At 60.1% G+C, this 109,384-nt stretch carries 116 protein-coding genes, 7 tRNA genes and 2 pseudogenes (2 of these 125 only partly in view); 54 read left to right on the top strand and 71 right to left on the bottom strand.

Going from position 1 to position 109,384, the window contains the following annotated elements; translation table 11 throughout:
- Positions 1 to 267: the end of a heparan-alpha-glucosaminide N-acetyltransferase gene (locus AC1DDS_RS16935; protein WP_477479963.1), read on the top strand. Its footprint begins 747 nt before the window's first position; the window shows 267 of its 1,014 coding nt (coding positions 748–1,014); the start codon falls outside the window, past its left edge; its stop codon occupies positions 265 to 267.
- A 4-nt stretch (positions 268 to 271) separates the two neighbouring features.
- A complete protein-coding gene (locus AC1DDS_RS16940; RefSeq protein ID WP_477479964.1) occupies positions 272 to 745 on the top strand; it encodes a methyltransferase family protein in 474 nt (157 codons plus the stop codon).
- Between the two features lie 53 nt (positions 746 to 798).
- Here AC1DDS_RS16940 and AC1DDS_RS16945 read toward each other — a convergent pair whose 3' ends face one another.
- The 3 genes from AC1DDS_RS16945 to AC1DDS_RS16955 all read right to left on the bottom strand — a co-directional run bounded on the left by AC1DDS_RS16945 (position 799) and on the right by AC1DDS_RS16955 (position 3,137).
- Positions 799 to 1,185 carry a MerR family transcriptional regulator gene (locus AC1DDS_RS16945; protein WP_477479965.1) on the bottom strand — a complete coding sequence of 129 codons (387 nt, stop codon included), beginning with the start codon at positions 1,183 to 1,185 and terminating at the stop codon, positions 799 to 801.
- A 150-nt stretch (positions 1,186 to 1,335) separates the two neighbouring features.
- Entirely contained in the window at positions 1,336 to 2,766 is a 1,431-nt protein-coding gene (gene mgtE / locus AC1DDS_RS16950) for a magnesium transporter (RefSeq protein WP_477479966.1), read from the bottom strand.
- 128 nt (positions 2,767 to 2,894) lie between these two features.
- Positions 2,895 to 3,137, bottom strand: a complete 243-nt coding sequence (locus tag AC1DDS_RS16955) for a hypothetical protein (RefSeq protein WP_477479967.1) — start codon at positions 3,135 to 3,137, stop codon at positions 2,895 to 2,897.
- On the opposite strand from AC1DDS_RS16955, the gene AC1DDS_RS16960 reads away from it, so the two are divergent.
- Positions 3,121 to 3,624: a peptide deformylase gene (locus AC1DDS_RS16960; RefSeq protein ID WP_477479968.1), complete on the top strand. Its 504-nt coding sequence runs from the start codon at positions 3,121 to 3,123 to the stop codon at positions 3,622 to 3,624. The two genes, AC1DDS_RS16955 and AC1DDS_RS16960, sit on opposite strands and share 17 nt — an antisense overlap.
- Positions 3,625 to 3,679: 55 nt before the next feature.
- Here AC1DDS_RS16960 and AC1DDS_RS16965 read toward each other — a convergent pair whose 3' ends face one another.
- The 3 genes from AC1DDS_RS16965 to AC1DDS_RS16975 form a co-directional block, all read right to left on the bottom strand.
- Positions 3,680 to 5,995 (bottom strand): capsular polysaccharide export protein, LipB/KpsS family, encoded by a 2,316-nt coding sequence (locus tag AC1DDS_RS16965; protein WP_477479969.1) that lies wholly within the window; start codon positions 5,993 to 5,995, stop codon positions 3,680 to 3,682.
- A 322-nt stretch (positions 5,996 to 6,317) separates the two neighbouring features.
- On the bottom strand, positions 6,318 to 7,043 hold the full coding sequence (locus AC1DDS_RS16970; RefSeq protein ID WP_477480164.1) for a hypothetical protein: 726 nt from the start codon (positions 7,041 to 7,043) through the stop codon (positions 6,318 to 6,320).
- A gap of 369 nt (positions 7,044 to 7,412) precedes the next feature.
- Positions 7,413 to 7,497 (bottom strand) — tRNA-Leu (locus AC1DDS_RS16975).
- A 192-nt stretch (positions 7,498 to 7,689) separates the two neighbouring features.
- Here AC1DDS_RS16975 and lipB point away from each other — a divergent pair.
- A complete protein-coding gene (gene lipB, locus AC1DDS_RS16980; protein WP_477479970.1) occupies positions 7,690 to 8,406 on the top strand; it encodes a lipoyl(octanoyl) transferase LipB in 717 nt (238 codons plus the stop codon).
- 51 nt (positions 8,407 to 8,457) lie between these two features.
- Here lipB and AC1DDS_RS16985 read toward each other — a convergent pair whose 3' ends face one another.
- Positions 8,458 to 9,330 carry a DMT family transporter gene (locus tag AC1DDS_RS16985; protein ID WP_477480165.1) on the bottom strand — a complete coding sequence of 291 codons (873 nt, stop codon included), beginning with the start codon at positions 9,328 to 9,330 and terminating at the stop codon, positions 8,458 to 8,460.
- A 294-nt stretch (positions 9,331 to 9,624) separates the two neighbouring features.
- Between AC1DDS_RS16985 and AC1DDS_RS16990 the strand changes: the two genes are divergently transcribed.
- The 7 genes from AC1DDS_RS16990 (at position 9,625) to AC1DDS_RS17020 (ending at position 14,226) form a co-directional block, all read left to right on the top strand.
- Entirely contained in the window at positions 9,625 to 10,038 is a 414-nt protein-coding gene (locus AC1DDS_RS16990; protein WP_477479971.1) for a helix-turn-helix domain-containing protein, read from the top strand.
- An 82-nt stretch (positions 10,039 to 10,120) separates the two neighbouring features.
- Positions 10,121 to 11,248 (top strand): S-(hydroxymethyl)glutathione dehydrogenase/class III alcohol dehydrogenase, encoded by a 1,128-nt coding sequence (locus tag AC1DDS_RS16995; protein ID WP_477479972.1) that lies wholly within the window; start codon positions 10,121 to 10,123, stop codon positions 11,246 to 11,248.
- A complete protein-coding gene (locus AC1DDS_RS17000; RefSeq protein ID WP_477479973.1) occupies positions 11,248 to 11,721 on the top strand; it encodes a GNAT family N-acetyltransferase in 474 nt (157 codons plus the stop codon). Before AC1DDS_RS16995 ends, AC1DDS_RS17000 begins: the two co-directional genes overlap by 1 nt.
- A 28-nt stretch (positions 11,722 to 11,749) precedes the next feature.
- On the top strand, positions 11,750 to 12,211 hold the full coding sequence (locus tag AC1DDS_RS17005; RefSeq protein WP_477479974.1) for a YaiI/YqxD family protein: 462 nt from the start codon (positions 11,750 to 11,752) through the stop codon (positions 12,209 to 12,211).
- Positions 12,208 to 12,870, top strand: coding sequence for a DUF1345 domain-containing protein (locus AC1DDS_RS17010; RefSeq protein WP_477479975.1), 663 nt, complete (start codon positions 12,208 to 12,210; stop codon positions 12,868 to 12,870). Before AC1DDS_RS17005 ends, AC1DDS_RS17010 begins: the two co-directional genes overlap by 4 nt.
- Before the next feature lie 24 nt (positions 12,871 to 12,894).
- Positions 12,895 to 13,728, top strand: a complete 834-nt coding sequence (fghA, locus tag AC1DDS_RS17015; protein WP_477479976.1) for an S-formylglutathione hydrolase — start codon at positions 12,895 to 12,897, stop codon at positions 13,726 to 13,728.
- Positions 13,729 to 13,911: 183 nt separating this feature from the next.
- Entirely contained in the window at positions 13,912 to 14,226 is a 315-nt protein-coding gene (locus tag AC1DDS_RS17020; protein WP_310420929.1) for a DMT family transporter, read from the top strand.
- Positions 14,227 to 14,233: 7 nt separating this feature from the next.
- On the opposite strand, the gene AC1DDS_RS17025 is transcribed toward AC1DDS_RS17020, so the two are convergent.
- The 6 genes from AC1DDS_RS17025 to AC1DDS_RS17050 form a co-directional block, all read right to left on the bottom strand.
- On the bottom strand, positions 14,234 to 14,626 hold the full coding sequence (locus AC1DDS_RS17025; RefSeq protein ID WP_477479977.1) for a DoxX family protein: 393 nt from the start codon (positions 14,624 to 14,626) through the stop codon (positions 14,234 to 14,236).
- 146 nt (positions 14,627 to 14,772) lie between these two features.
- Positions 14,773 to 15,438 (bottom strand): hypothetical protein, encoded by a 666-nt coding sequence (locus AC1DDS_RS17030; protein ID WP_477479978.1) that lies wholly within the window; start codon positions 15,436 to 15,438, stop codon positions 14,773 to 14,775.
- A gap of 129 nt (positions 15,439 to 15,567) precedes the next feature.
- A complete protein-coding gene (locus AC1DDS_RS17035) occupies positions 15,568 to 16,356 on the bottom strand; it encodes an ATP12 family chaperone protein (protein WP_477479979.1) in 789 nt (262 codons plus the stop codon).
- Positions 16,349 to 17,014 carry an HAD-IA family hydrolase gene (locus AC1DDS_RS17040; RefSeq protein ID WP_477479980.1) on the bottom strand — a complete coding sequence of 222 codons (666 nt, stop codon included), beginning with the start codon at positions 17,012 to 17,014 and terminating at the stop codon, positions 16,349 to 16,351. Before AC1DDS_RS17040 ends, AC1DDS_RS17035 begins: the two co-directional genes overlap by 8 nt.
- Entirely contained in the window at positions 17,014 to 18,006 is a 993-nt protein-coding gene (locus AC1DDS_RS17045; RefSeq protein ID WP_477479981.1) for an RluA family pseudouridine synthase, read from the bottom strand. Before AC1DDS_RS17045 ends, AC1DDS_RS17040 begins: the two co-directional genes overlap by 1 nt.
- Before the next feature lie 73 nt (positions 18,007 to 18,079).
- Positions 18,080 to 18,316, bottom strand: a complete 237-nt coding sequence (locus AC1DDS_RS17050; protein ID WP_192245016.1) for an Lrp/AsnC ligand binding domain-containing protein — start codon at positions 18,314 to 18,316, stop codon at positions 18,080 to 18,082.
- A 237-nt stretch (positions 18,317 to 18,553) separates the two neighbouring features.
- Between AC1DDS_RS17050 and AC1DDS_RS17055 the strand changes: the two genes are divergently transcribed.
- Entirely contained in the window at positions 18,554 to 18,865 is a 312-nt protein-coding gene (locus tag AC1DDS_RS17055) for a hypothetical protein (RefSeq protein WP_310420941.1), read from the top strand.
- Between the two features lie 35 nt (positions 18,866 to 18,900).
- Here the strand turns inward: AC1DDS_RS17055 and lpxB are convergent, their stop codons facing one another.
- From lpxB to AC1DDS_RS17125, 14 genes are all read right to left on the bottom strand, one after another.
- Positions 18,901 to 20,085 (bottom strand): lipid-A-disaccharide synthase, encoded by a 1,185-nt coding sequence (lpxB, locus tag AC1DDS_RS17060; protein ID WP_477479982.1) that lies wholly within the window; start codon positions 20,083 to 20,085, stop codon positions 18,901 to 18,903.
- 4 nt (positions 20,086 to 20,089) lie between these two features.
- Complete coding sequence (locus tag AC1DDS_RS17065; RefSeq protein ID WP_477479983.1) at positions 20,090 to 20,956, bottom strand: LpxI family protein; 867 nt, start codon at positions 20,954 to 20,956, stop codon at positions 20,090 to 20,092.
- 5 nt (positions 20,957 to 20,961) lie between these two features.
- On the bottom strand, positions 20,962 to 21,777 hold the full coding sequence (gene lpxA / locus AC1DDS_RS17070; RefSeq protein ID WP_477480166.1) for an acyl-ACP--UDP-N-acetylglucosamine O-acyltransferase: 816 nt from the start codon (positions 21,775 to 21,777) through the stop codon (positions 20,962 to 20,964).
- Positions 21,774 to 22,241: a 3-hydroxyacyl-ACP dehydratase FabZ gene (gene fabZ / locus AC1DDS_RS17075; RefSeq protein WP_477479984.1), complete on the bottom strand. Its 468-nt coding sequence runs from the start codon at positions 22,239 to 22,241 to the stop codon at positions 21,774 to 21,776. Before fabZ ends, lpxA begins: the two co-directional genes overlap by 4 nt.
- A complete protein-coding gene (lpxD, locus tag AC1DDS_RS17080; RefSeq protein ID WP_477479985.1) occupies positions 22,238 to 23,302 on the bottom strand; it encodes a UDP-3-O-(3-hydroxymyristoyl)glucosamine N-acyltransferase in 1,065 nt (354 codons plus the stop codon). The genes fabZ and lpxD overlap by 4 nt, the downstream gene beginning before the upstream one ends.
- 50 nt (positions 23,303 to 23,352) lie before the next feature.
- The gene (gene bamA / locus AC1DDS_RS17085; RefSeq protein ID WP_477479986.1) at positions 23,353 to 25,716 is read right to left on the bottom strand and encodes an outer membrane protein assembly factor BamA; all 2,364 of its coding nucleotides are present in this window, start codon (positions 25,714 to 25,716) and stop codon (positions 23,353 to 23,355) included.
- A 224-nt stretch (positions 25,717 to 25,940) separates the two neighbouring features.
- Positions 25,941 to 27,074, bottom strand: a complete 1,134-nt coding sequence (gene rseP, locus AC1DDS_RS17090) for an RIP metalloprotease RseP (protein WP_477479987.1) — start codon at positions 27,072 to 27,074, stop codon at positions 25,941 to 25,943.
- 30 nt (positions 27,075 to 27,104) lie between these two features.
- A complete protein-coding gene (locus AC1DDS_RS17095; protein WP_477479988.1) occupies positions 27,105 to 27,935 on the bottom strand; it encodes a phosphatidate cytidylyltransferase in 831 nt (276 codons plus the stop codon).
- On the bottom strand, positions 27,935 to 28,678 hold the full coding sequence (locus tag AC1DDS_RS17100) for an isoprenyl transferase (RefSeq protein WP_477479989.1): 744 nt from the start codon (positions 28,676 to 28,678) through the stop codon (positions 27,935 to 27,937). Before AC1DDS_RS17100 ends, AC1DDS_RS17095 begins: the two co-directional genes overlap by 1 nt.
- Positions 28,679 to 28,726: 48 nt before the next feature.
- A complete protein-coding gene (gene frr, locus AC1DDS_RS17105) occupies positions 28,727 to 29,287 on the bottom strand; it encodes a ribosome recycling factor (RefSeq protein ID WP_477479990.1) in 561 nt (186 codons plus the stop codon).
- Between the two features lie 54 nt (positions 29,288 to 29,341).
- The gene (gene pyrH / locus AC1DDS_RS17110) at positions 29,342 to 30,064 is read right to left on the bottom strand and encodes a UMP kinase (RefSeq protein WP_477479991.1); all 723 of its coding nucleotides are present in this window, start codon (positions 30,062 to 30,064) and stop codon (positions 29,342 to 29,344) included.
- Positions 30,065 to 30,235: 171 nt separating this feature from the next.
- Complete coding sequence (gene tsf / locus AC1DDS_RS17115) at positions 30,236 to 31,159, bottom strand: translation elongation factor Ts (protein ID WP_477479992.1); 924 nt, start codon at positions 31,157 to 31,159, stop codon at positions 30,236 to 30,238.
- Between the two features lie 300 nt (positions 31,160 to 31,459).
- A complete protein-coding gene (gene rpsB / locus AC1DDS_RS17120; RefSeq protein WP_477479993.1) occupies positions 31,460 to 32,224 on the bottom strand; it encodes a 30S ribosomal protein S2 in 765 nt (254 codons plus the stop codon).
- A gap of 193 nt (positions 32,225 to 32,417) precedes the next feature.
- Complete coding sequence (locus AC1DDS_RS17125) at positions 32,418 to 33,248, bottom strand: cell envelope integrity EipB family protein (RefSeq protein ID WP_477479994.1); 831 nt, start codon at positions 33,246 to 33,248, stop codon at positions 32,418 to 32,420.
- A 212-nt stretch (positions 33,249 to 33,460) separates the two neighbouring features.
- Between AC1DDS_RS17125 and AC1DDS_RS17130 the strand changes: the two genes are divergently transcribed.
- Genes AC1DDS_RS17130 through AC1DDS_RS17145 form a run of 4 tightly spaced genes read left to right on the top strand, consistent with a single transcriptional unit; the run spans position 33,461 to position 36,318 of the window.
- A complete protein-coding gene (locus AC1DDS_RS17130) occupies positions 33,461 to 33,925 on the top strand; it encodes a RidA family protein (protein ID WP_310420968.1) in 465 nt (154 codons plus the stop codon).
- Positions 33,925 to 34,656 carry a glycerophosphodiester phosphodiesterase gene (locus AC1DDS_RS17135; RefSeq protein WP_477479995.1) on the top strand — a complete coding sequence of 244 codons (732 nt, stop codon included), beginning with the start codon at positions 33,925 to 33,927 and terminating at the stop codon, positions 34,654 to 34,656. Before AC1DDS_RS17130 ends, AC1DDS_RS17135 begins: the two co-directional genes overlap by 1 nt.
- A gap of 2 nt (positions 34,657 to 34,658) precedes the next feature.
- Positions 34,659 to 35,855, top strand: a complete 1,197-nt coding sequence (locus AC1DDS_RS17140; protein WP_477479996.1) for a GNAT family N-acetyltransferase — start codon at positions 34,659 to 34,661, stop codon at positions 35,853 to 35,855.
- A 37-nt stretch (positions 35,856 to 35,892) separates the two neighbouring features.
- Complete coding sequence (locus tag AC1DDS_RS17145; RefSeq protein WP_477479997.1) at positions 35,893 to 36,318, top strand: HIT family protein; 426 nt, start codon at positions 35,893 to 35,895, stop codon at positions 36,316 to 36,318.
- Positions 36,319 to 36,364: 46 nt separating this feature from the next.
- Here AC1DDS_RS17145 and AC1DDS_RS17150 read toward each other — a convergent pair whose 3' ends face one another.
- The 8 genes from AC1DDS_RS17150 to AC1DDS_RS17185 form a co-directional block, all read right to left on the bottom strand.
- Positions 36,365 to 36,736, bottom strand: a complete 372-nt coding sequence (locus AC1DDS_RS17150) for an AzlD domain-containing protein (protein ID WP_477479998.1) — start codon at positions 36,734 to 36,736, stop codon at positions 36,365 to 36,367.
- Positions 36,703 to 37,449 carry an AzlC family ABC transporter permease gene (locus AC1DDS_RS17155; protein ID WP_477479999.1) on the bottom strand — a complete coding sequence of 249 codons (747 nt, stop codon included), beginning with the start codon at positions 37,447 to 37,449 and terminating at the stop codon, positions 36,703 to 36,705. Before AC1DDS_RS17155 ends, AC1DDS_RS17150 begins: the two co-directional genes overlap by 34 nt.
- 75 nt (positions 37,450 to 37,524) lie before the next feature.
- Positions 37,525 to 40,008, bottom strand: a complete 2,484-nt coding sequence (gene clpA, locus AC1DDS_RS17160; RefSeq protein ID WP_477480000.1) for an ATP-dependent Clp protease ATP-binding subunit ClpA — start codon at positions 40,006 to 40,008, stop codon at positions 37,525 to 37,527.
- Positions 40,009 to 40,017: 9 nt separating this feature from the next.
- Complete coding sequence (clpS, locus tag AC1DDS_RS17165; RefSeq protein ID WP_310420982.1) at positions 40,018 to 40,368, bottom strand: ATP-dependent Clp protease adapter ClpS; 351 nt, start codon at positions 40,366 to 40,368, stop codon at positions 40,018 to 40,020.
- 250 nt (positions 40,369 to 40,618) lie between these two features.
- Positions 40,619 to 40,972, bottom strand: a complete 354-nt coding sequence (locus AC1DDS_RS17170) for a phasin family protein (RefSeq protein WP_477480001.1) — start codon at positions 40,970 to 40,972, stop codon at positions 40,619 to 40,621.
- Between the two features lie 170 nt (positions 40,973 to 41,142).
- Complete coding sequence (locus AC1DDS_RS17175) at positions 41,143 to 41,346, bottom strand: DUF3126 family protein (protein WP_310420986.1); 204 nt, start codon at positions 41,344 to 41,346, stop codon at positions 41,143 to 41,145.
- A gap of 92 nt (positions 41,347 to 41,438) precedes the next feature.
- Positions 41,439 to 42,272: a serine O-acetyltransferase gene (cysE, locus tag AC1DDS_RS17180; protein ID WP_477480002.1), complete on the bottom strand. Its 834-nt coding sequence runs from the start codon at positions 42,270 to 42,272 to the stop codon at positions 41,439 to 41,441.
- A 94-nt stretch (positions 42,273 to 42,366) separates the two neighbouring features.
- A complete protein-coding gene (locus AC1DDS_RS17185) occupies positions 42,367 to 43,152 on the bottom strand; it encodes an alpha/beta fold hydrolase (RefSeq protein WP_477480003.1) in 786 nt (261 codons plus the stop codon).
- A gap of 172 nt (positions 43,153 to 43,324) precedes the next feature.
- On the opposite strand from AC1DDS_RS17185, the gene AC1DDS_RS17190 reads away from it, so the two are divergent.
- Together AC1DDS_RS17190 and AC1DDS_RS17195 are read left to right on the top strand one after the other, a co-directional pair.
- A complete protein-coding gene (locus AC1DDS_RS17190) occupies positions 43,325 to 43,570 on the top strand; it encodes a zinc-finger domain-containing protein (RefSeq protein WP_310420992.1) in 246 nt (81 codons plus the stop codon).
- A 26-nt stretch (positions 43,571 to 43,596) separates the two neighbouring features.
- Positions 43,597 to 44,763, top strand: coding sequence for an FAD-dependent monooxygenase (locus AC1DDS_RS17195; RefSeq protein ID WP_477480004.1), 1,167 nt, complete (start codon positions 43,597 to 43,599; stop codon positions 44,761 to 44,763).
- 70 nt (positions 44,764 to 44,833) lie between these two features.
- Here AC1DDS_RS17195 and AC1DDS_RS17200 read toward each other — a convergent pair whose 3' ends face one another.
- Positions 44,834 to 46,024, bottom strand: a complete 1,191-nt coding sequence (locus AC1DDS_RS17200) for a cystathionine beta-lyase (protein WP_477480005.1) — start codon at positions 46,022 to 46,024, stop codon at positions 44,834 to 44,836.
- A gap of 24 nt (positions 46,025 to 46,048) precedes the next feature.
- Between AC1DDS_RS17200 and AC1DDS_RS17205 the strand changes: the two genes are divergently transcribed.
- From AC1DDS_RS17205 to AC1DDS_RS17225, 5 genes are all read left to right on the top strand, one after another.
- Entirely contained in the window at positions 46,049 to 46,279 is a 231-nt protein-coding gene (locus tag AC1DDS_RS17205) for a hypothetical protein (protein ID WP_477480006.1), read from the top strand.
- A 109-nt stretch (positions 46,280 to 46,388) separates the two neighbouring features.
- Entirely contained in the window at positions 46,389 to 47,417 is a 1,029-nt protein-coding gene (locus tag AC1DDS_RS17210; protein WP_310420998.1) for an amino acid ABC transporter substrate-binding protein, read from the top strand.
- A gap of 97 nt (positions 47,418 to 47,514) precedes the next feature.
- Positions 47,515 to 48,723 (top strand): amino acid ABC transporter permease, encoded by a 1,209-nt coding sequence (locus tag AC1DDS_RS17215; protein WP_477480007.1) that lies wholly within the window; start codon positions 47,515 to 47,517, stop codon positions 48,721 to 48,723.
- A 1-nt stretch (position 48,724) separates the two neighbouring features.
- Entirely contained in the window at positions 48,725 to 49,879 is a 1,155-nt protein-coding gene (locus tag AC1DDS_RS17220; RefSeq protein WP_477480008.1) for an amino acid ABC transporter permease, read from the top strand.
- 16 nt (positions 49,880 to 49,895) lie between these two features.
- Positions 49,896 to 50,672 carry an amino acid ABC transporter ATP-binding protein gene (locus AC1DDS_RS17225; RefSeq protein ID WP_310421004.1) on the top strand — a complete coding sequence of 259 codons (777 nt, stop codon included), beginning with the start codon at positions 49,896 to 49,898 and terminating at the stop codon, positions 50,670 to 50,672.
- Between the two features lie 391 nt (positions 50,673 to 51,063).
- Here AC1DDS_RS17225 and AC1DDS_RS17230 read toward each other — a convergent pair whose 3' ends face one another.
- Positions 51,064 to 51,282, bottom strand: coding sequence for a hypothetical protein (locus AC1DDS_RS17230; RefSeq protein WP_477480009.1), 219 nt, complete (start codon positions 51,280 to 51,282; stop codon positions 51,064 to 51,066).
- A gap of 90 nt (positions 51,283 to 51,372) precedes the next feature.
- Here AC1DDS_RS17230 and AC1DDS_RS17235 point away from each other — a divergent pair, with 90 nt between their 5' ends.
- Both AC1DDS_RS17235 and AC1DDS_RS17240 read left to right on the top strand, forming a co-directional pair.
- A complete protein-coding gene (locus AC1DDS_RS17235) occupies positions 51,373 to 51,660 on the top strand; it encodes a hypothetical protein (protein WP_477480010.1) in 288 nt (95 codons plus the stop codon).
- Entirely contained in the window at positions 51,657 to 51,893 is a 237-nt protein-coding gene (locus AC1DDS_RS17240; RefSeq protein WP_477480011.1) for a hypothetical protein, read from the top strand. The genes AC1DDS_RS17235 and AC1DDS_RS17240 overlap by 4 nt, the downstream gene beginning before the upstream one ends.
- Positions 51,894 to 51,923: 30 nt before the next feature.
- On the opposite strand, the gene AC1DDS_RS17245 is transcribed toward AC1DDS_RS17240, so the two are convergent.
- From AC1DDS_RS17245 to AC1DDS_RS17285, 9 genes are all read right to left on the bottom strand, one after another.
- Positions 51,924 to 52,559 (bottom strand): recombinase family protein, encoded by a 636-nt coding sequence (locus AC1DDS_RS17245; RefSeq protein WP_477480012.1) that lies wholly within the window; start codon positions 52,557 to 52,559, stop codon positions 51,924 to 51,926.
- Positions 52,560 to 52,703: 144 nt separating this feature from the next.
- On the bottom strand, positions 52,704 to 52,988 hold the full coding sequence (locus AC1DDS_RS17250; protein WP_477480013.1) for a hypothetical protein: 285 nt from the start codon (positions 52,986 to 52,988) through the stop codon (positions 52,704 to 52,706).
- Positions 52,989 to 53,050: 62 nt separating this feature from the next.
- Positions 53,051 to 53,245 carry a BRO-N domain-containing protein gene (locus AC1DDS_RS17255; RefSeq protein ID WP_477480167.1) on the bottom strand — a complete coding sequence of 65 codons (195 nt, stop codon included), beginning with the start codon at positions 53,243 to 53,245 and terminating at the stop codon, positions 53,051 to 53,053.
- Positions 53,246 to 53,771: 526 nt separating this feature from the next.
- Positions 53,772 to 54,104, bottom strand: a complete 333-nt coding sequence (locus AC1DDS_RS17260; RefSeq protein WP_477480014.1) for a hypothetical protein — start codon at positions 54,102 to 54,104, stop codon at positions 53,772 to 53,774.
- 483 nt (positions 54,105 to 54,587) lie between these two features.
- A complete protein-coding gene (locus AC1DDS_RS17265; protein ID WP_477480015.1) occupies positions 54,588 to 55,049 on the bottom strand; it encodes a hypothetical protein in 462 nt (153 codons plus the stop codon).
- 279 nt (positions 55,050 to 55,328) lie between these two features.
- The gene (locus AC1DDS_RS17270; protein ID WP_477480016.1) at positions 55,329 to 55,493 is read right to left on the bottom strand and encodes a hypothetical protein; all 165 of its coding nucleotides are present in this window, start codon (positions 55,491 to 55,493) and stop codon (positions 55,329 to 55,331) included.
- Between the two features lie 268 nt (positions 55,494 to 55,761).
- Entirely contained in the window at positions 55,762 to 56,268 is a 507-nt protein-coding gene (locus AC1DDS_RS17275; RefSeq protein WP_477480017.1) for a BRO family protein, read from the bottom strand.
- A gap of 636 nt (positions 56,269 to 56,904) precedes the next feature.
- Positions 56,905 to 57,204, bottom strand: a complete 300-nt coding sequence (locus AC1DDS_RS17280) for a site-specific integrase (RefSeq protein WP_477480018.1) — start codon at positions 57,202 to 57,204, stop codon at positions 56,905 to 56,907.
- 127 nt (positions 57,205 to 57,331) lie between these two features.
- Positions 57,332 to 57,757 carry a hypothetical protein gene (locus AC1DDS_RS17285; protein ID WP_477480019.1) on the bottom strand — a complete coding sequence of 142 codons (426 nt, stop codon included), beginning with the start codon at positions 57,755 to 57,757 and terminating at the stop codon, positions 57,332 to 57,334.
- A 399-nt stretch (positions 57,758 to 58,156) separates the two neighbouring features.
- Here AC1DDS_RS17285 and AC1DDS_RS17290 point away from each other — a divergent pair, with 399 nt between their 5' ends.
- Positions 58,157 to 59,029, top strand: coding sequence for a hypothetical protein (locus AC1DDS_RS17290; protein WP_477480020.1), 873 nt, complete (start codon positions 58,157 to 58,159; stop codon positions 59,027 to 59,029).
- A gap of 11 nt (positions 59,030 to 59,040) precedes the next feature.
- Positions 59,041 to 59,640, top strand: coding sequence for a hypothetical protein (locus AC1DDS_RS17295; RefSeq protein ID WP_477480021.1), 600 nt, complete (start codon positions 59,041 to 59,043; stop codon positions 59,638 to 59,640).
- A 6-nt stretch (positions 59,641 to 59,646) separates the two neighbouring features.
- Here the strand turns inward: AC1DDS_RS17295 and AC1DDS_RS17300 are convergent, their stop codons facing one another.
- Positions 59,647 to 60,135 carry an NUDIX hydrolase gene (locus tag AC1DDS_RS17300; RefSeq protein WP_477480168.1) on the bottom strand — a complete coding sequence of 163 codons (489 nt, stop codon included), beginning with the start codon at positions 60,133 to 60,135 and terminating at the stop codon, positions 59,647 to 59,649.
- A gap of 582 nt (positions 60,136 to 60,717) precedes the next feature.
- On the opposite strand from AC1DDS_RS17300, the gene AC1DDS_RS17305 reads away from it, so the two are divergent.
- Together AC1DDS_RS17305 and AC1DDS_RS17310 are read left to right on the top strand one after the other, a co-directional pair.
- Positions 60,718 to 62,490 (top strand): adenylate/guanylate cyclase domain-containing protein, encoded by a 1,773-nt coding sequence (locus AC1DDS_RS17305; RefSeq protein ID WP_477480022.1) that lies wholly within the window; start codon positions 60,718 to 60,720, stop codon positions 62,488 to 62,490.
- Between the two features lie 409 nt (positions 62,491 to 62,899).
- Positions 62,900 to 63,370 (top strand): nucleoside deaminase, encoded by a 471-nt coding sequence (locus AC1DDS_RS17310; protein WP_477480023.1) that lies wholly within the window; start codon positions 62,900 to 62,902, stop codon positions 63,368 to 63,370.
- Between the two features lie 119 nt (positions 63,371 to 63,489).
- Here the strand turns inward: AC1DDS_RS17310 and AC1DDS_RS17315 are convergent, their stop codons facing one another.
- The 3 genes from AC1DDS_RS17315 to AC1DDS_RS17325 all read right to left on the bottom strand — a co-directional run bounded on the left by AC1DDS_RS17315 (position 63,490) and on the right by AC1DDS_RS17325 (position 66,700).
- Positions 63,490 to 63,729, bottom strand: a complete 240-nt coding sequence (locus tag AC1DDS_RS17315; RefSeq protein ID WP_477480024.1) for a tautomerase family protein — start codon at positions 63,727 to 63,729, stop codon at positions 63,490 to 63,492.
- Between the two features lie 291 nt (positions 63,730 to 64,020).
- Positions 64,021 to 64,962 (bottom strand): choline ABC transporter substrate-binding protein, encoded by a 942-nt coding sequence (locus tag AC1DDS_RS17320; protein WP_477480025.1) that lies wholly within the window; start codon positions 64,960 to 64,962, stop codon positions 64,021 to 64,023.
- Positions 64,963 to 65,029: 67 nt separating this feature from the next.
- Positions 65,030 to 66,700 carry a choline dehydrogenase gene (locus AC1DDS_RS17325; protein ID WP_477480026.1) on the bottom strand — a complete coding sequence of 557 codons (1,671 nt, stop codon included), beginning with the start codon at positions 66,698 to 66,700 and terminating at the stop codon, positions 65,030 to 65,032.
- 193 nt (positions 66,701 to 66,893) lie between these two features.
- On the opposite strand from AC1DDS_RS17325, the gene AC1DDS_RS17330 reads away from it, so the two are divergent.
- The 10 genes and pseudogenes from AC1DDS_RS17330 (at position 66,894) to AC1DDS_RS17375 (ending at position 76,565) form a co-directional block, all read left to right on the top strand.
- The gene (locus AC1DDS_RS17330) at positions 66,894 to 67,493 is read left to right on the top strand and encodes a TetR/AcrR family transcriptional regulator (RefSeq protein ID WP_477480027.1); all 600 of its coding nucleotides are present in this window, start codon (positions 66,894 to 66,896) and stop codon (positions 67,491 to 67,493) included.
- Between the two features lie 615 nt (positions 67,494 to 68,108).
- On the top strand, positions 68,109 to 69,380 hold the full coding sequence (locus AC1DDS_RS17335) for a KAP family P-loop NTPase fold protein (RefSeq protein WP_477480028.1): 1,272 nt from the start codon (positions 68,109 to 68,111) through the stop codon (positions 69,378 to 69,380).
- Position 69,381: 1 nt separating this feature from the next.
- Positions 69,382 to 70,425, top strand: coding sequence for a hypothetical protein (locus tag AC1DDS_RS17340; protein WP_477480029.1), 1,044 nt, complete (start codon positions 69,382 to 69,384; stop codon positions 70,423 to 70,425).
- Positions 70,426 to 70,610: 185 nt separating this feature from the next.
- Positions 70,611 to 71,480, top strand: a complete 870-nt coding sequence (locus tag AC1DDS_RS17345; protein WP_477480030.1) for a hypothetical protein — start codon at positions 70,611 to 70,613, stop codon at positions 71,478 to 71,480.
- Between the two features lie 70 nt (positions 71,481 to 71,550).
- Positions 71,551 to 72,186, top strand: coding sequence for an AAA family ATPase (locus AC1DDS_RS17350; protein ID WP_477480031.1), 636 nt, complete (start codon positions 71,551 to 71,553; stop codon positions 72,184 to 72,186).
- 6 nt (positions 72,187 to 72,192) lie between these two features.
- Positions 72,193 to 73,035, top strand: coding sequence for a hypothetical protein (locus AC1DDS_RS17355; protein WP_477480032.1), 843 nt, complete (start codon positions 72,193 to 72,195; stop codon positions 73,033 to 73,035).
- Positions 73,036 to 73,903: 868 nt separating this feature from the next.
- A pseudogene (locus AC1DDS_RS17360) lies at positions 73,904 to 74,089 on the top strand (VOC family protein); the annotation flags it as partial.
- 136 nt (positions 74,090 to 74,225) lie between these two features.
- A complete protein-coding gene (locus tag AC1DDS_RS17365) occupies positions 74,226 to 74,441 on the top strand; it encodes a hypothetical protein (protein WP_477480033.1) in 216 nt (71 codons plus the stop codon).
- A gap of 110 nt (positions 74,442 to 74,551) precedes the next feature.
- Complete coding sequence (locus AC1DDS_RS17370) at positions 74,552 to 76,060, top strand: malonate--CoA ligase (protein ID WP_477480034.1); 1,509 nt, start codon at positions 74,552 to 74,554, stop codon at positions 76,058 to 76,060.
- A gap of 106 nt (positions 76,061 to 76,166) precedes the next feature.
- Positions 76,167 to 76,565 (top strand): VOC family protein, encoded by a 399-nt coding sequence (locus AC1DDS_RS17375; protein ID WP_477480035.1) that lies wholly within the window; start codon positions 76,167 to 76,169, stop codon positions 76,563 to 76,565.
- On the opposite strand, the gene AC1DDS_RS17380 is transcribed toward AC1DDS_RS17375, so the two are convergent.
- Entirely contained in the window at positions 76,562 to 77,350 is a 789-nt protein-coding gene (locus AC1DDS_RS17380) for a pyrroline-5-carboxylate reductase (protein WP_477480036.1), read from the bottom strand. The genes AC1DDS_RS17375 and AC1DDS_RS17380 overlap by 4 nt on opposite strands.
- 201 nt (positions 77,351 to 77,551) lie before the next feature.
- Between AC1DDS_RS17380 and AC1DDS_RS17385 the strand changes: the two genes are divergently transcribed.
- Positions 77,552 to 77,818: a DUF2277 domain-containing protein gene (locus AC1DDS_RS17385; RefSeq protein WP_477480169.1), complete on the top strand. Its 267-nt coding sequence runs from the start codon at positions 77,552 to 77,554 to the stop codon at positions 77,816 to 77,818.
- Positions 77,819 to 78,105: 287 nt separating this feature from the next.
- Here AC1DDS_RS17385 and AC1DDS_RS17390 read toward each other — a convergent pair whose 3' ends face one another.
- From AC1DDS_RS17390 to AC1DDS_RS17405, 4 genes are all read right to left on the bottom strand, one after another.
- Positions 78,106 to 78,309: a cold-shock protein gene (locus AC1DDS_RS17390; protein ID WP_477480037.1), complete on the bottom strand. Its 204-nt coding sequence runs from the start codon at positions 78,307 to 78,309 to the stop codon at positions 78,106 to 78,108.
- Positions 78,310 to 78,441: 132 nt separating this feature from the next.
- The gene (locus AC1DDS_RS17395; protein WP_477480038.1) at positions 78,442 to 79,770 is read right to left on the bottom strand and encodes a mechanosensitive ion channel family protein; all 1,329 of its coding nucleotides are present in this window, start codon (positions 79,768 to 79,770) and stop codon (positions 78,442 to 78,444) included.
- A gap of 483 nt (positions 79,771 to 80,253) precedes the next feature.
- A complete protein-coding gene (locus AC1DDS_RS17400; RefSeq protein WP_477480039.1) occupies positions 80,254 to 81,582 on the bottom strand; it encodes an Nramp family divalent metal transporter in 1,329 nt (442 codons plus the stop codon).
- A gap of 467 nt (positions 81,583 to 82,049) precedes the next feature.
- Positions 82,050 to 82,937 (bottom strand): LysR family transcriptional regulator, encoded by an 888-nt coding sequence (locus AC1DDS_RS17405; protein ID WP_477480040.1) that lies wholly within the window; start codon positions 82,935 to 82,937, stop codon positions 82,050 to 82,052.
- Between the two features lie 83 nt (positions 82,938 to 83,020).
- Here AC1DDS_RS17405 and AC1DDS_RS17410 point away from each other — a divergent pair, with 83 nt between their 5' ends.
- Positions 83,021 to 83,818 carry a phytanoyl-CoA dioxygenase family protein gene (locus tag AC1DDS_RS17410; protein ID WP_477480041.1) on the top strand — a complete coding sequence of 266 codons (798 nt, stop codon included), beginning with the start codon at positions 83,021 to 83,023 and terminating at the stop codon, positions 83,816 to 83,818.
- 504 nt (positions 83,819 to 84,322) lie between these two features.
- Here AC1DDS_RS17410 and AC1DDS_RS17415 read toward each other — a convergent pair.
- Genes AC1DDS_RS17415 through AC1DDS_RS17435 form a run of 5 tightly spaced genes read right to left on the bottom strand, consistent with a single transcriptional unit; the run spans position 84,323 to position 89,772 of the window.
- The gene (locus tag AC1DDS_RS17415) at positions 84,323 to 85,363 is read right to left on the bottom strand and encodes an ABC transporter ATP-binding protein (protein ID WP_477480042.1); all 1,041 of its coding nucleotides are present in this window, start codon (positions 85,361 to 85,363) and stop codon (positions 84,323 to 84,325) included.
- Positions 85,360 to 86,355, bottom strand: coding sequence for an ABC transporter ATP-binding protein (locus AC1DDS_RS17420; protein ID WP_477480043.1), 996 nt, complete (start codon positions 86,353 to 86,355; stop codon positions 85,360 to 85,362). Before AC1DDS_RS17420 ends, AC1DDS_RS17415 begins: the two co-directional genes overlap by 4 nt.
- Positions 86,348 to 87,256, bottom strand: coding sequence for an ABC transporter permease (locus tag AC1DDS_RS17425; RefSeq protein ID WP_477480044.1), 909 nt, complete (start codon positions 87,254 to 87,256; stop codon positions 86,348 to 86,350). The genes AC1DDS_RS17420 and AC1DDS_RS17425 overlap by 8 nt, the downstream gene beginning before the upstream one ends.
- Complete coding sequence (locus AC1DDS_RS17430; protein WP_477480045.1) at positions 87,247 to 88,182, bottom strand: ABC transporter permease; 936 nt, start codon at positions 88,180 to 88,182, stop codon at positions 87,247 to 87,249. Before AC1DDS_RS17430 ends, AC1DDS_RS17425 begins: the two co-directional genes overlap by 10 nt.
- A 12-nt stretch (positions 88,183 to 88,194) precedes the next feature.
- Positions 88,195 to 89,772: a nickel ABC transporter substrate-binding protein gene (locus tag AC1DDS_RS17435; protein ID WP_477480046.1), complete on the bottom strand. Its 1,578-nt coding sequence runs from the start codon at positions 89,770 to 89,772 to the stop codon at positions 88,195 to 88,197.
- Between the two features lie 304 nt (positions 89,773 to 90,076).
- On the opposite strand from AC1DDS_RS17435, the gene AC1DDS_RS17440 reads away from it, so the two are divergent.
- From AC1DDS_RS17440 to AC1DDS_RS17450, 3 genes and pseudogenes are all read left to right on the top strand, one after another.
- A complete protein-coding gene (locus AC1DDS_RS17440) occupies positions 90,077 to 90,862 on the top strand; it encodes an aspartate/glutamate racemase family protein (protein WP_477480047.1) in 786 nt (261 codons plus the stop codon).
- 305 nt (positions 90,863 to 91,167) lie between these two features.
- Positions 91,168 to 91,447 (top strand): annotated as a pseudogene (locus AC1DDS_RS17445) (MFS transporter); the annotation flags it as partial.
- A gap of 274 nt (positions 91,448 to 91,721) precedes the next feature.
- Positions 91,722 to 92,081: a hypothetical protein gene (locus AC1DDS_RS17450; protein WP_477480048.1), complete on the top strand. Its 360-nt coding sequence runs from the start codon at positions 91,722 to 91,724 to the stop codon at positions 92,079 to 92,081.
- A 7-nt stretch (positions 92,082 to 92,088) separates the two neighbouring features.
- Here AC1DDS_RS17450 and AC1DDS_RS17455 read toward each other — a convergent pair whose 3' ends face one another.
- A complete protein-coding gene (locus AC1DDS_RS17455) occupies positions 92,089 to 93,561 on the bottom strand; it encodes a DEAD/DEAH box helicase (protein WP_477480049.1) in 1,473 nt (490 codons plus the stop codon).
- On the opposite strand from AC1DDS_RS17455, the gene AC1DDS_RS17460 reads away from it, so the two are divergent.
- Positions 93,484 to 96,264, top strand: coding sequence for a hypothetical protein (locus AC1DDS_RS17460; RefSeq protein ID WP_477480050.1), 2,781 nt, complete (start codon positions 93,484 to 93,486; stop codon positions 96,262 to 96,264). The two genes, AC1DDS_RS17455 and AC1DDS_RS17460, sit on opposite strands and share 78 nt — an antisense overlap.
- Before the next feature lie 951 nt (positions 96,265 to 97,215).
- Here the strand turns inward: AC1DDS_RS17460 and AC1DDS_RS17465 are convergent.
- Both AC1DDS_RS17465 and AC1DDS_RS17470 read right to left on the bottom strand, forming a co-directional pair.
- A tRNA-Pro gene (locus AC1DDS_RS17465) sits at positions 97,216 to 97,292 on the bottom strand.
- 104 nt (positions 97,293 to 97,396) lie between these two features.
- Positions 97,397 to 97,660, bottom strand: a complete 264-nt coding sequence (locus tag AC1DDS_RS17470) for a hypothetical protein (RefSeq protein ID WP_310421265.1) — start codon at positions 97,658 to 97,660, stop codon at positions 97,397 to 97,399.
- 322 nt (positions 97,661 to 97,982) lie between these two features.
- Here AC1DDS_RS17470 and AC1DDS_RS17475 point away from each other — a divergent pair, with 322 nt between their 5' ends.
- The gene (locus tag AC1DDS_RS17475; RefSeq protein WP_310421006.1) at positions 97,983 to 98,288 is read left to right on the top strand and encodes an ETC complex I subunit; all 306 of its coding nucleotides are present in this window, start codon (positions 97,983 to 97,985) and stop codon (positions 98,286 to 98,288) included.
- Between the two features lie 22 nt (positions 98,289 to 98,310).
- A tRNA-Arg gene (locus tag AC1DDS_RS17480) sits at positions 98,311 to 98,387 on the top strand.
- A gap of 816 nt (positions 98,388 to 99,203) precedes the next feature.
- On the opposite strand, the gene AC1DDS_RS17485 is transcribed toward AC1DDS_RS17480, so the two are convergent.
- From AC1DDS_RS17485 to AC1DDS_RS17495, 3 genes are all read right to left on the bottom strand, one after another.
- Positions 99,204 to 99,455, bottom strand: coding sequence for a hypothetical protein (locus tag AC1DDS_RS17485; protein WP_477480051.1), 252 nt, complete (start codon positions 99,453 to 99,455; stop codon positions 99,204 to 99,206).
- A gap of 124 nt (positions 99,456 to 99,579) precedes the next feature.
- The gene (locus tag AC1DDS_RS17490; RefSeq protein ID WP_477480052.1) at positions 99,580 to 100,074 is read right to left on the bottom strand and encodes a DUF192 domain-containing protein; all 495 of its coding nucleotides are present in this window, start codon (positions 100,072 to 100,074) and stop codon (positions 99,580 to 99,582) included.
- The gene (locus AC1DDS_RS17495; RefSeq protein ID WP_310421014.1) at positions 100,074 to 100,652 is read right to left on the bottom strand and encodes a cold-shock protein; all 579 of its coding nucleotides are present in this window, start codon (positions 100,650 to 100,652) and stop codon (positions 100,074 to 100,076) included. Before AC1DDS_RS17495 ends, AC1DDS_RS17490 begins: the two co-directional genes overlap by 1 nt.
- Before the next feature lie 203 nt (positions 100,653 to 100,855).
- Here AC1DDS_RS17495 and AC1DDS_RS17500 point away from each other — a divergent pair, with 203 nt between their 5' ends.
- The 3 genes from AC1DDS_RS17500 (at position 100,856) to AC1DDS_RS17510 (ending at position 103,270) form a co-directional block, all read left to right on the top strand.
- Positions 100,856 to 101,296 (top strand): VOC family protein, encoded by a 441-nt coding sequence (locus AC1DDS_RS17500; protein ID WP_477480053.1) that lies wholly within the window; start codon positions 100,856 to 100,858, stop codon positions 101,294 to 101,296.
- A 391-nt stretch (positions 101,297 to 101,687) separates the two neighbouring features.
- Positions 101,688 to 102,974: a YcbK family protein gene (locus AC1DDS_RS17505; RefSeq protein ID WP_477480054.1), complete on the top strand. Its 1,287-nt coding sequence runs from the start codon at positions 101,688 to 101,690 to the stop codon at positions 102,972 to 102,974.
- 221 nt (positions 102,975 to 103,195) lie between these two features.
- Positions 103,196 to 103,270, top strand: a tRNA-Glu gene (locus AC1DDS_RS17510).
- A gap of 60 nt (positions 103,271 to 103,330) precedes the next feature.
- Here the strand turns inward: AC1DDS_RS17510 and AC1DDS_RS17515 are convergent.
- Together AC1DDS_RS17515 and AC1DDS_RS17520 are read right to left on the bottom strand one after the other, a co-directional pair.
- The gene (locus AC1DDS_RS17515; RefSeq protein ID WP_477480055.1) at positions 103,331 to 103,996 is read right to left on the bottom strand and encodes a trimeric intracellular cation channel family protein; all 666 of its coding nucleotides are present in this window, start codon (positions 103,994 to 103,996) and stop codon (positions 103,331 to 103,333) included.
- Positions 103,997 to 104,093: 97 nt separating this feature from the next.
- The gene (locus AC1DDS_RS17520) at positions 104,094 to 105,368 is read right to left on the bottom strand and encodes a M20 family metallopeptidase (RefSeq protein WP_477480056.1); all 1,275 of its coding nucleotides are present in this window, start codon (positions 105,366 to 105,368) and stop codon (positions 104,094 to 104,096) included.
- A gap of 313 nt (positions 105,369 to 105,681) precedes the next feature.
- Here AC1DDS_RS17520 and AC1DDS_RS17525 point away from each other — a divergent pair.
- The 3 genes from AC1DDS_RS17525 (at position 105,682) to AC1DDS_RS17535 (ending at position 107,312) form a co-directional block, all read left to right on the top strand.
- Positions 105,682 to 105,756: transfer RNA gene (locus tag AC1DDS_RS17525), tRNA-Glu, on the top strand.
- 151 nt (positions 105,757 to 105,907) lie between these two features.
- A tRNA-Glu gene (locus tag AC1DDS_RS17530) sits at positions 105,908 to 105,982 on the top strand.
- A 373-nt stretch (positions 105,983 to 106,355) separates the two neighbouring features.
- Positions 106,356 to 107,312, top strand: coding sequence for a sensor histidine kinase (locus tag AC1DDS_RS17535; protein ID WP_477480057.1), 957 nt, complete (start codon positions 106,356 to 106,358; stop codon positions 107,310 to 107,312).
- Positions 107,313 to 107,409: 97 nt separating this feature from the next.
- Here AC1DDS_RS17535 and AC1DDS_RS17540 read toward each other — a convergent pair whose 3' ends face one another.
- Complete coding sequence (locus AC1DDS_RS17540; RefSeq protein ID WP_477480058.1) at positions 107,410 to 107,895, bottom strand: L-2-amino-thiazoline-4-carboxylic acid hydrolase; 486 nt, start codon at positions 107,893 to 107,895, stop codon at positions 107,410 to 107,412.
- Positions 107,896 to 108,093: 198 nt separating this feature from the next.
- On the opposite strand from AC1DDS_RS17540, the gene AC1DDS_RS17545 reads away from it, so the two are divergent.
- Positions 108,094 to 108,168 (top strand) — tRNA-Glu (locus AC1DDS_RS17545).
- 167 nt (positions 108,169 to 108,335) lie between these two features.
- Here the strand turns inward: AC1DDS_RS17545 and AC1DDS_RS17550 are convergent.
- The gene (locus AC1DDS_RS17550) at positions 108,336 to 108,707 is read right to left on the bottom strand and encodes a c-type cytochrome (RefSeq protein ID WP_477480170.1); all 372 of its coding nucleotides are present in this window, start codon (positions 108,705 to 108,707) and stop codon (positions 108,336 to 108,338) included.
- A gap of 66 nt (positions 108,708 to 108,773) precedes the next feature.
- Positions 108,774 to 109,384: the end of a copper-containing nitrite reductase gene (nirK, locus tag AC1DDS_RS17555; RefSeq protein WP_477480059.1), read on the bottom strand. It continues 913 nt past the right edge of the window; only the last 611 of its 1,524 coding nucleotides appear in the window; the start codon falls outside the window, past its right edge; it ends in the stop codon at positions 108,774 to 108,776.

Genomic DNA, 109,384 nt, shown 5'->3' on the forward strand with positions numbered 1-109,384 from the left:
GTCTATCTCCTCACCCTTGTCGTGCCGCCCGAAAGGCTCGACCCGGTGGAGAGCTACAGGCAGAGTTGCGTCGCAGCCTGCGGTGCCGACACGGACGCCGCATTCTGCAGCGCTTTCTGCGACTGCACGCTCGGTCGACTGCTGCAAGACGAACTGTTCAACGGCCTGAACGATGGCACGATCAATGCCAGGACGGACGCACGGATCGCCGCGATCTCGCAGCAGTGCACCACGGAAGCGCTGGCGGGCAGTAGTTTGAAGGAGTAGCCGCATGAATGCCTATCGGAGCAAGCCATTCACGTTTCCCTGGCCTCCGATCATTTATGCGCTCGCCGGCTTGGCCGCCCTCGCCCTTCAATTGTGCTGCCCAGCGGAATTTCCGGTCACGCACCTCTGGCTGTCGAAGGCAGCCGGCGCGCTTCTCCTCTTGCTCGCCGCCGGACTCGGCATCTGGGCGCTGCGCACCCTGAAGGACGGCCAGACCACCGCCCTGCCGCATCGCTGCGCCAGCCATCTGGTGACGAATGGTCCCTATCGGTACACCCGAAATCCTATCTACCTCGCCCACACGCTGGCGATCGCAGGCCTTGGAATTTTGCTGCAGAACCCGTGGTTTCTGGCGGCAGCGGTCGCCGCAGTCATCTTGACAACACTCGTGGCCGTCCGCCGGGAGGAGCTGCACCTATTGTCGCGTTTCGGTTGTGATTTCGAGCGCTACTGTCGTTCAACGGCGCGCTGGATCTAAGAGGCCCTGACCCATTGCTTCGGCCACAATAGTAAGAATGACGGCGCCCGTGGTCAGGTGCCGACCCCGATCTCCGCTAGGCGTGTCAGGCATGCCTCTTCGACGTTGTCGAGTTCGGCCAGCGTCTCGTCGATATCGCGACGCTTCTGCCGCAGCTCCTCACGCTTCTCATTGACCTTCAGCATGAGAAGCTGCAACTGCCCCGTCTCGCCGGGCGGATCCTTGTAGACCTGGATGATTTCGCGGATCTCCGAGATCGTGAAGCCGATCCGGCGTCCGCGCAGAATTTCCTTGATCAAATGCCGGTCGGCCGGACGGAACAGACGCGTGCGGCCGCGACGTTCGGGATGGATCAGGCCTTCGTCCTCGTAGAAGCGCAAGGTGCGTGTAGAAACACCGAACTCGCGCGTCAGTTCCGTTATGGTGTAGTATTTGTTCACGCTGGCTCCGAACACCGAGGATCGCGCGATATTATTGACATTTACGTGAAAGTCAATTTTTACGCCGTTGGCTGCCCGCGAACAGGCGGCGCCGGTCGCGGGAACGATTCGTGACAACACGGGCGAACGGACAAACGACCGTTATCCGCTTCAGTGGATGGCAAACCACCAGGTGGCGAGACCCAGGAAAGAAAAGAAGCCGGTCGTATCGGTGATCGCCGTGACGAAGACGGTCGAGGATACCGCAGGGTCGGCCCCTACCCTGTCCAACACCAGCGGGATCATGATGCCCGCCAGCGCTGCCGCCATCATGTTGATCAACATCGCCGTGGCGATGATGCCGCCGATATTGGCATCGTGAAACCAAAGTCCCGCGACGCAGCCGATCAGCGTTCCGCAGAGGACGCCGTTAAGAAGACCGACCCCGGCCTCGCGGCGGACGACGCGCCAGGCGTTGTGGATATCGAGATTGCGGGTGGCAAGCGCACGCACGGTCACCGTCATCGTCTGCGAACCGGCGTTGCCGCCCATCCCAGCCACGATCGGCATGAGAATGGCGAGCGCGACGATCTCCTCGATCGTCGCTTCGAAGATCGAGATGACCGAAGCGGCGATCGCGGCGGTGAACAGGTTGACGAGCAGCCAGGGGACGCGTGAGCGCGATGTTTCGAGGACGGTGTCGGACAGTTCCTCGTCGCCGACACCGCCGAGGCGCATCAGGTCCTCCTCGGCCTCTTCCTGGATCACGTCGACGACGTCGTCGATCGTCAGCACGCCGACCAGCCGGCCGTTCTCGTCGACGACGGCGGCCGAGAGAAGGTCGTACTGCTCGAACAGCTGAGCCGCCTCTTCCTGATCCATCAGGGCCGGTATCGGATGGCTCGTCTGGCGCATCACCGTTTCGACCTTGATGTCGCGCTTCGAACGCAAGACCCGGTCGAGATCGACAACGCCGACGAGCCGAAAGGTCGGGTCGATGACGAAGATCTCGGTGAAGCTGTCGGGAAGATCCTCGTCCTCGCGCATGTAGTCGATCGTCTGGCCGATCGTCCAGAATGGTGGCACCGCGACGAATTCCGAACGCATGCGCCGGCCGGCCGTGCTCTCCGGATAGTCCAGCGAACGGCGAAGACGGATCCGCTCGGTGAACGGCAGCTTCGAAAGGATCTCGTCCTGGTCTTCCTGGTCGAGGTCTTCGAGAATGTAGACGGCGTCATCCGATTCCATCCCGCCGATCGCCGCGGCGATCTGCTCGTTGGGCAGATGCTCGACGATGTCGAGGCGGATTGCCTCGTCCACTTCCGTAAGCGCGGCAAGGTCGAACTCGTCGCCGAGGAGCGAGACGAGCGCACGCCGCTGCTCGGGCTGGATGGCCTCGAGCAGGTCGCCCATTTCCGATTCGTGCAGGTTGGCGACATGACGGCGCAGGAACAGCATGTCGCGATCGGCGATCGCCGCCCCCACATGCATGAGGAAGTCGGAACGCACCGAACCATCCGGCGCGTAGATGTCACCACCTTCGAACGCGGTCGCCTCGACGGACGGAGCACGTTCGCGATCGTCTTCGCCGCTGTCCGTCATCCCAGCCGCTCCTCGAAAAGCACTCCTCGGCGCCGTATCCAAGTGACGCGGCTGCGAGGGCGATAGATTGTGATTGCCATGCCGTTGCCGGGCAGCACAAGCTCTCCGCCTTGCGGCCCGGCCTCGTGCTAACCCAAAGGATTGTCGTGGTCCACAGCCATGCGCGGCAAAACGATGTGCCAGCGCGGCAAAATTCCTGCACTGTTGCGAAATTCGATCCCCGTCTTTTCAGGCAAGGAAAAGCTGCGCGCCATCGAAACCCAGCCACCAATTGGCGGCTCCCATATGGCACGGCTTTTCAACCCGGGGGCAAATCTGTAGTTCGGCACGCAACGGCTTTTAAGGACGCGGTAGATGACGATACGCCCCATAGTGCGGTTTCCCGACGAACGGTTGCGGATGCCATGCCATCCGGTAACGATGTTCGATGACGCGCTTGCGGCGCTCGCCACCAACCTTGTGCAAACGATGCGCACCGCCCCCGGCATCGGCATCACTGCCGCCCACGTCGGTGAACTGGTTCGCCTCGTCGTGATCGAGCTCGACGGTCCTCAATCAACGCGCATCTACGTCAATCCTGTCGTCGAGTGGGCATCGGAAGACATGAGCACGCACACCGAGGGCAGCGTTTCGATGCCCGGCGTGGTCGAGGAGGTCGCGCGCGCTTCGAAAGTGCGCGTCCGCTACTCGGACCTCACGGGCGCGGCGAAGATCGAAGAGGCGGACGGCCTGCTCGCCGTCTGCCTCCAGCACGAGATCGACCAGCTCGACGGGATCTTCTGGATCGAGCGGCTGTCACGGCTGAAGCGCGACCGGATCGTCAAGAAGTTCCGCAAGCTGCAGAAGGATCAGGGCTGAACCATCCGCATCGCGCCAACCGCGGTTACGGCGGTCTCCCTGTTACTCCGTGTCGTTAGGCGCGGAATTCAACCAATGCCGGGGTTCTCGAACCAGCGGCATCCCGTGCCGGAAGCTCATTGGCGTGATGGCGAGCTGCGCCGATATCTAAACCCTGTTCGGCGGCGGCGTAGATCAGACTGTCCGCCCACTCCCTGGCGTTGCAAGCCTGCGCGACCCGCACCGCTTCGCGATAGACCGCCGCTTTCGGGTAACGGGCAAGCACGCTTGCGATCAGGCGCCGTGCCTCCTTGAGCTTTCCACGAACGCGGAAGATTTCCGACAGTTGAACGGCGTAGTTAGCGAATTCGCCGTCGCCCGGTTCAGACGTCAACAGCAACGCCTCCGCCTCATCGATCCGGCCTTCTTCAATAAGTCGGCGCGTCTCGGCGTTCACCGAATCTGCGGCAAAGAACTGGACGGCAGTGCGTAGCGCGTCATCGTACGGCAATGGCCCGGGGATCGACTGTTCATAGGACGGCCAGCTTTCGGCATGATCTGGATCGACGAAGCACGCCGAGGCCATCGCGGCGATCACATCGGACGGACGGCCATCGAGCGCCAGCACCTTGGCCTCTAGCAAATAACCATGTCCATTCCGCCAGCGAGGCTCATAGACGTTGAGGGCCTTGAGAATGGTTCCTGCAGCCGAAAAGTCTTTCCGAAGCACAGCGATTTCCGCGATGCCTGCGAACATTTCGGCCTGCAGGTCCCCCGACAACAGGAGCTTGAGATACATATCCAGCGCGACATCAGGTCGGCGATTGCGCAATTCGAACTGGGCCATTCGTAGTCGGTCTGGCTGGCTTCCGGACATCGGCACGGCGCGGGGCATGCTTGCCTGTGCCGTCAGGCTTCCGTCCGCGAGATAGGCAAGCGCACGCCGGGCGGTTTCCACATCGCCGGACTGCTCGCACAAGGACGCCCAAAGCCGCAGCAGATGCCGGTCTGGATAGCAGGACCATAAGTCGCTGACGAGTCGCTCGAACACCAACCGAGGCAAGACGATACGAAGCTCGTCAAGGAGTCGCACATAGGCTGGCGTATTTCTGAGTTTGCCGCAGATCAGATAGCTGGCGAAGAGCTGGAAGTGATGGCTTTGATCGACTGCAAGGATGCGGCCGACGCCCCGGGCGAGAATGGCATCGTTCCGTTCGTCCCTGAGTGCAACCGCAAGCGCGTCCGAGCGCAGGGTGGCGGGCCAGAGGTGCGAATCGAAGCACTCGGCGCGCTCGGCGACATCGGCTACAAGCGAATCGGTGGCGTCGCGGCGTTCGGCGACGATTCGCATGATCGTCGCCAGGCACCCGCGAACCGGATCATCCAGGCTGACGAGGTATTTCGGGTAAAGCAGATAGGCAGCACAGAAGACTTCTTCGACAGTAAGCCGCCGTTTGCGACGCTCCACCTGCACCCTGTCGTCCGTGAGCCCCCAGCCGGAGTAGAACGGTGCACCAATGGTCGTAACCGCCACGCCGTGGATGAGCGCTTCAAATCCGGACAGGGACGTCAACGTATAAACGTGATCCACGTGCTCGAAGAGTGCGCCGAGGATGAGATCTCCCTCCAGGACGCGGCAGTAAGCCGTATACTCGTCCATTGCATGGAGATTGTTTCGTAACCCGTTGAGAACATCGGGATGCGGCTTGTAGAGGATTTCCGCATCTGGGTTCTCTTCCAGCGCCAGCTTGATAAGCCGGAGGTCCGTCCAGCCGGCCGCGAGTCCGCAACGGATGGACGCATCCGCCTCCACCTGCCCAAGAACCAGTATCCGTCGGCGAGTCTGCATGCCGAGAACTTCGTCGGCCGCCTGAGCGCAGGCGAGGTTGTATTTGCTGACATTGAGGTCGCGAATGATCTTGAGCAGCGCCCGGGACGCTTCGATCAATTCGGGAATTGCACCGAAATCCGTCTCATTCAGGAGTATTTCCAGGCGGGACGGACTGCGGGCATCGAAATAGATCCCCTGGTCGTCGATCGCGAGCGAGAGTGCTGTCGTGTGGCGCCCGCCGAGATCCGACGAACGGACGAAGCCGTCCTCCACGCGCAACACGGGAATCTCTCTAGCTGAAGCATAGGCAGTGACATCAGGCCGTTCGACCGCCCCCCACAACACGAAGCGCGTGCCGGTGAGGTCGCAGTTGTCCAGCATTGCGCTGACACTGCGCCAAGGACGATTCTTTGACACGAAAACCGTGCGAAACTGCGGGAAATAACGTGACACGAAGTCCCGTTTCCATGGATTGAAATCCCAAAAGAAAGCCAATGGTTTTTCTGGACAGTCCCGCCAATTGTCGCCGACCAGGTCGAAAATATCGGGTGTGAGGGCCAAGGCTGGATGTGAGCGTCCGGGAGGAAGCCGCGAAAAATCGTCAGGGACGGAACCAAACCTGCTCTGCATCGGCCTGAGCGCTCTGCGGCAAGCCTTTCTTATCGCCTTGAGAGAAACCATCGTGAATATGTCACCGCAATGTTTGCTGGACTTTGTCGTAGTGTTCATCGCGGCGATTCAATCAGACTTCCATGAGAGCTATGTGACAACCCGACACAATGCCGAGCGCAACGACGCAGGCCGAAACCGGTGCATTCGTCTGACTGCAATCCCGACGTCAGGTTTTTCGCTGACCCCTGGACGCCCGATGGAGGGGATTTTCTCAGGGAAGATGGCTTCGGACAGGACCAGTCACAATTGAAGCCGGTCTGGCGCCGCCGCCCTCATCGCGAACGAGAGGCAAACCGATACCCTCGGACAGATCCAATTCGGTTGTGAAGACGTCTCCTCGGTCCTTCAAGCGCGTCAGAACGAAAGTGTCTTCGGCGATCTGCCGGCGAATTCTTCCCTTGTCGTCGTAAGAATGGCCCATCGTGGTGATCGAGAACCCCGCGAGGGTTACAGACGGCACGCCCATGAAAAGTGCGTAGCAGAGGGCGGCAACTCCGTTCGTCACCTTCCCGACCTCTCCGATGTCTGCGGGAAGTCCGCCACTCACGGCATCGACAATCGCCTCGCGCTCAGGCTTGGTGGCGCGCATCAGGCTCTCGTAGCGCACATCCGGCTTGGCCAAGAGCTCCAGGTGCATCCACCAAAGAGGCTTGTTATGGAGCCACAGAAGTCCCCTCGTCCTGACATGGGGATGTTCTTCCCAGGACTTCCTTCGCTTGCGGAACGTCAGGTCGGCGGGTGGGAGGCCCAGTGCGTTGGCCGTCCTGCCCGAGTTGTTGATGTCGACGCGTGCACAGTGTCCGATCACATCAGGCGGGATCGTAGGTGATGGCGCAGAGCCGAGAATCAACCACGGCCTATCCAGAATACCAAGTCGCGCGAGCCAGCGACGGTGTCTATCGCGCAATGCTTCAAGCGCGGCAGGTTCCATCTTCATCGCGAGCCCCACTTGAGTGGCGAGGGAAAGAGTCACCTAAATTAGATATGCGACACATCTCTGACACAAGCTCGTCTTCGTGTCCATTCGCCGCCCGGTGTGCCGAAAAACGTCGAAGCACGCAGTACCGGAAGGGCAGTCAGGGGCAGCACTGCGTAGCGGCTCTGGTAGCGTGGGCAGCTTGCCCCCCACCCCATACGCTCGGCTGTGTGGGACCTCGAAAACATCGGAACTCCATACGCGAAGAGCCGAGCGCTGGAGCCTGGTGAAAACAGCCATGGTCATAATGTCCGCTTGGACTTGCCATGGGACACCTGAAGATCCAACCACTTGAACATTAAACAAAAAACCCGGCCGAAGCCGGGTTTTTGGTGCGGTCGAGAAGACTCGAACTTCCACGGGTTGCCCCACAGCGACCTCAACGCTGCGCGTCTACCAATTCCGCCACGACCGCATCGTGGTAGGCGTCGACTTGCGCCGACGGGGGTGCATGTAGCAAAAGCGTTTTGGGTGCACAAGGCCACTGCGACAGAAATCTGACGGGAAAAACAACAATTTCAACAGGCCCTGTGAACAGCGGCTTTTCCCCCCTCAAATCCCCGTGCTCTCCGGCCTATATTCGCAGGAATTGCCAAAAGGACGCATCATGCAACGTGCTGAACTTGATAGATCGATGTTTGCCACTCCCGGTTCGCGGCCGGCACGCTGGCGGATAGAATCGGGTCTGACCCCTTACGACGTCGCAGTGGAAACGATGGAACGCGAAGCTGCGGCGATCGCCGCAGGTGAGGCAGACGAACTTGTCTGGTTGGTCGAGCATCCGCCGCTCTACACCGCCGGCACCAGTGCGGACAGCGCGGACCTCGTGGATGCGGACCGCTTTCCCGTTTTCCAGACCGGGCGCGGCGGCGAATACACCTATCATGGGCCCGGCCAGCGCGTCGTCTATGTCATGCTCGATTTGAAGCGGCGCCGCCAGGACGTGCGTGCCTTCGTGGCGGCACTCGAGGACGTGGTCATTGAAACGCTTGCGCAAATGAATGTCAGGGGCGAACGCCGTGAAGACCGGGTCGGCGTCTGGGTGCAGCGCCCGGAACGGCCGCCGCTACCCGATGGCTCGCCGGCGGAGGACAAGGTCGCCGCGATCGGCATCCGTCTGCGACGCTGGGTAAGCTTTCACGGTCTTTCCCTGAACGTCGATCCGGACCTGGAGCATTTCAACGGAATCGTCCCGTGCGGGATCCGCGGCTACGGCGTCACTAGCCTCGTCGATCTCGGCCTGCCCGTGATGATGAGCGATGTCGACGTGCGCCTTAAGGAAGCTTTCGAGAGAGTCTTCGGACCGGTGACGATCGACCGATAGGGGTTGCTTCGCAAATGAGAGCGAATTGCCCGCGAATCATGCGGCAGGCGATTATGCCCGCTTGGCCGAATTCACCCGCTCTCGCCACAGGATGAACAGCCCGGACCCGACGATGATGGAGATCCCCACCCATTTCCAGACGCCCGGGAATTCGCCGAAGATCGCGTAGCCGAGAATCGTGGCGGAGATGATCTCGAAATACTGGAAAGGTGCCAGCAGCGACAGCGGCGCCATCCGGAAAGCACGCACGACAAGTATGTGCGCGTAGCCGGACAAGCCTCCGAGAATCAGAAGGAGGACCAGCGCAAATCCTGATTGCGGCAGCGACGGCTCGAAATCTGCAATACCGGCGCCATTGCCCACTATTAACGCGCCCCCCAGAAACAGCATCCCGCCAAATCCGGAGATCGTCTGCATTGTCAGTGGCGAATCGCCCTCCCCGATCGCCCGGTTGAGAAACAGATAGAGCGAGAACAGGAAAGCGCAGCCAACCGGCAGCAGCGATGTCATGCCGAAAACGGCGAAGCTCGGCTGGATGACGATCAACGCACCGCCAAAACCCACCGCGATCGCCAGCCACCGCCGCCAGCCGACCCGCTCTCCGAGAAAGACCGCCGACATCGCCGTCAATATGAAGGGTTCGACGAAATAGATGGCGAAAACGTCCGCCAGCGGCATGTATTTGACCGCCGCGAAGAACAGCAGGCTGGCGCCCCCGTGCAATATTCCGCGCAGCAGGTTCATCCATGGCCGTTTAGCGCGAAACGCCTCCTTGCCGCCGACCGTCAGCAGCAGCGGCAGCGTGCAGACGAGCTGGAAGAAGAACCGATAGAAGGTCACCTGCCCCGGCGACATGCCGCCATAGGTCGCCATGTACTTGGCGATGGCATCCATTCCGGGCAGTAGCATCATGGCAAATGTCATGAGCGCCATGCCCTGCATCGTCTGTTGTCTGAAGTGTTCCGTCGCCGACGTTTGCATGGGGTACCTTTGGCTCGCCTGTCGCCAGTCTCGATGTACCGCGATGGCTGGAATCGGCGGCATCGAAGGCTGGCCCCGCTTCAACAGCATTGCTGGCTGCCAGGTCAAGACGTCCGCCCGGTTGTTAGCGTCCCCTTTGCGCAATGCCGGCAAACCATGCGTCCGAAGGCGGCGCAATTGGAGTAGCCTGGCCTTCTGCCGGTCTTTAAGCTTGAAGCCACGACAACGGAGACCGCAATGGCCGAAACCGGCGACAACAACACCATTCCCTTTCGATCCAGCCACGCCGACGGCGACACGCTCGGCGGTCGCATATGGCGGGCGCGGGACGCGCTTGATATGTCGCTCGAGGAAGTCGCGACCCGGATGGGGCTGCCGGAAGAAACCGTGGCAGATTGGGAGCGTGATCATGCCGAACCGCGCACACAGGCCCTTTTCATGCTCGCCGGTGTGCTCGGCGTGTCACCCTCCTGGCTGATCGCCGGTGTCGGTGATGCCCCGCCCGAGGTCGAATCGGAGCCAGGGCTGCACCCGCTGATGGAACAATTGCATCAGCTCCGCCGCTTGCACGAGCAGACCGGACTTGCGATTGCTGCCCTCGAAGCGGAGATCGGCAAGCTTGCTGGCCGCGACCGGAACAACAAAGATTGAGGCATTGCGGGCTTGAGCGGCGGGGGTTGCTCTGCAATGGTCCGCGCCGGACAGAATCTGTTGACGTTTTAGGAGAAAGATCATGGACGTACGCGCCGCCGTCGCCGTTCAGGCGGGCAAGCCGCTGGAAGTGATGACCGTACAGCTCGAAGGCCCGCGCGCCGGCGAAGTGCTGATCGAGGTCAAGGCCACCGGCATCTGCCACACCGACGACTTCACGCTGTCGGGCGCCGATCCGGAGGGGCTGTTCCCGGCGATCCTCGGCCATGAGGGCGCCGGCATCGTCGTCGACGTCGGCCCCGGCGTCACCTCGGTGAAGAAGGGTGACCACGTCATCCCGCTCTACACGCCGGAATGCCGCGAGTGCTACTCCTGCCTCAGCCGCAAGACCAACCTCTGCACGGCGATCCGCTCGACGCAGGGCCAGGGCCTGATGCCGGACGGCACCTCGCGGTTCTCGATCGGCAAGGACAAGATCCACCACTACATGGGCTGCTCGACGTTTGCCAACTACACGGTGCTGCCGGAGATCGCCGTCGCCAAGGTCAATCCGGACGCGCCGTTCGACAAGATCTGCTACATCGGCTGCGGCGTCACCACCGGCATCGGCGCGGTGATCAACACCGCGCAGGTCGAGATCGGTTCGACGGCGATCGTCTTCGGCCTCGGCGGCATCGGCCTCAACGTGCTGCAGGGGCTGCGGCTCGCCGGCGCCGACATGATCATCGGCGTCGACATCAATCCCGACCGCCAGGCCTGGGGCGAAAAGTTCGGCATGACCCACTTCGTCAATGCCAAGGAGGTCGGCGACGACATCGTCCCCCACCTCGTCAACCTGACCAAGCGCAACGGCGACCTGATCGGCGGCGCCGACTACACCTTCGACTGCACCGGCAACACCAAGGTGATGCGCCAGGCGCTCGAATCGGCGCATCGCGGCTGGGGCAAGTCGGTGATCATCGGCGTCGCCGGCGCCGGCCAGGAGATTTCGACGCGGCCGTTCCAGCTCGTCACCGGCCGGCAGTGGATGGGCACGGCCTTCGGTGGCGCGCGCGGCCGCACCGACGTGCCGAAGATCGTCGACTGGTACATGGAAGGCAAGATCCAGATCGATCCGATGATCACCCACACCATGCCGCTCGAAGACATCAACAAGGGCTTCGAGCTGATGCATTCGGGCGAGAGCATCCGCGGTGTCGTGGTCTATTGATGACTGTTGAGGCCTATAAGGCCGACGTGCGGAGAATGGACGCGTTCTCCGCCGTCGAACTTTATGCGCTGCTGAAGCTGCGCGTCGACGTCTTCGTCGTCGAACAGGAATGCCCCTACCCCGACCTGGACGGCCGCGATATCGACGTGCTGCATCTGCGGCTGCTGTCGGGTGCGGACCTGATCGCTGCGGCACGTATTCTGCCACCGGACGGGACCAATACCCTAGCCCGGATCGGAAGGGTCGTGGTTTCCCCCGCACACCGCGGCAAGCGGCTCGGCGAAGCGGTGATGCGGGAGGCGATTGCCGCTTGCGAACTGCGGTTTCCACAAGCGCAAATCGCCCTGTCAGCCCAAAGCCACCTGAAACGCTTCTATGAATCCTTTGGCTTTTCCCCGGTTTCGGAGGAATATCTGGAGGACGGCATACCCCATATCGATATGGTGCGGCCGGCCACGAACCGTGGCGCCTGAGGCACGAGACAGGACCGAACACAACGCCATGATCTACGTCGATGCCGATGCCTGTCCGGTGAAACCGGAGATCCTCAAGGTTGCCGAGCGGCACGGTTTGGAAGTGACGTTCGTCGCCAATTCCGGCCTGCGTCCGTCGCGCGACCCGATGGTCAGGAATGTTATCGTTTCAGGCAGCTTCGATGCGGCCGATGATTGGATCGTTGAACACGTAAGTCCCGGCGATATTGTCGTCACGGCGGATGTTCCGCTTGCCGGGCGCTGCGTCGCGAAGGACGCGCTGGTGACCGGTCCAACGGGCCGCCCTTTCGACAAGAGCAATATCGGCATGGCCTCGGCTATGCGCGATCTTGGACAGCACCTGCGCGAGACCGGTGAAAGCAAGGGCTACAACGCCGCCTTCTCCGCGCGCGATCGCTCGGCATTTCTCGAGACACTGGACCGCCTGTGCCGCCGGGCCAAGTCCAGCAGGCAAGGCGATTCGTCATGAGCGCCTCGCTTGACCGAAGTGGATCGCACGGACGCCATCGCCCGTTCTATATCGCCGCAGGCGTCGCGCTCGTCGTGCTGCCAGCCGCTCTATGGCTGAACGCCAGTGTCGCGCTACAGTTGTCCGGCATCGTATTCTTCCTGCTGTATCTGTTTATGATTGCTCGGAGCCTGCCCCGGCTGAGTGCCGGCTATCTTCGAAAGCATGCGGTTGACACGGATGCACCGGCACCGATCATTCTGGTGGTGACCGTCGGTGTCTTCGCGATCTCCTTGGCTTCGCTTTTCATCGTCCTCCATCAGGCCGGGAACGTCCGACCGTTGGACCTAACTCTGTCCTTCGCCTCCGTCGTCCTCGGCTGGTTCACCATCCACACCATGGCGGCCGTCCACTACGCGCACATCTATTGGCGCCCGCATGGTGGCAAGAGAGTGCAGCCGGACCAGCGCGGGTTGGATTTTCCGCAGACCGACGAGCCGGGCATCTACGATTTCCTCTACTTCGCCTTCATCGTCGGCATGACAGCCCAGACGTCGGATACCGCCATCACCACGACCGAAATGCGCAAGCTGAATCTCCTGCATGCGATCGTGTCGTTCTTCTTCAATACCGTGCTAGTCGCGGCCGTCGTCAACGCGGCGGTGGCACTTGCCTCGTGACTGCACTTGCAAAATGGAGTTCCCATGAAAGTCATATCCCAGAACCAGGCCTTCGGCGGCATGCAGGGCGTGTACGCCCACGATTCGTCTGCCACCAAATGCGAAATGACCTTCGCCGTCTTCGTTCCGCCGAAGGCGACCACTGAGCCCTGTCCCGTCCTTTGGTATCTCTCGGGGCTGACCTGCACCCATGCGAACGTCATGGAAAAGGGTGAATATCGGCGGATGGCCGCGGAACTGGGCCTTATCATCGTCTGCCCCGACACCAGCCCGCGCGGCAACGACGTGCCGGACGAACTGACCAATTGGCAGATGGGCAAGGGCGCGGGCTTCTATCTGGACGCTACCGAGAAGCCCTGGGCCGATAATTACCAGATGTACACTTACATCACCGAGGAATTGCCAGCCTTGGTTGGCGAGCATTTTCGCGTCGACATGTCCCGCCAGGGCATCTTCGGGCACTCGATGGGCGGGCATGGCGCCATGACGATTGCCCTGAAGAACCCTGGCCGCTTCAAAAGCTGCTCCGCGTTCGCCCCCATCGTCGCGCCCTCTTCCGCCGACTGGTCGGCTCCGGCGTTCGAGAAGTATCTTGGATCGGACAAGGCCGCGTGGCGCCAGTACGACACCTGCGCGCTGGTCGAGGACGGCGCCCGGTTCCCGGAATTCCTGATCGACCAGGGCAAGGCCGACGGATTCCTCGAAGCCGGCCTTCGCCCCTGGCTTTTCGAGGAGATCGCCAAGGGCACGGGAATCGGCCTAACGCTGCGCATGCACGAGCGTTATGATCACTCCTACTACTTCATCTCGACCTTTATGGATGACCACCTCAGGTGGCATGCTGAGCGGTTGGGCTGACCGCACGTCGTCGAAAAACCGTGAACCATGGCGCCCGCGCATGACTGATTTGCGCGGGCGCCTCTTGTCATTCGTCTCTCCTGCCGCGATATAGTCGAAAAGCAGACGACTGCAGCCGCGAATCGATCACGACGCGGGAATCGAACGCGGGGACGGCCCCGCTCCTTTGAAACGGAGCAGGATATGTCCTGGATTTTGCTTGCACTCGCCGGTATCTTCGAAATTGGTTGGGCGATTGGCCTGAAATACACGGCCGGCTTCACTAAACCTCTCCCCACTGCCCTTACGGCCGCTGCCATGGTCATCAGCGTGGTGCTTCTCGGCATGGCGGTGAAAAACCTGCCGATGGGTACCGCCTATGCGGTCTGGACCGGCATCGGCACGGTCGGAACCGTCATCCTCGGCATCATCCTCTTTGCCGAGCCGGTGACGGCCATGCGCCTTGGCTGCATCGTCCTCATCGTCACGGGCATCATGGGCCTCAAATTCGCCGCCTGACTCTCCTTCAGCTTCGCCGGTTGTCGAGCGCAAACGCGCCCGGCCCGGCGAAGACGAGATAGAGAAAGATGAAGCAGAACGAGATCGCGGCATCGCCGCGATTGTTCACCGGCCAGAAATCGACCGGCATATGCGCGATGAAATAGGCCGTGGCCATGAAGCCGCTGAGGATGAAGGCCGTCGGCCGTGTGAAGAGGCCGATCAGGATGAGGCCACCGCCGATCGCCTCGAGCACGCCGGCGACGCCGATGAGGTTGACCAGGTCGCCGAACGGCTGAGCCGCCGGGGGAAAGTCGAAGAATTTCTGCGTCCCATGTTCGATGAACTGCGGCGCTGTGATGATCCTGAGCGCGGCCAACGCGTAGGGCTGATAGAGGGACAGGCGGTTGGCGAGCGTCATAGCGACCTCCGTCCGGCAACCAAAGCCGATGAGGGGCGTCACCCATTCAATATCCGGCTTTATCGGCGCCGGATCAAGTCGCAGGCGAAAATCGCCTCATCCGCCGGGGCGTGCCGGCTGGTTTACCCTCCGCTTGCCGCCGGAGATCAGTTGCAGCTTGTCGCCGAAGTTGCCGCGCAAGGAGCCGGCTTGGCATCGGCGCTTGCGCTGACGTCGGCTTTCGGCTTGCGGACGCGCGGGCGCACGGTCAGTGCCGCCTCGCTCGGGATAATGATGGGATCTTCCGCGCGCGGCGCGGCCGCTGCGACCGCGGAAGGCGTGGTGGATCGTGACCCCGAGCGCGGTTTGTGCTTGCCGGAGCGTTTTTCGCGCGTTGCCGCCTTGACCGGAGCGAGCCGGTAGGCGACCGCAACGCGCTGGGAAATCGCGTTGGCCAGCGCCTTGTCACCAGCTTTTGCCCCTGGCATGAAGCTGTTCACGGTGAAGTTCTCGCTCGAAACGGACGCTCCTGACCCGTCCCGCAGCGCCACGCTCACCTGTGCGGAGTTGCGCCCGGCCTGGGCGCCCGTTCCCCGAACCACATTCGAGAGCCGCACATCCATCGTCACCTTTGGCAACGGTACCGGCCGGCGCGTGGAGCGAATCGCCTGATTCAGCTGTTGCCCGGTCATCTTGACCAGCGCCGCCGGAACGGAGCCGTCCCCACTCACCGCTACCTTGCGGATATCCTTTAGCGTTTCTGCTCCCGCGGTGACGGACATCGCAAGAACCGCGAGCGCGGCGAGCGGCACACGAAGGAAAGACATCAGCATCAAGTTTGAATCCGTATTCTATGCACTCGCCGCCAAGGCGAATCAGCCCCTGATCCAACCCCCATCGCACGCCGACACGGACCGGCGCAATGCAATCCTGCATCGATGGTAAACATCACGACGGATGGCTCAGCCAGATGTGACTGCCGAAAACACCCCGGCTGCGACCTCGAGTTCGTGCCAGCGAAGCTCCCGGCGACGAAACGCTTCTTCGTCGGTACCCCAGTGCTCGATCTGCCAGTCCTCATCAATGTGCGCAAGTTTCCATACCGCTTCTGCATCAAGGCGGCCGTGCGCGAAGGCGAGCGCAAGGATCGCAGAGCCCGTCAACGTGGTGACCGTATGGATGCAGGCAAGCGCAAGTGGCGAATCGAATTTCGCCAGTGCGGCGGCAAACGCGGCAATCGCCGGCTGCGGCTGCTCCTGGTGCAGGACGCCTTCAGCCAGGATGAAACGGGCACCAAGGGTGGCAGCGGCCCAGTCCAGCACGGGGTCCCAGCCCTCGCGCTGCTGCTCGACCAGCCGCTCCGGGCTATCGGCGCGGTAGCATATCATGTCGGTTCCGGCGAAGCGGACGATCTCGTCGAAGACCGCCTGCCGATTGTCGGCGACACCGTCCAGGGCTGTGTTGACGAGCCGCGTCACCGGCATTTTCGCCGGATCGATTTCCTCGCCCTGTGCTTCCCATTCCTCTTTCAACCGATCGGCCAGAGCGGCCGAATCGACGGCGAGCAGTCGCTTTGCCGGCGTCCGCACCGCCCGTCCATCGAGCAGGATGCTATAACCGTCGCTGGTCTGGCCGATCGAGACGTCCTTGTAGAACCGCTTCGGCAGCGGCCGCTTCATCTGGATCTGGGCGCGGCGAACCGGATCAGGATCACTCATGGCGTCGGAAAGGTCGGAGAGAATTTCACGCATTGGATAACTCCAGCCACCGCAACAGTTCGGCCGGCTCCCTTAGTATGTGGTCCGCGCCCGCCTCGACGAGTTCGGGAACACTGGCATAACCCCAGGCGACACCGACCGCTTGCGCGCCGGCCGCCTTTGCCATCTGCATATCGTAGATCGCATCGCCGATAACAACCGTCTGCGTCGCATCGATCCCGGTTTCGGCGCAACATTCTGAGACCATCGCCGGGTGCGGCTTGGAGGGACAGTCGTCCGCCGTCCGCGAGACGAAGAAGGTCTTCTCGAAGCCGTGCGCGAGGCGGATCGCATCCAGTCCGCGCCGCGACTTGCCGGTGACCGCGCCGAGCAGCATGTCGTCCTGGCGCTCCAGCCGGCGGATCAGTCCACCGATGCCCGGAAACAGCGGCTCCTGAAAGCCCGGCTCGGCGCGCACGCTGGTGAAAATCGCCTTGTAGTGCGCTGTCATCGCCAGCGCCTCGTCGTCCACATGCGCCTTGCCCTGCAGGCGCGCAATGGCGATGTCGAGCGTCAACCCGATGATGCTCTTGGTTGCCTCAAGCTCAAGACGACCGTGCCCGAACTCCTCGAACGTCCGCGCCATGACTTCATGAATAAGGCCCGCGCTGTCGACCAGCGTGCCGTCGCAGTCAAAAAGCACCAGGCGCATCAATCGTCCTCGTCCTGCGCGTTGCGGTCGAAGCCGAAGAGATTCCAGGTCTGCACCATGTGCGGCGGCAACGGGGCGGACACCCGCAGCCGCCCGCCGGACGGATGCGGAATATCGATGTGGCGGGCATGCAGGTGGAGACGGTTCTGAACCCCGCCCGGGAAGGGCCAGTTGATATCCGCGTCGAAATATTTCGGATCGCCCAGAATCGGGTGGCCGATGTGGGCGGCATGGACGCGAAGCTGGTGGGTGCGGCCCGTATAGGGCTCCATTTCCAGCCACGCGAAATTCTGGCCTGCCTGTTCGATCACGCGGTAATACGACACCGCGTGATCGGCCCCCTCCTCGCCGTGCTTGGCGATCCGCATGCGGTCGCCATCCGGGGTCTGCTCCTTCACCAGCCAGGTCGAGATCCGGTCCTCTCGCTTGCGCGGCACGCCCTTCACAATCGCCCAGTAGGTCTTCTTCGTGTCACGTTCGCGGAAGGCGGCCGTCAGCTTCTGCGCGGCGCCGCGCGTGCGCGCGACGACCAGCACGCCGGACGTGTCGCGGTCGAGACGGTGGACCAGGCGCGGCTTTTCGCCCTTCTGGCTCGTCCAGGCCTCCAGCATCTTGTCGATGTGACGGGTAACGCCGGAGCCGCCCTGGACGGCGATGCCCGGCGGTTTGTTCAGCACGAACACTTTGTCGTCCTCGTGCAGCAGCATCCGCGAGAGCAGTTCGGCATCGGGTGAATGCTTCAGGTCACGGCTGGCGATCGGACCGGATTTCACATCCTTGGCGTCGACGCCCATCGGTGGAATACGCACCGTCTGGCCCGGCTGGACACGGGTATCGGTCTTGGCGCGGCCGCCGTCGATCCGGACCTGCCCCGAGCGCAGCAACTTCTGCAGTTGGCCGAAGCCGAGTCCCGGATAGTGGACCTTGAACCATCGGTCGAGCCGCATCCCCGCCTCGTCCTGGTCCACCTGCCTGTGTTCGATACCTGCCATCTTCGCCTTCTCTCGGTTCAGCGCGTGCTTTAGCGCATGTTCCCGAAAAGGGAAAGTTGCAGGGAGCCTGTTCTCAGAACGCCCGGAACGTCAGGGTGGTCAGCGAACGGACGATCCCGGGAATCACGGCAATGTTGTCATTGATGAACTTGCCGATATCCTCCTCGCTCTCGACATAGACCTTCAACAGAAGGTCGTAGTCGCCGCTCGTCGAGTAGAGCTCGGAGATCAGCTCGGTCGCATAGAGCGCGTCGGCAACCTCATAGGTCTTGCCCGGAGCGCACTGCAGTTGCACAAAAATCGGTTTCATCGCGATCACTCCACCGCCGCACGCGGCCATTTCCCATTGCGCCCATGCGGGCGGTCGTAGTCGGCTTTATGAAGGAGTTCGGCCCCGGGAAGCAAGAGTGCCGACGCCAATTGCTGCGGGCCTGCATTCGTCGTGTCCGTTGACCTGTTAAAATTTGCTTAAAATTCAATCAGCGCGATTAATTGATGAAAAAGCCGCAACTGCTAATGAGGGTTGTTTACAGCCCGGAAGCTATCCATGTCGCAGATCGTAACCGTATCTCCCAGCACCGCCGCCTATGCCGCTCAGGGCTATAAGACGACCACGCGCGCCGACACCCTGTTCGAGCAGCGGATCGAGGCCTGGAGCGATGCGACCAAGATTGATGGCGATGCGCGCCAAAAGGCTTATCTGACGCTGGTGAAACCGCCCGCGTTGGCGCTGGCGCTGCTGACCATGAAGCGTCAACCGGATGTTAGCGTCGAGACGGCCGAACGCCGCTACACCGAGAATGCCGGCGATACGGCAGGCGCTGGAGTGCCCGATGCCGTCAGCCGGGTCGATCGCTGATCACCTGTCGACCGTTTGCCGTGGTATGAGCCCGATCAGACCAGATCGGGCTTTTTCTGTCTCAGCAACGCAACGATGACGTCGGCTGCCTTGTCCCCCGGCGAGCGCTCATCCTGCATGCGCGCATGAACCAGATCGAACCCCTCCAGCATGGCGCGTCGCTGGGCCGTATCATGCGTCAGCCGCACCGCCCAACGCGCTAGGCTGCCCGGGCGCACCACCTCGTTGAGATATTCCGGTATGACGGCATAGTCAGCGATCAGGTTTGGAAGAGCCGCAGTCCAGGTCTTGATCCTGCGCGTCATCAGCTTCGCAATCCAGTCGAGCTTGTAGCAGGAAACGACCGGCACCCGGGCGAGCGCAAGCTCCAGCAACACGGTACCCGACGCCGCTATCGCCACGTCCGCCGCCTGAAATGCCCGCCACTTGTCTTCACCCGCAACCGTAATTTCCGGCTTCACCGGCCATTCCGCAACCATCTGTCGGACCAGTGCCTCCTGGCGCGGCACGGTGGGCAATCGAAACGAGAACGGAACCTCGCCTGCGGCAATCTCTTCGACCGTTTCCCGAAAGACAGGAAGCAGCCGGGTAATTTCACCCGCCCGCGAGCCCGGCAACAGCAGGCAGGTTCTGGGCAAGCCGCTTCCAAGCGCCGGCACCGGCTTCTGCATCTGCGCAAGGCGAACCGCATTGACCTGAGGGTCGCTTGCCAGCCGGTGGCCGACATAGGTCGTCGCCGGTCCCTGCAGCCGCCGCATCACCTCCGGCTCAAAGGGGAGGACGGCGAGCACATGGTCCACATAGCCGCGCATCTGCGGTGCGCGCTCTTCCTTCCAAGCCCATACGCTTGGACACACGTAGTTCACGATCGGAAGGCCGGGCATCTGCCGGCGAACGATACGCGCGACGCGGTGGGTGAAATCGGGGCTGTCTATGATGACGAGGAGATCGGGCTTCGCCTCGATGATAGCGGTGGCCGTCTGGCGGATGCGTCGAAGCAGTTTCGGCAGCTTTGCAAGAACCTGCGAAACCCCCATGATCGACAGCTCGGAGTAGTCGAACAGCGACACGAGGCCCTGAGACTGCAGCGCCTCGCCGCCGACACCGACCAGAGCGATATCGTCCGGCAACTGGCGGCGCAGGGCCACAACGAGATCGCCCCCCAAAAGGTCGCCGGAAACTTCTCCTGCAATCACCGCGAGCTTGAGCGGACGGGGCATCGGTTCACTCCTTGCCTGGCACGATACCCGAGACGAAAAGCCCTGCGCGATCCGCCGCTTCGATAAGCCGCTCACGGTCGAGGACCAGGGAGCGACCGGTTTCGGTCGCGATGCCTGCAAGGCCTGCGGCTGTGGCCCAATGCACCGTATCGAGCCCGATCGACGGCAGATCGGCGCGGGTGTCCTGCCGGGGCTTGCACAGCTTGACCAGCACGCCCTTGCGGCTTTGTGAGATCCGCCCCTGCCGGCGCAGGTCGGCGACGCGCTCGAGCATCTGGTCGGTTCCCTCCGCACCTTCCAGCGCCACCACCCGACCGCCGACGGCAACGGCGCCCTGCCCGACATCGAGAGCGCCGAGCGCCAGCGCTGCAGCCGAGGCAGCGGCAATGTCCCGCAGATCCTCCGCGTTCGGAGCGATCTTGCCGATCACGCCCTCTATCGCCAGCAGTTCCGGTGCGATCTCGTGTGCGCCGACGACGCGCACGCCATTCGCTTCGATCAGCCGGATGACCATCTTCAGGACCGTGTCGTCGCCGCCGTTCAGGAGCGTGCGCACGATGGCGGGAATCTGCAGGAGCGTCCGCAGGGTCGGCCGGATCTCGCGCCACTCCGGCCGGCGCTGCACGGCGCCGGAGAGCACTGCGCGGTCGATTCCCTCGCGGGCAAAGGCGTTGCTCATCGCCGCATAGTCGCCGACCCCGACGTGCTGGTGCTCGAAGTCCGACCAGTCCTGATCAGCCTCGTTGGCGAGCGTCAGGACGAAGGGGTTCTCGCCATGCAGGCGGGCAGCCCGCGCCAGATGGACAGGCAAAAGCCCACTGCCGGCGATGATGGCCAGCCGCTTTGCGCTCTCCGGCCGTCCGCCCGCCATTCGGATCAGGCCTTGTTGCGGTTCGGTGAGGAAAGCGCGCGGTCACTGTCGGCGGCGATGAAATCGAGGATCTCCATCACCGGGGCGCAGTCCTGATACTCCTCGCGGATCGCCGCGGCATTGGTTCGGATCGAACCTTCCCCATCGAAAATCTGCTTGAAGGCGCGGCGCACGCGATGAATCGTCGGCTTGTCTATGCCGGCGCGCGACATGCCGACCACGTTCAGGCCACCGAGAATGCCCGGATTGCCGTTCAGCATGCCATAGGGAATGACATCATAGGAGACGGCGGAGAGCCCACCCACAAAGGCCTGGCGGCCAACGCGGGTAAACTGATGGACGGCGGAACCGCCGCCGAGGATGGCACGGTCCTCGATGGTGACGTGCCCAGCCAGCATGACGTTGTTGGACAGGATCACGTTATTGCCGACGATGCAGTCGTGGGCGATATGCGAATAGGCGAGGAACAGGTTGCCGTCGCCGACGACCGTCTTGCCGCCGCCGTCCGTCGTGCCCGTGTTCATCGTCACACCTTCACGGATGGTATTGCGCTCGCCGATCGAAAGCGTCGTCTCCTCACCGCCATGGTGGACGCTCTGCGGCTCGCCGCCGACGATGGCTGAAGGGAAGATGCGCGTGCCGCGGCCAACCGTGGTGCGCCCAGCGACCACGACATGGCTGAGAAGCTCAACGCCCTCCCCCAAAACGACTTTCGGCCCCACATGGCAGAAGGGGCCGACAACGACATTCTCCCCGATCTCCGCTCCGTCTTCGATGACGGAAAGCGGATGGATCCTGGCACTAACTGCAATCATATTCAGGCGTCTTCCTTGTTGACGATCATCGCGCCGATATCAGCTTCGGCGACAAGTTGCCCATCAACTTTTGCATCGCAGTGAAATTTCCAGATATTTCCCCGCTGCTTCTGCTTGACGACGTGGTACTCGACGCGATCGCCCGGCACCACCGGTTTGCGAAAGCGGGCGTTGTCGATGGTCATGAAGTAGACCAGGTTCGTTCCCGAACCCGTCTTGCGGGCGCAGATCGCCCCAGCCGTCTGTGCCATGCCCTCGACCAGAAGAACGCCGGGCATGATCGGATGGTCCGGAAAATGGCCCATGAATTGCGGTTCGTTGACGGTCACGTTCTTGATGCCGATGGCGGAGTTGTCCCCGTCGATCTCGACGATCTTGTCCACCAGCAGGAAGGGATAGCGGTGTGGCAGAAGTGTCAGAATTTCCTTCAGTTCGGCAACGCCCAAGGCCGTTTTCATTTCCTCGCTCATTCGTTGTCACCCGTCTTCTTGCTTCTGTTGGTCGCCCGCATCGTTATTTCAGCGACGTCACGGAGGAAGTCGCGCATCGGGCGCGCCGGAATGCCGCCGTAGCGCTCGCCCGCCGGAATGTCGGCGACAACGCCGCTCATCGCCGCAATCTGAACGCCGTCACCGATCGTGATATGGCCGTTTATGCCCGCCGCGCCGCCGATCATCACACCATTGCCGATCCGGGCACTGCCGGCAATGCCGACCTTGCTGACGATGCCGCAGTGACGGCCGATCCGGACGTTGTGCCCGATCTGGACCTGGTTGTCGATCTTGGTCCCCTCGCCGATGACCGTATCGTCCATCGTACCGCGGTCGATCGTTGTGTTTGCACCGATCTCCACGTCGTCCTGGATGATGACGCGGCCGACCTGAACGATCTTGATCATGCCACCCTTGGGGCTGGGCCCGTAGCCGAAACCGTCCTGACCGATGCAGGCACCGGGATGCACGATGACCCGGTTGCCGACGAGCGCGCATTGCAGTTTTGCGCCGGCGGCGATCGTGCAGTCGCGACCGATCTTCACGCCGGGGCCGAGAACGACGCCGGGGCCGATGTGGGTTCCCTCGCCGATCTCGACATCGGCGCCAATGACCGCCATGGGCTCGACGACCACGCCGGGCTCAAGCCGAGCCGTCGGATCGACAAAAGCATGTGAGGAAATGCCGGCCGGTTCGGAGGTCGTCAGTGCCGGGCGCATTGCCGATGGCTGGAGGATTTCGCCGGCAAGCGCAAAGGCCATGTGGGCCCGGGACGTCTGCAACACGGCGATGTGCGAAGGAACGATGGAAGCCAGCGCCTTGTCGCACAGGATAGCCGTCGCCTGGCAGGTCTCGAGTTCCGACTTGCTCTTGCGCGACAGCATGTAGCAGATGTCGCCATCCTTCGCCCGGTAGACGGGCGCGACGTTGCGCACGATCCTTGCGGCCGCCGACGGATCCGACAGCTCCGCCCCGAGCGTGTTCGCCAGGTCGCCCAGGCGAACACCGTCATGCGGTGGAAAAAACCAGTTTTGTTCCATCAGCGTGGACTCCAGAACAGTTTGTTCTTCGCAGTTCTGGACTGCCGGGATCAGAAGCTCGACGAAATGCCGAACTTGAACCGCTGCTCCTCGTCGAAGTCTTCCTTGACGACCGGAATAGCATAGTCGACACGCAGCGGACCGAACGGCGAAGACCAGATCAAGCTGGCGCCGAGAGACGCGCGCCAAGACATGCTGGTGCCGTTCACGGGATCTCCGCCCGTATCGACCTTGTTGCCATACAGGGTACCGGCATCGGCAAACAATGCGCCGCGGAAGCCGGCGTCGCGCGCGATGAACGGTATCGGGAACGTGGTTTCGGCCGAGACCGTGAAGTAGGTCGTACCGCCGATCTCGTCGCCATTGGTCATGCGAGGACCGATGCCGCCGCTTTCGAAGCCGCGCAGATCGTTGGCGTTCAGCTGGAACTGGTCGAAGACCATCAGATCGCCGCTGGTCGGCGTCATGTATCCGGCACCGGCGGTGAGACTGCCGATGATGTCGGCATCTTCCATCAGCGTCTGGAAATAACGTGCCTTGCCGTAGATCTTGTAGAAATCGGAGTCACCGCCAAGGCCAGCGAATTCCTGCGTGAAGGTCGCATAGATGCCTTCACGTGGCAGCTTGCGATCATCGAGGGTATCGTAGGTCAGCGACTGCGAAACCGAAGAGCGGACCCACGGGCTGCCGTCGATCGCATCCCAATACGGAAGCGAGATATCCCGGTCAGCCGGATTGGTCTTAGCCTTGTCCGCTGCCTCGTCGACGCTCGTGCTGTAGTCGTACTTCGAGTAGTTGTAGCGCAGCGTCGTCGACAGGTCCTCGGTGATCGGAGCCGTCACCCGCAAGGTTACACCCTGGCTGTCGACATCGTAGAAGTCCTGGGAGTTATCCTCGTTGCGGAAGATGTCGAAGCCCGCCGCAAGACGGTAACCGAGGAAGTACGGCTCCGTGAACGACAGGTTGTAATTGCGCGAGTCAGAGCCGCCACCCGCGGCGATGCGGATATACTGGCCGCGACCGAGGAAGTTCCGCTCTTCGATAGAGGCTTCCAGCTTGAAGCCGCCGTCGTTGCCGGTCGTGTAGCCGACGCCCACGCCGAACGTACCGGTTGACTGATCCTGAACGTCGACCACCAGAACGACGCGGTCGGAAGCGCTGCCCGGAGCCGTCGAGACATTGACGGTCGAGAAGAAGCCGAGCGCCTCGAGACGCCGCTTTGCGCTCGTGACCACTTCCTGGTTGAATGCGTCGCCTTCGCTGATATCGAACTCGCGACGGATCACGTAATCACGCGTACGGGTGTTGCCGCGAATTTCGATGCGCTCGATGTAGGCGCGCTCACCCTGGTCGACCAGATAGTCCACCGCAATCGTATGGTTGGCGAAGTCGCGATTCCCCCGCGGCGTTACCCGTGCGAAGGGATACCCCTTCGCTGCCACGCGCTTAGAAATCTCCGACATCGAATCCTGCACGTCGCTCGCACGGTAGACAGAACCGGCGCGCGTTTCGAGAAGGCCCTTGAGCTCCTCGGCGTCGATGCCCTCGACGGTCGATTCGACGGTGATGTCGCCGAAATTGTAGCGCTCACCTTCCTCGACGGTGAAATTCAGCGTGTATTCGTTCGTGGTTTCATCGAGCACGGCCTCCGACGAAACGATCTGGAAGTCGGCGTAACCGCGGTTGAAGTAGAACTGACGCAGCACCTCCTCGTCGGCGCGCAACTTCCCTTCGTCGTAGACATCCTTGCGCGTCAGGAACGACAGCGGACCCGATTTCTTCGTGTTGATGACCGAACGCAGACGGCCGTCGCTGTAGGCATTGTTGCCGACGAAGTTGATCTGCGAAATCTTGGTCCTGTCGCCCTCGTTGATGACGAAGGCCAGGTTGACGCGTCCGTTGCCAAGATCATAGGTCTGCGTCGTGACCGTGGCATCGCTACGACCGATCGCGGCGTAGGCGTCCTTGATGGACTGGATATCGCCCTCAATGGTCGTCTCGCTGAACGGCCCCTGGGACCGCGAGCGCACGATACCCGCAAGCTTGTCGTCCTTGATCTTGCGGTTGCCGTTGAAGACCACCTGGTTGATCAGGCGATTCTCATCGACGACGACGACGAGCGTGCTGCCGGAAACGCTGATTCGCACATCGGAGAAATACCCGGTCGCAAACAGCCGACGCACGGACTCATCGATATCGGCGTTGCTGAAGCTCTTGCCGGGCTGAATGCTGAGGTTTGCCCGCACGGTTTCGGCGCTGACACGGCTTGCGCCACGAACATCCACGCGCTGGATAACGGCAGCTTCTGCGGCACTTGCGGAGACGAGCGAGACGGCTGCTCCACCAGCCACCACCATGCTCGTCGAAAGGGCAACGGCAGACACCGCGTTCAAAAATCTTGAACCAGCTTTCATTTTCACAACTTACCTTTGTTTCAATGTCTCGCGGCGAACTCGAACCCGACTCCGGTCACGCTGCCGTTTTAACCGCTTTTGCTATACAAGCAAGGTCGGCCGTTAATTTCTGTTTACTTCAATTCGAACCGTGGCCCATTGGTCACGAAATGCTTTCGTTTACGGTAAACAGTATCTTATCGAGCCTTCCTCGCGCGCCTCCAACCTGCAAAACACCCTCTACACTATCCAAATCTGCCGAACGTGTCGTTCCAGGTTGCAAACACGGTCAGCATCAGAATCAGCGCCATGCCGATCCGGAAAGCGATTTCCTGTGCCCTGGGACCGACCGGCCTTCCTCGAATGGCCTCAACCGCATAGAACATCAGGTGCCCACCATCAAGTACCGGAACCGGCATAAGGTTCAAAAGTCCAATGGAAACAGAGAGAACAGCGGCGAGCTGCAGCAATGCGGCCACACCCAGCGTCGCCATCTGGCCTGACGCCTGCGCCACCCTGATCGGTCCGCCGATCTGATCGGCCTTCATCCGCCCCGTAACGACATTCGAGAGATAGTCGAAGGTTCCGGTGACGATCTGCCAGGACTGCAGCACACCCTGCCCGACAGCCTCCAGCGGGCCGTAGCTGACCCGGCGGAAATTGCCGGCTGCCTCGTTCGTCACGATTCCAATGATGCCCATTTCCATCTTGTTACCGAACTGATCGGTCAGCTCCGTCCGATCCGGAACCATACTGAGGTTCTGCTCGGCGCCGTTGCGCCTGATCGTGACGACGATCGGAACCTCGGGCCGCACGCTGACGTAGCGCCGCACGTCGTCGAAGGTGCGAACCGGCGTGCCATCGATCGCGACCAACAGGTCGCCGGGCAAGACACCTGCTGTCGCCGCGGCGCTCGGTTCGCGCACCTCAGCCACGATCGGATCGGCCACCTGCCGTCCATAGACCGCGAAGGTGACGCTGAAGATGGCGATGGCAAGGATGAAATTGGCAATCGGACCGGCTGCAACGGTTACGGCGCGCTTCCACAGCGCCGCGCCGAGAAATGTGCGCGCCCGCTCGTCCGGAGACAGCGTGCCGAGCTTGGCATAATCCGGTGTCGACGCCGCATCCTCGTCGCCATGAAACTTGACATAGCCACCGAGCGGGATTGCCGAGAGTTTCCAGCGGGTACCGCGCCGGTCGGTAAAACCGGCGATCTCCGGTCCGAAGCCGATCGAGAACGCCGTGATGCCGATGCCGGACCACCGCCCGGCAAGATAGTGTCCCATTTCATGGACGAAGACGATCAGCGTCAGCACGACCAGGAACGGAACGATGGTGCCCGTCAATAATCCAAACGCCTGCGACAACAGTTCCATGGCCAGTTGGCCTCCTTACAAGTACAGGCGTCAAAGTCCGAGGAGGAACGCGCCCGTCGACGCGACGGAAGGCCCGGCCACCGTCGCGGCCGTCCCCAGCAGGAACGCCGCGAAGCAGGCGAAAACAAGACCGTCGACCCGATCCATGACGCCCCCGTGGCCCGGAATGAGCTTGCTGGAATCCTTCACCCCGAAGCGTCGCTTCAGGAAGGACTCGAACAGATCCCCCACCTGACTGAACACCGACAGGACCAGGGCGACAAACGGTATCCACAAACCGGTCGCAGGGAAGAAACAAAGATAAAGCGCGCTGCCGGCGATGATCGCCGCAACCGTGCCGCCGATGGCCCCGGACCAGGTCTTGCCGGGCGAGATCGACGGCGCCAGCTTCGGACCGCCAATGGCCCTGCCGACGAAATACGCCAGGATATCCGTCGACCACACCACCGCAAAAACGAACAGCATGGCGATCAGCCCGGTCGCGTCATCCGCCCGGATTGCCGTCAGGGACAGCGCCGTCAGGCCCGCATAGGCGATGCCGCCGGGCAGCCAGAGACTGCGCCTGAATGACAGGGCATGCAGGAGCGAGACGATGACGGCCGCGCAGACGGTCACAAACGCCATCTCGGCTTCACCGAACACCGTCATTGCGCAAGCGGCTGCCGTGGCCGCCCAGCCGAAGGCGTTGCCGCGAAAGTCGATCTCAGCCAGCCGGGTGATCGTCGACCATTCGTAATAGACGAGCAAGGCGATCGCCGCCGACAGCAGGCGGAACGGCAGGCCACCCGTCCAGGTCGCGGCCAGCACGACGACGGCCATGACGATGCCGGAAATGATGCGAAGGCGGAGTTCCGTGCTCATCAGGAGCCCACTGCGAGCGTCTGTGCCGGCACGCCGCCGAACCGGCGTTCGCGCCCGGCAAAGTTCGCGAGCGCATCGAGGAAGGTCGCCCGAGAGAAATCGGGCCAGAAATCGGGAATGAACATGAGTTCCGAATAGGCTGCCTGCCAGAGCAGGAAATTGGAAAGCCGCTCTTCGCCGCTGGTGCGGATGATGAGGTCGGGATCGGGTATGTCGGCCGTATCCAGCCGGGCGCTGATCAGTTCCGGGGTCACGTCCGCCGGATGCAGCCGCCCCGCGGCCACGTCTCCAGCGATCGAGCGCATGGCACGAGCCATCTCGTCCCGCGAGCCGTAGTTGAACGCGATCACCAGTTGGATGGAGGTGTTTCCGCGCGTGCGTTCTTCAGCCTCGAGAAGGAGCGGCAGTATATCGCTGCGCAGGTTCGACCGATCCCCGATGACGCGGATGCGGACGTTTTCACGGTGCAGTGTCTCGAGATCCCGGCGTATGAAGGTCTTCAGCAAGCCCAGCAGGTCGCTGACCTCGCTCTCCGGCCGGCTCCAGTTTTCAGAGGAGAAGGCGAAAAGGGTCAGATAGCCGACCCCGGCTTCAGCCGCAGTGCGGACCGCCTCCCGCACGGCCTCGACACCCTTGCGATGCCCCATGCTGCGCGGCAACCCGCGAACATTGGCCCAGCGCCCGTTGCCGTCCATGATGATGGCAACGTGGTTGGGAATGTTCTTCAAAGCATGCTTGGTCATCGACGATCCGTGGGAGATGCGAGAGTCCTGGCGAGCCTGCAACCGTTGCTAGACCTGCATGATTTCCTTTTCCTTGTCGGCAAGCAAGCGGTCGACCTCGGAAATCATCTCGTCCGTCATCTTTTGAACCCTTTCAGACTGGTTGCGGCTGATGTCCTGACCGATGTCGCCATCCTTCTCGGCTTTTTTCAGGTCGTCCATGCCGTCGCGACGCACGTGACGAATCGCAACCTTGCCTTTTTCCGCATAATCGTGTGCGAGCTTCACGAGCGAACGGCGACGCTCCTCGTTCAGCTCGGGCAGCGGGATGCGCAGGTTCTGGCCGTCAATGATCGGATTGAGGCCGAGATTGGATTCCCGGATGGCGCGGTCGACCGCGTTCACCATCGACTTGTCCCAAACCGAGACGGCGAGCATGCGCGGCTCTGGAACGGTGATGTTCGCCACCTGGTTGAGCGGCATGCGCGAGCCGTAGGCTTCAACCGTCACCGGGTCGAGAACGTTGGCCGAGGCGCGACCGGTGCGCAGTGAAGCGATATCGTGCTTGAACGCGGAAATGGCGCCATCCATGCGGCGCTTCAGTTCCTTCAGATCTACACCTTCACTCATTGCTTGAAACTCCCGTTTTCTAGGAAACTACACCCTTTCAGGCGAGTTTCGGAATCAGTTGTCGGATACGATGGTCCCGCGACCGCCGCCGGTCAATATTTGGGCAAACCCGCCCTCTTCATGGATCGAGAAGACAACGATCGGAATCGAGTTCTCGCGTGCCAGCGCAACCGCGGCAATGTCCATGACGGCAAGGCCTCTTTCCAGAACCTCGTTGTGGGTCAGACGGTCATAACGCGTTGCTTCCGGGAACTTCTTCGGATCGGCCGAGTAAATTCCGTCGACCTGTGTTCCCTTGAAGATGGCTTCCGCGCCGATTTCGGCGGCACGCAAGGCTGCCGCCGAGTCCGTCGTAAAGAACGGATTGCCGGTACCGCCGGCAAAAATCACGACCCGGCCCTGTGCCAGGTGATGCAGCGTCCGGCGCTGGGAAAAGCTCTCGCAAATCTCCGGCATGGCAATCGCCGACAGGACGACGGTATCGATATCAAGCTTGCGCAGCGAGGTCGCAAGTGCCAGCGCGTTGATGACGGTGGCGAGCATGCCCATGTGATCGCCCGTGACGCGGTCGCCCCCCTTCGAGGCCACGGCGACGCCGCGGAAGATATTGCCACCGCCGACGACGACACCGACCTCGACACCAAGCGCACGTGCCTCGGCAATGTCGCCGGCGATGCGGTCGGCGACAGCGACGTCGATGCCGAACCCTTGCGAGCCCATCAACGCCTCACCGGATGCTTTCAGCAGAACGCGTTTGTAGATCGGTTTGGCGGACATTGGCGCTCCTGGCGGTTGGTCTGACGTGGCGGCGAAGCGGATGAGGCGATGGCAGCGCGCATTCGTCACGCGGGCATCTGTTCGGCCTGCAGTTTCGCCGTCAGCCGGATACACGAAGGGCACCGCGTTGTCACGCGATGCCCTTCCCTTTTCCCAAGTCGGGTAAAGAAATCAGCCCTTGGCGGCAGCCGCAACTTCCGCTGCGAAGTCCGACTCTTCCTTCTCGACGCCTTCGCCGAGCAGGAGGCGGGCCATGCCGGTGACCTCGATCGGAGCGCCGGCGAGCTTCTCGGCGTCCTTGATCGCCTGACCGACGGTGATCTCCGGATTGATGACGAAAGCCTGCGACAACAGCGCGACTTCCTCGAAGAACTTGCGCATGCGGCCTTCGACCATCTTCTCGATGATGCTGTCCGGCTTGCCGGAAGCGCGCGACTGTTCGATGAAGACGTTGCGTTCGCGTTCTGCGACGGCGGCGTCAACCTCTTCAGCGCGGATGGCCAGCGGATTCGTCGCGGCAATGTGCATGGCGACCTGACGGCCAACCGAGTACAGCACTTCCTTGTCGCCAACCGACTTCAGGGCAACGAGAACGCCCAGCTTGCCGATGCCGTCGCCGGCGGCATTGTGGATGTAGGTGGCGACAACGCCGTCTTCGACCTTCAGCAGTGCCGAACGACGCAGCGTCATGTTCTCGCCGATGGTGGCGATGGCGTCCTTGATCGTCTCTTCGACGGACTTGCCGGTTGCCGGGTAGGTAGCCTTGGCAATGGCTTCGACGCTGCCGTCGGTGCTGAGCGCGACGTTGGTGATGCCGCGGACGAGTTCCTGGAAGGCCTCGTTGCGGGCCACGAAGTCGGTCTCGGAGTTGATCTCGACGGCAACGGCCTTGACGCCGCCGCTGACGATGCCGACGAGGCCCTCAGCCGCGGTGCGTCCCGACTTCTTGTCGGCCTTGGCAATGCCCTTGGCGCGCAGCCAGTCGATCGCCGCTTCCATGTCGCCGTTGGTTTCTGCAAGCGCCTTCTTGCAATCCATCATGCCTGCGCCGGACTTCTCGCGCAGTTCCTTCACCATTGCTGCAGTGATTTCCATTGTCTCGCCTCTTTACGGGTTCTGCGCATGCCACCGGCACCATCGATCCGTGCCGGGCCTGCGCGATTTCAATTCTGTCGTGGCGCCTTCTGCGTCCTTGGGAACGCATGTCCGTAGCGGCCGCCATCCATCTTGATGAGCGTTACAGGATGATGACAGTTCAGCATCCTGCCCGGCCGCGATCCGCACAACGCGCATCCTGGCCGGCAAACGCGACAAGGCCGTTCAACCTTCCGGCGGAAAACGGCCTTGTCCTGTCTCGTTCATAGGACGATGCGGAACAATCCGCGCCCTGCCCTATCAGGCTTCGGCGTCGTCCAGAGCGGGCTCGACCGGAACTTCGGCCGATGCGCCGATGTCGCGGCCCGAAGCGCCCTGCTGGCGTGCGATGCCGTCGATGGCAGCGCGTGCGATCAGGTCGCAGTAGAGGGCGATGGCGCGCGAGGCGTCGTCGTTGCCGGGGATCGGGAAGTCGATCGGGTCCGGATCGCAGTTGCTGTCGATGATGGCGACGACCGGAATGCCAAGGCGCTTGGCTTCCTGGATCGCAATCGACTCCTTGTTGGTGTCGATGATGAACATCAGGTCCGGCGTGCCGCCCATGTCCTTGATGCCGCCGAGAGCCTTGTCCAGCTTCTCACGCTCGCGCTCGAGGTTCAGGCGCTCCTTCTTCGTGAAGCCCGAAGCTTCCGAAGCGAGGATGTCGTCGAGCTTGCGCAGGCGCTGGATCGAGTTGGAAATCGTCTTCCAGTTCGTCAGCATGCCGCCGAGCCAGCGCGCATTAACATAGTACTGGGCCGAACGCTTGGCGGCGTCAGCGATGATTTCCGATGCCTGGCGCTTCGTGCCGACAAAGAGAACGCGGCCGCCGCCGGCGACGGTGTCGCTGACGACCTGAAGGGCGCGGTGCAGAAGCGGAACGGTCTGCGCCAGGTCAATGATGTGAACGTTGCTGCGATCGCCGAAGATGTACGGCTTCATCTTCGGGTTCCAGCGGTGGGTCTGGTGGCCGAAGTGAACACCAGCTTCCAGAAGCTGGCGCATGCTGAAATCGGGCAATGCCATGCCTTATTCTCCTTTTTCCGGTTGAACCTCCGCAAGGCGAACAGCAGAACCCATTGGTTCTGCCACCGGCGGAACAGCCCGGATTTCTCCCGGTCCATCCCATGCCTCACGTGTGGAATGCGGTGCCATTAACCGCAGTCGCGCCGGAAATCAAGCCCCGGCGAACGAAAAGCCCGACGGCGAGGGCCTTACGCTACTTGCACTCGGCAGCCGACTGGAAGACTTCCAAATTGGCGAGTTTCCCCGTCAGCACGAAGTCGCCGTAGTCCATCGTCAGGTCGCGCGTAATGCCGTTCTCGTAGAGCTTGAACGACATTCGATAGACAGGAAGCGCGTCGCCCGTCGCCTCGTCGTTGTAATAGGCGATCGTGACCGGCCAGTATTCCTGCTTGGCGAACGAACCTGCCTTGGCAGCGTCGGCGTCGCCGGCTTCCGGCATCTCCTTCTTGCCAAGCACGGTGGTCGTCATCAGCGTCTTGTCACCCGAATCCGAGCCGTCGAAAATCCGGGCCTCGAAGAATTTTTCGCCTTTCTTTGCCCGGTCGATCACCGCCAGCATGTGCTCCGTGGGGAAAACGCTTTCCGCCAGTTCCACGTCGCGCGCGTCCGGGGACGTCAGTTCGACGTTCACGCCGGTCTTGTCGTCGCGGGCGCTGCCTCGAACCTCTCGGTCGAGTTTTTCGTCCGTGAAGGAGCGCGTCAGAAAGCGGAAGCTGCGATTCTTGAGATCCTCGTAGGTGGTCGTCTGCTGGTCGGTCAGCCGGGTTTCCTCGCCGGTGTTGACCTGCGTGACGAAGCGGAAGCTGACGGTGTAGCCGTCGCAGGCATTGCCGTTGAACTCATAGACCATGCGGCCGTACATCCCGGCGATGCCCGAGCGCTCGGAGGCATCCTTGAGTTGCAGGTTGTAAACGGCGCGATGTGGGGCCAGGCCGACCGGCGTGGCCGCAAAGGCCGAACCGAGCGGCAAGGCCGCGAGACAGGCCGCCACGGACGCAATCGGGACAAAGCTTGGGCGAAACATCCGTTTCCTCCTGTTGAACTCTGCCGTGATGTTATAAGAACAGTTTCGGCAAGAGCGAGGCATATAAGCATCTGCAGGCCGAATTGTAACAGAAAACGCAATCGAGGCGGCGCGCCTGGAAAACTGCTCCGGCTTTCCCCTCGGTAAGACTATGATCGGAAAGGCGCCTCCCCTTGGGGGCGCGACAGCATCAATCGCAAACGGAGACACGCATGTCCGCTGAAATTGAGAACCGGGTCAAGGAACTGGGTTACGACATTCCGACTGCCGCGGCCCCCGCTGCCAACTATGTTTCCTATGTCATCAGCGGTTCGGTGCTGCACATCTCGGGCCAGCTACCTATCGCCGACGGCAAGATCGCGGTGACCGGCCATCTCGGCAAGGATGTCGACGTCGCGACCGGCCAGAAGGCGGCCGAACTTTGCGCGGTCAATCTGCTTGCTCAGGCCAAGGCAGCGCTCGGCGACCTGTCGCGTATCAAGCGCGTCATAAAGATCAATGGCTTCGTCGCATCCGTTCCCACGTTCGTTGAGCAGCACCTCGTCATCAACGGTGCTTCGAACCTGCTCGTCGCCGCGCTCGGGGAGCCCGGCAAGCATGCTCGTGCGGCTGTTGGCATGGCTGCCCTGCCGTTGAATGCTGCCGTCGAGATCGATGCCATCATGGAAATCGCCTGATGCCGTCCAAGGATCTTTCCTGGCTCACTGCACAACCGATCGCGCATCGCGGTTTCCATGACATGAATCACGCCGTCTGGGAAAACACGCTTTCCGCGTTTGCCCGCGCGGTCGATGCGGGTTTTGCGATCGAGTGCGACCTGCAATACGCCGCAGACGGCGTCCCGGTCGTCTTTCATGACGATGATCTGAACCGTCTCTGCGCCATCCCCGGTGACGTCCGGGCCAAGTCTTCGGTGGAGCTCGGCATGCTTTCGGTCGGCGGAACCGCCGACAAGGTGCCAACGCTCACACAGCTTCTCAAACTTGTCGACGGACGCGTTCCCCTGGTGATCGAGCTGAAGGGGCGCAAGGGTGACGACGAGGGCTTTGCTGACAGCGTCCTGGAACTCATCGAAGACTACAAGGGGCCGATCGCGCTGATGAGCTTCGATCACTGGCTATTGAAGGACCTGAAGGCGCTGGATGCGCCTCGCCCCGTCGGCCTCACCGCGGAGGGTGCCAATCCGGAAACCTTCTTCGTGCACGAGGAGGCGATGCAGCTCGGCCTCGACTTCATCTCGTACAACTATGGCCACCTCCCCAATCCCTTTATCACCAAGGAACGCAAGGCAGGCGTTACGGTGATTACCTGGACCGTCTGTGACCAGACAGGTATCGACAAGACGCGCGCCGAAGCCGACCAGATGACCTTCGAAGGCTTCGATCCGCGGGAAGCCCTGGTCGCCTGACGATGACGGACGCTTACCGGATACGCGTCGTCCAGCACTTTGCCGAAGTTCCGGCAGAACGCTGGGCACGCCTATCCGGCGCTTCTCGTGGCCAGTCGGGCACGGCCTATAACCCCTTTATCACCCACGCCTTCCTTTCCGCACTGGAAGAGTCCGGCTCGGCGACGGCCGACACCGGGTGGCTCGGGCAGCACCTATTGCTGGAAGCGAAGGACGGCACGCTTTTAGGAGCGATGCCAGCCTATTTGAAGAACCACAGCCAGGGTGAGTACGTATTCGACTACGGCTGGGCGGAAGCGTTTGCGCAGGCGGGCGGGCGCTACTATCCGAAGCTGCAGGCGTCCGTCCCCTTCACTCCCGCAACAGGCCCGCGGCTGCTTTGCCGCGACGGCGACGATCCGGCGCCCGTGCGCCAGGCGCTTGCCGCCGGGATCAAGGAGCTGACGCGCCGCCACGACATCTCGTCGGCCCATGTCACCTTCCTGCCGGAAGACGAACTCCCGGCGTTGGTCAATGCTGGCTTTCTCCACCGCACCGACCAGCAGTTCCATTTTCTCAACGTCGGCTATCGCTCGCATGACGAGTTCCTTCAGACGCTCGCATCGCGCAAGCGCAAGGCGCTGAAGAGGGAACGCCGCACGGCGCTCGAAAACGGGATCGAGATCGTCTGGCTGACTGGCAGCGAGCTGACGGAAGGCATATGGGACCAGTTCTTCGCCTTTTACATGGATACCGGCGGGCGCAAATGGGGCCGCCCCTATCTCACGCGCCGCTTCTATTCGCTGGTCGGCGAACGCATGGCCGACGACATCCTGCTGGTGATGGCGAAACGACACGGTCGCTACATTGCCGGCGCGATCAACTTCATTGGCGGAGATGCCCTGTTCGGCCGCCACTGGGGCTGCATCGAGGATCATCCGTTCCTGCATTTCGAGGTCTGCTACCACCAGGCCATCGATTTTGCGATCGCAAACGGCTTGAAGCGCGTCGAGGCGGGGGCGCAGGGTGAGCACAAGCTGGCCCGCGGCTACATGCCGGTGACGACGCATTCAGCGCACTACATCGCCCATCCGGGCCTGCGCCGAGCGGTCGCCGATTATCTCGAGCGCGAGCGCCAGGATGTCACCGAAACCGGCGAATGGCTCGCCGAACATGGGCCATTTCGCAAGCCGGCCGTTCGTTCCGACGACGACGAGTGATTAATGCGGCCGACAGGCCCAACATGAGGAGACTGCCATGACCGCCTACGACCCCGGAAACATCTTTGCCAAGATCCTGCGGGGCGAAATTCCCTCGCACAAGGTCTACGAGGACGAGTACGCGCTGGCCTTCATGGATGTGATGCCGCAGGGCATTGGCCACACGCTGATCGTGCCGAAGGCTCCCTCGCGCAATATCCTCGACGCCGACCCGGGGACACTGGCGCGGGTTATCCCGATCGTGCAGAAGATCGCGGTCGCCGCAAAGGAAGCCTTCGAGGCCGACGGAGTCACGGTGATCCAGTTCAACGAGCCGGCGTCGGGCCAGACGATCTATCACCTGCATTTCCACGTCATCCCGCGCTTCGACGGCGTGCCGCTCAAGCCCCATTCGGGCGTCATGGAGGACCAGGCCGTCCTCGTGGCCAACGCGCAAAAAATGCGTGACGCCTTGGCTGTCTAAAACGCCACGCCAATCTTCGGCTTCACATCCGCTGCGTTCTCGGTGCTCACGTGCCGAGAACGAACAATCCCCCGGCGAGGAAAGCGATCGCTGCCACAATGCCGAGGATCTGGTTGCGCCCGCCGGCGAAGAACGCCAGCGCGCCGACGGCGATGGCCGCCAGTCTCAGCCACAACGGCGATGTTTCCAGTTCGCCGGTCGGATAGACGATCAACTTGGCAATGACGGCGGCGACAAGCGCCGTGGCGACCGCCTTGACCCAGGTCAGGATCTCCGATTTTTCATCGAGCCTGTTGCCGGCCAGCACACCGAGCCAGCGCCAGATATCGGTCGCAAGCCAGCCAGCGACGGCGATGAAGACATAGGGCCAAATGCCGTCGAAGCTCATGCTGCGCTCCCTGCCAGCTTGCGCCGCCATTGCCGCTCGCCCGCCCAGGCGATCGTCCCGCCGACCAGACCGGCAAGGAGAATGTCGAACTCCGGCACGATCTCGCGAAAGACGACGCCCAGCACCAGGCCGGTTCCCAGCGCCCAGTAGATCACGCGATGACGGGCGGATACCCAGATCGACGTGAGGAAATAGACCGGCGTGAGAAAGAACAGGCAACCGGAGACGACCGGCGGAAACGTCGTCACCAGCCCGTAGGCGGTACTGACCAGCACGGTGTTAACCGTCGTCAGCGTGGTGCCGAAGCCGGCAAAGAAGGCCACCCGCCGGTCGCCTGGCACAGCAGAGACACGCTCCATGGCAAAGACCCAGGCAGTGATCGCCACGAAATGCGACAGCAGCAACAGAACCCAGGTCGGCGTCCTTGGCGAACGGATCTCCGGAATAAGCGACGCCACCATCGGCATCATCCGCACGGAGGAAAGCGTCACGGCGACGAATGCCGCCGCGAGGTTCGCACCGGAGAGCATGCTGCCGACGAGGATGACCTTGGCCGGCAGGGCCCAGACCATTCCGGTCATGAACACGACCTGCCCGAGCGGAATGCCCGCTTCCGCCGTGAAGGCAGCGAAGCCGATGAAGGAGAGCATCAGGATGATCGCGGGAACGCTGAAAAGGCCGCGCATCCCCTGTACGAACCAGTAGCGGTTCGATTTTTCACTCGGCTGACCCTCGGCACTCATCAATGCATTCCTGGCTTGCGGCATGAAAATGCCGGGCAGTGGCCTGCCCGGCATACGTCACTCTTTGAGGGACGGTTACTTCTTCCGTGGCACCTTCGGCACGGCGCTGCCCTTGCGGGGCGGCGACGCTTCAGATGCGGCCGCTTTCGCAGCCTTGCGCGGTGCCGCGTCCGCCGTCACCGTCTCCTTCGGCTTCTTCGGCCTGCCCGTCTTGCGTGCCGGTGCGGAAATCTCCGCCTTCGGCTTGATCGGAGCGGTTTCGGGAACGGCGTCGAGGATGATGCCCTTGCTGCCGTCCTCCTTCACGCCGACCGAAACGCGGACGACGCCGCCCTTCTTCAGCTTGCCGAAGAGAATCTCGTCGGCCAGCTTCTTCTTGATGTTCTCCTGGATGACGCGGGCCAGTGGCCGCGCCCCCATCCTTTCGTCGTAACCCTTGTCCGCCAGCCAGGCGATCGCCTCGGGCTGAAGCTCGAAAGTGACGTTGCGCTCGGCAAGCTGCGTCTCGAGCTGCATGACGAACTTCTGCACGACCTGGTGGATGACCGGCGTCGGCAGCGAGGAGAACGGAATGATCGCATCGAGACGGTTGCGGAACTCCGGCGTGAACAGCCGGTTGATCGCTTCCATGTCGTCGCCTTCGCGCTTCGACGAGCCGAAGCCGATCGCCGCCTTGGCCATATCGGAGGCGCCCGCATTCGTCGTCATGATCAGGATAACGTTGCGGAAGTCGATCTTCTTGCCGTTATGATCCGTCAGTGAGCCGTGATCCATGACCTGCAACAGGATGTTGAAGAGGTCGGGATGGGCCTTCTCGATCTCGTCGAGCAACAGCACGCAATGCGGATGCTGGTCGACCCCGTCGGTCAGAAGCCCGCCCTGGTCGAAGCCGACATAGCCGGGAGGCGCACCGATCAGGCGCGACACCGTATGACGCTCCATGTATTCGGACATGTCGAAGCGCAGCAGCTCCACCCCGAGCGAAGAGGCGAGTTGCTTGGCGACCTCGGTCTTGCCCACGCCGGTCGGACCGGAGAACAGGTAGCAGCCGATCGGCTTGTTCGGCTCGCGCAGGCCCGCACGGGCAAGCTTGATAGCCGAGGCCAGGGCATCGATCGCCAGATCCTGGCCATAGACCACCGAGCGCAGTTCCTTGTCCAGATTGGCGAGGACGGTCTCGTCGTCCTTGGATACGGACTTGGGCGGAATGCGCGCCATCGTCGCGATCGTCGCCTCGATCTCCTTTTCGGTGATCAGCTTGCGGCGTTTTCCGACCGGCAGCAGCATCTGGGCCGCCCCCGTCTCGTCGATCACGTCGATCGCCTTGTCCGGCAGCTTGCGGTCGTTGATGTAGCGGGCCGAGAGTTCGACGGCGGTCTTGATCGCCTCGTTCGAGTACTTCAGCTTGTGGTAGTCCTCGAAATAGGGCTTCAGGCCCTTCATGATCTCGATCGTGTCATTGATGGTCGGCTCGTTGACATCGATCTTCTGGAATCGGCGGACGAGCGCGCGGTCCTTCTCGAAGAACTGCCGGTATTCCTTGTAGGTGGTCGAGCCGATGCAGCGGATCGCCCCGTTGGAAAGCGCCGGCTTCAGCAGGTTGGAAGCGTCCATCGCACCGCCGGAGGTCGCACCGGCGCCGATGACCGTATGGATCTCGTCGATGAAGAGCACGGCGCCCGGATAGTCTTCCAGTTCCTTCACCACCTGCTTCAGGCGTTCCTCGAAGTCACCGCGGTAGCGGGTGCCGGCCAAAAGCGTGCCCATGTCGAGCGAGAAGATCGTCGCGTTCTGAAGGGCCTCGGGCACCTTGTTCTCGACGATGCGCTTGGCCAGCCCCTCGGCGATTGCCGTCTTGCCGACGCCTGGATCGCCGACATAGAGCGGATTGTTCTTCGAGCGGCGGCAGAGCACCTGGATTGTGCGGTTGACTTCGGCGTGGCGGCCGATCAGCGGATCGATCTTGCCGTTCCTGGCCTTCTCGTTGAGGTTGACGCAGTAGGCGCTCAGCGCATCCTGCTTCTTGGCGCTGTCCTCCTGCTCGCCCTGCGATCGCGTCGGCTTCTGTTCGTTCTCCTGGTCGTCTGAGCCGCGCACCGTGCGGGCCTCGGAGGAGCCCGGCCGTTTGCCGATGCCGTGCGAAATGAAATTGACGGCGTCATAGCGCGTCATCTCCTGCTCCTGCAGGAAGTAGGCGGCATGGCTCTCGCGCTCGGCAAAGATCGCGACGAGCACGTTCGCCCCGGTAACCTCCTCGCGGCCGGAGGATTGCACGTGGATGACCGCGCGCTGGATCACGCGCTGGAACCCCGACGTCGGCTTGGAGTCCTCCTCGTAACCCGTCACCAGGTTGGCGAGATCGTTGTCCACGTAGTTGGTGACGATCTTGCGCAGCGCTTCGAGATTGACGTTGCAAGCGCCCATCACGGCGGCCGCATCGGTGTCGTCGATCAGCGCCAGAAGCAGATGCTCCAGCGTGGCGTATTCATGGTGGCGCTCATTGGCATAAGTCAGTGCCTGATGGAGCGCTTTCTCAAGACTGGTCGAAAAAGTCGGCACGTTCTTTCCTCATTTCTTTTCCATGACGCATTGCAGCGGATGCTGGTGTTGGCGGGAGAAATCCATCACCTGTGTCACTTTGGTTTCGGCAACCTCATAGGTAAAAACACCGCACTCACCCACTCCGTGGTTGTGCACGTGCAGCATGATCCGCGTTGCCGCCTCGCGGTCCTTTTGGAAGAACCGCTCGAGAATGTGAATCACGAACTCCATCGGCGTGTAGTCGTCATTGAGAAGCAGGACCCGGTAGAGGCTCGGCTTCTTCGTTTTCGGCTTCGTGCGGGTAATGACGGATGTGCCGCGGCCGGGGGTGTCGCCGCTTCCTTCATCGCCCTGCAACCGGACCGGTATCGCATTCATTACTGCTCATTCCTTGTGGGCACGGCTTTCTCCGGAGGGGGTGGCCGCGGCGGCGATGTTGCCGTCATTAGACCTACGTAATCTAGTGGTTTCTTCACCGATTTTAAGGCCCCAGCTTTGTCCTGCAAGGATAATCGGGCCACGCCCGCCGGAAATAGGGAAAATTGTCGTTTGCCAGGCCACCCGGCACGGAAAAGCCGGCGGCACTTGCGCACCGCCGGCTCCCAAAATCAGATTGAACGTAAAACGATCAAGCAGCCGCGGCGGACTTCGCCGCCGCCGTCGTCCTGGCGACCGGGCCCTCGTAGGGTTTGTAGGCGTCCTTCGCTAGGTCGGAGTACATCTCGCCGATCTTCGTCGCCTCGGCGACGTAGGACTCGTAGGCCTTCTTCACGTAGGTGGTCTGAAGCTCGAGCGCCGTTTCAAAGCTCCTGGCGCCGGAAAGCTTCTCGAAATGCGCAATGCCGTCCTCGAAGTACTTTTTGGAATAGTCGGCCGCTTCGGTCGCGATCGCCTGCATGCCCTTGGCAAGCGACGAATAGCTCTTCAGTACGGTATCCATCGCTTCCTTGCCCTTGGCATTGGCGTCATCGAAATTGAACATAGGATGCTCCCTCTTGTTCCACCGGATGCCCGGAACTTTATATGCGCTGCACAATAAAGTCAATTTGATGCTGCAATGCGCCATTTCTTAGGATTTGCAAGGGTTTGAACATCTCAGCAAAAAACCCGGGCCTTGCGACCCGGGTTTCCAAACGTCTCTGCCAAAGCAACTCAAAGGTCGATGTCGAGGATCGCCATCGAGAAGTTGTAGGACAGTTCACCGTCCTCATCGTCGCGGAACACGACGCCCAGGAACTCATCGGCAAGATAGACCTCCGCCGACTCGTCCTTCTTGGGGCGGGCCTTGACGACCATGTCCTTGTTGAAGTTGCGCTTGAAGTAGGCCTCAAGCTTCCTGATCTCTTCGGGCTTCACGATCTAGTCTCCGTTCGGTTCGGTTGGCCGCTTCTCGCACCTGCGCCGGAAGCTGTAAACCCACGTACGGGTGTCTTTCAGCGGTTTTCCGTTCAGATGTCGAAGCCCGCGCCGTGCAGAATCTGATCCATGGCCCGCGAGGGCTCCGAGCAGCCGGCCTCGCCGACGACCTTGGCTGGCACGCCGGCGACGGTCGAGTTCGACGGCATGTCCTTCAGCACCACGGACCCCGCGGCAATGCGCGAGCAGTGGCCGATATGGATGTTGCCAAGGATCTTCGCGCCGGCTCCGATCATGACGCCGTTGTCGATCTTCGGGTGCCGGTCACCGCCCTCCTTGCCTGTTCCGCCGAGGGTGACGTTGTGCAGGATCGAAACGTTGTCGCCGATCACCGCGGTCTCGCCGACGACAAGGCCGGTCGCATGATCAAGGAAGATGCCCTTGCCGATGCGGGCGGCAGGATTGATGTCCGTCTGGAACACGCCGGACGAGCGGCTCTGAAGGTACAGGGCGAAATCCCGCCGACCATTTGCGTGGAGCCAATGCGCCAGCCGGTGGGTTTGAATGGCATGAAAACCCTTGAAGTAGAGCACCGGTTCGATGAAGCGGATGCAGGCAGGGTCACGATCATAGAAGGCCTGGATATCGACGCGTAGGATCGCGCCCCATTCCGGCCAGGACGTCGCCATTTCCTCGAACGTCTGCCGCAGGAGATTGGCCTGCAGGTCGGGGTGGTCCAGACGCTCGCAGACGCGATGGATGACGGCGGCCTCCAGCGAGGGCTGGTTGATCACGGTCGAGTAAAGGAAGGCCGCAAGCAGCGGATCCGCGAGTGCGGCGGCGCGCGCTTCCTGTTGCAGGCTGTCCCAGATCGGGTCCATCACCTTCAGTCTGTCGTCGGCGCGCTTTTCGTTCGTGGCGACCATCGCCGTGCTCCTTCTTGCCTCACAGCTCATTATATAGTGCAAACCTGCCCTGGGCGGAATGCCCCGGAACGTGCGCAATGCTCTTGGTCCTGACCTAGCGACCATCCAATTCCGAATAGAACTCCAGAACCGCCTTTTTGAAGACGCGATCCCCGACCGAAAGCATGTGGTCGCGGCCCGGAATATCGACGGCGCGTGCATGCGGAATCAGTTCGGCGAGCGCCTGCGCCGAGCCGGCAAGGTCGTCCTTGGTGCCGACAGCGACGAGCGCCGGCGCCTCGATCCGACTTATCTCCGCCGCCGTCAGGAGATCGCGCGATGTCATGATGCAGGCGGCCAGTGCCTGGCGGTCGGACTTCGTCTGGTCGGCAAAGGCGCGAAACATCCGCCCGCGTTCGTAACTGACGTCGTCGAGGGAGGGGGCAAGCAAGGCGCCGGCGATCGGATCCCAGTCCCCTACCCCGTCCACCATACCGATGCCGAGCCCGCCGAAGACCACCGAGCGGACACGGTGCGGATGGGCGAGCGCGAGGAATGCGGTGATGCGGGCCCCCATCGAATAGCCCATGACATGGGCTTGCGGGATGCCGAGATGATCGAGCAAAGCCGCGGCATCGCCGGCCATCAGCGGCGGATGGTACAGCGCCGAGTCATGCGGCTTGTCGCTCCTGCCGTGGCCACGGTTGTCGATGGCGATCACTCGGTAGCCAGCATCTCCCAGGGTTTTCAGCCAACCGGGATGAACCCAGTTGACGCTGGCGCTCGAGGCGAACCCGTGGATCAACAGCACCGGCTCGCCCGCCGGATCGCCTTCGTCGAAAAAGGCCAGTTCGAGGCCGTCATGGCGAAACCGGGAAAAGGAAGGAAGATTGAGATTCATCGCGCGCCTCTGCCAATGCATTCGTGCCCACCGCTCATAGGCGGGATTGTCGCCCAAGAAAACGTCTGCTTCGGAATTTCTCGCCCAAGACGGCGGTTTTGCCGCTACACTTTTGACCACGAGAGCTATATGGTCCGCCGCAAATTGCGACCTTTCGACTTCGGAGCATCCCATGGCCGGACACACCATTCCCCATTTCCAGAACGACGGCGGACATGCCGTGATCGAGATCGGCGTCAAGGAATTCATGTGCGTCGGCGCCTCGGTCCCCTTCGACCATCCGCACATCTTCATCGACATGGGCGACGACAACGAGAAGGTCTGCGGTTACTGCTCGACGCTCTTTCGCTACAACCCGTCGCTCAAGGCGACCCAGACAATCCCGGTCGGCTGCACCTTCGCCAACCAGGCTGCGTAACCGATGCGTGTTGAGGCGGCGGGACGATGACCGTCAAGACGGTTGCAATCGTCGGCGCCGGCATTGCCGGGCTGACCGCCGCCTTATGCCTCGCCCGCAAGGGCATTGCCAGTCACATCCTTGAACAGGCGGACCGACTGGAAGAGGTCGGCGCCGGCCTGCAGATTTCGCCCAATGCCTCGGGCATCCTCGCAAGAATCGGTGTTCTGCCCGCCCTCGAAACGCAGTGGCTGGAACCGGAGCGCATCGTGCTCGCCTCCGGCCGCACGCTCAAGCCGCTCACCGCCATCTCCGTTGGCGTGGAAGCCCGGCGGCGCTGGCACTATCCCTACGGCGTCCTCCATCGTGCCACGCTGCAACGCGTCCTGCTCGACGCCGCGCGGGCCGAACCGCTCGTCCAGGTTCACCTCGGCGCACAGGTCGCCCGCTTTAACCCGGCGGCGATTGCCGCTCAGATCGGCGTGCCGGCGGATCTAATCGTCGGCGCCGACGGCGTCTGGTCGATATTGCGTACCGCCGTTCCCGCCGCCCCGCCGGCGCGCTTTAGCGGAAGCCTTGCCTGGCGCTTCATGGTGCCGTTCGACGGTGCCCCCCGGTTTCTCGATCCGCGCTCCGTCGTCGCCTGGACCGGGCCATCGGCGCATCTCGTCGCCTATCCGATCGCCGAAGTGCAATCCTTCAATGTCGTCGCGATCCATCAGGGCGCGTTCCGCGGCCACATCTGGTCAGCCACATCCGGCCAGGCGGGCATGGCGCTGCGCTTGGATGCGTTTTCGGGATGGAACAACGAGATCGTCGCGCTCCTGCGCGCGGCAGAGACACCGCTCGCCTGGCCACTTCACGAATGCGCCGATGGACGCTGGTTCAACAATCGCGACATGATCCTGATCGGTGACGCCGCCCATGCGACAACGCCGTTTGCGGCGCAGGGTGCGGCAATGGCGATCGAGGATGCCGCCGAGCTTGCCGCAACGATCGCCACCGCCGCGGATCTGCCCACCGCATTGTCCGCCTTCGAACAACGGCGGCGCGGACGTCTGAAGCGTGTTCGCGCCCGTGCCGACTTCAATCGCTTCGCCTACCACGCCCGCGGGCCGATCGCACTCGCCCGTGACGCCGTTCTGGCGTTGCGCAGTCCGGAGAGCCTTGCTGCGGATCTGGACTGGCTTTACGGGTATCGCGCCCTCGATTGAGGCGAGCACGGCCCTTCGTCGGCGGGCCGCCGGCCGGGCCCGCCGCTCTCGTTTTTGCGCGATATCTGCCTCAGACGGCACGCGCGGCGGCAAGTCCCCGCTCGATGTCGGCTCGGATATCGGCAACGTCCTCAAGCCCGATCTGCAGACGCAGCACCGGGCCTTCCTTCGGCGCCGTACAGATCGTGCGGTCGCTCAGGTTCACATGCACGGCGAGGCTCTCGTAACCACCCCAGGAATAGCCGAGACCAAAAATGCGCAAGGCATCGAGGAAGGCATGGGCCTTCGCTCTGAAGCGATCCGGACTTCCCCCCTCAAGCACTATGGAAAAGATGCCGCTCGCGCCCTTGAAATCGCGCTTCCACAATTCGTGGCCGGGGAAACTCGGAAGCGCCGGATGAAGCACGCGGGCGACCTGGTCGTTTCCTTCCAGCCACTCGGCCAGACGCAGTGCGCTTTCCTGATGGCGCTCCAGCCGAACGCCCATGGTGCGCAGGCCCCGCAAAAGCTGGTAGGAATCGTCCGGCGAACCGCAGATTCCCAGCGCGAAATTCCCTTCCCACAGTTGCGGCCAATGCTTGGCGTTGGCAGAGACCGTTCCCATCAGGATGTCCGAGTGACCGGCCGGGTACTTCGTTGCCGCATGGATCGAGATGTCGACGCCGTGGTCGAGCGGCTTGAAATAGAGCGGCGTCGCCCAGGTGTTGTCGATCGTGACGACGGCCCCGCCCTTGTGGGCGGCGTCCGCGATCGCACGGATGTCCTGCATCTCGAAGGTGTTCGAGCCCGGTGCCTCGGTGTGGACAAGCTTCGTGTTCGGCCGCATCAACCGGGCGATGCCAGCGCCGATCGCCGGGTCGTAGTATTCCACGGCGACGCCGAGCCGCGTCAGCATCGTGTCGCAAAAGTGCCGGGTGGGACTGTAGACCGAATCAACGATCAGCGCATGGTCGCCGGCCGACAGGAACGCCAGGAAGGGCACCGTCACCGCCGCCAGCCCCGAGGGGACGAGAATCGTTCCGGCAGACCCTTCCAACTCGTTGATCGCGTCACAGAGAGCATCGGTCGTCGGCGTGCCCCGCGTCCCGTAGCTATACTTCTGCGCCCGTTTCTCCATCGTCGCGGCATCGGGGAACAGGACCGTCGAGGCATGGACGACCGGCGGGTTGACGAAGCCGTGGAAATCCATGGGATCATTGCCGATATGGGCAAGGCGGGTATTGTCGCCCGCACCAGCGAGCACTTCAGCTTTGTCTTTCATTGTTTATCCGGAAGGTTGCTTGCGTTGGAAGAACCCGAACTCTTCCGACGGGCGCTCTCAAGCGTCAAGACAATAATCCTGAAGAAACCATCACGGGTTGACATGTCGAAGGCGCCGCTCGGCGCTGGACTGGCGCAATTTTTGGCAATTTCAGCCGACTTTCGAACGGATTTTGCCTGTTTTTCCACCAAAATCGGTGAAATCGACGCTCTGGTTGGAAAATGGGTCGCCTCTCTTGACCCTGCGTCGTTTTGAGCATGAGATAGGTCAACTCGCGCCGGGAGGGTGGCGAGTGCCGCAGCGCTCCCGCACTACGCCGGCGCCACGCGGACGTGGAAAGATCATAGAACAAGGGTTGTAAAACATGACAAAAAAGATCGTGGCAGCCGTAATCGGCGCTGCCGTCATGGGGATTGGCGCCCAGGCCGCTCAGGCCGATACGCTTTCGGACGTTAAGGCCAAGGGTTTCGTACAGTGCGGCGTCAACGGCTCGAACCTCGCGGGTTTCGGTGCGCAGGATTCCGCCGGCAACTGGGCAGGTCTGGACATTGACCTTTGCAAGGCGGTGGCGGCTGCAATCTTCGGTGACGCGACCAAGGTGAAGTATACGCCGCTCTCCGCCAAGGACCGTTTCCCGGCCCTGCAGTCGGGCGAAGTCGACATGCTGGCCCGCAACACCACCTGGAGCACCAGCCGTGATTCGCAGCTCGGCTTCGATTTCCGCGCTGTCACCTACTATGACGGCCAGGGCTTCATGGTGAAGAAGGAACTGGGCGTTAAGTCCGCGCTGGAGCTTAACGGCGCTTCCGTCTGCGTGCAGTCCGGCACGACCACCGAACTGAACCTCGCCGACTTCTTCCGCTCCCACAACATGGACTTCAAGCCGGTCGTGTTCGAGGCACAGGACGAGGCTGATGCGGCCTACAACGCCGGCCGTTGCGACGCCTACACGACCGACGCCTCCGGCCTCTATTCGATCCGCCTGAAGATGACCAACCCCGACGACCACATGGTCCTGCCGGAGATCATCTCCAAGGAGCCGCTCGGCGCAGCGGTCCGCCAGAACGACTCCAAGTGGCTGGATGTCGTCAGCTGGTCGCACTATGCCCTGGTTGCAGCCGAGGAGTTCGGCATCACCCAGGCCAATGTCGAGGAGATGAAGAAGTCGGCCAACCCCGACATCAAGCGCTTCCTCGGCGAAGAAGCCGACTCCACGCTGGGCGCCGATCTCGGCCTTCCGAACGACTGGGCCGTGCAGATCATTAAGGCCGTCGGCAACTACGGCGAATCATTCGAGCGCAACGTCGGCCAGGGCTCGCCCCTGAAGATCGATCGCGGCCTCAACGCGCTCTGGAACAAGGGCGGTCTGCAATACGCCCCGCCGATCCGCTGATCGGCAACCGAGCAGCAAACGGGAGGGCGGGACTTCCGCCCTCCCCCAAAAGTGAAACGCCCGGAAAAAAGGGCGAACACAACGATAGGGGTTCTGAATGGCTGTTGCGCACGTCCGCACCGGGGGCGGCGACCCTCCGAAGGTATCGCTTCTCTACAACCCAGCGCTTAGAAGGTATGTCTATCAGGTACTCACGCTTGTCTTGATCGTTGGGGTCATCTGGTACGCCTGGCACAACGCGATGCAAAACCTCGCCCGTGCCAACATGACGTCGGGCTTTGGCTTCCTGAACAGCCGCGCCGGGTTCGACCTCGCCCAGAGCCTGATCGCCTATAGCAGTGATTCGACCTATTTCCGGGCCTTGCAGGTCGGCCTGCTCAACACCTTGGTCGTGGCCGCCTGCGGCATCGTCACCGCAACGATCGTCGGGCTGCTGGTCGGCATCGGCCGGTTGTCGCACAACTGGCTCATCGCCCGGCTGTCCACGATCTATGTCGAGATCTTCCGCAACATCCCGCCGCTTCTCGTCATCTTCTTCTGGTATCTGGGCGTGCTGGCGCTGCTGCCGACGATCCGCACCATCTTCCAGCACGTGAAGGACAATCCCGACGCGGTCTTCTTCATCTCGAACCGCGGCATCTACATGCCGGCGCCGGTCTTCGGCGAGGGATTCGGTTATGTCGTCGCCGCCTTCGTCGCCGGTATCATCGCCGCAATTGCGTTTGCTTTCTGGGCGAATGCACGCCAGCGGGCAACCGGCAAACGTCCCCCGGTCCTGGTCGTGTCGATCGCGCTGATCCTTCTGCTGCCGATGGCTGTCTTCCTTCTCACAGGATTGCCACTGTCCTTCGATTACCCCGTTCCCGGCTCGTTCAACATGAAGGGCGGCATGGTGATCGGCCCGGAATTTCTGGCGCTCTACCTGGCTTTGTCACTCTACACGGCGTCATTCATCGCCGAGATCGTGCGCGCCGGCATCAGGGGCGTCCCGCACGGGCAGACGGAGGCATCCTACGCATTGGGGCTCAGGCCGGCCTCGACGACGCGGCTCGTCGTCCTGCCGCAGGCGCTCAGGATCATCATCCCGCCGCTCACCTCGCAGTACCTCAACCTCATCAAGAACTCCTCGCTTGCGGTCGCCGTCGGTTACGCCGACCTCGTCGCGGTCGGCGGCACGATCCTCAACCAGTCGGGCCACTCGATCGAGATCATCGCGATCTGGATGGCGGTCTATCTGTCGATCAGCCTCGTGACCTCGCTGTTCATGAACTGGTTCAACGCCAAGATGGCACTGGTGGAGCGCTGAAATGGCCGAGAACCTGTCCTACGTCCGCGACCACTTCATTGCCGCCGAGCAGCCTCCGATCTCCGACTCTTCGGTCATCGGCTGGATGCGCAAGAACCTTTTTTCGTCCTGGACCGACGGCGCGATGACGGTGATCGCCATCGCCGCCCTGCTGTATTTGCTTCCGGGCGCCATCGATTGGTTGTTCCTGTCCGCCGTGTGGGCTGGCGCAGACCGAACCGCCTGCCTCACCGTCGATCAGGGTGGAACGCTTCCGAGCGGCTGGAGCGGCGCCTGCTGGGCCTATGTCGGCGATCGGTTCGTCCAGTTCATGTTCGGCTCCTACCCGCGCGACCAGCTTTGGCGGCCGCTTCTGGTCGTCGGCATGTTCGTCGCCCTGCTCGTTCCCCTTCTCGTTCCGAAGGTGCCGCGCAAGGGGCTGAACGCGATCTTGCTTCTGGTCGCTCTTCCGATCGTCTCCTACTTTCTGCTGATCGGCGGTCGCTTCGGCCTGTCTCACGTCGAAACGACCCTTTGGGGCGGGCTGATGGTGACGCTGATCCTGTCCTTCGTCGGCATCGTCATATCGCTGCCGGCCGGCATTCTGCTGGCGCTTGGTCGGCGTTCGAAGATGCCGGTGGTCAGGTCGGCCTCCATCGCCTTCATCGAGCTGATTCGCGGCGTGCCGCTGATCACCGTCCTGTTCATGGCGAGCGTGCTGCTGCCGCTCTTCCTCGAGCCCGGCAACAACATCGACAAGTTTCTGCGCGCGCTGATCGGCGTGGCGATCTTCGCTTCGGCCTATATGGCGGAGGTGATCCGCGGTGGGCTGCAGGCGATCCCCAGGGGGCAGTACGAGGCCGCCGATGCGTTGGGCTTGAATTACTTCCACAAGATGACATTCGTCGTCCTGCCGCAGGCGATCAAGCTCGTCATCCCGGGCATCGTCAACACCTTTATCGGCATGTTCAAGGACACCTCGCTCGTCACCATCATCTCGATGTACGATCTGCTTGGTATCGTAAAGGCGAGTTTCGGCGATTCGGGCTGGATCACCCCGGTCACCCCGCTGACCGGCCTGATCTTCGCCGGGTTCACATTCTGGCTTTTCTGCTTCGGCATGTCGCGCTATTCAGCATTCGTGGAGCGCCGGCTCGATACGAGCCACAAGAGATAATCAAGGGGAATACCAAATGGCAAACCTGGCCCAATCCAAGAAGATGACGGTTTCCGCCACCGACGTGGCCGTCGAGATCGTCAACATGAACAAGTGGTATGGCGACTTCCACGTGCTGCGCGACATCAACCTCAAGGTGATGCGCGGCGAACGCATCGTCATCGCCGGCCCGTCGGGCTCCGGCAAGTCGACGATGATCCGCTGCATCAACCGGCTGGAGGAGCACCAGAAGGGGCAGATCGTCGTCGACGGGATCGAACTGACCAACGACCTGAAAAAGATCGACGAGGTGCGCCGTGAGGTCGGCATGGTGTTCCAGCATTTCAACCTGTTCCCGCACCTGACGATTCTGGAGAACTGCACGCTGGCGCCGATCTGGGTGCGCAAGATGCCGAAGAAGGAGGCCGAAAAGGTCGCCATGCACTATCTCGAGCGCGTCAAGATCCCCGAGCAGGCCCACAAGTATCCGGGCCAGCTCTCCGGCGGCCAGCAGCAGCGCGTGGCGATCGCCCGCTCGCTCTGCATGAAGCCGAAGATCATGCTGTTCGACGAGCCGACCTCGGCGCTCGATCCGGAAATGGTCAAGGAAGTGCTGGACACCATGGTTTCGCTTGCCGAAGAAGGCATGACCATGCTCTGCGTCACCCATGAAATGGGCTTCGCCCGCCAGGTCGCTCACCGCGTCATCTTCATGGACCAGGGCCAGATCGTCGAGCAGAACGACCCGCACAACTTCTTCGACAACCCGCAGCACGAACGCACGCGGCTGTTCCTCAGCCAGATTTTGCATTGAGCTACTCGGGACCGGCAGCGCACTCGGGCGGCGAAGGTCGCCCGAGTGGAGCGCCGACAAAGGCTCCCTGCCCGCCTTGATATAAACCGATCCGGACCGCAGACGCGGCCGTCTGATCGCCGGCAATGGCCGGCGACGTAAACTGCAATTTCAAGGGGATACGGTGGTTGGAGCGGAGAGATTCGAAGTCTGCCGCCACCCAGCCTACCTATTGATTTACCTTGCTAATTTCCCTGCGCCTCGACGGTTTGTGTACCAGTTTCGTGCGCTCCCGTCAAAGCGACATTTGTAGCGGCGGGCAACGGCACCTTCTCGGCTCGACCCGAGAGATACTGAAGTATTAACGCTTGGATGCTACCTATCCGATATGCTTCGTCGGAACGGCTACATCCTAGGCTGCATCGCGGGTGCCCTGCTCACAGGGCTGGCCCTTCTGGTGATTGACGAGGTCGAGCCGAAGGGACGCGGGGCGCTGTTTGTTCTCTTGTTCGGCCCGATAGGTGCGCTCTGGTTCATTCGCTTGATTGGCGCGTTTTGGATAGCGGTGCTGATTTGGATCGCTGTCAACGAGGTCCAGAGCAACAAGCGTATAGACAAGAGAATTCGCCACTCCCTGTTGCTGGATGTAGCGAGGCGATCAGACAAGCGTCCCGACTGAAGTCACAGAAAATGCGTTGGTGAGGCGCTGGTAAGGAATCCAATGGCCAAGGCAGATGACCGCATGGCTGCGACCGATGCTATGGGCATGATGTGGAAGTTCTCTTCCATAGGGGACAAGCTTACAGTTCTGCTCATGGCTATAGCTCCACCCTTTGCGTTGCTCACCGTGTTTGAACGAATGGGCTTGGGCCTTCCTATCTGGAATGGCTTTTGGGTATTTTTTCCGTTTTTTGTCGTTGTGGCCTATGGGGGCCTGTTCGGCTACCTCATGATCGTGTTCCGGGAGTGTAAGAGGGTCGCTAGGGATGCGCAGGAAAAAGTAAAATGACGGCGATTCGTGAATTCGTAACGACGTTTTTCCACCACCTGTTTCTCGGCAGGAAATCGCGATACACTTATATGTATATCGCCACATTTCCTGCGCTATTTATGGGGAAAATTCTCGATGTGCCACCATTCTATTCAGCGATCGCAGGTTGGTCGATCGTTTTATTGGCGAACCCAGGCCGTCTGCTTCAGAGACTTATCCGCGATGATAAGCGCAACGGTGAAAACTCATAATCTAGGCGCGAAAGACAAATACTCGCACATTCACATCCCCCACGTAGCCAACGCCTTCTCTGCCCCTGCCGCATCGTCCCTAATCCGATAGACGGTTTGCCGTGACAAGCCCGTGGCCTTGGCGATCTCCGAAACGCTACTCCCCTTGCCGTCCATATCCATGACCTCGGTCATCTGATCGCGGCTGAAGCTGGGCTTACGCCCCTTGTAGGTGCCATCATCGCGGGCCTTGATCGTCGCTATGGCGACCTTCTGGGCCTCCTTGGTGGCCTCTGCCTGTGCCTGCGCAGTGGCAGCCATAAAGCAAATCAACGCGTCCCTTACGGCCATCTGTATGGGGTCTGTGGTCGCACCGTCAAAGGTCATACTGTTGATGATGGTCCTGATGATGACACCACGGCGAATGAACTCTTGGATGGTGTCTGTCACATCCCGGTAATTCCTACCCAGCCGGTCCACCCAGCGAACCACCAGCGTATCCCCAGATCGCAGCATGTCGAACAGCCGCTTGCCTTCTGGCCTGTCCTTCATCAGGACCGAGACGCCAGAGACGCCGTGATCTGCGATGACATGATCGAACTTGAAGCCAGCCTGTTCCGCTTGGGTGCGCTGGTGGTCAAGGGTTTGCTCAGATGTCGATACACGAGCATAAAGGAAGGTTGCCATGTGTCTCTCCGGATTGTCCGTATGGAATGTGTCCGAATGATTATTTGTCCGAAAATACGAAGTCAACCCTAACGGACAAAATAATGGCAAGCCTTGGCCTGTCCGCTTAGGTATGCCCTATCGGACACGCCGCTAGTTCTCTCGCTATTTCTTCTGACGCCCTTGCAACAGATAAAACGCGAACCCTACGCTTATTGCCGTGAGAAGTAGCGCACCGGCCCCGAGAACGAGACTGATGATGTAAAACTCGAATGGCTCCTCAGAGAACGAAACAACGACGCGCCCACGACTACGGTATTCGCCTTCCATGAACTGCGCCACCACAGCCATGAGCGCGGCTGGACCAAACGCTGCTAAACCAAATGCAGCGGAAAGCTTCTTAAGCAGGTCACATCGACCGGGGTGCGAGGCTGTTTTAGGGTCGTTCATGGAAGCGATCCAGCGCCGTAAGGTGTTCTATTTACCGTTACTATTTCCGGTTTAGAAAAACGTTACCCGCTGGCCTCCGGTTTGTCGGAGCGCACGATGAGTTTGTAGAAGTCACTCTCGGAGATGATCAGCGGGGCCTTACCGGACAAACCCAAGTCAGCCTTAGATTTCTCGTCCTCGGCCACATGACTGATGGCTACGGAGGTATTACTCAGACCGAGGACGCGGAGTTCTTCGTTAACGGTGTGGAGGGTGATCTCAGCGGGGCGAACACGGCCCGCCTCCTTGTGATCGAAGGGGGCACCGGGGGAACCGGGGTTTTCCCTTTATCTGATTTGGCCTCAGATTATCGTGCCAAAAACATTCCGGGTTTTACCAGAGAACAAAGGATGATGAAGCGTGATCAGACCACTCTTCTTCAGGGCGAAGTGCGCTCATCTGGTGGAGAGGTGGTAGCACTTCCTCCCGGTCCCCTTCACCAACGCCGCTGGATGCTCTGGATAATCTGGGCAGCGTCTATGAAGGGAACCGAATGAGGCAGGACGGCCCCCGTCATCATCCCCTCGCATCACCAGTTGGACACTTGCGATGGCATTACCGAGAGGAAACGAGACGGAGGCCGGAGGGCACGGTGCAGGACAGCGAGGCCGTGCCGCCTAAGTCAGTGTGACGGGGTGGCCATTTGTGGGCCTTCCCGATCAGTATGGACCGAGACACCAGCCAGATAGAGAACGGCTGTAAATGGCCATGTGGGGAGACGAAAGAACCACGGTCCCCGGCTGGTCAGTCCTGATACCAGACCGGCTCTTGGGCCTCACGGGCAAAGACGCTCTGATCGAGGGGCCTGTACCGGACAACACGCGGGCCGCGCTTCTCGGTCTCACTCACGGTGAACTCAGCGGCCTTGTTCAGGTCTGCGATCAGTAGCCGTGGATAGGCTTCGCCATCGCCCCAGACCTCGACGGCTCCATTGAAGCCCCGCTGAGCGAGGTAGCGACAGGCATCATGGGAAGGGACATGGGACTTGGGAATGATGGTCTCACCAGCGAGGGAGACCGAGTAAGGCTGCCCCCGCCTGTCAAGCTTCAGTGGGGTGATGATGATTTTGATGGTCATGGATGTTCCTGCAAGGCTGGAGGGGTCAAGCTCCAGTCGGTTCTGTTCTGTCGTTGATTGGGATGTGGATGGTGGATTGGGACTGCCAGGACGAAAAAACCCCGACGCCCTGTCACGGGGACAAGGGGCCGGGGTCAATCGGGACGGCTGCCGAAGCAGCTTGGACTAGACAGAAAAAGAAGGATGAATGTCATCCACGAACATTCTCGACTGTCGAGTGCCCGATAGGGGCCATGTTCATGGGGACTTTAAGGTTATCGTAGAGGACACCTAGAGGGAAAGTTATAGGGTATAGATCATGATGATATTCATCATCAGTCCATCATAGAGATAACTCCTTCAGTCTCCCTTCAAGAAATCTCCTTGAAGTCTCCCCTGAAGCCCCCCTCTATTCTATTCTCTTCTCCCCTATCCTTAAGTGTGGGGCAATTATGTTTCGTCCTCTCCCGCAATTGGGTCTCTCAAGCATCACCATCTTGAATCTCAATGCATATGAGTGTGGTCGTATATTGATGCCGTGGTCGACCTTTGTAACCAGCCACCTGCTTCCAGCTTCGCCTCTTCCGAAACGACCAGTGCCTTCAGTGCCTCAACGTAGTTGGTGGGCAGGGCCGGTGTCTGCTGGACTGGGAGTTGACCACGGCGGTAGGCCATGAAGGTGGAGATCACCTGCTTGCGGACGAGCGCAGCGTTCTCGGTCTCGGAGAAGATGCAGACGAGCAGCGCCTGTTCCTCATTGAGGTAGTAGGCATTACCGGGGCGACCACGCTTGCCGGTATTAATCGGTGTGGTGCCGATTATTCCGTATCTGCCCAGTTCAACAGCGTTTCGCTTGATGAGAGCGCGGATGTCCTCGAACTTCCCATAACCAAGCCGCTCGGCCAGATCGGTATCGAGGACGCGGGCTTCTTCATTGACGGTGTGGAGGGTGATCTCGTTGTTCATGTCAGTGTCCTGCTCAGTGGCCCTCAGCGGGGCGCGTTTCGGTAATGCTTAAGTGTGGGGTAATTCCCCCGGTGGTGGCCGTTCTTCCTGTTGCCGTATCGACCGTAGACGCGCATTCACGGGGCGGCGGGTGTCCAGACACCGGGAAACGACAAACGCCGCTCTGTGGTGAGATGGGGAGAAGAAACTGGGGCAGCACCGCTACGACCATACGCCTCAAATGCGAAGCCCCCGAAGATTGCTCAACGGGGGCCGTAAAGGTTGAATGCGTAGAGTGGGCTAGATCGCGCCTTCCGCAGGGGCATGTTTCCTGTCCAGCGTCCAATGCCGGTATTGGCCCCTCGACCCTTTGAACCAATCGTTGCGGCTGTAGAAGAACTCATAGCGAGATGTGGCGATGTAGATGTGGTCTAGGCTGCGGATTTCGATTGTCAGTAGGCGCATTGTCAAATTCTCTCCTGGCTGCTTCCCGCTTGCCCTGTCGTGAGGTGGCGGATGCACTCCTAGACTCCGACGAGCGGCTCCGGTCAAGGCATTGATTTTAATAACGTATCCACTTGTGGGTAGGCTTTTCCGTAATCTTGAAGGGACAGCCTGAAGCACAGGCGGTTGCGCGTCCTTGTTGCCGTTCGCCTTTCTGCGCGGGGGAGTCAGAATGTCGCAGGGGTGTCCCTGTGGATATGGGGGGTGTGGACATGTTCGACCTTCTTCTTCAGGCGCTCCATGACCAGCAGCGTGAAGCCATCGCGGGCATGTCGAAGGCGCGATAGTGGCGGATGCCGAAGCCGGTGCGTCCTTCAAGGGTGATCTCGGTGAACATTGCTTGAGGTCCAATTCTGGACTGCAAGGCAGCAATGTCCCGCAGGACCGTTCGATGTGCCTTCTTGAAGTAGTCGGCCACGTACATGCCATCCTTACGGATTGCCGGGAGGACTTCGCGGGTGACCCAGTCTTGGAAGCCGAGAGCCTCCGGTTTGTCGGAGCGCATGACCAACTTGAACAGACCACTCTCGGAGATAATCACGTTCCCCCGACCACGGGTATTTTGTAGCTTCATGCTACGTTTCTCATCGGGGTGCAGGTTCTTGATGATCTCGCGGCGCGGGTTGCTGATGGTCAGCACCTCGCCCACATCAGCCGCAACGAACCACGGCTGGCCGTCGATCTCGATCGCGCGGATGTTGTTGGAGAGGAAGTTGAAGGTGGTGAGGTTGTTCATGTTCAGGTGTCCTGCTCAGTGGCAGCTAACCACCATCCTCAACGGGCTTCTATGTTGGGCCATTAGGTTACGATTCATCTTCTGCACCATTTTCGATTGTATTCGTGGCCCGACAGACTGCACTCTGCCGACCGTCGGATGATGGCGGTGGAACACTATGGGGCCAGAGCAACAGAACTCGTCTAAACGTGACCTGCGTTGGAGGGCGTGGCTTTTCGCCGTGGTCTTCATTGTCCCGCCTGTTCTCGCGGGAGTGGGCGCGCCGAAAGTTCTATGGGCTGGCATCGCACTGATCGCGTGCGTGCCGCTCACGTTTCTGATAATGCGCAACGCCAAGAGAGAGGGCGAAAAACTACTGAGTTGGTCGATGACGAAGGTGGAACAGCGGGCCGCAGAAGGTCGAGTTTCCAGACCAGCGCCCACTTCCAAAGAGAGGGCCTTCGCCGCAGCTATTTCCAGCTTGGTGGCCGTGGCGGCTATGCTGCTAGTCCATGCCAACGACGCAGAAGCGCGGTGGTATTTCATCATTGCGGGAGCTTGGGCTGCCTCAATGGCTGTTGCATGTTTTACCGGACGCCCTTCACGGGACAGAGACACGAAAGGCTGACATCCAAACGGGGCGCTGGCGTGGTTGCTCTACAGGAAGGATGGAACCTTGCGCATCTCGTTGGCAAGACCGGGAAGCATGGCCTCGCTCTTGCCGTAGCCTTCACCAGATTTTCCGGTAGACCGTCCGGTGATGTAGCTCCTTGCAGCGTCCAGCACTCCCCCAACAAGACAGACATCCTCGAACAGGTGACGCCACCCGTGGCTGGGGGCAAGTTCAGGTCGAGTGATCTTGACCGTATCACGCAACCACTCGCCAATCCTCTGCTGTGATCGGGTTGAGAAGATGCGCTGATCGTCAGCCAATATGAGACCGTTGACGAAGTCCATCAGCCCCTCCTTGATCAGTTCCGGGTGAACTGGGACACGCCGCTCACTGCTTCTCGTCTTGAGCGTCTTGCCACCCGAAGTCGTCAGGCGATAGAACCAGTCATCACCGACCTTGAAGAAGTTGCTCTTAGAAAGCTGTGCAACCTCTTCGATACGAGCCCCCTGAATACGCGCACATCCAAGGCAGCCATCGCAGGTCGTGACGTGTCTCCTTGCGGGCGGCAGCGAGAACCTGCTTTGCCTCGTCCATTGTGTATGTCCGGGTGTCACTGGCTACGGTCTGGTAGTCAGGCCGCTCTACGGTGGCAAGCGGATTGCCAAGTGGAAATAGCTTGTTGTGGCTGTGCTTACGCGCCCACTCGATCACGGTCCTCACATTCTGAAGACGCTGGCCGATGGTGTTGTTGCTGAGCTTGCCGCCCTCCATCATCGCCAACTTCCAAGCGTCGGCCTCATCAGGCGTGACCGTGGTCGGGTCATCGCTCTTGCGAAAGGCGGAGAACTCGTTCGTAGCGAGCCGGTACTTTTCAACGGTCTCCTCCCGCAGTGGCACGGCGTCCTTACCCGCAGAACGCCGTCTGACACGCTCAACGCTTCAAGCAAATGTGCGCAACCATTAGGCGATGATGGGGCGTCGCAGCCACCACCTGCTGCCGCAACAATAAAGGGGTCGGGAAATGACCAAGCAACTCAGTCCACCGTTTGACAGGGCAAATGAACGGCCACCAAGTGATCTATACGAACCGGCTCCAGATCAATGGTTGCGCCTTGCAGAAGCAATATGCTTGCCGCAGTTCGGAGGCAGGCTGTACCGCAATGGGCCAAACGAACCAGGGATACTCAAAATAAACACGCTTCGCAAAGCAATCGCCAGCGGCAAATTGGTCGCCATACGTCCCAATAGCCGCAACCTCTTTGTCACCGTTAAGGCGCTAAAAGATTGGAGCGATTCATGCCACGTCGTCGAAAGGAACCTCACCCCATCTTACGCAAAGCCCGATACAACAAAAGCGGAAAGCTTACCCATCGGCAAACCTGGATCATCAAAGACGGAAGCAGGTCTGTCAGCACAGGATGCAGTGGAGATAATCTTGCAGGGGCTGAGATCAAGCTCCGCGATTACCTCATAAAAAAGCATCAAACGAAGCCGCCTTCTGAAAGAACAGCAGACCGTGTTGTCATTGGCGACATCATTGCATTCTATGTCTACAAAAAGAAAGCCATGATATCCAGAATGTCTCGAAATCGTAAGTATTCATTTCTGTGGGAGGTCGCCGAACTAAATAGGTTTTGGGGATCAAAAACCGTATCTGAGATAAATGAAGAAACATGTTTGGCGTACGGAAAGGGGAGATCTCCATCTGTAGTTAGGCAAATCCTTTGCACACTTCGAACGATCGTCAACTTCGCCGAGTTGAAAGACTGGCTCGACAAAGGTGGAAAAGTTATTGACTATGCACTGCCTCCGAAGTCTCAATCGCGTATTCACTTCTATACACGAGACGAAGTGGCAAAACTCGTCCGGACCGCGTACCGGAAACGCCATGGCGGAGTCGGTTTACGCCCTTACTTTTCCACACGGCATTTGGCGCGTTTTATCTTAACTGCGCTCTATACAGGGACAAGAGCTGATCGAATCGAGCGCGCTTCATTCGTGAAAGAAGACGGACGCCCATGGATTGACCTGCGGAACGGCATTTTTTATCGGAAGGCTCAAGGAGAGTTCGTCCCGACGAACAAACGTGCGGATCCCGTCCGTATTCCCCTACCTATGAAGACATCCAATCCGAGCTGGACGCCGGAAAACCCGAACACTCACGGCTGACACTTCTTCGCATGGCGGTCCACGAAGCTGGTCATGCTGTTGCTAGCCTATGTATGGGCGTCCCCTCTATTTCGATGATCACGATACGTGCCGCCCATGGCAACGCATACATGACGGCATCGCTGGGCGGCCCGGGTCTCATGACGGAACAGCATCTTATGGGGCGCGTGGTGATTCTTTTGGCGGGGCGAGCGGCAAAAGAAAGGTACAGCCGTGCGCTTACGTCGGCCTCGGGTGGTGCACCGAACAGTGACCTCGCGCAAGCCACACAGCTGGCACTGGATATGGAGATGCGGCTGGGATTTGGTGAGAATCCCCTCGTCTACCGACACGTCGCCGATCCGTACTCATTACTTGCTGCTGATGCCGATCTAAGGGAAAGAGTGAGCGGCCGACTGGATCAAGCATACGATATTGCGCGGACAATCGTTGCAGACAACCCTAGAGCCATCGATTTCCTAATGGAGATGCTTCTTGAGCATGAAACCCTGCAGGGTGAAGAACTTGCCGATACGCTCGGAAAAGTAAAGTATTTTATGGAGATAGCCAAGGACGAGAAGGCGCAGGAAATGCGAGCAGGAGACAAGCCCGGTTGGGTCACAAAAGACTGAGCGACTCTATGGACTCCCGATAACTCTGTCCCGTTTTAGCGTTGTTTGGAAGGCTTCCAGGAGCGGTCTCTGTCCTTTGTGAAGCTTCACCATGGCGTCGGCAATTCGAAACCATTCAACACGATCAACCTCAGGGAATGATTGCATCTGACCGGACCGTGGCGGCCATTCCATTTCGAAGTGCGAGATCGGACTGGCTGCGAGATCGACCTCTGGATCAGCTTCGACCGACCAGGCGGTGACAGTCTTTCCGCCCGGTTGGCGAAACTCACCCAAATGAATGAAGGTCTCTTCCACCTCGACGCCGATCTCTTCACACAGCTCGCGGGTGGCAGCCGCCAGCTCATCCTCCCCCTCCTCGACAAGTCCCTTTGGAATAGACCACGCACCCTCGTCTCTTCGCGCCCAGAACGGCCCACCAGGGTGAACAAGAAGCACCTCCGCGTTGTCGTCACGAACACGGAATACAAGAAGGCCAGCGCTTCGACGTTTCAATTTCATAATCATCGCATATGCAACTGCCCATTCGGCCGGGCCAAGGTTTCCCACCAACGCGATGCGACACTCACTTCGGTCGGTTAGCTCCTCGGCACCGCGAGCAGCATCGCCACCGTGGTGCCCTGAAGATAAATCGTGAGATCCTCGATTGTTGCAGATTCTCGGCCAACGATGATAGCGCGATGGCGGGACCGAGGCTCGCGCACCTCGCCAGAAATCGATCAGACAGACAGAAAGTAGGATCGTCGGCATACTGACGCGCCGCGGACGATTGCTATCGTCCCAAAGCGGCACTCGTTAATCGACCTTTAGAGTCGGCTTCACGCGCCATTTCGGCCGCATCGTTGCGCCATTGCCTGATAGTAGACATAAGGTCTGTCTCGACGTGAGGACGGCTGCAATGCGCCGCCGTGTCAGCCGTTCGAACAAACTTTGCCGTTGCCCGAAAGCAGACGTTGTCGGTGAACACGCTGTAGTTGCTCGCAGATGCACCAGAGAACCTGATCTCAATCGAGATTTTCCGGGCAGAAGTTCCCCTGTTTCTGTCTTCCTGCTATCGTGGAGATGAGGGACAGTTCTATGAGCGAGAACCGGAAGCTGGCCGCAATTCTGGCCGAGGACGTGGTCGGATACAGCCGGCTCGCCAGCGAGGACGAAGACCGCACCCTGGCAAGGTTGCGGGCCCTGCGCAGCGACCTGATCGATCCAACCGTCGCCGTGCACAACGGCCGTGTCATCAAGCGCACCGGAGACGGGGCGTTGGTCGAATTCCGCAGCGTTGTCGATGCCGTGCGTTGCGCCATCGAGGTGCAGAACGGCATGGTCGAGCGCAATGGCGGCGTTCAGCAGGATCGGCGCATCGAGTTCCGGATCGGCATCCACCTGGGGGACGTAGTAGAGGAAAGCGATGGCGACCTGATGGGTGACGGCGTCAACATCGCCTCGCGAATCGAGGGTATCGCGGCCCCTGGCGCAATTTGCCTGTCCGAGGACGCCTATCGCCAGGTCAGGGCGAGGCTCGATCTCTCCGTCAGCGATCTTGGCGTCACGCAGCTCAAGAACATCGCCGAGCCGATCCGCATCTATTCGCTCCAGGTCGGCAGCGCCGCGGAGGCAAAGCCAGCAGTGACCGCCGGCGTCGTGGCTCGAGCGTCGGCCGCATTTCGGCCCGCGCTTTCGATTGCCGTGCTGCCCTTCGTCAACATGAGCGGCGATGCCGAGCAGGAGTACTTCGCCGACGGCATCTCCGAAGATATCATCACGGCTCTGTCGAAGCTGGCGCAGCTGTTTGTCATCGCTCGAAACTCGTCGTTTACCTTCAAGGGCCGGAGCGTGAACGTGCAGGAGGTCGGCCATAGCCTCAACGTGCGCTACGTGCTGGAAGGAAGCGTCCGCAAATCAGGCAACAGGGTGAGGATCACCGCGCAGCTTATCGATGCGACGACTGGTGGGCATCAGTGGGCGGAGCGCTTCGATCGCGACCTGACCGATATCTTCGCGGTGCAGGATGACGTCACGCAGCAGATCGTCGGCGCTCTGGAACTCAAGCTAACGGCTGGGGACAAACAGCGGCTCGCGAGCGAGCAGACCCAAAATCTGGAAGCCTATGACTGCTTCCTGCGGGGCCGTGAACACATGTGGCGGCTGACGAAAGAGCAGAACCTTCAGGGGCGGCAATTGCTGCAACGCGCCATCGATCTGGACCCGAAATTCGCCCCGGCCCACGCGTTCCTCGCCGTCACGCACGGGCTGGCCTATGTCAACCAGTGGAGCCAATCGCCGTCGACATCGCTGGAACAGGCGACCGAGGCTGCGACGCGCGCGGTGGCGCTCGATGATCGATATCCGTACGCACATTGGGCGCTGGGCGTCGTCAACTTGTATCTGCGGCGGCTTGACGTGGCCATCCGCGAGGCTGAGTGCGTGATCGCGCTTGCTCCCAATCTTGTCGAGGGCCACGAGAGCCTCGGCAACGCGCTGCATTATGCAGGCAGGTCCGAGGAAGCCCTCGTCTGTTTCGAGCGGGCAATGGCCCTGAATCCATATTATCCGGACATTTTTCTGCACTTCCACGCGCAGGCGATGTTCCAGTTGGGCAGATACGAGGAGGCCGTTGTCTTCCTCAAGCGACGGCTGGTCCGCAATCCAGTCACCGACATCTCACGTGTGTTGCTGGCGGCGAGCTATGGTCACTTGGGCCGCTTCGCGGAGGCGCGCGGGGAGTGGGAGGAAGTGTTTCGGATCAATCCCGATTATTCCCTGGAGCACAGGCGCAAAGTGCTGCCCTACAGCAACCCTGCCGATTTTGAGCGCATTGTCGACGGACTGCGAAAAGCTGGCCTCACCGAGTAATTGTATTCCATCGCCGGCAATCGTCCACAGCTTTTGTGCGGCTTCACAAAATTACACCGTTGGTCTTTGGTTCCCCTCTTATTGTGCGAAGACTTGCTTATGGCTCATTCGTGCGGAGCCAGCGGGCAAAGATGTTCCTGGGCGTAGCGATCACATCCGGCTCCAGACGAACATTCGGAGATTGCGCGACCGTGCCGGTTCCGGCTTGAGCAGACTGTCCGTTTAGCGCCTCCAATTCGGTCATTCAGGTCGCCTTTGCGATTTCCTGAAAGTTAACGGTGCGCCGAGGACCGTAGGCGGACGAAGGAAGTCGCCTCCTTCGCACGATAGCGACCTTTCGATTTCCGAGTTATATGGTTTGATTAGAGCTAGTGTCCGTGTCTTTCCCGACGCTCTGGAGCGATCGACCATGACCCATGATCAGATGCTCGCCCACCTTCGTGCTGCCGATGAAGTCGCACGCGAGGCCGCAGTGCATGGCCATCATCCTTTTGGCTGCGTCCTGGTCGATTCCGACGACCGTATCCTGATGCGTCAGGGCAACATTGACACCGTGCGTCACGCCGAGACCGAACTGTGTCGACGCGCAGCGGCGGCCTATCCGGCGGATTTCCTGTGGACCTGCACGCTGGTCTCGACAGGCGAACCCTGTGCCATGTGTGCAGGGACGCTCTATTGGGCGAATATCGGCCGCTTAGTCTATGGTTTCGCGGAGGCGAAGCTCCTCGCGGAGACTGGCGACCACCCCGAGAACGCGACCATGAACCTCGCGGCGCGGACGGTCCTCGCCTCCGGCCAGAAGTCAATCGAGGTTGTTGGACCCTTCCCCGAGATCGAGGACGACCTCCTCGCCCCGCACCGGACCTTCTGGCGACGCTGACGAGCTCCCTTTTCGCAAGTCATACGAAGATTTTGTCTGAAATGCCGCTTCGGGCCCCAACAGCGGACGTTGGGAATTCTGGCGGATCAAGGGAGCCAACGCTTTCCGCGCCCTTAATCTCAGGGCTTCGACAGAGCGCCGTAACCCGGCCGCTTATACAGCGTCCTCTCGTTGGCCATAATTTCAGGACCGTAAACCTTCGCGTTCCACTCCGCCGGCTCCACTTCCGAGATGGAGACTGAGAGGGAAGCGTCGCTTGAACCGAATATGGCCTGGGCAGCCTCCACGACCTTCGCGGCGAATTCCTGCTTTTGCTCCTCCGTTCGCCCAGGGAACATCTTTACGTCAATGTGGGGCATTTCTATTCCAATCATTGGGGGTGCATTGAGAGAAAGCGCGCCGAAGATTACGCCGGTTCGGCAGATCTTAAATACTGCCGCGGGGCTAGCGCGAGCTTTTTATTGCCAACCCCGGCTTCGGCGACCCAGTCACCCCGATTGGAGGAACTCAAATGCAAAGGCGCTCATTATCCGAGCGCCCTGGCGGCCGCACCAATTAGCTAATGGCCACCAAAGCGCAACAGGGGCCGCTAAGACAATGAGGCGGAGCCGGTGCCAGAAAATTTCGCCGGACACCGGCCCTCGTCGACATCAGCCGTTCACAGCGCTTTCAACGACTTCGAGCGCAGGCTTGCCGTCGAATGTGGTCACGCCCTCCAACCAATGCTGCAGGACACCTGGATGCGCCTTGAGCCATGCCCCGGCGGCCTCCTTGGCGTCCGCGCCCTGATTCAGGATGGCATCCATGATTTCGTTCTCCATCGCAAGCGAGAACTTCAGGTTCTGCAGTAAGCGAGTGGCATTGGGGCATTCCGTGACGAACCCGGAGCGGATATTGGTGTAGACTGTAGCGCCGCCGTAGTTCGGGCCGAATGTGGCATCCCCACCGGTCAAGTAGGCTATCTCGTACTTGGTATTCATCGGATGCGGCTCCCATCCGAGAAAGACGATCCAGGCATCCTCCTTGATCTGCCGGTCGACCTGCGTGAGCATGCCCTGTTCGGAAGATTCGACTAGTTCCCATTCCTTCAGGCCGAACTCGTTCTTGTCGATCATCGCCTGAATCATGTTGTTGCCGGTGCTGCCCGGTTCGATGCCATAAATTTTCCGTTCGAACTTGTCGGCAAACTTCTCAAGATCGGCGAAATCCTTCACGCCGGCGACGAACGCCGCCTTGGGGACCGCCAGCGTATATTTCGCGCCTTCGAGATTCGGGCCGACCACAACAATCGACTTGTCCTCAATGTAGGGCTTGCGATCCTGCACCATCGCTGGCTCCCAGTCGCCGAGATAGACGTCGATCTCCTCGCTCTTCAGGCTCGCATAGGTGACGGGGATAGAGAGCATGACGCTGCTGGGCTCGTAGCCAAGCGCGCCGAGGACGATCGACGAGATCGCCGTCGTCGACGTGATGTCCGTCCAGCCCACGTCCGAGAAACGCACCTGCTTGCAGCTCTCCGGTTCGGCGGCCTGGGCCAGCGAAGGCGCGATGGATAGCAGGCTGACGCCTGCGGCGAGAAGATATTTCAGCATTTCAGTTCCCTCGTTGTTGAGCTTTGGCATGCGCAGCTACGAAAGCCGCGCCAGGGACCTCATGGCCTCAGGCGACCTGCTTTTCGTCAAAGAAGAAGCGCGGACGCTCCGGCTTGAGCGCCGGGTTGCCGCGTATGCTGTCGGCGGCCTTCTCGGCCATCATGATCACGGTGGCATTGAGGTTCGAACTGATCACGTTCGGCATCACCGAGGCGTCGACGACCCTGAGCCCGTCTACGCCCCTGACTTTGAGATCGGTATCGACCACGGCGAGATCGTCGGTTCCCATCCGGCAGGAGCAACTCGGGTGGAATTCCGTCTCGCTGACGCTCTGGACGTAACGCAGAATATCTTCTCGGGATGTCATCGACGGCCCCGGAAGCAGTTCCTCACCCAGGAATTCACGAAGCGCGGGCTGATTAACGATGTGGCGCGCCATCAGGACGCCATCGACGAGTTCCCGCTTGTCCTTCTCCGTCTGCAGGAAATTGAAGACGATGCGTGGCGGCTTGGCCGGATCGTCGCTTGCGAGCTCAATGTGGCCACGGGCGTCCTGCCGAAGCTGGCTCACATGCATTTGGAAACCCTGCTCGAGCCGGATGGCGTTATCGACATACCGCATGGCAACGGGCGCGAAATGGTACTGGATGTTTGGAGCCGGGAGGCCACCATCCGTCCGGACGAGCCCACCAGCCTCCCAGATGTTGGACGACACGGGGCCGCTTCTGTTGAGAAGCCAGCGCGCGCCGATGAAAGCCTTGACGAGCGGATTGGCCAAGTGCTTGAGGGTGACTGCCTTGGGGCAGCTCCACTGCATGACCAGATCGATATGGTCCTGGAGATTTTGGCCCACGCCCGGCACGTCGGCAAGGACCTGGATTCCCATGCGGCGAAGCGATTGCGCCGGGCCGACGCCGGACAACATCAGCAATTGCGGCGAGTTGATCGCGCCGCCGCTGAGAATGATCTCGCGCTCAACCGCAACGACATACCGTTTGCCTCGATGTCGAACAAGGATGGAGGCCGCACGACCACCTTCGACCGACACCTTCTCGACCAGGGCCTCGGTCACGATCTTCAGATTGGGTCGACATGCCGCCGGATGCAGGTAAGCGACGGCGGCCGAACTGCGGCGGCCGTTCCACTTCGTGCTGTCGTAGCGGCCCAACCCCTCCGGCTTGTATCCGTTGAGGTCTTCCGACGTCCCGATGCCCGCGTCGTTTCCGGCGGCGACAAACGCGTCATAGAGGACGCTTGTCGACGAGCCTTTGCTTACGCCGAGCGGACCTGAACCGCCGTGCCAGGGGTTCTCACCGCGCTCGTTGCGCTCGGCTTTCTTGAAATAGGGAAGACAGTGGGCGTAATCCCAATCCGCCAAGCCGAACTCACTCGCCCAACGATCGTAGTCGGACGGGTGCCCCCGGAGATAAACCATGGAGTTGATCGAGGAGCTGCCCCCAAGGACCTTTCCGCGTGGCACCGGGATTTCGCGGTCGTTCATCTCGCCTTCGGGCGCGCTGGCGTAGTTCCAGTTCAGCTGGGGGTCGTTCCAGACCTTGTACACCCCGGCTGGCATGTGGATTAAAAGGCTGCGGTCGCGGACCCCTGCTTCAAGCACCAGAACCCTGACATCGGAGTCTGCCGACAGACGGTTAGCGATTACGCAGCCTGCGGAGCCAGCTCCTACGACGATGTAGTCGTAGGACTGTTCCAGAGGATGTTTTGAACCGTTCGGCATTCCATACCTCCTCGCAACCCGTCTGGTCGCGAGATCACCATAACGGGCGTTATGATCTTAGATAACAGTTGTTCTCATAATGCATAACAATTGTTATGTATGTGGTCAACTGACGGATCGGATCAATATCGCTTTGCCTGTGAGCGACCGGACAGTTATGCAGGAATCAGAAAAAGGGGGCCTTGGACAGGTCATGCGTCAGAAGAAGGCGAGCTCGAAGCCGCAGGAGGATGATCCCATCAGGCGCATCGTCGACGCCGTCTGCGAAGTCATCGCCGACGAAGGCGTCGCCAACGTGAGCATGCGCAAGGTGGCTGACCGAGCTGGCGCGACCATCGGCCTGATCACGCACCATTTTCCGAGCCGGGCGGCGATGGTACAGGCAGCCGTCGAACACGCCTGGGACAAATCCAAGAAGGAAATTCGCTGGCCGACGACGTTGGACCGCGACCAGATCACCGCATCCCTTGAAGCGTTTCTCCCCATTGACCCGTCTCGTCGGCGGCAACTCTCGGTATGGCTCGCCTTCTGGGCGCTCACCCAGACGTCAACGGAACTCCAGACCATTCACCATAACATCCACTCCTTCATGCGCGACCGGCATGTGAAGTGGATACGCTTGCTGGGACATTCTCTCAAAGACGCCCGCAGGATCGCTGATGCGTTGCTGGTGCAATGTGACGGCATTCTCGTCTATGCGTTGCTGGACGAGAAATATTGGACTCCCGAGCATCAAAGGGCGATCGTCGCAGAGGCCGTCGACAAAGTGTTTAATGGCGTGGGGTCTGCGTAGATACACTTGGGTCGATCTGGGTGTCGGCTTCGGTCCCATGAGTTCATTGGTTCAGTACAAGCACGAGCTTCGCGAGGTAGTAAAACGAGATCGCCGCCGATCGACCTTGGCGGCAAGAACTGAGCTGTCCGCTTTTCGTGGTAAGTTTTCTTGCGGCGGACAGCTACCGGCCCCTTTCCGTCTGCAACGCGCCCCCGTTTCTGTCATCGAAGCCGCGGTCGCCCGCGCCCAAAAGCGGACATTACCTCGCGGGCCGTCACGTCCCCTACGCGCCAACAGCGGACGTAGCCGAACTCTTCGGATCGCCGGTCCGAATTCCGTCGGTGAAGCGCGAGAGGCGGAACCGGTGACCGACTTCTCGGATAACCAAACGGAAAGGATACAAAGCCTGGGTCGAAAGCGTAGCTGCAATAGGTATTCGTCACGAATGGTTGAAGAGCTGGAGAACGGCAGGGAATAGCTTACCGATACTCCGGCATCCCGATGGCGACCATATGTGACGAACCAAAGCTGTTGATATCAGTATAAAGTTGCGAGCGAACTATCGCACCGCCTCGACGATAGTGATTTCTCTAGCACCAACGCCCTGCTCAACCTCATATCACACTCGAAATCATGCGCTATAGCGACCGCCCGATCGGGCTTCCTCAAGATGACGTTTTAGGACGTGCACCATTCGCACAGACCCTCGCCGATGCAATCGACAACCTACCAGTTGCCAAAGACGGGTTTGTGATCGGTCTGATCGGAGAGTGGGGTTCGGGAAAATCTAGCGTCGCTGAACTTACAATAAGGTACCTCAGACATAGCGATATGATCCGTGCGTGCAGCAAGGATGAGGACACGCCGTCCCTCTCTGATCTGGAAGAGATGGCGAACGCATTTAGCCGAGTTGAGCCCCTGATCGATGATTTCCTTGATAGGAACCTCGACGTCCTCCTCTGGAATCAGCACCATCGGGACCGGCAATTCGAAATTCAATGCGGGTCTACAAGTGATACCAGGCTAGCGTTCAGGTACTGGGAACTTTTTCAGCGGCTTGAAAAACGACCTCGGAATATAGTCATTAGGTTTTCACCCTGGCTCTTCCCGGGCAAAGCTGAGCTTGCGAGTGCGCTTCTCAGCGATCTTGCGCGCGTCGTTGGCGAAAAGTTGGGGGACGACGTTCGAAAGGCATTCGCGTCCGTCTTAGATCGACTTTCGAGCGTCGTCCCAATTGTTGGTGCTGCAACTGACGTCGCGACGCCATTCGGTCTTGGCGGACTGCTTTCCGCGGGTGTCGATGTTTCCGACCGATTGGCGAAACGGATGACGGATGGTCCGACCGTCGAAAGCGTTCGCGCACGCCTTAGGAAGAAGTTGGGGGCGCTGAACGACACTAAAATCATCGTGGTCGTGGATGATCTCGACCGACTGACACCCGATGAAGCCGTGGAAATGGTATCGCTCGTAAAAGGGCTCGGTGACCTGCCGAACGTGGTGTATTTGCTCTGTTACGATGAGAACCGCCTTGGTGACCTGATTTCCACCGCGCTCACCGTCGATGGGCACGAATACCTGCAAAAAATCGTTCAGTATCCGGTTCACCTCCCACCACTTGAACCCCCGGAAATCCTGCTTTTGCTAAGCGCTGACCTTGAGTCTCTCGTAGCCAATTGGTCGACGTTGGCGACGCGTCGGCTGAACATTGCCTGGTTCCTGACCCTGAGCCATTACCTCCTGACTCCAAGAGATGTTCGGCGGCTGATGAACGCATTCTCCGTAGCCCTAGCGGGCGTTGGCAGTCATACCGATCCGGTCGATCTGCTTCTGCTAGAGACCCTTCGTATTCATGAGCCAGCGGTTTACCATTGGCTTCGTAGAAACTACAACAATATGGCGGTTTGAGATGGCCCTGAGTGAGCTCGCCCAAGAAAAACTTGTCGCTGTATTGAGGGGCGCGAAAAACGAGGAAGCAGCACGAGCTGCTCTTTCCATCATGTTTCCGCAGGCCAAGGGTTACCTCGGAACCGAAATGCTTGACACTTTGCATCGGGAAAACGAACGCAATAGCCGACGCATTGAAAAAGCCGACTTCGCAAAAACATATTTCCGTCTCACGCCTAACAGCGCGCTCCCAAGTAAGGACGATTTCGAGGCTACAATCTTCAGCGAACCGACTGACGTCTTCCGAGACTACGACCTTCGCCTTACGTCTGCGTCTGAAAAAGACCGTCCATCAATTCGCAGGTCGCTCATCGAATTGGTAGGAGAAGCTTTAAGAGATTCCGCGACCGACCGCGAAGCCTGGTTCGTCGCTCTGATGGACCATGCTTATATCGTTTCTTCTACGGAGGGTTGGGAATCCTTAGCCCTCTTCGACTCCTCCATGGAGGATTTGACCCGTGCGATGGTAACGCAGGCACTAAAGGATTTATCAGAAACGGAGCGTATTCGCCTCATCGGAGCCGCGATTGACAAAGCGACAGATATCTCACTGCTTTGCGAACTGATGCGCCTTCTAGCGGGAGACGTGGCGAGCGGTGGTGCGTCGCATTCCGGAAACGCCCTCGGCGCTGAGGCCAGCGATCTTCGGATTCGACTGCTCGATCGGGTGCGCACGCTTGCCGCAGACGGAATGTTGCTGGATCAATCGCAACCAGGCGAAATTCTTTGGTTTTGGTGGGGAACCGGGAATGGCGATGAGGTCCTGACTTTTACGAAGCAGGCCATGGAGACGCCGGATGGACTGCGAGTACTGTTGCAAACGCCCTTGAGCCCGGTCAGATCGAGCGCCGGCAACTATGAGAAAGTTGATCGAGCAAGCTGGAATAAGGTAGTCGACCTCCGTGCTTTGGAAGAAAAGGCATTCCATCTGTCATTGCAGGGTCACGCTGACGGCCCCATCGCTCAGCGTTTCCTCATCGCCCTGGGGAGGGACAACGGTCTCTAGCGTGCGTTAAGTCGTTGGCCCGACGCTGGCAGCGGGCGGATGGCTACGCTCGAGAAGATTGAATTCGGCAAAAGCAAACAGGCCCAATGAAGCAGAAAAATGAACGTCCACTCGACAATCGAAAACCTCACAACGTTCAGTTCGCCTAGCCTGCTCCTGCGGCGGTTTGCCATGGAGGATGGTGAATGGTATTTCGGATTGTCCAGAGCGTCGGTCATCCGGCGCAGCCCGGCGACGTTCTGCTTGTCAAGGACAACTGGAACGACTGGTACACCTGGGTTACCCAATTCTATGTCGTCGTCGTTGGACATGATCGTCGCATTGATCTAGGGCGCGTGAAGATCGGTCGTGCCGGGATGACGCCGCAGAACGCGGTCACGCACCAAAACCTGCCGACTGAATTCGAAAGACTGGACGACACATGGTTTTCGGTTGGTCAGGAAGAAAACTATTATGAAACGCTGCAGTCTCTTGGGGAAGCCGACAACGAGTGGTTTTTGATAGCGTTGCGCGACTGTGCGTTTGACCTGACGATACTCGAGCGGTTCGGCAATGAAGAGGTTTTACGAAATTCCCTCCTCCGGGACATTTCCGTTGATCGCGTTAAACATCGATTTCACAGGCTGTCTCATGGAAATGCGGCACTTACTCCGTTCGCTTTCTCCTACCACCTCCCGCCCGATCCGAGATCGCCCGATCCTCAGCCGATTTTGAGTTTCGATGTTAGGCCGCGATCGCAACCGAGCAGCAACATTCACGTGCTCATTGGGAGAAACGGTGTCGGAAAAACGCGGTGCTTCGACCTCCTCAGCCGCACTTTTCTGGGGTTGACGGCGGCAGACGGGTCCTCTCCCGGAAGTCTTGTTGCAAATGGTTTCGGTCAGCTCCATCACGGGTTTGCCGGCCTCGTCACGGTTTCATTTAGTCCTTTCGACAAGTACGGACCGCTTGTGGATTCAAGAACTCCGCAAACGTTCCGCTACGCGTACGTCGGCCTTAAAGGAATCATCGCAGAGACCGGGGCACGAAGGCATTCCCGGGCCCGTTCAACGTGAATCGAGCCTGACAATCAAAGGTTGGGAGGAGCTTTCCAAAGACTTTGTCGCGAGCGTCGAAAAATGCCGTGTGGGTGCGCGACGGGCACGCTGGGCGCGTGCCCTCAAGGCGTTGGAAGCCGATCCTCTTTTCGAAGAGGCCAGCGTATCTTCTGTCGCGGAGGAGAACCTAACGAACTGGAAAACGGCGGCGTCTACGCTGTTCGCCAGGCTTAGTTCCGGCCACAGCGTAATTCTCCTTACAGTGACACGTCTTGTTGAACTTGTAGAGGAGAACACCCTGGTGCTTGTCGACGAACCAGAGGGCCATCTTCATCCGCCTCTCTTATCCGCGTTTGTCCGGGCCCTATCCGATCTACTCATCGAGCGTAATGGCACGGCGATCATTGCGACCCATTCACCAGTGGTCCTTCAGGAGGTCCCACGCGACTGCGTTTGGGTTCTTAGTCGATCGGGAAGGTCGAGTAGAGTGGACCGCCCCGAAATGGAGACTTTCGCTGAGAACGCCGGTGTGCTCACTCGAGAGGTCTTCGGACTAGAAGTCGTACAAACCGGTTTTCATAAGATGATTGCGCAAGCGGCCGCTGGCCGGACGTACCACGGTGTGCTGAGCCATTTTGAAGGAAAACTAGGGGCAGAAGGACGAGGTCTGGCGCGCGTACTCACGATGCAGCCATCGTCCGGTTCATTTGAGGAAGAGGACTGAGCAGCTTTGCGTACCCTTCCCTTTCCTGCGCTTTCAAGCGCGGACGTTTTGGCACTTTGCCTTTCGGGAACCTCCGATCCCATATCACATGCGCGATTGTCTGCTGTGAAAGCGACACTTCTTGCGACCGCATCGCAGTACGAGCAGAATGCGATTTCGGAACGCTTGGACCTTGTCAGCCGCGTGACCTCCGTCAGCCACCTTACAAAGTCGGAACTAACCGATCTCTACGCTACCCATGTAAGCGCGACGAGGGGGGCTGCAAGGGCAGTCTATGATCACATTCGAAACCTGGCACCGAACAAGAAATGCCCCTTGTGCGGTGTCGGCGTTGTCAAGGTTCTGGATCATCATCTCCCTAAGTCAAAATATCCCGACCTCTCAGTTTTACCGATCAACTTGGTTCCATCCTGTGCCTATTGCAACGACACGAAGAAGGCTCGTTTCCCGAAAAACGCCGGCGAACAAACGCTCCATCCTTATTTCGACGCACGGCTCATCCACACTCCGTGGCTCTCGGCATATGTGGATCAAGGCCCACCCGTTACCGTTGTCTTCGGCCCAAATCCCCCCACTACCTGGTCCCCTGTTGATCAGGCTCGCGTCAAACGCCATTTCCTGGTCTGCGGTCTAGGGTTGCTCTATGGAGCGAACGCCAACGATGAACTCGCGGCTGTGAAGAAACGGATTGATACCTTAGCCCGAGGTGGTTCGACGGCTGTGCAAAATTATCTATTAGTAGAAGCAGCGGTCTATTCGCACCATGCGAATTGCTGGCAACGCTCAATGTACGAGGCACTCGCAGCGGACACATGGTTCTGCTCCGGTGGGTTCAACCAAATTGCGTGATTACGTTTCGGCGTACGGGATCGTGGATTAGTTTCAGCAGGCGGGGGCCAGGTGGTCGCCCGTCATTGGTCCAACGCCAGCCGCCGTCTGGGGCATGGAGGCGAAACTCGTTTACCAAACCTCGTTCTGCCATCGCATCTCACCTCTACCGGTCGGCGTATGCACGGTCTTCCGGGTGGATTGCGTCCACCCAACCGTAGCCAAGCCACTCGTCCAAAGTCACCCGTATAACGCGCCAGCTAGGGCTATCTGAGACGACATGCCATCCGCGTCAGTCTCCCAAACCGCCTGCGCCCATGTGCCAACGATGCAAGTGTCGCTTTCTCGCGCTGCTTTCTCGAGTTTGGCCTTCTCTGCTAGTTGTAACTCCGCCTCAGCCAGGCGCTCATACAGCAGCTTAATTTCAGAAGCCTCTATGCGTATTTCTCCTGCTCCAGCCTTACGAGGATGCCCAACGTCACATCTGGTCGGTCAGGTATGTTGGCTCGTAGAAGAATATGCATGGGGTACTGATACTACCGACGTCTGCTTTAGGACCTTTGCAGCGTGGCAAGCTACGAAGCTTTGACCTTTTTTGTCATTTTTGTGCGGTAAGCGGATAGTCCGAGGACGGCCCCGAGGCCGACGGGCCGGTTTCGGCTGAGCAGACTGTCCGCAACGCGCCCCCATATCGGCCGTAGAGGCCAGATTGGCCGCTGCCCGAAAGCAGACGACGCCAGCTATTGCGGCCGGAGCAATACTCTATGCTGCGAAGTCGCCAAAAATCCGGAAAGCAAGTGCCGCTAATCGGGAGTTTTGCGACTGACCCTGGCTGGGGGTAGGTCGCCCGAGGACGCGAACCGATTGGCTACCTTACTGGAGATAAACCTTGTTCACCCACGTCATGATTGGAAGCAACGACTTGGAGCGGGCCAGACGCTTCTACGACGCCACGTTCGCTGCATTGGGAGGCAAGCCCGGCGAGATGGATGCGAGAGGCAGGTTAATCTATGCCCACGCGGGCGGTCGGCTGATGATCACGAAACCGATCGACGGCAAGCCGGCGACCGTGGCCGAAAGCCATCGCAATCCTTGACTGGTTTGAGCTACGCTCTCATCCTCATGTGCACACCGCACTTTGTGGTCCGTTGGCCAAAGCGTCAGAGCAGCCACTCGAGATGTCGTAGCCTGTACAAGCTTCGAGGTAAGACATGCACAAGTTCACTGTCGTCGTCATGGAAGAGATCGAGGCCGACACCGCGGAGGAAGCAGCCTTGCTCATGTATCAAGGGCTGACCAAGGGGCCGCTGCCTTTGCACTATTCAGTCACGGATGAGGCAAATAACGCGACCGATCTGGTGTTGGATCGGCAAAAGGCAGATGATTTCGCAAGTCTCGATCACACTGCAGACCCCGGCAACTGGTGACGCGACAAAGTTCCCCACGTTCGCAAAAGCTTCCGCCTCCCAGCTTCCAATCCCGAGAACTGAATGTACGGTGGGCGCGAAACGTTCGGCGGACACTGATGGAGTCACTAATGAATGCAAATCTCTTTAACCGTCTGGAAGGCTCGATCCGCGATGTCGGAAAAGTCGCCATCCAGGAACCAAAGGGTAAGACTTACACATATGCCGAGCTGGTGTCTCTGTCGGGCCGTCTGGCCAATGTGCTGGTCGCCCGCGGGGTCAAGCCCGGAGACCGCGTTGCGGTTCAGGTGGAGAAGTCGGTCGCCGCGATCGCCCTTTATCTCGCGACCCTGCGTGCAGGAGCAATCTTTCTTCCGCTGAATACCGCCTACACACTGGCTGAGATTGAGTATTTCGTCGGCGATGCGGAGCCCTCGATGGTTATCTGCGACCCTGAGAGAAAATCCGGGACAGCTCTGATCGCCGCCAAGGTGGGCGCTTTGGTTGAAACACTCGATCCCTTCGGTGAGGGCAGCCTTGCTGACGCGGCAGCCAATTCAATGCCTGAATTCGAGACGGTCGAGCGGGGACCAGACGATCTGGCTGCAATTCTCTACACCTCCGGGACGACTGGACGGTCCAAGGGGGCAATGCTCACGCACGGAAACCTGCTGTCCAACGCGCTCAGCCTGATCGACACGTGGCGATTTTCGTCAAGTGACGTCCTTATCCACGCACTGCCGATCTATCATACCCACGGACTGTTCGTTGCGACGAACATCACCCTTTTTTCTGGTGCCGAAATGATCTTCCTGCCGAAGTTTGATGCGGACCAGATTCTTGACTGTATGCCGGCGGCCACCGTGCTGATGGGTGTCCCCACATTCTATGTGCGCCTTCTCCAGAGCTCTGGTTTGCCGGAAGCATCCCGGGAGATGCGCCTTTTCATCTCCGGGTCCGCCCCCCTTCTCGCGGAAACTCATGTCGAATGGAACCGTCGCACCGGTCATGCCATCTTGGAGCGTTACGGCATGACCGAAACCAATATGAATACCTCTAATCCATACGATGACGAGCGTGTTCCAGGTACTGTCGGCATGCCACTTCCCGGAGTGTCTGTTCAGATCACCGACCCAGAAACGGGCGCGGTGCTTGGCGCAAACGAGGTTGGGATGATTGAAGTCAAGGGCCCAAATGTCTTCAAGGGCTATTGGCGGATGCCCGAAAAGACTGCGGCCGAGATGCGCGCCAGCGGGTTTTTCATTACAGGCGACCTGGGGAAGATTGATGAGCGCGGTTACCTTCACATCCTTGGCCGCGGAAAGGACCTCGTGATCACCGGTGGCTTCAATGTCTATCCGAAGGAAGTCGAGGAAGAGATCGACGCTTTGCCTGAAGTTATCGAAAGCGCGGTGATCGGCATACCTCATAGAGATTTCGGTGAAGGCGTAACGGCCGTTGTCGTGCGCAACGCTGGGTCGGCGATAGACGAGGCCGCAATACTGACGGCTATCTCAGACCGCTTGGCGAAGTTCAAACATCCGAAACGCGTGGTGTTTGTGAACGAGCTTCCGCGCAATACAATGGGCAAGGTTCAAAAGAGCGTTCTGCGGGATCAGTTCAAGGAACTGTATGGCTAGTGTCCTTAGTACACGAGCTGGCCGTCTTCGTCCTCAGGGCAAAGTCCCATTCTTCATTCGTTGGCCAGCTACCCGTTCCAGCGTAGCAGGCATCCCGGGAGAACTCATGTTTGACCACGTCAAATTCGGCGTCAGCGATTTTGCAGCGAGCAGAATTTTCTTCCTCGAAGCGCTCGAGCCGCTCGGCGTAGTTGTCGTTTCTGAAGGGGCACCTTCGTACGGTTTAGAACTCAGCACCGATGGCAAGGTTTCATTGTGTCTGTACCAGTCCGAGGAGAAACCCGCCCATCTTCACTTGGCGTTCCAAGCCGAAAATCGCCAGCAAGTCGAAGCATTCTATCGCGCTGCGTTGGCGGCGGGCGGCAAGGACAATGGTGCCCCCGGCCTGCGTCCGCACTACCACCCCGGCTACTATGCAGCTTTTGTCATTGGTCCGGACGGGCATAACATCGAAGCGGTTTGCCACGAACCGGAGGCCGTTCAGGATGGGCTCGAAGAGCCCTAGTTTTCAATGCGGGCAAGAACCCCGCCAAGCGCCTTTTGAAGTGCTGCAACTCCACCGAGGCTGCGGAACTGCTCGAGCACTTGCTCGTTCAGACCGCCCTTGGTCGAATGCTCGCCGACGAACTCGTTAAAGCTCACGGCAGGATTTGAGCGGGCGGCATGGTTTAGCCCGGAAAACAATTGGCGAAGGTAGGCGTCACCAGCCGCCCTTGGGAGCCCCTGGCTGTCTAGCCAGATCGATATGGCATCCAGAATACCGAAATAGGTGCCCATCATTGAACTCGCCGCCGCGAGGAGGTCAAACTCACGTTTGCTTTCAACCTGGACCGCCGTTCCGAGCGGCGAGAAGATAGCATTCGAAACAGCGTCGGGCGGGTGGATCGCGGTTGCGCCCTGGAGATCGGCGACGAACGGAAGCGGGATCGCTTGGCTCAGCCGAATAGGCTGGTCGATCCACACCAACAGCCGATCGAGCGGGGTGGCCGCTATAAAGCTGATGACATGATGGCTCGACCGAAATCGGAACGCGCGGACAACCTCCTCGGCAATCTGCGGCCTCACCGCCAGAAAGACCAGGTCGGATTGGTCGAGTACATCCTGGTTGTCCAATGCTATCGACACGTTCTGGTTTGCAGCCGCCAGCCTGGCGGCGACACTCTCGCTGCGAGGTGACAGTACGATCGGAGTGTCACGGAACTCGGTCTTGCAGAGGCCGGTGACGACAGCCTCCGAAATCGTGCCCGTCCCTACGAATCCGATTGTCATTCGCATCGGATCAATCTCCATTGGTGTCCCTTTCCGACGGTTTTTCCCGTAACCTCGACGAAGAAGCGGTCTGTTGACGACACTTTCGCGGCTCAGCAATCCATCTGTGATAGCATCATGACCTTTTCTCCCTTGAGCCAAGAGCAGGCATTGCGCCTTGTCAGCAATGTTCCACAAGTGGACTATCGAGGACAAAAAGAACGAGATTACCGGGAGCATGTCATGTGCAGGAACATCAGAACCCTGTTCAATTTCGATCCTCCGGCAACGGACGTGGAAATCCGCGATGCGGCCTTGCAGTTCGTGCGCAAACTGAGCGGAACGACCAGACCGTCGAAGCGGAATGAAGCTGCGTTCGATCGCGCAGTGGATTCAATCGCCGAATGCGCCCGCGAACTGCTTGATTCGATGGAGACTTCGCAACAGCCCCGCAACCGCGAGGAAGAAGCCGCTAAGGCTCGCTCGCGAAACACAATGCGGTTCGCTTGATCTCTGGCCGTTGCAGCACGCGCCCGATGGTCATCCACGGCGAACCCAGTCGGCTCCTTCCATCACGTATGGAGCGAACAGGAAGTCCCTGATCTTGCCGATCGACCTACCACGAGGCAAACAGTACCTGAGCGAGAACGGTTAGCCCGAAGATTTGCGGCGCAGTTGCGCTTCGCCCGGAAGAAGGTGGACTTCGTTCCGACTGAGGAAACTCCGGCACCGTACGAGGCGCGCCGCAGACAATCACGAAAGGAACGTGCGTTGCCATGGTGTCGAGATAGGGAAGATCAAAGAGGCCTGACGTTTTCAGCCTTGGACTTTCCAGTTTTGCGATCTTGACCGAGGTCGTAGCTCACTTTTTGTCCGTCTTGGAGCGAGCTCGAGCCTTGAAGAGCGGATACATGTACAAACACATCGGCTCCCCCGTTGTCGGGCGTAATGAACCCAAATCCCTTGTTTTCGTTAAAAAATTTTACGGTCCCGGTGGCCATGTCCCATCCTCGTGCTTCGACTGCCTTTATGCTGTTGAAACTTATCGAGCGATCGGCCGCCGTGCAACGTATTCCGCGTGCAGGAGCCGACAGCGACCTGGCGACATACATGGTTTTCGCCGATCGCATCGGTCAGACCGACCGCATGCGATGTCCGGGCCGTCGCGAAAGACGTGCGGCGGTGATCTCGACAGGATGCTTCATGATGATTTCACGATGCGGGAACGGAATCGAGATGCCAGCCGCCTTGAACGCGTCCCACAAGGCCATCAGTACTTCACCGCGAATGTTTGTCAGTCCGTTGCTGGGATCGGAAATCCAGAACCTCAGTTTGAAATCGAGCGACGATGCTCCAAACGCCGTCATCCAACAAACCGGCTGCCTGTAAGTGCTGGCAACCCGCGGAATGGTTTTGGCGGCCTCGATCGCAATGCGGGCAACTTCGTGCGGATCGCTGTCATACGAAGTACCGAAACGCACCTCGATGCGGACATAGTCACTGGAGAACGACCAGTTCACGACCTGCTGGGAGATGAAATCCTCGTTTGGAATGAGGAATTCCTTGCCATCTCTCGTGATGACGGAGACGAAGCGGGAGCGCAGGTCTCGGATCGAGCCGAACGTCTCCCCCAGTGTGATCGTGTCGCCCGGTTTGATGGACTTATCGAGAAGGATGATGATCCCGGATATGAAGTTGGAAACGACCTTCTGCAGGCCAAAGCCGATGCCGACGCCGACTGCACCTGAAAAGACTGTAAGCGCCGTCAAGTCGACGCCTGTTGCAGAAAGGGCAATTGTGCCTGCAAATATAACTAATCCAATCTTAACCAGTTTGCTGATGAGGACCTTCAAGGATGGTGTGAGATCGGCTGACTTCTGTATCCAGTTCGAGGACATGTTACCGACTAGAACGGCCAGCCAGATCAGTGCAACCGAAAGGATGACGGCTTTCAAGACAAGCAGCATCGATAGACGAGCGGCACCGAGGTTGACGGCCATGCCGTCGAGGGCCGCCAGAAGCGCTCGATCCAGTCCTAGCGCAAAAAGTGCAAAATAGAGCCAACCTACGACGGCAACGACACGCGCCAGCGTCTGGTTTCTTATGATGCGTGTTAGTACCGAGATGACAAACCACGCCGCCACCAGGGTGAGCGCCGTCGCCACCAGCCACTGGTTCGAAGGCCATCCAAGCCGCAACAAAACCACGTCCACAACCCATAGCCAAAGAATCAAAAAGAGCCACCGCAGGCGGCGCATGAAAGCGATGATGACACGGAGCAGGTCGGGATTTCCCTTGATCGTGCGCGCGCGCGACTCCAACACTGGCTCTATGCGCCTTGCCAGAAAGCCAGAGAGCAGATAGCCAATGACAATCAGGGCGGACTGGTAAAGAGTCCACTCATTAAAAAGGAAAGCCTGCAGCCAATTTCCGGCGGCGTTGTACGTCGTTTCGAACTCCATCGTCGCACTCTCAAGGTTCTTCAGGATAACCGTTGAGAGCAGGCTTTTGTTCAAGCGCCATTTGTCGAGAAAGAAGGAGACGGTCTCCAGCCAATTGAGCGGATGTGGAACGTCTCCTATCGGCCCTCAGCGGACCGTCAACTTTCAGTAAATCGCAAAGGCGACCTGAATGACCGACTTGGGGGCGCAAAGCGGGGCCCGCGAGCACTTTTCGCAGTACGGAATCTCAGTCGCGATTTGCCAGCGAGGACTTGAATGCGTCCAATGTATCGGTGCTGACGTCGTGTTCGATGCCCTCGGCGTCGATACCGTCCGGCACCAGGGGCGGTCACAATCTTCTTCCTGAGACTGTTACTGACGGCGGCGGGGGCTGGCGACCCCACGATAGGCGTTTGGCAGGTCACACTGATCACTAGCGTCACCTCGAAATTTTCGCTCCCCGTGACCCTTCACGGATGCGATCTCCAAGGGGACTGCTGCTGCCTACGCTGAGACGAAGTCGGCCAGCAACTTGATGTTCAGTAATGCGATGACGATAGCAATGAACCATGTGAAGACGGTCAGCCAAAGCGGTGCCTGTAGTTCCCCCATTTTTGCACGGTCCGACGTGAACATCACAAGCGGAAACACTGCGAAGGAGAGCTGGAGGCTCAGCACGACCTGGGTGAGTATGAGAAGCTGCGCCGTGCCACTGTCGCCGAATGCTATCGTGACGCCTGCGGCTGGGATGATCGCGATTCCGCGGGTGAGCAGTCGACGGAGCCATGGCGGCAAGCGAATATTGAGAAATCCTTCCATGACGATCTGACCGGCGAGCGTGGCAGTCACGGTCGAGTTGATGCCACAGCACAATAGCGCGATGCCGAAGAGCGTTGGTGCGATCGCGAGTCCAAGCAGCGGTGCTAGGAGACTGTGTGCTTCTCCCAGCTCCGTGACTGTCGTCTGACCGGTCTTGTAGAAAGTGGCGGCCGCGAGGATTAGAATCGATGCGTTCACAAGCAGCGCAAACATCAGGGCGATCGTAGAATCGATGGTGGCGAATTTTAGCGCCTCGCGTCTCTCCCGCAGCGTGTGGCCATAGGCCCGCGTCTGCACGATGCCGGAGTGTAGGTAGAGATTATGTGGCATGACGGTTGCGCCGAGGATACCAAGCGCAAGGTAGAGCATGTCCGGGTTCGTTACGATGTCGGTGGTCGGCGCGAATCCGAGCATGACCTGTCCCCAGTCTGGATCCGCGAGCGCAATTTGGACAGCGAAGCAGACGGCGATGACACCGAGAAGAGTGATTACGACGGCCTCGACCCAGCGAAATCCGAGCTTCTGCAGATAGAGAATGAGGAAAACGTCAAGGGCGGTGATGATCACCCCAAGCTCGAGCGGGATGCCGAAGATCAGGTTCAAGCCGATCGCGGTGCCGATCACCTCTGCGATGTCAGTCGCGATGATAGCGACTTCAGCGAGGAACCAGAGGAGCATGGCCACAGGTTTTGGATATGCGTCGCGACAGGCCTGGGCCAGATCCCGGCCCGAGGCAATCGCCAGTCGGGCGCAGAGCGACTGGAGAACGATCGCCATGATGTTCGAGATGAGCGCTACGCTGAGCAGCGCATAGCCAAACCTGGAACCGCCCGCCAGCGAAGTCGCCCAGTTTCCAGGATCCATGTAACCGACCGCAACCAGATAGCCCGGCCCGAAAAAGGCCATCGCCCGACGGAAGGTTCCCGATCCTGTTGCCACGTCGATCGAACGGTGTACCTCCGAAAGAGATACATCGCCAACCGTGCGCTGCCAGCCCCTTACCGGTCTGTCCATAGCCTCACCTTGCTTTCAAACCGCCCACTATATGCAATTGCAAATCATTCGCATGAAGGCAGCTTGTTAGCAAGTATGCGCTTGGCAACGTGCTACCCCTCGCCGTTGCGGTTGCCCGTCAATGGAAGCTGAAGGCAGGTGAAATCCAAAAGCTATAATGAGGTATTGGGGCCGCGCTTTCGTCCACCAGTCGTCCGTTTTGGCCCGAAGTTGTTTCAGCAGGAGATCCCTCCAGAATCTCTCCGAGATACGTCTTCCGCGCGTAGTTGAGGGTTATGATGGGGGGCGGAGCATCTTTTGATACGAAGTCGCCTAGTTCGGATGTTCGCCACACATTCGAACAAGAGTTAGCAGAACAGCACGGCACACAGAGCAGGAATACTGCAAAGCGGCGATGATCTTCCAGATACTCAAAGAGTACCTCGGCCGACGCCTTGAGCGTCTAAAAAAAGGTTCACTGATCCGTTTCAAGGCACCATCTTGAGGATGGCAGCGCGAATCTCCGGCAGCGGTGCAGGCTGCTCACCGCAGTAGGCGAGCACAATTGGTTCTCGGGCCTGGACATCGGCGATTGGTACCCGTGCAAGCGGCTTGCCGTCGTAGCTCATCTTGCCCACGGGGCAGGTGTAGCTGATGCCCACGCCCTCACCGTTCGCCGCCAGGCTTCGTAACACCTCGGTGGAGGCCGCCCGGTGTACAACAAAGGGCGTCACGCCAAGTGGCCGGAAAAGACCCAGCATGTGGCGGATCGACAATCCCTGATCAGACAAGATCAGCGGGCGGTCGGCGAGATCGGCAAGGGTGACCTCCTCTCGCTTCGCCAACAGATCGTCAGGATGAAGCCAAGCCTGCGGTGAGACCTGCGCATAGAGATCACGGCGAAAACTTGCGTCGAGCCCCAAGTCGTAGGTCAACGCCAAGTCGATGTCCCCGGACCGAACAGCCTCGGTCAGGCCCTCGAAGGTGGCGACCCTCGTCTTGACCTCAATCTCGGGAAACTGTGTCCGCAGCAACCTCAACAACGGGGCGAGATAGCCTGGGGCAAGATCTTCGAAAACGCCCAACACGATGCGCTCCAGTCGTCGCTGACGGAACCCTACGGGGCTTTCGAGGCGCGCCGCATCGGCCAGAAGCGCTTCCGCATCCGCCATGAAGATGCGGCCGAATGCAGTAAGTGTGACAGGCGTGCCTTTGCGACGATGGAACAGGCTCTGTTCCAGGTGCTCCTCAACCTGGGTGATGGCCACCGATAGCGCCGGTTGCGAAACGTTCACCTGCTGGGCAGCAACGGTGAGACTTCCGGCACGGGCGACCGCCACCACGTATTCTAGCTGCCGCAAAGAAAGATATAACATGAATCTATATTACTGTTTTCGATATATTATTGGAACTTAAAAATCGACACCGGCATGCTCCTGCCGTTAACAAGGAGACCGCCATGCTTCATCCACTCATTACCCAAGAACACATCGACAGCTATCAGCGCGACGGGGTTGTGCTCGTCAAAGGCTTGTTTCGAGACCATGTAGAGGCGTTGCGACAAGGAGTCGAAACCAACATGGCCAAACCGGGGGAATACGCCGCCGAGAACCTCAAGGCCGGCGAAGGAGGGCGGTTTTTCGATGACTACTGCAACTGGCAGCGCATTCCCGAGTTCGAGGAAGTGATCCGCGCCTCGCCGGCGGCATCGGTCGCGGCAGATTTGATGCAGTCGAACACCGTGCAGGTTTTCCACGACCATGTGCTCGTCAAGGAGCCGGGTACGTCGAAACCGACCCCCTGGCATCAGGATTCCCCATATTATTTCGTCGAGGGTGAGCAGACGATCAGTTTCTGGTCCCCGCTCGATCCCGTCCGCGAGGCCTCCCTGCGTTGCGTGGCGGGATCGCATCGGTGGGAGAAGCCAGTCCTGCCGACGCGCTGGCTGTCAGAAAGCAATTTCTATCCCGACGCTGATGCTTACATGCCCGTGCCCGACCCCGATGCCGAAGCGATGGCCATCCTGGAGTGGGAGATGGAGCCGGGCGACGCGGTGGCCTTCAATTACAAGACCCTTCACGGCGCTCGCGGCAACCAGACCCACAAGCGCCGCCGGGCGTTTTCACTCAGGCTACTCGGCGATGATGCTCGTTATGTCGAGCGGCCGGGCCGTACCTCCCCGCCTTTCCCCGGCCATGGAATGAAGCCAGGCGACAAGTTGCGTGAGGATTGGTTCCCCGTCATCCTCCGGCGTTGAAACGTCGACAAACGTACTCCGGTGCCTGACAAGGGATGCCAGGCACCGAGACCATGGCCAACGTCAGGCAAACCCACAGGCTTGGAGCCTGGCCCCGAAGCTCGGCCTTATGCCTTTGGCCAAACTGGGTACCGATCACCATCGCGCTCGCTTCTGCAACAGTCCTGTTGAGCGCGTGTGCTTTGTTGACTTGGAATCAATGACGAAGGTGGCGAGGAGCGATCGAACGCGCGTGACCCTGTGCCGGGCGGACTGTGAGGCAATGTGACTTCCACCAGTTGCCTGCGCCACGCCGGGTTCCGACTGCGACCACGGTGATCGCTACCCGGGTCGAGAAGCGCGGCACGAGTACCGCGCCCATCGTCCAGAGGCCCAACAATCGCGCCGTAAGCGCTCGATAGATAGGCAGCCATCCGGTGCTCGCTAGGGGGCCCACCACGGCGCTGCTCTGTCCGAAGAGCGCCGTATTTGGAGCGTCGCATCGGATGGCTTCGAGGGGCCTGGTCAGGAGGGTACCAGGGTCCCAACACGCTCTGCATGCGCTTCCGCCTCTCGTAGCGCCGACCGCTTCCCGCGGTGGAGGTCCTTGGCGAACAGGCACGCCGCATCATGTCCCGGGGACAGCTTGAAGGCTGGTGGCACCTGTTGCTTGCAGTCATCTACCGCCATCGGACAGCGAGTGCGGAACCTGCAGCCGGACGGCGGGTTGGTAGGGCTCGGCACCTCTCCGACCATCAGTGGTGCCTTGCGCTGCCGTTCGCGGATCGGGTCTGCCTCAGGAACCGAGGCCAGCAGCATCTGCGAATACGGATGGCTCGGATGGTCGTAGAGTTCCTGAGACGGTCCATGCTCCACGATCTTGCCGAGATACATGACATACACGCGCGACGCGGCTTGCCTGACCAGTTCAAGGTCATGGGCAATGAACAGGCAGGCAACGCCCAGGTCTTTCTGTAGCCGCAGGAACAGGTTCATCACCTGAGCCCGGATCGACAGATCGAGCGCGCTGACCGGTTCGTCGCAGATCAACACCCGTGGATTGACGGCAAGGGAGCGGGCGATTGCGACGCGCTGGCGCTGGCCGCCCGAGAGTTCACGCGTGTGGCGCTCCTTGACGGCTTCTGCCAGTCCTACCTGGTCCAGGAGTTCCTTGGTCCGGCGGCTTCGATCGGCTGGCGACTTGACCCCACTGATCAGCAGGGCTTCGTCGATGGCCTCTCCGACGGTCTGGCGGTCGTTCAGGGACGAATACGGGTCCTGGAACACGTACTGGAGCGCCCGGCGGCTGTCGCGCAGCGCTGAACCGGAAAGCGTTCTGAGGTCAACGCCGTCGAGCAGAACCCGCCCCGCACTGGCCCTCTCCAGGCCGACGATGGTGCGGCCGAGCGTAGACTTTCCACAGCCCGACTCGCCGACGAGGCCAACGAATTCGCCCGGGTACAGTTCGATGGACACATCGTCGACGGCATGGACGAACTTGCCCCGCTGAACGCTCTTGAACCGGGTCTGCAGGTTTTCGACTTTTAGTACAGGCCCGTGCATCATGCTGCTGTCCTTCCTTGATTGACGACCGTACAGGCCACGACGACCGAATTGTCGGCCGACTGCACCAGCGGAGGACGGCTTGCCGTGCAAGCCGGGATTGCAAGTTCGCAGCGCGGCGCGAACGCACAGCCCTTGATGGGAGCGCCGAGCGTTGGCGGAATGCCGGGAAGTCCCCGGAACTCCGAGCCGATTGGGTCCTGTCGCCGCGGGATCGCGTTGATAAGTCCCTTGGTGTAGGGATGGCCCGGGGTGACCAGGACTCTGTCGACCGGGCCCCGCTCGGCAGCGCGGGCGGCATACATGACCACGATGTTGTCAGCGGCACCGGCGACCACCCCCATGTCATGGGTGATCAGCACCATGGCCATGTTGAGCCGACGCTGCAGGTCCTTCAGCAGGCGCAGGATTTGCGCTTGAACGGTGACGTCCAGGGCCGTCGTCGGCTCGTCGGCTATGAGAAGCTTGGGCTCACCCGCCAGGGCAATAGCAATGACGATGCGTTGCCGGAGGCCGCCCGAGAGCTCGTGCGGATACTGACGTAGCCGCGCTGCCGGATCGGAAATTCCGACGAGCTTCACGAGTTCGAGCGCCCGCGCCTCCGCGGCCTGCGCCGTCATGTTGAGGTGGAGCTCCGCCATTTCGGCGATTTGCCTTCCGACGCGCCGCACGGGGTTCAGAGCGCTCATCGGATCTTGGAAAATGAACCCGATGGACTTACCCCGGATGCGCTGGAGCTCGGTCTCAGGCAGGCCGATCAGTTCGCGTCCGTCAAAGCGAACCGATCCGGACAACTCTGTCGTGACCCCGGTCGGCATCAGTCCAAGCGGCGCGAAGTTCATGACGGTCTTGCCGCTGCCGCTTTCGCCGACGATGGCAAGGCATTCTCCCTGCCGAACAGAGTAACTGACCCCGTCGACCGGGCGAACTGCAGATTTTGCGGTCAAGAGGTCGACGGTCAGATTGCTGACCCTCAGCAGTGCTTCATCATGCATCGGCGTTCTCCTTGGTCCAGCCCGCGACTTCGAGCCTCCGCATGGCGAGCATTCGCCGCGTCAGTGGCTTTGGGACGCGATTGAGCGCCATGGCTTCGCCGAGGGTATTGAAGCCAATGACCGCAGCGGTCAGTGCCAGGCCTGGCAGGATGACCTGGCGTGGATCGGTTTCAAGGTAAGGCAGTGCGTCGACCAGCATCTGCCCCCATTCCGGCATCGGTGGCTGAATACCCAGGCCCAGGAAGCTGAGCGTTGCCACGGCGATGGCGGCCATGCCCGCGTCCGCGGTTGCATAGACCATGACAGCACCGATGGTGCCGGGCAGCAGATGGCCGAAGTAGATGCGCCAGGGGCTGGCACCCAGAACACGCAGTGCTTCGATATGCGGCTTGCTCATGATGCTGACCGCGACCGCACGGCTGATGCGACCACTCATCGGCCACCAGGCGAGCGCCAGCGCCAGCACCATCGTCCAGTAGCCAGGTCCGACGATACCGATAACGGCAAGAGCCGTGATCAGGCTTGGGATGGACAGACCGACATCAACCACACGCATCAGAAGGTCATCGACCCAGCCGCGGTGATATCCGGCGATCGTCCCCATCAGGATGCCGATCGTCATCGCGCTGATCAGCACCAGGCCGACGCTCACCAATGAGGTGTTCGCGGCAAGGATCAACCGGCTGAGGGCATCACGTCCAAGGTGATCGGTGCCGAGCCAGTGCGCCGCGCTCGGCCCCTGGCTGGCCGCCAGCAGATTCTGCGCAGTAGGATCCTGGGGGGCGAGCCACGGCGCAAAGGTGCCCAGGGCAACGAACAGGCCGATGACGATCAGTGCCACCCGAGGCATCTTGTTCAGTTGGGCAAGTATTGGCTTGAGTTTGTTCATGATCAGCTCCACTGCCGCCGGATGCGAGGGTCGGTCATCAGGACCGCCAGATCGACGATCAGGTTCACCACGATGAAGAAGGTGAGGAAGATCAGCAGGCACGCCTGCACGACCATGAAGTCACGGAAACGCACGCCCGCCAGGAAGTAGTCGCCAACGCCCTGCCAAGCGAACAGCGGCTCGACGATGATTGCTGTCGCCGTCATCAGTCCCACCTGGGTGCCAAGCGCGTTGATGAAGACCGGGGTAATGTTTGGCAGCGCTTCCCGGAACAGGATTGTTATCCGTCCAAGCCCCTTGCTTTTGGCGGTCAGCACGTAGGGGCTGGCCATGGCCTCCTCCAAGCCTACGCGCACCACACGACTGAGCACTGCAGCGGGCAGTGCTATGGCGCTGAGCCACGGAAGCACCCAGCTCCGCGGCCCATTAAAGCCGAAGGACGGGAAGAGCTGGAAGGTGACGGAGAAGCCGTAGATCAGCAGCGCGCCAACGAAGAATGTCGGTGTCGACGCGCCGAGGAGGGCCAGACCGCGTGAAACGCGGTCTGGCAGCTTGTAGGGCCACAACGCCCCCAGGAACCCGAGCGCCAGGCTCAGCAATGTCGCAATCACCGCGCTGCCTGCGATCAGCGTGCCCGTTACCAACATGCGCTTCGGCAGGTCGGCGCTGACCTCCTGGCCCGTCCTGTAGGAGATGCCGAAATCTCCGCGGACTGCATCGCCAAGCCAATCCACATAGCGCATCAGCAGTGGCTTGTTCAGTCCGATCTCTTCGGCTACTTGCTCGACGTATCCCGGGACCGCAACCGCGCCGCGAAGTTCGGCGATCAGGACGGCAACATTGCCCGGGGCCGAAACCACGAGCGTGAAGCAGACCAAGGAAGCCAGAAACAACAGGACCAGGGAGTGCTTCAGCCGCTTGCTGATGAAGTGGATCAAGGCAACCTCCCGCTACTCAGCCAGCACGATATTTTCGTACGGCATGTCGTACTCGGTGACGGGACTGGTGAAGCCCTGGATCCGCTTCGAATGCGCCCAGATGCTGGGGACGTAGACAAGCGGCGCGATCGCATCGTTGTCATACAACCAGTCATAGACCTTCTGGATCGTCGGCTCGATTTGATCGCCCGTCGCATCGGTCGCCGCATTGATCAACGGGTCCAAGTTGACCGGGTCTGTCACCAGTTTGCCCTCGACGTCGTTCTTGAAAGTCGACAGACACAGCGCCACGATAGATCCGAAAGGATCATAAGGAGCGCCATAGGTCAGGAAGAAGCCAAGATCGTACTTCCCCTCGAGCATGTCGGTGTGCTTCGAGGCATGGTCGACTGAACGGACCACCAGGTCGATGCCGATCTCCTTCATCTCCGACTGGATCACCTCGGCGATCACGCGTGAACCGGGCACGGCATCCGGGCTGACGACCATCTCCAGAGTGAGCTGTTTGCCGTTCTTGGAACGGATGGGACTGCCCGACCAGCCCGCCTTTTCCAAGAGCGCCGAGGCCGCGGCCACATCCCGAACGGGGGCATCGTGCTGCGTCCCAGCATAGGGCAGCGCGCTCGAGAAGAGAGTTCCCGCAGGCTTTGCGTAGCCGTGGTAGAGCGCCTGGGAAATGGCGGCGCGATCGACGCCGATGCTGATCGCTTTGCGGACCTGCTGGTCCTTCAGCGCCTCCGCGCGGTCGGGGTTGAAGGCCATCACGAGCGTGACGTTGCCAGGGTCGACGACGACACTGAAGCCCGCCGCTTCGAGCTGCTTGCCCTCCTCCGGGGTGAGAGGCGCGATCCAGAACCCACCAATGAGGTCGATTTCGCCCGTTCGGAGTGCTGCGACACGCGAACGAGGGTCCGGGACGACCTTGGCCTCAAGACGCTCATAGGTCGGCTTGTCGCCCCAGTACTCGTCGTAGTGTTCGAAGACGCTCTGCGTGTCGTCGGCACTGATTTGACGCCATGGTCCGGTGCCGACGGGGTCCGCGAATTTGCCGTCGGCGTCGACGGACTTGGGGCTCAGGAAGCGCGGCGGCCGTGTGTAGGAGAGCTCTTGCATCAGCGCGAGGACAGGCTCCTTGAAATGAAGGGTCAGGTTATAGTCATCGACCACATCCAAGGATTTGAAGTGTTTCGAACAGTTCATCCAACTGAACTGATCCTTGCCCATCCAGCGCTCGAGATTCCACTTGCAGGATGCCGCATCGAAAACGGTGCCGTCCTGGAATTTCACGCCTTGGCGAAGCGTGAGATGAAGGGTCTTGCCGCCGTCTTCGATCTTCCAATCAGTCGCCAGGCAGGGCTCGATCTGGCCACCCTTTCCGTATTTCACCAGCGGCTCGAACATCAGGTCTTGGATCGCCCAGATCGCGTAGTGGCTCTGCGGATCCAGGTTGCCCGCAGGCTTGGCGATCGCAACCCGCAAAGTACCTGCGGCACCCTGCGCATAGACGAGCTTCGACAATGCGGCCTGCGCCATCGTCAAGCCGACGGCTCCGGCCGCTCCTTGCAGGAACGTACGTCTTTTCACTGACATCTGTTTCTCCTCCTCTTTGGCGCACTCCACGCCGTCCGAAACAATCGGCCTCCTCGCCCTATTGTCTAGACATAGGGATCGTTCCATGTATACGATTAATAGTCAAGATTGTTTTCTATATTGTAGACAATACTGCATGGCTAGCACGGAAAGGAGGCCGCGAACCCCCGAAGTACCGCTCGTCTGCGCATGCAGTATGGTGAGGAACGGCGGACAATCCACGTACGCGGATCTGACCCCAGTTCTGTCAACAGATCTCGATCGACAACATTTATACATATTGTATACAAAATGGAGGAGCTGAATGCTGATCAAACTAATAAATCCGAACACCACCTCATCCATGACGGAGCTTATGGGTGGCGCTGCTCGCGCGGTAGCAGCTACTGGAAGCGAAATTGTCCTGGCGACATCCCGCTCGGGGGCCGCTTCGATCGAGGGGCACTACGACGAGGCCTTGAGCGTCGTGGGCCTAATCGATGAGATCGTGCGAGGAGAGCCAGCGGACGCCTACATTATTGGCTGCTTCGGCGATCCGGGTCTGCTCGCCGCCCGCGAAATCACCGCGTCACCGGTCCTGGGTATTGCCGAATCTGCAATGCATGCCGCCACGTTCGTGGCGACCAGTTTCTCGATCGTAACAACCCTCGAGCGTACCCGGATCATATCCGAGCACCTCGTTCGTAGTTACGGGATGCAAAACCACTGTCGGCGCGTGCGCGCCACTGACGTGCCCGTACTCGACCTTGAAAAGCCGGGCTCGAAAGCCGACGCTGCAATATTGGCGGAGTGCGAGAAGGCTCTCACCGAGGATCATGCAGGAGCGATCGTACTTGGCTGCGCCGGTATGTCTAACCTCGCGGATCGCTTGCAACAACGGCTGGGTGTTCCTGTCATCGACGGCGTCGCCGCCGCGGTCAAGTTCGCCGAGGCGCTGGTGGGCATGGGCCTGCGTACGTCGAAGCTCGGGGATCTGGCCTATCCATTGCCTAAAGCCTACGCAGGCAAGCTTTCGGACTACGCCCCGGACGGCCTGTGCCCGCGTGACAGCCGCGGCTTTGCGACGCTCGCAACATCAGTACGGAGCTAGTCATGGAATTCGATTTTGCCGAACTGCCGGAATAGGACCGCTATCGGTTGCTTTGCAGTTTCGTCGGACCGCGGCCGGGTTACGGCGAGCCACCCCCTGAGGCAAAAAGTGCGTTAGAGCCCGGCGTCGTTCCTTTGGCCGACGGACAGAACTTGGGTTGAAAGACCGGAGGCCGTAAGTGGTACGATGCCGAAGCACCGCTTTGCGAGCACTCGGCGTCTCACGCGTGGTCCTCGCGTTCTGTACGGACCCACTTTGGGCTGGCCTATCGCCGTGCCCATCACGGCAAAACACGATAGAAGGCGATGACCTCCACAGGGCTCAAGCCGACCACCTATTTCGCCGCCCGTGCTCTGCGTGATTTCGGGGGACGCTTTCGTGGCGATCCTGTTGCCCGCCTATCTCCTCGGTCTTGGCTTATCTCCACTGAAGGTTGGGGTCGTCGCCACGGCGTCGCTGTTCGGTTCCGCACTTCTGACAATCGGCGTCGGCCTGATTGGCGCGCGTCTTGATCTTCGCAGACTCCTTCTTGTCGCAGCCGGTTGGATGGTCGCGACAGGCGTCGCCATGTCGGCCGCCAACGACTAAAGCCAACATATCGCGCGGTCCCATTCACAAAACCTGCGGCAGTTGCAGGAACCAGCGAGGGATCGAGCAAATCGGTGAAGGCATCCGCAAAAGAACGGGTGCGCAGCGCCATTGCCCGAACTGCGTGTTGAGACATGTCGAGCGAGGAAAATGACATGCGGGACAGCCGAGACGGTATGTCTTCGCCTTCGGGAAACGCCTTCTCCATGACAGACCTGCCCGCACGTTTCAGGCCAAGGCCGCACATGTCGACCACCAGGCCTTCGGTATCGTGCATGAAAACGAATTCGCCCTGTTGGACGGCAAGGAAAAGCCCGAGTTTCCATTCAGAAAAGAAGCGGTCTATCAGGTACGGCGAGTTTCGCCATGCATAATAGGAAAAGCCCATCGACCCTTGCGGCATCCCTTCAATCGGTGTGATCTTGAAGCGGTCCTTGTCCATAATGGCTTCCTCGATCACCGCGCCAAACGCGCGAATATCGGGAAGCCGCGCGGCTGTTCTCAGCACAGCGGCGGTTCGGGGAAGCTGGATGTCACCTGTCGCCAGCGGCTGCTCGAACTCGAAGCGCCTCCGAAATTCACCGCTAATGTACTGGTACTCAGCCATATATTCGAGCAGGCGATCCGGTAACGTGACCTCATTCGTGACGATGTGTGCCGTATTCCTCGTAGCCCTGATAACGCTCCCACTCGGTTCGAATGCGCGCGGCATTGGCAGGCGTAGAAATAATCCAACCCGTCTGCAGCGCACCCTCTTCGTCATTTGAATATCTGGTTGCACGTCCAATCTGCTGCACAAGCTGAAGTGCATTTCCCATGAGATCGAAGATGGCGACGGCGACAAATGACGGATCGTCGATCCCCTCCATGAGCTTGTTCTGGTGAATCCAGAACTGCGCGTCAGCGCGCAGCCGAAGAGCCGACGCTACACTGGTGAACATGTCCCTGTTCTCGGGCGTCTTTTTGGCCCGGTCATGAATAACAACGGCGCGGGTCCGGAAGACGCGGTTAATCTCGTTCTGGAAAAGCGTGAGGGTATCGAGATCGTCACCGCGCACCATGACTTTCGGCGTTGCACCATTCCGAAACCAGCGCTCGGCCTCCCGCAGGCGGTCCGGCAATTCACGGTGCAGAATACCGACAAACTGCGGGATTGCAGCTTCCCGCCCTACGGGCCTGCCCCGGCCCTGAGGCACGATAATGTCGGCTGGACGGATAATGCGCCCGTCAACAGCCTGCCGGTAGGGGAAGTTGAAAAGATAGCGCCCGCGCACACGGAAAGATTTGTAATCGTTCCGGTAAGGCGTTGCGCTCAACAGAAGGGTCGGCAGATTGAATTCGCGAACGCCGCGTGACCACGAGATTGCAGGCTCGTAGTGACCTTCATCGACGATCACGAGATCGAACTGGTCACGGATATGGTCAAGTAGGGTGGCCGCGTCCCGTGAACCGCCATCGTCGGGATCATGTGCCGTCTTGCGGATATCGCCGAGCGCCTGATGGGTGCCGACGAGGATTGCCCGATCAGAGTCCGGTTCGGAGAGATGCTGCGCTATCATGCCTACATTCTTGGGCAGAAATTGCTCGACATAAACGCTTTCCAAGGCATTGCCGAACTCCTCCGCCGTAGCAGTAAAAAGCGCCGTTCCCTCATGCGCGAAGCCCATATGGTTCCAGAAGCGATAGCGAATGTCTGCTATAAGCTGCTCGGTCAGCGCTGTGCGGGGCGTGAGTACCAGTACGCGTCGTACGTCGGGAAGACAGCGTGCGAGCACGGCGATGATGCCGGATTTACCGGTGCCCGTTGGAAGTTTGAGAAGTGCCGCTTCTTTTTGCTCGGGCCGCTCCGGGATCGCCTTGTCACCATTCAGGTAGGCGACAACCGTAGCGATTGCTGCTTGTTGGTGTTCCCACAGGCGGGGCACACCTTCCTCGCCATCCCAAAAGCCGTAGCCTCCGGTGGCTATGACCGGATCATCTTCATTACAAACCGCCCGGCACGGCAGCGTGATCGTCTTCGGATAGAAGACGAATTGCAACAGGAACATGGCGTTAAGGTCACAATTCTCGATCGGGAGTGGATCATTGACCGCATATTTTCCCACGGTCATAAAGACCTTGCCTACGAGCACCTGAAAGCCGGAGAACATCAACCCGACAAGATCAAGCTCGGACCGAGAGATTTCAAGCGCCAGCAGGCACTGGATGAACTGGAAGCCGGCCTGAAAAAACTGGGCTCAACCGCTCAAGAGCAGACGCAGGTGGTCTCCGATACATTTGAAGCTGCACGCCTCTCGAGAGAACTCGAAAAGCCTTGGTTTGAGACAGAAGGCCGCTTTAAGCGAGCAATTGACCACGCAAAGAAATACGGCGCGAGCTACCAGCATCTACGCGCGGTGTACGAGCATGCCTGGACGGCGTTTTGGTGGTTCGATGATATCGAGACCATGCAGGATAAATACGAACAGGTTGAGGCCATTGCCTTTGCGAGCGGGCACGCCGTCCACATCAGCAAAGTCTGCAATCTCCATCAGCTTTTGGTGGGCAGGGTCTTCCAAGGTCATGAGCCCCCCGAGGAATTATCCTTTGCCAAACGGTCAAAACGGCTGAAGGAAAAGCTCTTAGAACTGGCTGCCGATAAATCCCGACCCAACAATGCCTTGCATGCGGAGACGCTGCTTGTCTTTCATCGTATGAGTGAAATTATCATTTCTGGGGGGCGGGAAAATCTGGACGAAATTTGGAAGGCCCTCTGCGGGATTATCGATAGAGCAGAGGGCTTGGGAGAGTTTCCGGCTGACATGCTGGAAACCATGGTCGAGGCAATTGGCGAAAGCGCACCCGATAGCCAAGCTTTCGATACCTTGGTCGAAAAGCTTGCAGAATTCATGGCCGATCGCAGCAAAGAGATTAAGGCCGGAAGCCTTTATTTGCAGCAAGGAGAACGCAAGCTCGATGCTGAAAAGCCTATCGACGGCATAAAATGGCTTGGCCGTGCCGTCATACATCTTGCGAAAAACGAAAGCCGGGAGAATCAGGCCAAGGCGCTTTACTACCTGGCGGTAGGCTATCGCGGAGCCGGTCTTCGTTGGGCTGCCCGCGCTACTGCTCTGGCATCAGTCACTCAGTATCTGGCAATGTCAGAAACTGAAGGGGATTTGCGGGTCGAAACGATCCCGGCGCTGAACCTGTTCGCAATGCTGTCTTTGCAGCTAGGCCATATCGTGGACGTCCTCAGCGCCATTCGTTTTCTACAGGCTATCGGAAGCAATGTTCCTCTGGATGATGAAAGCGGGGAGAGGCTGAAGAACCAGATCACCCAGTTTGATGAGTTGCTCGCCTGCCTGCTCGTAATTCAGCCGCCCGAAGAAATCCGCAGATTGGAAAGCTTGCCCGATGTTCTCGATGGGTTGACACTGTTTTCAGCACGTATGGCGCTGCTTTACCGCCTCGGACACATTGATGAGCTGAAGGTGGACGGTTCAATTCCCGAAGAGACAGACGATCACGAAATCCATGAAATGATGACGTTCCTGGCTTCACAGCCCGCATGCGGCAGCCTCCCGAACAAAGTCGTACTCTTTGATGAGGCGTTCAGCGGTGTTCGAACCAAAACACTGGGTGTGGAGATTGAAATCCAGGCCTCAAACACGCTTGAAGGGGTTCTACAGGCCGAAACGTATGCCGCAGCATTTGAGGGGTTTGCGGCAACGCTGCTCAATGCCGGAGTGTTTCCGCATAAAGAAAGGTTCACGGTTCGGATTCGGCAACTCGTCGACATTCAGGAAGCATCGGTCGCCGAAGATCAGGATTTCATGATGGAGGTTTGTGTCCCGGCGAATTGGCGGCTTGCGGATGTAGGCGATATTGGGAATTACAACGAACACCTCATTTTCTCCTGTATCCATGCTTTGGCCAGCATGGCTATGCTGCGTGATGCAACCGAGACCATCGGAGAATTGGTCAGAGTCGAGAATGTCTTCGAGCGCGCCACATTGTTTTGCCGAGCCGGCGTTTCCAGAAAAAGGGTGTTCGGCACCCATGCGGGCCGTATTTCCGATTGGGGCGACTGCATCAATCAGAGTTTTCCAATGGCACCGGATGCACCTGCGAGGCCAGAAGCAATTGAACTACCGGCGCTCGACGGCGAGGATGAAGAAGAGATGCCGCAGGTTCTCGGTGAGATTCGCAGCCACAGTGATGTGATTGTTCGAGCAATCATCAATCCACGGCTTTGGGACGCTGCCGAGTGGAAAGGTATGATGTACGGCGTGACAATGCCGGGCCAACCACCGTTTCTGGGCTTGATGTTCGCAAGTGCATCAAAGGGAGAAGCAATTTTCAAGGACTGGCATGCTCGTTTCGGCAGAGAAGATAGCCAAGATGAAATTCATATTTCAGTCATCAAAGGCATAGATCGCCAGAACCCGTTTCATTATAGAGGGCATATTACACAGAACTTCGACACGCTGTCGGGAGAATCCGGAAAGGTATTCGTCCATACCTCCCGTATGAATACGATGATGGTGGACAATCATCGGAACCTTGAGATGTTCTTCGAGCACCTGAAGGCCTGCGGAGCTTATTTTCTCGTTCCCGCTGTTTTTGGTGAGGCGGGCCTGCCGGAACTTCGCATGGAACTTGCGATCCTCAAGCAAAAATTCCATGTGCGGGAAGCTTGGCAGATCGGTCCGCATGACGTCGACATGATGGCCGTGCGGCCCGATGACGACGTTGTCATACCGGAAGGGGAACCCGCTCCACCTGTTCACGAGCTTGCCAAAATCCGTGAGAAACTGCGTCGGAAAGGGTGAGATTAAAGCTTCGCTTCTTGGCCTTCGGGGTAGGTTGAATGACAGCTATCTGCCGCACTCTGCCAGATAGCGGACCTTCAGCAAACGGCCCCAAATTGGTCACCAGCCACATTTGATGCGATCTAGCACGCGTGCATTCGCCTGAGCCGTGGGTCGTGCGCTTCCTCTTTACCAATGATGAGATATGGGTCGGGTTATTTGCAACGACACGGCCAAGTAGCGCCGTGGCTTGCAACACGAGGTGCTGTATTGAAGCGACTGCAACAACGGCCATTGCTCGGACTGCTTGTGAACCCATTCGGGACCACGTTTCAGGCCATGGAACTCTACGGAGACTACCTGCGGGTTACTCGTCGCGGATCGACCTCGGCCGTATCCCTTGCAACGATATCTGCTGCTCCGTTGGTACGGAAGGGGGCTGTCGTCCTGAGCTGCGTCCGCTATCCTGGCTGCACCGGAAAGGCTAAGATTTCGACCAGCATGGGGGGCGTCGACGCTACAAAGGCAAAGCGCTAGGACGCGCTCCCAGATCGGCCAGTCGTTTCCGGGTGCTGGTGTGGAGCCGCAATTATTTCCGGTTTCGGCCCCGAGTCGGCTATCTATCGTGAGCGAGCCTACGTCCGCTGGTGCCGCGAGCAGACAGTCGCCGAACACGCGAGTTCGGAGCTACATCGTTAGCGCGGCAACTTTACGGCTGCTAGCGACGGGTGGGCCAATGCGACCAGACGGCTTCTTAGCGCTCTGGTCCAAAAAGGCCTCGCATCCAATTTTATTCTGCCAGCGTTCCCGGCATTAAATTGACCAAGGTCGCCGGTATGCGCCATCTGCAAACGTGCGGCCTCGGGTTACGCTTTCGGCCGAAACCATATCGGTGGCGGCATCGGTGGCGGTGATCAATTGAGCAAGTATTAGGAAATGTCAATTTCCCCAACCGTTTTATACGGTTGACGGTGGTCGGAGTGGAGAGATTCGAACTCCCGACCCTCTGGTCCCAAACCAGATGCGCTACCAGGCTGCGCTACACTCCGCCGTTCCGTAAGGGGCGAGATACACGCATCCGCCGCAGGCCGCAACAGTAAATATCGATGGCTGTGAATTCAACGTCGGGCTGCCTGCCTGTGACTGCCACCGTTCAGTCGTGGACGCGTATAGGCACGATCAGGCGACTGACCAAAAGCAGCGAACGGTCGGGCTGGATGACGTAGGTTTCCACCACGTCCCGGCCGAACTGGTCGATGAACCGGTGGCGGAACCAACTGCCGACCGGTGCCTTGGTCAGCTTCGTGCGCGGCTGCCCCCCATAGGTGATGCTGCCGGGAATCGGTTCCGGATAATTGCCGCCAACGGATTCCGAGCAGCCCACCAGAACCAGTGCCGCTATACAAAGCGGAAGCATTTTCCTCACTGTGGCCCCCTATCCATGATCTTAAGTGACTCGTGCGTTGGTTGGCCTGGGTTTCAAAAATAACGCAAGTACGAAGGCGTCGATAGAGTTGCCGTCCGGTCGATCAAACCGCGCAGCGAGCCGCAGGACCGTTGAAATGTCCCGGTCTCGGTGCTAAGGACCGACGCGCGATCGAACAACCCGTGCGGCAGCGGCAAGGCACCGGAACGGCTGGACGAATATGCGACCCGGTGCAATTTATTTATCGAATTTGCGCTATGGAAATGCGATGCCAGAACGGCATGAATCTGAAACTATTGGAGCCACAGCATCCATGAACGCGAAGATCTACCGTCCCGCCAAGACCGCCATGCAGTCCGGCAAGGCGAAAACGCATCTTTGGGTCCTTGAATTCGATCAGGAACGGCCTCGCACGATCGACCCGATCATGGGCTACACCAGTTCCGGCGACATGCGCCAGCAGCTGCGGCTGACGTTCGAATCGCGCGAGCTCGCGGTCGCCTATGCCGAGCGCAATGGCCTTGCCTATCGCGTCATCGAGCCGCATGACGCCACCCGTAAGAAGGTCGCCTACCCGGACAACTTCCGCTTCAACCGGACGCAGCCCTGGACGCATTGACGACTGAACAGGCGTCTCGATCGGCCCCTTAGCTCAGCTGGATAGAGCAACTGCCTTCTAAGCAGTAGGTCGCAGGTTCGAATCCTGCAGGGGTCGCCACAGGTTATTGATATTTTTTCGTCCGACGTTTTTCCGACTTTCATTTTTCCGACGTCAAAAAAGTCGGACGGATTTTAACCGCCCTTCTGCGCGCTATCGGCAACCTTTGAACCCGGCAAAAGCACGCAGGGGGCCTACTTCTCGACTGCCTCATGAATGCACACCTGCGCGTCGAGCAACTGCTGCGTCTGACCTCAATCCGCGGTAGCGCGTGTCGTCGCGCTCGACCTCGGGCTTTGAGAGCCGCAGTTCGAGCCGTTTGCCGGTCGGTCGTCTCGCGACGGATGTCAGCGTCCGCCTGGCTGGCGGATCGGGACGTTTTAACGCCTTCTCCGTCTCGGCCTTGGCCGCGGCCTGCGGCTCGCGGTTGCGCCCATGGCCACCAGCGCCATTGCCACGCCCGTGGCCTCGACATCGGCCACACGCCGGCTCCAGCCTTTGCCGAAAGTCTTCCAGATCTTCAGCGACTGCATGAAGGACAGGCGCTGCAACGCTGCGCGGCAGGAATCACGCAGCTTCAAGTGCTGCAAAGCCGCCCCTCGAAGCCGGCCGCCACCCACACAAGCAGTTGGTCATAGCGAACGCTGTAGTGGTTGCCGGCGTCGAAAGGGGTCATCTGGTTGCCGTCCTCGTCCGTTTCGACTGGTAGATGCCGAACAGCCTGAAAAGCCGCTTGGCAACAAGCAACTCGGCAGGGGTCAGATCACCGCGCCATGGCTTCTCGCGCGAATCCGATGTGTTGATTGACCCGGTTGCGGCATAGACCACGCTCCACCGCCGCGAATTTCCGCGCTGGATCCTTCCACCGGGTTCAACTCAGGCAGGTTCTCCGCCGGGGGCATAGTGGGTCTTCTGCTTGAACGCAAAGACGTTGCCACAACGGCAGCGGATCATGTGTCTCGCCGGATCGGCGGAGGGGCGTTCGGTGGAAAAGCCGGGCGGCATCAGATCGACGACGAAGCCCGGGCTCGTCCGGCGTGGATCGTCGTCTTCCGAGACTTCGGCAAAGCCGGATCGGCCGCATTTTGAGCATTCGAGCTTTCTCGAGTATCGGTCGCGCGCAGCCATATCGTTTCCAAATTGACGTCGGGTGTCGACGCCTCGTAGCAGAGATTCGCTTCGTTAAAAAGTGAACGGACGGCGCCAAGGTTCCAATACAGCAACCGCAAAGGGCCGGAACAGGATGCCGGCGTCAGGGACCGGCGTTCTGGATCAACGGGCTGGCAATCCTGTCGCCCGGCTGGATCGCAAGGGTGCGAACCGTACCCGCATTCAATTCGAGCACGTAGGCGACCGGAACCTTCGAGCTGATGATCGCTTCTGAAAGCGGTTCAGCATTTTCCTTGATCGTTTTGATATCCCCGGATTTATCGATGAACAGCATATCCAGCGGCAGATAGGTGTTCTTCATCCACATCAGAACCGTGCGCGTTTCCCCGAAGGAAAACAACATGCCCTGGTCCGGCGCCATCGAGCGCCGGTTCATCAGGCCCTGCGCCCGCTGCTGCGGCGTCAGCGCCAGTTCCGCCGAGAATTCGTGACGCTTGCCGTCGCCGGTGACGATGGCCAACCGCTCCTTGCCGAAGCTTTCCTCCGCGCGGGCCGCAACGGCGCAGAACAGCGACAAAAAAAGCGCCACAAGGACGCTGCAATGGAAAAGGCCGAAGTTGCGGCGCGCCCTGGCCATCAGTGCGCCCGGTTGCCCGGCGCCGGGTTGTCCGGGTGGATCTCAGCGGCCATCAGGCCCTTCTCGCCGTCGCCGAAGCGGACGAGCACCACCTGCCCGGGGCGCAGTTCGGTGAGGCCGAACCGGCGCAGAGTTTCCATGTGTATGAAGATGTCCTCGGTGCCCTCGCCGCGCGTCAGAAAGCCGAAGCCCTTGGTCCGGTTGAACCATTTGACCAGCGCCCGCTCGAGCCCGCTCGTCGGCGTCACCTGCACGTGGGTCTTGACCGGTGGCATCTGCGAAGGGTGGATGGCCGTCGACTGGTCCATCGAAAGGATGCGAAAGGCCTGATAGCCGCGTTCGCGGCGCTGAATCAGCGCGACCACCCGGGTCCCCTCGAGAACGGTCTGGTAGCCGTCGCGCCGCAGGCAGGTCACATGGACGAGAACGTCCTGCATGCCGTTGTCCGGCACGATGAAGCCAAACCCCTTGGCGACATCGAACCATTTGATGACGCCGGTGATCTCGATCAGGTCAACCGCATCGCCGCCCTGGTCGTCGTATTGCGTGATCTCCTTCGCTGACATCCTGTCCGCCATGATCTGCCCCGCCCCTCGATTACGCGTCACATGAATTACGGTTAACTGATTCTTGTCGATCAGAATAACATCGTCCAATTGCGAATGGACAAGTCTTCGTAAAAAGTTTTGCCCGGAAACTCTTTAGGACACCAGGCTTGCCTCAAGCTGGCAAACTCCTATCTTCCCGCCCATCCGTTGATTTGAATTCGAGGGCCCTCCAAATGCGCTACCTCCACACCATGGTCCGTGTCCACAATGTCGAGCAATCGCTGCACTTCTATTGCGACCTGTTCGGCCTCGTCGAAGTCCGCCGCCACGAAAGCGAGAAGGGACGCTTTACGTTGATCTTTCTTGCGGCACCCGGCGATGTCGACGCGGCCAAGCAGAAAGCAGCCCCCTGCCTGGAGCTGACCTATAACTGGGACCCGGAAACCTACACCGGCGGGCGCAACTTCGGCCACCTCGCCTACGAGGTCGATGACATCTATGCGACCTGCCAGAAATTGATGGACAACGGCATTGTCATCAACCGCCCGCCGCGGGACGGCCACATGGCCTTTGTCCGCTCGCCCGATGGAATCTCGATCGAGATCCTGCAGAAGGGCGAAAGCCTGGCTCCGGCCGAACCCTGGGCATCGATGCCGAATACCGGCGCCTGGTAAGCCTCGCGCAATTTCCAACCCCTAGCAATTGACGGGTGATCGCCAGCGACCGTGAAGCGCATGCTCTTCGCGACGCGGCAGTCACCCGACCCCGTGCCTGCAATGCAGGCGCGAGGTTTCATCACGCTTTCGCCTTCTTTGGCCCGGACCATGCCCGGGCCGTCGGCGACCGGATGATTCGCGTGGGATCAGAGCTCCGGCCCTCCCGGCGGAACATTCCGGTGCATCGTGTTTAGTCGCCTGCGCATGAGCCGCGGGCTATGGGGAAACGCACGTGTTCGCCTTCTGCGAGGCGCGTTACCTCGATGCGGACAGGCTCCAGCCGGTTGATCGACCGGTTGGACGCGTAAGAAGGCGGGGATGTAGCTTGCTGTTCACACGCAAATCGGGCTTGGAGACTAAGACCCTTCGACACGGTCTTTTGATCGCCGTCTCGGCTCTGGTGCTTACGGGCTGCATGTCGGCAACCGGTGACATGCGGGCCGAAGACAATGCTGTTCCGGTCGACGCGGCGGCGGCGTCCGCTGCGTCGGAGCAGCAAGACGCCGGCGAGGCTGTCGACGGCTATCGTGATCCGCTGGTGTCGGCGCGCGGCAATCCGACCGGCAACGGGGCAACGCAATCCGCCGACGCGCCGGCCCAACCTGCCAATCTCGCCGACGTCATCATGCAGCCGGCACAGGTGAACGCACAGCAGACCAGCATCTATGCCTCCGGCACCGCCGCATCGGTGGAAGCTGACAATCGGCCCGATGGAGGACCGGCCATCGGCAACCTGTACAGCGTCAACCCGGGCAGGATCCCGGCGGACGGCAACGCCGAGACCACTGGTTCCGTACCGGCAAAGGGTCGCCAAACCGACGAAGAGGCTTCGCTCATTCCGGATCGCGTACCGCTGCCCAAGAGCGGACGAATGGCGCTGGCGGCCGAACCGGCCGCATCCGAAGCGGCGATCGCGCTTGCTGCCACCGCATCGGGAACGGGCCAGCTGCCGCCACCGGAGGCAATGGACGGTACCGGTGAGACGAACGGAAACGCCGCCGGGACGCCGAACGACCTCAACAAGACGTTGACACTTGCCGCGCTTTTCGGCGCAAAGCGGAAAACCAATCGCCAGAGCGAGAACAATTCGGCAAACCCGGCACAGAAGTCCAGGGTCCTCAATCGCAATTCGGCGGCGGCCTACCAGACCGCGTCGCTGGGAGGCGCTATCCCCGGCGCGGCGACGGATTCGCTCTTCGCTCCGCCCGACCATTCCGAAGCCGAAGAAGAAACGTCCGACGGTGCGGACAACGGGGTGACGGAAGTCGCCTCGCTTGCCGGCCTTGCCCGACTTTCGCCGAATGGGCTCTGGCTGCAAACGGAGAAGGTCAACACCGGCTGCTTCAAGCCGGAACTGCTGGCGGTGTTGAAGTCGATCGAAGGCCACTATGGAAAACCCGTCATCGTCACGTCGGGTGTCCGGCCGGTGAAACAGAACCGCTCGAAGCAGTCGCTGCATACCCGCTGCGAAGCGGCCGACATCCAGATTGCCGGTGTCAGCCGATGGGAATTGGCCGACTACCTGCGCTCGATGCCGGGGCGCGGCGGCGTCGGCACCTACTGCCATACCGAATCCGTCCATATCGACGTTGGCCCGGAGCGCGACTGGAACTGGCAATGCCGCGGCAAGCAATAGGGGATCGTTTGGGCACTGCCCTGCCCCGCCCGCTGGTCGCCGCCCGAAATCTGCCGCTTCGGAATCCCGGCACGCAGCCGCACGACCCACGCGTCAATACGTTGTTAGGACTTGCATTTTGCCGTTGCCATCCATTGGCTGGGGATAACCGTACTTTTTTCTCGCCCGCCCCGATCGGTACTTGCGGAAGGAAAACGTGCTGACTATAAGACGCCCCGCACGCGCCCTTCGTCTATCGGTTAGGACGTCAGATTTTCATTCTGAAAAGAGGGGTTCGACTCCCCTAGGGCGTGCCATCTTCCTCCCCAGCCAGCACTTTCAACCATCCGCCCTGCCACGGGGATACGCGGCCGATTTCAGCGCGGTTCCTCCTCGTTCGACGATCCTGCCTCCGCACGTCCTCGCGCGGACAGGCGCGCAACCGGCAAGCGCCATCCGAATTTGATCGCCATCACCCGAAGGCTAAGGCACAAAGCCCCTCCCGCCAGCGCCGAGATGCCGTAGGAAACCCCGACTGCGGCGCCGCCGACGACGACGGAAGCACCCGCCAGCGCGGCAACGGCGTAGAGGTCGGAGCGCAGAACGTGCGGGATTTCCCCGAGAAGCACGTCGCGCGTCATACCGCCGCCGATGCCGGTCAGCATGCCCAGAAGCGCGGCCGTGACAGGACTTGCGCCGTATACGAGCGCCTTTTGCGCACCGGCGACGGCGAAGAATGCCAATCCCACCGCGTCGAACATCAGAACGGGGCTGCGCAACCGGTCGATTCCGGCATAGGCGAGGAACGTGATGAGCCCGGCTGTGACGGAAACCAATAAATACAATCCATCGGCCAAGGCCGCTGGCGGTACCGAGCCGATCAACAGGTCGCGGGTGATTCCGCCGAAATTTCCCGCGACGAAGGACAGGACAAGGATGCCGAACAGGTCGAGGCGGCGGTCGACCGCGGCCAATGCGCCGCTGATTGCGAAGACGAACGTGCCGCCGAGGTCAAGGATACGCGTGAAGGTCTCTGTGATCATAGTGGTTCTGCCTCGGCAAGCCTCGCCCGTCGCACTGCGGCACGAGGCGGAAGCAGGCCGCCCTCCACACCGCCTCCGTTGCTCCGACCGAGCAAGATCAGGCGGCATCGAGCCATGCCAGCGCACCGACAACCAGGGCCGCGACGCCGGTTTCCACGGTGGGACGCAGGACAGGCGCGAATTTCGGACTGTGATTGACCGGCAGCTCGTTCAGCCGACCCGTCGCCTTGGCCTTGTCGTAGATCGTCGGATCGGTGCCACCCACAAACCAGAACACCGACGGCACCTGCCATGCGGTCCCGAAGCAGCCAAAGTCCTCGCTCGCCGGGGCCGGACCCGTGTGCTTTACCCTCTCGGGCGAAAAATAGCGTCGAAAAGCCTCGGCGACCCGCAGGCTCGCGGCCTCGTCGTTGACGTTCAGCGGATAGCTGTCGAGGGACGTGATTTCCGGCTTGCGCGGGGCTCCCGATGCTTCCGCCTCGGCGTTGACGATCCGCTCGATCGCCGCAAGCACGTGCTTGCGCACGCCGGCATCGAAGGTGCGGACGTTGAGCTTGATGACCGCTTCGTCGGGAATGACGTTTTCCTTGGTGCCGGCCTGCAGGACGCCGACCGTCAGGACCGCCGCATCCGTCGCGGCGATCTCGCGGGACACGACGGTCTGCAGCCGCAGCACGACGGATGCGGCCATGACGACCGGATCGATGCTCGCCTGTGGCATCGAGCCATGCGCACCGCGCCCGAACAGGCGGATTTGCAGGCTGTCGGCTGCCGAGGTGATCGGACCGGCACTGCCGGCCACGAAGCCGGCCGGGCCGACCATGACATGCTGCCCAAGGGTGACGTCCGGCCGGGGAAAGCGGTCGAGCAGACCGTCGTCTATCATCGCGCGGGCGCCTTCGGCGGTCTCCTCGCCCGGCTGGAAGACCGCCATCAACGTGCCCTGCCAGGCATCGCGCACCTGCGATAGCAACGTCGTCGCCCCGACCAACCAGGCCACGTGCATGTCATGGCCGCACATATGTCCGACCGGCACGACCTTTCCATCGGCCCCCTTCACGGTAACGGTGCTCGCGTAGTCCAGGCCGGTGTCCTCGGCGATCGGCAGCGCATCCATGTCGGCCCGCAGCATCACGGTCGGGCCCTCGCCATTTCGGAGAAGACCGACCACGCCGGTCTTGCCGACCCCTGCCGTGACCTCGTAACCCGCTTTCCGGAGCCTGTCGGCGGCGATGCCCGCCGTCCGCGTTTCCTGCATCGACAATTCGGGATGGGCGTGGATGTCCTTGTAGAGCGCTTCCAGTTCGGGCAGCATCGTGTCCAGTTTTGCCAGAACACTTGATGCTCCTTTCGGGGATGCATGCTTGGCCATGGCGGTCACCTCCACTGGCCTGCCCTTCGCCGACTGCGGTCGGACTTCGACGCCTTGGGGCATCAGACAGGGTGCCCGCACATCTTCACGGCGGCCGGCGGGGACGGCAAGCCCGTTTCCCGCGATCAAGCGATTGTTACCCTACCCGCGATCTCACTGCTCATACGGCCAGCCGAATCACAACATGCGATTGCGCGAATGGATTGGGGCAATGCCAACGGCGACGATCTTCGGGACAAGGCAAGAAAATCCGACAGGCGGTCATTTTTGCCCTTGCACAATCGGCGGGCGCTGAGTAGAAGCACCCCCGCACGCGCCCTTCGTCTATCGGTTAGGACGTCAGATTTTCATTCTGAAAAGAGGGGTTCGACTCCCCTAGGGCGTGCCACTCCCTCTCCCATTCCGGTCGACGATTCGCCCTGTCCGCAGGACGATACCGCTTCGCGCGCGGTCGGTAGCGCAAGCGAAAAAAATTTGCCGAATCATCATTTTAGGCCTTGCGGAATGCGGGGGGGCTGAGTAGAAGACGGCCATCGCACGCGCCCTTCGTCTATCGGTTAGGACGTCAGATTTTCATTCTGAAAAGAGGGGTTCGACTCCCCTAGGGCGTGCCACCCCTCAACATTAAATTGTGTGCCGGAACCATCGTCCGTCCGATATGGACAGTCGGATCCCCGACGCTGACGAACCGTCAGAAGGCCGAGGCTTTCGAAGGATACCAGCGCGTCGCGATCTTTCAGATTCGTTCGCCCGCTTTGGATCCTTGTTCTCTCGCATGTCTGAATCGATTCCCACTTTCGCGAGACATGCTCTCGACACAAGCGGCTTTTCGGCAGGCGGAGAAGGCATGGGCCAGCATAACCGCTGAGGCGTTTTCGGCAGTTCGTTGTCTTGATGCGGGCCGTTGGCATCAGCCGTGTGCGCGTCGGCAGCGCATCGGATAGCGGACGCGGCGGTAGCGTATTCAGCTATACCAGAGAATCGCCATTGGACCTTTTAAAGCCGTCGAGCGTGCAAGCGCAGGGTATCGTTGATACGATGACGCAGCCGGTCATCGTCCTGGATCACAACCTGCTCGTCACATCGGCGAACAATGCCTTCTTCAAAGCGTTCCAAGTGCAGAGTGACGACATTCTGGGCGAGGACTTCTTTGGCCTTGGCAAGGGTCAATGGGACATTCCGGAGCTCCGCCAACTCATATCTTCCGTCATCCCGAAGGCCGTCGCAGTCATTGGCTTCGAGGTGAAGCACGACTTTCCGACGGTTGGACACCGAACCTTCCTTGTGGATGCCCGGCGTCTAGTTCATCCAAATGACAACAGCACCAGCATTCTGGTGATGTTTGATGATGTGACAGACCGACAGCGGCACGACGCCGAGAGGGAATTCGTGTTGTCGGAGACCCGTCATCGTATGAAGAACCTCCTTGCCGTGGTGCGCGCAATCGCCTTGCGGACAGATGTGGAAGAACGAACCGCCCTCGAGTACCGTGACACCTTTTTGGGGCGGCTCGAAGTGACGCTGCGCGCCCAGGATATTGCGAGCAGCGGCCCCATCGACTTTGAGGCGCTGCTGAGGCAGTCGATCGGCGAACCTGGCGCGAAGCATCTTCGTGCCCAGGGGCCAGCCGTTCAGGTCGAAAGTGCGAACGTCCCTGCAATCAGCATGATATTCCACGAGCTCGCCACCAACGCAGTGAAATATGGTGCTCTATCCGTCCCGGCCGGCGAGGTACACGTCAGGTGGCAGGTCGAAGTTGATTCAGACGGGCGAGACTGCCTCCTCTGCGAGTGGCGGGAGCAAAACGGCCCGCCCGTCACATTGCCTGGGCGCAAGGGATATGGAACGGAGTTGATCGAAGGTACGTCCGCGCACCTTGGGGGAGCCGTGGAACTGAACTATCGCCCCACCGGTTTGATCGCTACGCTTAAAATTCCGATGTGAACTGCCGGGAAGTCGTGGCCCCAAGCTATCACTCGACCGGAACGCGCCTCTCCGCAACGCTTCGGCTCCGTTGGCGGCCACCAGGACCGCATTCCGCTCACTTCTCCGGCTGGTAGCGATAGCGGAACGTGCAGCACTCTGCCCCCGCCATGATCGTCTGTTTGCGCTCCAGCTTGATGTTGGGATCGTAGCCCTGGCAGAAGGTGCCGTCGCGATTGCACGACATCAGGTGGCCGATCCCGGCGAGCCCCATCTCCCGGTAGGTCTCGGCGTAACGACAGCGCGTGACGTTGAAGTCGTAGACCTCGTCGGTCGCCTCCAGCACCTCGATTTCCAGGGCGCTGTCGGCGGTCCACAGTTCGTACAGCTTGATGAAGCTTGCCATGGACGTCTCGCCGCCGGGTTCCTTTGCCGCGAACGCCTGCCCCTCGGCGATTGCTGCCTTGCGGATCGCACTGTCCAGAATGGCATCCGCCTTTTCCCGGCCGATCGCTTCGACCATTTCCGCGTGAATAGGTCCGATCACCTGCGCCTGCAGGCGCCGCTTCAACAGAACCGGAAGTTCCAGGGGTTTTTCGTCCATGATGATCGCCCTCGCATGCCAAACACCGTACTCGTCGTCGTATCCTACGGATATCGCATCAACGAGCAATCGCCATGTATCGCACGATCGTACGCTCCACCCGGCGTACTCAGCGTGTGAGGATGCGCAAGGCTCGTGACAGACTGCGCGGTATCCTTGTCGGACGGACTGGAACCGCCTATATTGCCACGAGCAAACGCGCCCATCGTCTAGCGGTTAGGACATCGCCCTCTCACGGCGGCAACACGGGTTCGAGTCCCGTTGGGCGTACCAGCATCTCGGATCATCGGCCAAACCGGCGTACCAACCTGAGTCGGTATCGCCGGCTGGCCATGATGCCGCGAAGGGCCACCTGCGCAGGTCCTGCTCATGCCCTTGGGCCTTCACCCAAGATGCGACCGCACCCCGGCAGCATGGACTTTCTACGACCGTTTCTCAGCTCATGGAAACTGTTTCAGGTAGGCGATGACATTCGCAGTATCGTCTTTGTTTTTGAGGCCGGGGAACGCCATTTTGTTTCCCTTGATCATTGCCTTCGGATCGGTGAGATACTCCGCAAGCTTGGCGTCATCCCACTTCAGCCCATTCTTGCCGGCTTCGATCATCGGTGCAGAATACTTGAAGCCGGCGTGGGTGCCGGCAGTTCGTCCGACGACACCCTTGAGTGAAGGACCGACCTTATTCTTGTCGTCCGCGACGTTGTGACAGACCTTGCATTTGGCAAAAACCTTTTCCCCGGCAGCAGCATCCTGCGCCTTGGATTGCCCCGCTGATAATGTTGCCAGGGAAATCGCTGCGACAACTATAACCATTCGCATTTGCTTTACCTCCTTGCAGTGATGCCTAGGATCACCTGACCTTCCGGTCACAGATTGTGGCTATTGGGCGGGGCCAGCACTGGCAGGCCCGTGGTGCATGATGGCATCATTCTCCGGACCGTCGACAATGAGATAGCCGACGAGGCCCCGCTCCACACGGGAAATCGCGTGATCCACCAACGTAAACGTACCACCCCGATCAATCTTGAAATCGACCACCGCCGAGCCGCCCGGCGGGACCGTCACCGTTTGAACATTCGTAAGCGGTGGTGATGTGATGCTGCCGAAGATGTAGACCTGATCGAATATCTCGCCAATGACGTGGAAGGATGACGTGAAGTTCGGGCCGCCGACACCGAAATAGATTCGCACCGTCTCCCCGATGTTCGCATAGAGTGGATGGGCCTTGGTCAACGCTCCGACGGCACCGTTGAAGAGGAAATATTCCGGTCGCTCCGAGGTGAGCTTGTCATAGTCCATTTCCTGCTCGCCCTGCGTTCCGAAACTCTCAACCGTGTATAGTTCACCTTGCATGACATAGAATTCGCGATCGACTTGCGGCAGACCACCCTCCGGCTCGACAAGGATCAGACCATACATGCCGTTGGTGATATGGTGGGCGACGCTTGGCGTCGCGCAATGGTAGACGAAGACGCCCGGCTTCAGCGCTT

This window comes from Mycoplana sp. 10N416 (genome assembly GCF_056394765.1).

What these genes read in the sequence shown, in the direction of transcription:
- AC1DDS_RS16940 (WP_477479964.1), top strand. Translation starts at nt 272, where the DNA reads ATGAATGCCTATCGGAGCAAGCCATTCACGTTTCCCTGGCCTCCGATC.
- mgtE (WP_477479966.1), bottom strand. Translation starts at nt 2,766, where the DNA reads ATGACGGACAGCGGCGAAGACGATCGCGAACGTGCTCCGTCCGTCGAG.
- AC1DDS_RS16960 (WP_477479968.1), top strand. Translation starts at nt 3,121, where the DNA reads ATGACGATACGCCCCATAGTGCGGTTTCCCGACGAACGGTTGCGGATG.
- AC1DDS_RS16955 (WP_477479967.1), bottom strand. Translation starts at nt 3,137, where the DNA reads ATGGGGCGTATCGTCATCTACCGCGTCCTTAAAAGCCGTTGCGTGCCG.
- AC1DDS_RS16970 (WP_477480164.1), bottom strand. Translation starts at nt 7,043, where the DNA reads ATGAAGATGGAACCTGCCGCGCTTGAAGCATTGCGCGATAGACACCGT.
- lipB (WP_477479970.1), top strand. Translation starts at nt 7,690, where the DNA reads ATGCAACGTGCTGAACTTGATAGATCGATGTTTGCCACTCCCGGTTCG.
- AC1DDS_RS16985 (WP_477480165.1), bottom strand. Translation starts at nt 9,330, where the DNA reads ATGACATTTGCCATGATGCTACTGCCCGGAATGGATGCCATCGCCAAG.
- AC1DDS_RS16990 (WP_477479971.1), top strand. Translation starts at nt 9,625, where the DNA reads ATGGCCGAAACCGGCGACAACAACACCATTCCCTTTCGATCCAGCCAC.
- AC1DDS_RS16995 (WP_477479972.1), top strand. Translation starts at nt 10,121, where the DNA reads ATGGACGTACGCGCCGCCGTCGCCGTTCAGGCGGGCAAGCCGCTGGAA.
- AC1DDS_RS17000 (WP_477479973.1), top strand. Translation starts at nt 11,248, where the DNA reads ATGACTGTTGAGGCCTATAAGGCCGACGTGCGGAGAATGGACGCGTTC.
- AC1DDS_RS17005 (WP_477479974.1), top strand. Translation starts at nt 11,750, where the DNA reads ATGATCTACGTCGATGCCGATGCCTGTCCGGTGAAACCGGAGATCCTC.
- AC1DDS_RS17010 (WP_477479975.1), top strand. Translation starts at nt 12,208, where the DNA reads ATGAGCGCCTCGCTTGACCGAAGTGGATCGCACGGACGCCATCGCCCG.
- fghA (WP_477479976.1), top strand. Translation starts at nt 12,895, where the DNA reads ATGAAAGTCATATCCCAGAACCAGGCCTTCGGCGGCATGCAGGGCGTG.
- AC1DDS_RS17020 (WP_310420929.1), top strand. Translation starts at nt 13,912, where the DNA reads ATGTCCTGGATTTTGCTTGCACTCGCCGGTATCTTCGAAATTGGTTGG.
- AC1DDS_RS17025 (WP_477479977.1), bottom strand. Translation starts at nt 14,626, where the DNA reads ATGACGCTCGCCAACCGCCTGTCCCTCTATCAGCCCTACGCGTTGGCC.
- AC1DDS_RS17030 (WP_477479978.1), bottom strand. Translation starts at nt 15,438, where the DNA reads ATGCTGATGTCTTTCCTTCGTGTGCCGCTCGCCGCGCTCGCGGTTCTT.
- AC1DDS_RS17035 (WP_477479979.1), bottom strand. Translation starts at nt 16,356, where the DNA reads ATGCGTGAAATTCTCTCCGACCTTTCCGACGCCATGAGTGATCCTGAT.
- AC1DDS_RS17040 (WP_477479980.1), bottom strand. Translation starts at nt 17,014, where the DNA reads ATGCGCCTGGTGCTTTTTGACTGCGACGGCACGCTGGTCGACAGCGCG.
- AC1DDS_RS17045 (WP_477479981.1), bottom strand. Translation starts at nt 18,006, where the DNA reads ATGGCAGGTATCGAACACAGGCAGGTGGACCAGGACGAGGCGGGGATG.
- AC1DDS_RS17050 (WP_192245016.1), bottom strand. Translation starts at nt 18,316, where the DNA reads ATGAAACCGATTTTTGTGCAACTGCAGTGCGCTCCGGGCAAGACCTAT.
- AC1DDS_RS17055 (WP_310420941.1), top strand. Translation starts at nt 18,554, where the DNA reads ATGTCGCAGATCGTAACCGTATCTCCCAGCACCGCCGCCTATGCCGCT.
- lpxB (WP_477479982.1), bottom strand. Translation starts at nt 20,085, where the DNA reads ATGCCCCGTCCGCTCAAGCTCGCGGTGATTGCAGGAGAAGTTTCCGGC.
- AC1DDS_RS17065 (WP_477479983.1), bottom strand. Translation starts at nt 20,956, where the DNA reads ATGGCGGGCGGACGGCCGGAGAGCGCAAAGCGGCTGGCCATCATCGCC.
- fabZ (WP_477479984.1), bottom strand. Translation starts at nt 22,241, where the DNA reads ATGAGCGAGGAAATGAAAACGGCCTTGGGCGTTGCCGAACTGAAGGAA.
- lpxD (WP_477479985.1), bottom strand. Translation starts at nt 23,302, where the DNA reads ATGGAACAAAACTGGTTTTTTCCACCGCATGACGGTGTTCGCCTGGGC.
- bamA (WP_477479986.1), bottom strand. Translation starts at nt 25,716, where the DNA reads ATGAAAGCTGGTTCAAGATTTTTGAACGCGGTGTCTGCCGTTGCCCTT.
- rseP (WP_477479987.1), bottom strand. Translation starts at nt 27,074, where the DNA reads ATGGAACTGTTGTCGCAGGCGTTTGGATTATTGACGGGCACCATCGTT.
- AC1DDS_RS17095 (WP_477479988.1), bottom strand. Translation starts at nt 27,935, where the DNA reads ATGAGCACGGAACTCCGCCTTCGCATCATTTCCGGCATCGTCATGGCC.
- AC1DDS_RS17100 (WP_477479989.1), bottom strand. Translation starts at nt 28,678, where the DNA reads ATGACCAAGCATGCTTTGAAGAACATTCCCAACCACGTTGCCATCATC.
- frr (WP_477479990.1), bottom strand. Translation starts at nt 29,287, where the DNA reads ATGAGTGAAGGTGTAGATCTGAAGGAACTGAAGCGCCGCATGGATGGC.
- pyrH (WP_477479991.1), bottom strand. Translation starts at nt 30,064, where the DNA reads ATGTCCGCCAAACCGATCTACAAACGCGTTCTGCTGAAAGCATCCGGT.
- tsf (WP_477479992.1), bottom strand. Translation starts at nt 31,159, where the DNA reads ATGGAAATCACTGCAGCAATGGTGAAGGAACTGCGCGAGAAGTCCGGC.
- rpsB (WP_477479993.1), bottom strand. Translation starts at nt 32,224, where the DNA reads ATGGCATTGCCCGATTTCAGCATGCGCCAGCTTCTGGAAGCTGGTGTT.
- AC1DDS_RS17125 (WP_477479994.1), bottom strand. Translation starts at nt 33,248, where the DNA reads ATGTTTCGCCCAAGCTTTGTCCCGATTGCGTCCGTGGCGGCCTGTCTC.
- AC1DDS_RS17130 (WP_310420968.1), top strand. Translation starts at nt 33,461, where the DNA reads ATGTCCGCTGAAATTGAGAACCGGGTCAAGGAACTGGGTTACGACATT.
- AC1DDS_RS17135 (WP_477479995.1), top strand. Translation starts at nt 33,925, where the DNA reads ATGCCGTCCAAGGATCTTTCCTGGCTCACTGCACAACCGATCGCGCAT.
- AC1DDS_RS17140 (WP_477479996.1), top strand. Translation starts at nt 34,659, where the DNA reads ATGACGGACGCTTACCGGATACGCGTCGTCCAGCACTTTGCCGAAGTT.
- AC1DDS_RS17145 (WP_477479997.1), top strand. Translation starts at nt 35,893, where the DNA reads ATGACCGCCTACGACCCCGGAAACATCTTTGCCAAGATCCTGCGGGGC.
- AC1DDS_RS17150 (WP_477479998.1), bottom strand. Translation starts at nt 36,736, where the DNA reads ATGGCGGCGCAAGCTGGCAGGGAGCGCAGCATGAGCTTCGACGGCATT.
- AC1DDS_RS17155 (WP_477479999.1), bottom strand. Translation starts at nt 37,449, where the DNA reads ATGAGTGCCGAGGGTCAGCCGAGTGAAAAATCGAACCGCTACTGGTTC.
- clpS (WP_310420982.1), bottom strand. Translation starts at nt 40,368, where the DNA reads ATGAATGCGATACCGGTCCGGTTGCAGGGCGATGAAGGAAGCGGCGAC.
- AC1DDS_RS17170 (WP_477480001.1), bottom strand. Translation starts at nt 40,972, where the DNA reads ATGTTCAATTTCGATGACGCCAATGCCAAGGGCAAGGAAGCGATGGAT.
- cysE (WP_477480002.1), bottom strand. Translation starts at nt 42,272, where the DNA reads ATGGTCGCCACGAACGAAAAGCGCGCCGACGACAGACTGAAGGTGATG.
- AC1DDS_RS17185 (WP_477480003.1), bottom strand. Translation starts at nt 43,152, where the DNA reads ATGAATCTCAATCTTCCTTCCTTTTCCCGGTTTCGCCATGACGGCCTC.
- AC1DDS_RS17190 (WP_310420992.1), top strand. Translation starts at nt 43,325, where the DNA reads ATGGCCGGACACACCATTCCCCATTTCCAGAACGACGGCGGACATGCC.
- AC1DDS_RS17195 (WP_477480004.1), top strand. Translation starts at nt 43,597, where the DNA reads ATGACCGTCAAGACGGTTGCAATCGTCGGCGCCGGCATTGCCGGGCTG.
- AC1DDS_RS17200 (WP_477480005.1), bottom strand. Translation starts at nt 46,024, where the DNA reads ATGAAAGACAAAGCTGAAGTGCTCGCTGGTGCGGGCGACAATACCCGC.
- AC1DDS_RS17210 (WP_310420998.1), top strand. Translation starts at nt 46,389, where the DNA reads ATGACAAAAAAGATCGTGGCAGCCGTAATCGGCGCTGCCGTCATGGGG.
- AC1DDS_RS17215 (WP_477480007.1), top strand. Translation starts at nt 47,515, where the DNA reads ATGGCTGTTGCGCACGTCCGCACCGGGGGCGGCGACCCTCCGAAGGTA.
- AC1DDS_RS17220 (WP_477480008.1), top strand. Translation starts at nt 48,725, where the DNA reads ATGGCCGAGAACCTGTCCTACGTCCGCGACCACTTCATTGCCGCCGAG.
- AC1DDS_RS17225 (WP_310421004.1), top strand. Translation starts at nt 49,896, where the DNA reads ATGGCAAACCTGGCCCAATCCAAGAAGATGACGGTTTCCGCCACCGAC.
- AC1DDS_RS17235 (WP_477480010.1), top strand. Translation starts at nt 51,373, where the DNA reads ATGGCCAAGGCAGATGACCGCATGGCTGCGACCGATGCTATGGGCATG.
- AC1DDS_RS17240 (WP_477480011.1), top strand. Translation starts at nt 51,657, where the DNA reads ATGACGGCGATTCGTGAATTCGTAACGACGTTTTTCCACCACCTGTTT.
- AC1DDS_RS17245 (WP_477480012.1), bottom strand. Translation starts at nt 52,559, where the DNA reads ATGGCAACCTTCCTTTATGCTCGTGTATCGACATCTGAGCAAACCCTT.
- AC1DDS_RS17250 (WP_477480013.1), bottom strand. Translation starts at nt 52,988, where the DNA reads ATGAACGACCCTAAAACAGCCTCGCACCCCGGTCGATGTGACCTGCTT.
- AC1DDS_RS17260 (WP_477480014.1), bottom strand. Translation starts at nt 54,104, where the DNA reads ATGACCATCAAAATCATCATCACCCCACTGAAGCTTGACAGGCGGGGG.
- AC1DDS_RS17265 (WP_477480015.1), bottom strand. Translation starts at nt 55,049, where the DNA reads ATGAACAACGAGATCACCCTCCACACCGTCAATGAAGAAGCCCGCGTC.
- AC1DDS_RS17270 (WP_477480016.1), bottom strand. Translation starts at nt 55,493, where the DNA reads ATGCGCCTACTGACAATCGAAATCCGCAGCCTAGACCACATCTACATC.
- AC1DDS_RS17275 (WP_477480017.1), bottom strand. Translation starts at nt 56,268, where the DNA reads ATGAACAACCTCACCACCTTCAACTTCCTCTCCAACAACATCCGCGCG.
- AC1DDS_RS17280 (WP_477480018.1), bottom strand. Translation starts at nt 57,204, where the DNA reads ATGGACTTCGTCAACGGTCTCATATTGGCTGACGATCAGCGCATCTTC.
- AC1DDS_RS17290 (WP_477480020.1), top strand. Translation starts at nt 58,157, where the DNA reads ATGCCACGTCGTCGAAAGGAACCTCACCCCATCTTACGCAAAGCCCGA.
- AC1DDS_RS17295 (WP_477480021.1), top strand. Translation starts at nt 59,041, where the DNA reads ATGGCGGTCCACGAAGCTGGTCATGCTGTTGCTAGCCTATGTATGGGC.
- AC1DDS_RS17305 (WP_477480022.1), top strand. Translation starts at nt 60,718, where the DNA reads ATGAGCGAGAACCGGAAGCTGGCCGCAATTCTGGCCGAGGACGTGGTC.
- AC1DDS_RS17310 (WP_477480023.1), top strand. Translation starts at nt 62,900, where the DNA reads ATGACCCATGATCAGATGCTCGCCCACCTTCGTGCTGCCGATGAAGTC.
- AC1DDS_RS17315 (WP_477480024.1), bottom strand. Translation starts at nt 63,729, where the DNA reads ATGCCCCACATTGACGTAAAGATGTTCCCTGGGCGAACGGAGGAGCAA.
- AC1DDS_RS17320 (WP_477480025.1), bottom strand. Translation starts at nt 64,962, where the DNA reads ATGCTGAAATATCTTCTCGCCGCAGGCGTCAGCCTGCTATCCATCGCG.
- AC1DDS_RS17325 (WP_477480026.1), bottom strand. Translation starts at nt 66,700, where the DNA reads ATGCCGAACGGTTCAAAACATCCTCTGGAACAGTCCTACGACTACATC.
- AC1DDS_RS17330 (WP_477480027.1), top strand. Translation starts at nt 66,894, where the DNA reads ATGCGTCAGAAGAAGGCGAGCTCGAAGCCGCAGGAGGATGATCCCATC.
- AC1DDS_RS17335 (WP_477480028.1), top strand. Translation starts at nt 68,109, where the DNA reads ATGCGCTATAGCGACCGCCCGATCGGGCTTCCTCAAGATGACGTTTTA.
- AC1DDS_RS17340 (WP_477480029.1), top strand. Translation starts at nt 69,382, where the DNA reads ATGGCCCTGAGTGAGCTCGCCCAAGAAAAACTTGTCGCTGTATTGAGG.
- AC1DDS_RS17345 (WP_477480030.1), top strand. Translation starts at nt 70,611, where the DNA reads ATGGTATTTCGGATTGTCCAGAGCGTCGGTCATCCGGCGCAGCCCGGC.
- AC1DDS_RS17365 (WP_477480033.1), top strand. Translation starts at nt 74,226, where the DNA reads ATGCACAAGTTCACTGTCGTCGTCATGGAAGAGATCGAGGCCGACACC.
- AC1DDS_RS17370 (WP_477480034.1), top strand. Translation starts at nt 74,552, where the DNA reads ATGAATGCAAATCTCTTTAACCGTCTGGAAGGCTCGATCCGCGATGTC.
- AC1DDS_RS17375 (WP_477480035.1), top strand. Translation starts at nt 76,167, where the DNA reads ATGTTTGACCACGTCAAATTCGGCGTCAGCGATTTTGCAGCGAGCAGA.
- AC1DDS_RS17380 (WP_477480036.1), bottom strand. Translation starts at nt 77,350, where the DNA reads ATGGAGATTGATCCGATGCGAATGACAATCGGATTCGTAGGGACGGGC.
- AC1DDS_RS17385 (WP_477480169.1), top strand. Translation starts at nt 77,552, where the DNA reads ATGTGCAGGAACATCAGAACCCTGTTCAATTTCGATCCTCCGGCAACG.
- AC1DDS_RS17390 (WP_477480037.1), bottom strand. Translation starts at nt 78,309, where the DNA reads ATGGCCACCGGGACCGTAAAATTTTTTAACGAAAACAAGGGATTTGGG.
- AC1DDS_RS17395 (WP_477480038.1), bottom strand. Translation starts at nt 79,770, where the DNA reads ATGGAGTTCGAAACGACGTACAACGCCGCCGGAAATTGGCTGCAGGCT.
- AC1DDS_RS17400 (WP_477480039.1), bottom strand. Translation starts at nt 81,582, where the DNA reads ATGGACAGACCGGTAAGGGGCTGGCAGCGCACGGTTGGCGATGTATCT.
- AC1DDS_RS17405 (WP_477480040.1), bottom strand. Translation starts at nt 82,937, where the DNA reads ATGTTATATCTTTCTTTGCGGCAGCTAGAATACGTGGTGGCGGTCGCC.
- AC1DDS_RS17410 (WP_477480041.1), top strand. Translation starts at nt 83,021, where the DNA reads ATGCTTCATCCACTCATTACCCAAGAACACATCGACAGCTATCAGCGC.
- AC1DDS_RS17415 (WP_477480042.1), bottom strand. Translation starts at nt 85,363, where the DNA reads ATGATGCACGGGCCTGTACTAAAAGTCGAAAACCTGCAGACCCGGTTC.
- AC1DDS_RS17420 (WP_477480043.1), bottom strand. Translation starts at nt 86,355, where the DNA reads ATGCATGATGAAGCACTGCTGAGGGTCAGCAATCTGACCGTCGACCTC.
- AC1DDS_RS17435 (WP_477480046.1), bottom strand. Translation starts at nt 89,772, where the DNA reads ATGTCAGTGAAAAGACGTACGTTCCTGCAAGGAGCGGCCGGAGCCGTC.
- AC1DDS_RS17440 (WP_477480047.1), top strand. Translation starts at nt 90,077, where the DNA reads ATGCTGATCAAACTAATAAATCCGAACACCACCTCATCCATGACGGAG.
- AC1DDS_RS17455 (WP_477480049.1), bottom strand. Translation starts at nt 93,561, where the DNA reads ATGACCGTGGGAAAATATGCGGTCAATGATCCACTCCCGATCGAGAAT.
- AC1DDS_RS17470 (WP_310421265.1), bottom strand. Translation starts at nt 97,660, where the DNA reads ATGCTTCCGCTTTGTATAGCGGCACTGGTTCTGGTGGGCTGCTCGGAA.
- AC1DDS_RS17475 (WP_310421006.1), top strand. Translation starts at nt 97,983, where the DNA reads ATGAACGCGAAGATCTACCGTCCCGCCAAGACCGCCATGCAGTCCGGC.
- AC1DDS_RS17485 (WP_477480051.1), bottom strand. Translation starts at nt 99,455, where the DNA reads ATGGCTGCGCGCGACCGATACTCGAGAAAGCTCGAATGCTCAAAATGC.
- AC1DDS_RS17490 (WP_477480052.1), bottom strand. Translation starts at nt 100,074, where the DNA reads ATGGCCAGGGCGCGCCGCAACTTCGGCCTTTTCCATTGCAGCGTCCTT.
- AC1DDS_RS17495 (WP_310421014.1), bottom strand. Translation starts at nt 100,652, where the DNA reads ATGGCGGACAGGATGTCAGCGAAGGAGATCACGCAATACGACGACCAG.
- AC1DDS_RS17500 (WP_477480053.1), top strand. Translation starts at nt 100,856, where the DNA reads ATGCGCTACCTCCACACCATGGTCCGTGTCCACAATGTCGAGCAATCG.
- AC1DDS_RS17515 (WP_477480055.1), bottom strand. Translation starts at nt 103,996, where the DNA reads ATGATCACAGAGACCTTCACGCGTATCCTTGACCTCGGCGGCACGTTC.
- AC1DDS_RS17520 (WP_477480056.1), bottom strand. Translation starts at nt 105,368, where the DNA reads ATGGCCAAGCATGCATCCCCGAAAGGAGCATCAAGTGTTCTGGCAAAA.
- AC1DDS_RS17540 (WP_477480058.1), bottom strand. Translation starts at nt 107,895, where the DNA reads ATGGACGAAAAACCCCTGGAACTTCCGGTTCTGTTGAAGCGGCGCCTG.
- AC1DDS_RS17550 (WP_477480170.1), bottom strand. Translation starts at nt 108,707, where the DNA reads ATGGTTATAGTTGTCGCAGCGATTTCCCTGGCAACATTATCAGCGGGG.